Below are 115,343 nucleotides of genomic sequence, written 5' to 3'. Positions count from 1 at the left end.
ATCGGGCTGGCGAGGGCGCTGGTCGCCGACCCGCCGGTGCTGGTGCTGCACAACCCCACCACGGCGATCGACGCGGTGACCGAGGGGTTGCTCGCCACCAGGCTGGCCGAGGCTCGCGGGGCGGGCACCAGTGGCACGGTGCTGATCACTACGAGCCCGGCGCTGCTGCGGATCACCGACCGGGTCACGGTGATCGACCGGGGACGGGTCGTCGTCGAGGGTCCGCACGAGCGGTTGCTCGCCAGCGACGCCCGCTACCGGGAGGAAACCCTGCGATGACGTCCGAGCCGACCACCCGACAGCTGCTGCCGACGGCCACCGGCCGGCAGACCTGGGCCGCCCTCCGTGGCGAGCTGGCGCTCCTGCCGAGGCTCAGCGCCGTCGCCGGCACGTTGCTCATCGCCGCCGCCGCCACCGGGCTGGTCGCCCCCTGGGTCCTCGGGCGCCTCGTCGACGACGTCATCGCCGGGACCGACACGCCCCGGGTGATCGCCTGGGCCGCCGTGATCGCGGGCGCGGCAGTGCTCGCCGGGCTCCTCACCGCAGTCGGAGCGGCGGTCGCCGCGCGTCTCGGCGAGACAGTGCTGGCCCGACTCCGGGAGCGGGTCCTCGACCGGGCCCTGCACCTGCCCTCTGCCACCCTGGAGCGGGCCGGGACCGGGGACCTGGTGGCCCGCGCCGGCGACGACGTGGCAGTGGTGACGAACGTGATCGCCACCAGCGGCCCCGCCTTCCTCGGCGCGCTGCTGTCCGTCGTGCTGACCGCTGCGGGGCTCTTCGCCCTCGACTGGCGGCTCGGCATCGCCGGGTTGGTCGCAGCCCCGGCGTACGCGGTGGCGCTGCGCTGGTATCTCAAGCGTTCGGTGCCGTACTACGCCCGCGAGCGGGTGGCGACGGGCGAGCGCGCGCAGGCGACGGCCGAGGCGCTGCGGGGCGCGGCCACGGTGCGCGCCTACCGGATGGAGGACGCCCACGTCGCACGGATCGCCGAGCGCTCCGGCGTCGCCCGCGACCTGTCGCTGGAGATCTTCGGTCTCTACACCCGCTTCGGGCTGCGCATCAACCGCTCCGAGTTCGTGGGGCTCGCCGCCGTGCTGCTCGCCGGCTTCCTGCTGGTCCGCGGTGACCTGGCCACCGTCGGCGCCGCCACCACTGCCGCCCTCTACTTCCACCGCCTCTTCAACCCCATCGGCCTGCTGCTGTTCGAGTCGGACTCGGTGTTGCAGGCCGGGGCCAGCCTGGCCCGACTCGTCGGGGTCACCACCCTGCCGGACACCGCGGCCCCCGCCGGCAGCGAGCCCAACCGCCACGACCGGGGCGCACCGGCGGCACTGGAGGTGACCGTCCGGCAGCACCGCTACGACGACGGGCCAGTGGTACTGCGGGACATCGCCCTGCGTCTCGCCCCCGGGGAGCGCGTCGCCCTGGTCGGCGCGAGCGGCGCGGGCAAGAGCACCCTCGCCGGCATCATCGCCGGCATCATCGCGCCCACCGACGGCGCGGCGACCCTGCGCGGCGTGCCGCTGACACAGCTCGACGAGCACCGCCTCCGCCGCGAGATCGCCCTGATCAGCCAGGAGGTGCACGTCTTCGCCGGGCCGCTCGGCGACGACCTGCGCCTCGCCGACCCGGACGCCACCGACGCCGAGATCGCCGCCGCCCTCGACCTCGTCGGCGCCACCGAGTGGGTGCGGACCCTGCCGGACGGCCTCGCCACAGCGGTGGGGGAGGGTGGGCGGCAGCTCACCTCGGCCCAGGCCCAGCAACTCGCGCTGGCCCGCCTCATCCTCGCCGACCCGGCAGTGGCGATCCTCGACGAGGCCACCGCCGAGGCGGGCAGCGCTGGCGCACGCGACCTCGACCGCGCCGCCGTGGCGGCCACCGAGGGCCGTACCACGCTGATCGTCGCCCACCGACTCAGTCAGGCCGCCACCGCGGACCGCATCGTCGTCCTCGACCAGGGGCGCGTCGCCGAGCACGGCACGCACGCCGAACTGCTCAGGGCCGGGGGCGGGTACAGCAAGCTGTGGCGCTCGTGGAGCATGCCCGACCCGGTGGTCCCGCGAGAACGTGAGAGCACGGACCAGCCCGTCCCGCGCTGAGCGGCCCCGGTTCCGGCCACCTCGGACATCCGCGAGATCAGCCGAACCTGGGAACCTCGGGAACTTTTCCGGACCGGCCGGCGACCACCAGAGTGCGCGGCCGACCGGCGGCGTTCCGACGACGGCATCTCGGCATGAAGGAGCGCCCGTGGCACACAGGACGGTGGTCTGTGCGGAACGGCGTCGCTGACGACGAGCAGGTGACCCGGTGGGCGCGGGAGGCGGGCCAGGGTGACCGGCAGGCCGCCACGGCGTTCATCCGGGCGCTACAGGACCAGGTCTGGCGGTTCCTGTCGCACCTGGCCGGGCCGGGAGAGGCCGACGACCTGACCCAGGAGACGTTCCTACGGGCAATTCGCAACCTGCCCGGCTTCGCCGGCCGCTCGTCGGCCCGCACCTGGGTGTTCACCATCGCCCGGCGCGTTGCCGTGGATCACGTCCGGACGGCGGTGGCGCGGCCGAGGCTGGCGTCCGTGCCGGACTGGCAGGCGGCGGCCGAGACCGCCGGTGCGATCATCCCCGGTGCCGACGAGGGCGTGACCCTGCACCAGTTGATCGCCGGGCTGACCCCGGAGCGCCGTGAGGCGTTCGTCGCCACCCAGGTGCTCGGCCTGTCCTACGCCGAGGCGGCGGACGTCTGCCAGTGCCCGGTCGGCACGATCCGTTCCCGGGTCGCCCGGGCGCGCGAGGATCTCGTCGCCGCCTGGCAGGCCGACACCGACCCGAGCCACGGGCGACGAACCGGCTGAGGCGACCCGAGGGCTGCGGGGGCAACCCCCGCTCGGTCGACAGGATGGACGGGGCGCACCTGGCTTCCTAGGATCACGCCGGTGAACACCGAACCTCTCAACATCGCCGGCGTAGCTGGCCCGATCGTCATCGCCACAAAGGCGTTCTTTGGCCACCCCGCCGTCACCGTCGGCGGAGTGCCGGCCCCCAGGACGGGCAGACATTACGCGTTGCCGACAGTGGACGGTGGTGTCGTCCAGGCCACGGTTCGCACAGTTCTCGCCGACCCTCACCCGACTGTGGAGGTCAACGGTGTGCAGCACCGCACCGGGCCACCCATGCCGATCCTCCTGCGCATCCTGGTTCTGCTGCCGATCCTGCTGTTCACCGTCGGCGGCATCCTGGGCGCGCTGGTCGGGGCATTGGGCGTCTGGGGGAACCTGACGATCGCCCACACCCGGATGGCACCCGCCGTCAAGGCGCTCGCCATGGTCGGCGTCGGTATCGGCACTGTCATCGTCTGGCTCGCCGTCGCCGTCGCGCTGAACGCAGCGCTCAGCTAGACCCCATCCGGACAGCACCACCGGTCGACGACCGGTGGTGCTGTCCTGGTGCGGGCATTGCGGCCGCTCTACCCCAGGCGGGCCTCGATGGTCTCGATGATGCGCGGACGCAGCTCCGCGGCGCGGATGACGGCGTCCACCGAGCCGACCTCGACGGCGCGGTGGATGTTGTGCACCCGGTCGAACTCCGCTGCCACCTCGCTGAGTTTCTCCGCGCGCACCGACGAGCGCAGCTCGTCGAGCTCCGCGGTCAGCGCGGCGCGTTCGGTGCCAGCCGAGGCCGCGGTGCGGGCCTCCAGGTCCCGCACCCGCGGGTCGGCAGCCGTACGAGCGTTGACATCGGCGGAGAACACCACAGCGGCGGCGGGTGCGCCACCGAGCACCGAGGCGAACGAGCCCTCCAGCGCCAGCACCGTCATGTTCGGGTTCAGCGCCTTCGAGAACACCACGAACGCGCCGCCGTGGTAGCGCGAGATCACGCAGAAGACGATGGGCCCCTGGAAGTTCACGATCGCCCGGCCGATCTCGGCGCCGTACTCCAGTTGCAGCTTGCGCATCGACTCCGGTGAGCCGTCGAAGCCGGACAGGTTCGCCAGCACGACGAGCGGCCGGTTTCCGCTGGCCGCGTTGATCGCCCGCGCGGCCTTCTTCGACGAGCGGGGGAACAGCGTGCCCGCCGTGTAGGTGTCCGGGCCGTCGGTGGGTGGGAAGCCGTGCCGGGGCACCGACCGGGACTCGATACCGAGCAGGCAGACCGGGATGCCACCGAGGTGGACGTCCTGCACGACGGCGGTGTCCGCGTCCGCCATGCCGGCCCAGCGCTCCAGCACCGGGTGGTCCTGGTCGGAGAGGGCCCGCATCACCGTACGGATGTCGAACGGCTTCTTGCGGTCCGGGTTTGACTCGACGGAGAAGATCTCCCCGACGGTGGCGAAGGCGCTGCCCGCCACGTCGTGCGGGAAGCTGGAGATGTCGCGGTCGGCCGGGTCGGTGGTGACCGCCCGCCGGGGCGCGTCCTCGCCGGGAGCGACGTACGTGTGGTCGTAGTGCGCCATCACGACGTCCCGCGCGGCCGTCAGGTTCGGCGCCCAGTACTGCGCCTGCCCGTTCGGCCCCATCACCCGGTCGTAGCCGCCGATGCCGAAGTTGTCCTCAGCCGACACGCCACCGGAGAAGTCGAGCGACTGCTTGCCGGTGAGCACCATCGCCGAGTCGGGCGTCATCACCAGGATGCCCTTGGTGTGCATGAGCATCGTCGCCTCGGCGTTCCAGTACGGCTGCGCGCCGACGTTGATGCCCGCGACCACGATGTTGATCTCACCGCCGGCCTGGGTGAACTCGACGATCCGCTTGAGCGCCGCCGCCACCCAGTCCATGTTCTCCGTACCGGAGGTCATCGAGATCCGGGCCCCGGCGGACAGCGCCCACCACTCCAGCGGCACCTGCATCCGCTCGGCCAGGTCCAGTGCGGCGATCACGCGCCGGCACTCCGGCTCCGACAGGGCGCCCAGCGACTTCGTCGGGTCGCCGAGCAGCACCACCCGGGTGACACCCTGGGGGTAGCGCTCGGTCGGCGTCGTGACCACCCCGGCGACGATGGCGGCGCTGTTGCGCCCCTTCGGCCGGTCCACCGGCACCAACACGTGGTCGTCGTCGAGGTCGTGCTCGACGAAGTCGCCGAGCCGACCGGTCAGCTCGTACGGGTACACGGTGTTGCGGCTGCTGGCCCGCAGCACCTTGAGCCGGTACTCGTCGAGCGGCTCGATCGGCTCGACCGGCGGCTCCCCGACGGCCAGTTCGGCGCCGCCCGCGGCGTCGAACGAGATCCGTACGGCAATCTTGGTCAGCTCGCCGGTCCGGCGGTCGCGCTGGCGCGCGATGAACAGGATCTCCTCCAGGCCGGCGCCCGCGGTCGTCGGGCGGACCCGCCCGGCGATCATCTCCATCTCCTCGCGGGTCAGCTCGCTCGGCGGCCACACGTAGACCACGATGCGGTTGGTGTTGAAGCGCGTCTTCGACGGCCGCCGCGACTGGGCGCGGCGGATCGAGTCGAGGCAGGCGGCGATGGCGTCCTCTGTCGTCGGCAGGGCGACCAGGCGGCCGTCCTGCTCGCGAAGCTCGGTCAGGTCACGCACCTGCGCGAACGCGACGAGGCGCTCGTCGGCCCGGTTCTCCCGGGCCACGCACTGGAAGAGGTAGACCTCCTCGTCCGACGACGGCAGCCGGGTCAGGTCGAACTTGTGCAGCCGTTCCAACTGCATCCGCTGCGCGATGTACGGGTGCAGCCCACGGATCAGCCGGTCCTCGGTCAACTGGGCGCCCGACGGGCGGAAGGTGAAGTGGTGGTGCATGACCGCCCCGCCGCGACCCGCGACGGTGGTGGTGACCCGACGGACCTGGGGCGGCAGCGGGTGCGCGGCGATGACCTCGGCCAGCGCGGCCGCCATCGCGTCGAAGTCCTCCGGCTGGTTCTCCCAGCCGAGGTAGATGTCGGCGTCCACGGCGTCCTCGCCGGTGGCCAGCTCGGCCAGCCCGCGCAGGGCGCTGCCCAGCGCGTCGAAGCTGACCGCGGCGGAGACCACGCTCGAGTCGGCGCGCTCGGCGACCACGAACGTGCAGCCCGCGACCTCGCGGGTGCGCACGCTGGTGAGCGACCGGTTGCCGTAGTACCGCCGGGTCAGCACCTCCAACATGACCGCGTTGTCGAGGTGGTCGCGGACGAGTCGCTGGCCGAGCAGCCGGACCAGCGGCTCGGTGCTGCGCACCATCTCGGCGATGCGCTCGGCGCGGTCCGGGGCGTCCGGGTGCGCGTCGAGGTGCCGCAGGTGCCCACGGACCTCGGCGTAGACGCGGGCGCGGTTGCGGCGCAGCAGCGGCTGGGCGAACCAGGCGAACACCACGCCGCGGGCGAGGTCCGCTACCACCGGGAAGCGGACCTGCGTCGCGGCGATCAGCCGCTCCAACGCGAGGCCGGCCGGCTCGCGCAGCGTCTCGTCCGGCGGGGTCTCCCGCAGCCACGCGCGCAGCAGCGCCGCAATGACCTGCGCGTCCGCGGAGGCGCGCTGCTGGGCGAGGAAGATCCGGAAGACGGCGGCTTCGAGGGCGGGGGTGCGGTCCAGGTCGGTGACGCCGTACCGGCCGAGCGCCTTGCCGAGCCTGGTCTGGAAGGCGTCCGGCAGCCCGGCCCGCTCGACGTCGAGGCTCTGCAGGTAGGTGTGGAAGTACTCCCGGGCGCTGTGCACGTGCGCGGCGCCGCCGTCCTCGCCCGTTGGCCGGTTGCGGCTCAGTTCGGCGAGATCGGCGAACACCTCGATGAGGTCGAGTTCGGCGGCCAGGGGCCGCTGACCGGCGTCGGTGGCCGCCCGCCGCGCGCTGAGGTAGTCGTCGAGCACCCGACGGTCGTCGTGCGGGTCGACGTCGAAGCCGAGCAGCAGACCCCGCAGGTCCTCCTGGCCGCGCCTGCTGCGCTGGTACGCCGGGATGTCCGCGTCGGCGGTGGGCAGGTCCAGTTCGACGGTCTCGGTGCTCGGGTCGTCGGCGGCCTCCTCGGCATCGTCCGCGAGCGGCTCCAGGCGCAGCAGCGGCGCACCCGCCTCCACCTGGCTGCCCACCGACACGGCGCACTCCTTGAGTCGCGCCTTGAACGGCGCCCGCAGCACCGTTTCCATCTTCATCGCTTCCAGCACCAGCACCGGCGCGCCCGCCTCGACCTCCGCGCCGACCTCCAGCGGCGTGGCGACGACCAGCGCGGGCATAGGGGAGCGCAGGACGCCACCCTCGTCCCGGCTGACGCGGTGGGTCACACCGTCCACCTCGACCAGGTGGGTCGGCCCGTACGTGCCGGTGAGCAGGCGGTAGCGGATGCCGTTGACGACGATCTGACCGGTGTGCCGGTCGAAGCGGTCGAGCTCGACGTCGGCGGTGCGCACCACCGGTCCGGCTTCGATGCCGACCCGGAACCGGTGCGCGCCGACCCGCGCCACCCGGGTGCGGTAGCCGACGCCGCGCAGCTTGAGGTCCAACGGTCGGCCGCTGGCGTGCTGCACCTGTGGGCGTCCGCCGGCCGCCGTCGACAGCAGCCGCTGCCGTTCGACGCGCTCCTCCTCCTCGTACGCCTCGATGGCGGCGGCGGCCAGGGCGACAGCGGAGTGGCGGTGGGTGACGAGGCGGCCCTCGCCGCGGACGCGGTCGATCCAGCCGGTGTCCGCGCTGGCGTCGATCACCTCGGGCTGGTCGAGCAGGTCGAGCACGAAGCTCTTGTTCGTCGCCCCACCTTCGATGATCACGGTGGTGTTCGCCATGGCCCGGCGCAGCTTGCCGAGCGCCTCGTCGCGGTCCCGGCCGTACGCGATGATCTTCGCGATCATCGAGTCGAAGTCGGCCGGGATGGTGTCACCCTCGCTGACGCCGGTGTCCACCCGGATGCCGGGGCCGCTGGGCAGGTCCAGCCGGGCGATGCGCCCGGGGGACGGGGCGAAGTCGCGGTCGGGGTCCTCGGCGTTGAGCCGCGCCTCGATGGCGTGCCCGCGCTCGGCCGGCGGCGCACCTTCGAGTCGCCCGCCGGAGGCGACGTGCAGCTGCGCCTTGACCAGGTCGAACCCGGTGGTCAGCTCGGTGATCGGGTGCTCGACCTGGAGGCGGGTGTTGACCTCGAGGAACGCGAACAACCGGTCCCCGGGGTGGTAGAGGAACTCGACGGTCGCCGCGCCTCGGTATCCGACAGCCACTGCCAGCCGTTCGGCAGACGTCTTCAGCTCGGCGGCCTGTGCCGGGTCGAGCACCGGTGACGCCGACTCCTCGATGACCTTCTGGTTGCGTCGTTGCACCGAGCAGTCGCGGACGCCGAGCGCCCACGCGGTGCCCTGCCCGTCGGCGATCACCTGGACCTCGACGTGCCGAGCCCCGGTGACCAGGCGCTCCAGGAACACGATGCCGCTGCCGAACGCCCGTGCCGCCTCCTGGCTGGTGCGCTCGTACGCGTCGACCAGCTCGGCCTCGTTCCTGATCACGCGGATGCCGCGCCCGCCGCCGCCCGCTGTCGCCTTGAGCATCAGCGGGTAGCCGACCTCGGCCGCCGAGGCACGTGCGGCGTCCAGGGTCTCGACGGCGCCGCGGCTCCACGGCGCGACCGGCACGCCGACCTTCTCGGCGATCAGCTTCGAGCCGATCTTGTCGCCGAGTTGGCGCATGGCGTCCGCGCTCGGCCCGACGAAGGTGACGCCGATCTTCTCGCACAGCTCGGCGAACGCCGGATCCTCGGCGACGAAACCCCAGCCGACCCACGCGGCGTCGGCTCCGGTCTCGGTCAGGGCGCGCTCCAGCACCGCCAGGTTGAGGTACGGGCGAGCGGACGCCGGGCCGAGATCGTAGGCGATGTCCGCTTCGCGGACGAACGTGGCGTTGCGGTCGACATCGGTGTAGAGAGCCACGGTTTCGAGCTGGATGCCGGTCTCCGCGGCCAGCTCGCGGACCGCGTGGATGAGCCGCATGGCGGCTTCACCACGGTTGACGATGGCGACACGGTTGAACACCCGAAGAACCCCTTAGCTAGACCTCGACCTGCGTGCCGAGAGACGACGGCTCCCAGCAGTGATCACCTTTCCGGCTGGCGGCGGCCAGCGCTATGGCGCAACCACCGAACCCACCGTCCCTCAGTTGTAGGAAGTGCACAAAACTTTTTGGCACCCCCGGGGACGCGGGACCCGATCTGTCCGCTCCGGCAGTTGATCAAGACGGTGCGGGCGGTTCACCCCCGGGCGATCGGCTGACCAGGAAGATCATCGCCGGCCCGGCCGGCTCGACCACCCCGGCCCAGGCCAGGAACGCGCCAGTCGAGGAGCGGCAACGAGGGCACCGCACCTCGTACGCCCACGTCTGGCGCTGCTGCTCGCGGCGGGACTCACCGCGCTCGTCACGCCGGGCGGCGTCGCCCACGCCGCGACCGCCACGGTACCCGCGACGGGCACCCCGATCACCATCACCTCGATCGAGCAGCTCGCCGCGGGCGCCGCCGTGAACCTCGACGGCGGCGGGTCGAGCGCCCAGACTGTCGGCCCCGGGTCGGATAATCGCGCCGGCCGAAAGGGACCTGATGACCATCCTCGACACCCGGGCGCTCAACCGCGCGACGCTCGCCCGGCAACTGCTGCTCGACCGCGCCGACCTGCCGGCGCTCGACGCCGTCGCCCACCTCGGTGGCCTACAGGCCCAGGAGCCGCAGGAGCCGTTCATCGGGCTGTGGTCGCGGCTGCGCCCGTTCGACCCGACGGTGCTCTCCACCCTGCTGGCCCAGCGACACGTGGTGCGTACCCACCTCATGCGCCGCACCGTCCACCTGCTCGTCGCCGACGACGTCGTGGCCTGGCGCACCCGTCACGACGCCATGCTGCGCCAACGCGTGCTCGGGGTCTACCGCGGCGAGCTCGACGGGGTGGACCTCGACGAACTCGCCGCTGCCGCGCGGGCGGTGGTGACCGACGGTGAGCCCCGCTCGATGCCCGAAATCGGGCGGGCGCTCGGCGAGCGTTGGCCGACACCGGGGCCGCGGGTGCTGGGCGAGATCGCTGTCGCGCTGCTCCCGATGACACAGGTGCCGCCACGCGGGATGTGGCGGGCGAAGGGAGGCGCGCGCTACGTCCTGCTCTCCGCGTGGCTCGACCGGGAGATCGCCCCGCCGGCCGGGGCCGGAGCCGATCCGGTCGGCCAACTGCTCGTCCGTCGCTATCTGGCCGCGTTCGGCCCGGCGGCCACTGCCGACCTGCGGGCCTGGTGCGGCCTCGCCGGCCTCCCGGCCGCGGTGACCGCCCTGCGCGACGAGTTGGTGACCTTCCGTGACGAGCGTGGTCGGACGCTGATCGACCTCCCCGACGCGCCGCGCCCCGACCCGGAGACGCCCGCCCCGGTGCGCTTCCTGCCAGCGTTCGACAACGCGATCCTCGGCTACGACGACCGCAGCCGGATCATCGACGACGCCCACCGTAACCTCTCGGTGGCCGGCGAGCGGGTGGTGCTCGTCGACGGACGGGTCGCGGCGACCTGGCGCGTCGAGTCGGGCACTGTGGCAGTCGACCCACTACACGGCTTCTCCCGAGCTGACCGGGCCGCCGTGACCGAGCAGGGGCAGGCCTTGGCGTCCTTCCTCTCCGACGACGAGAGCGACCGGGTGCGGGTCGGTTCGTTCCCCCTGTGACAGGCCACCTGATGCCGTAGACCGACGTGATGGTGCGTGCTTGCATCGATGTTCGTCGACTGCGATGCTGTGGTCGGTCGTGCTCGGGAGCCAGCGCGCACCACACCTTCTCCGGTCCACGGGGCGCACGCGGTGGTCACGTCACCCGTGCCGGGCAGTCCTCGTCGGTGACCGGAAACCCGAGCGCGGCACCATCCACCACCTCGGTGATCGGTGCCCGGTCCCCACCGGAGGTACCGATGCTTCGCATGTTCCTCGCCGTTACGACAGTGACGCTCGCCGTCTGGGGCGGGGCGAGCGGCACCACAGAGTCGACGCCCCCGCCGCTGGCCACACCACTGCCCTCGCCCACGATCGCCTGCCCACCGGCCCTGCCGATCAGCGCCAGCGTCACCGGTGCCACCACCACGAGCCTGACCATCTCGTACGTCATCTTCTTCCGCCCGCCCTGCGGCTACGACCCGCCGATGACAGTCAGCCTCTTCAGCAGCCGGGAGGACGCCCAACAGTGGCGGGCGGCTGTCGCCGAGGTTGTCTCCGGGCCGGAGCGCAACGGCTCGGTCACCATCGACCGGCTGGCTCCCGACACGGAGTACTGGTACCGGTTCACCGACGTCGACGGTCGACGCGACCCGTACGTGATCGCCTCGGCCCGGACCGCCTCACTGACCTCGTGCCGCGCGACGGCCACTGTCGACGCCCGCTGGGGCAGCGGCTTCGTCGCGACGGTCACGGTCCGCAACACCGGGACGCTGCCGCTGGACCAGTGGCGCGTCTCCTGGCGGTGGTCCGGTGACGAGCAGGTCCAGACGGCCTGGGGTGGGGTGGCCGAGACCGCAGGGGCCGATGTCACAGTTCGCAACGCCTCCTACAACGGGACGCTGGCGCTGGACGGGGCTACCACGTTCGGTCTGCTCGTGACGACCAGCGCGGTGCCCGACGGCCTGACCCTGACCTGCGCGCGGTGAACGACGTCCGCCCCGCTCCGGCGCGATGGCGGGAGCGGGGCGGACGTCGTCTCGATCAGGGCTTGCGGGCCACCGCGCCGTAGGCGTCGATCCCGACGGCGTCGGGATCCTCCGGTCGCCACAGCGGGATCGGCACCAGGCCCGGCTCCACCATCGTCAACCCGTCGAAGCAGCTCTCCAACTCCTCCGGGCTGCGCAGGATGTACGGGGCCCCGCCGCTCTGCGCCAGCCGCTCGGCGCCGGAGACCACCGCCGGGCTGGTGTTGGTGCCGTCCCAGAGCACCAGGTGTGAGCCGGACGGCACCGCGTCCATGGTGCGCCCGACGATCGAGCGCACCACGTCCAGGTCGGGCTCGTAGCCCATCACGCCCATGTACATCACGGCGATGGGCTGGTCGAAGTCGAGCGTCTGCGCCGCCTCGGCGAGGATCTTCTCCGGGTCGTGGTAGTCGGCCGGTACGTAGGTGGTGACACCCTCCGACGTCGTGCTGGCCAGCAGCGCCCGTGCGTGCACCAGCACCATCGGGTCGTTGTCCACGTAGACGATCCGCGAGTCGGGTGCGATGCCCTGGGCGACCGCGTGCGTGTTCTGCATGCTGGGCAGGCCGGTGCCGATGTCCAGGAACTGCCGGATGCCCGCCTCGGCCGCGAGGTGACGCACGGCTCGCACCAGGAACACGCGCGACTGCTGCGCCATGAGGACGATCTCCGGGTAGACCTCGGCGACAGCGTCGCCGGCCGCCCGGTCGGACTGGAAGTTGTCCTTGCCGCCCATCCAGTAGTTCCAGATCCGTGCCGCGTGCGGCACGTCGGGCTGAAGCTTCGCGGCGAGTTCGGGGTCCGGGCCGGCCATGCCTGGCTCCTATCGAGGGGTCGTCAGCTGGGGGTCACCACAGCGGTACGCCCGGGATCGTACTCCGGCAATGTCCACTCTCGACCGGCGGTGGACCCACCGCCGCCGGGCACGGGATCACTGTCGCTGTCACCGGTGGACCACCCCGTTCTGGTACGCCCACACGACGGTCTGCAGCCGATCCCGCGCGCCGATCTTCGCCATGGCGCGACCGAGGTGCGACTTGACGGTGCTCGTCTCGATGAAGAGCCGCTCAGCGATCTCGACGTTGGACAGGCCCTGCGCGAGCAACTCCACGATCTCGGTTTCCCGCGCGGTCAGCTGGTGCGCCGCCGCCGCGTCCGAGCGGGGAGCGGGCGTACGCCTGGCGAATTCCGAGATCACCCGGCGGGTGACGGCCTGGTCGACGAGCCCGTACCCACTGGCGAGGCGACGGATCGCCTCGATCAGCTCCTCGGGCTCACAGTCCTTGAGGATGAACCCGCTGGCACCGGACTCCAATGCGCCGAAGACGTACTCGTCGAGGTCGAAGGTCGTCACGACCAGCACCGCCGGTGGCGTACCTGTCGCCTCGGCGACGATCTGCCGGGTCGCGGTGATCCCGTCGCCGTGCGGCATCCGGACGTCCATGCAGATGACGTCCGGTTGCAGCCGGCGGGCCAGCTCGACGGCGGCGGACCCGTTCGACGCCTCCGCCACGACCTCGATCTCGCCGGACTGCTCCAGGATGACGCGGAAGCCGGCGCGGACGACGGCCTGGTCGTCGACGAGCATCACTCTGATCATGCGGGGGCCTCTTCCTTCGACCGGGATGTGGCGGGACCGTTCGTCGGGAGGGTCGCGGCGACCGACCAGCCGCCGGTCGCCGTCGGGCCGGCGGTGAACGTCGCCCCGATCAGCTGGGCGCGTTCACGCATGCCCACCAGTCCGACGCCACCGGTCCGTGCCGCCGGTACGCGTCGCGGCGCGGCGGGTTCGTTCACCACCTCCAGTGACACCGAGCGGGGCTCGAAGCTGAGCACCACCCGCGCCGCAGCGCCCGGGGCGTGCTGGCGGGCGTTGCTGAGCGACTCCTGCGCGATCCGGTAGAGCGCGACGTCGGCGATCGGCGGCACCTCGCGCTGCTCGCCCTCCTGGACGAACTCCACCGGGCCGGCGAGGCTGCCCGCCGTGCGGACGAGGTCGTCGAGCATGCCCAGCCCCGGCACCGGGGCGGCGCCGTCACCGCCCTCGTACCCCGGCCTGCCGCGCAGCACGCCGACCACCAGCCGCAGGTTGTCCAGGGTCTCCTTGCCCTGGCTACGGATCCAGGCCACACCGGCCTTCGCGGCCGTCGGGTCCCGGTCGATCAGTCGCTCGACCGCCGCCGCCTGCACGACCATGCCGGAGAGGTGGTGCGCCGCCACGTCGTGCAACTCCCGGGCCATTCGAGAACGCTCCGCGCCGATCGCCGCCTGGACCTTCGTGTGCTGCTCCCGGATCGCCTCGTCCGCCCGCACCCGGACCAACTCCACGTAGCGCCGGTAGGTGGCCACGTAGCCGCCGACGAACGTCGCGCTGGCGTAGGTCAGGGCGCTCGCCGAGACGTACGCGACGGCAGTCAGCAGATCCGGGATCACCACGACGGCCGCCCCGATCGACTCCACCAGCACGACAGCGCTGACGGCCAGCAGCGCACGGCGGACCGGCAGCAACGACCCGACGGTGTACGCCACGACGAACGGTGCGAGACCCCGGATTGTCGCCTCGGGCAGGGAGAAGCCGATGATGGGCAGTTGGAGGCCGACGATGAGCGCGAGGCAGAGCAGCGGCCGGACCCGACGCAGGCACAGCAGCATCGCCTGTGCGCAGCAGATGGCGACGAGCAGCCAGGCCCGCGTCGGGTCGAACGACACCCCGTCCTCCGGTGCCACGAACCGGAAGAGCACGGTGAACAGGACGAACGTCAGGACGGTCAGCGCCGCGGCAAGCAGGCAGTCCCGGGGGAACACTCCGGTCACCCCGATCCGGGTGAGCCGTCCGTCGAGCCACTTCGTCAGTCGCGGTGTGCCGGGTTCGGTGTCGGCGTGGTCCCTCATGCGGTGCGCATCCTTGCTCCGGATCGTCCCGGGTCGGGCGGGTCAGTAGGAGATGCTAGGCGCGAGCAGGTGGAACTCCACGGCGAACCAGCCCGCGCCGGCGAGGGCGAACAGGATCAGAGCACTGCCGGTGATCCGCCGCCAGCCGATGTGGCGTCGCACGTCGTCGACGAGTCGGACCGCGGCGGGCAGTACTCCGAGCAGACCGACCATTTGCAGCACCTGAATGGTGCGCAGGACGGGCCCGGGAACGTCCTGGAGGCTCATGATGCTGCCGATGCTCAGCACCCAACCGGCGAACGCGAGCAGCGTGCCGGCGACGGCGAGGCGGCTCAGGATCCGCGCGGTACGCCCCGCCCGCTCCCGGGGGGCGCGGCCGAGCCGACGGCGGACGATCGCGCCGACCGGCCAGGACAGGACGGTGAGCAGCAGCACGACTGTGGACAGTGCCAGCACCGGTACGGCCACTGTGGAGGCGCGGGCCGGCTCGACGGGCAGCAACGCGAACGCGGAGTCGAAGCTGATCGCCTCGACCCGGTCGTCGGTGGCCCGCATGGCGATCGTGCGCTGCCCGCCGACCTCGCGCCAGACCCAGGGCGCCACCTCCTCGTAGCGGGCGGGGGAGTCCGACAGCGGGCCCGGCTCCACCAGCAACCGGTTTCCATCGGTGACGCTGACAGTCGTCCGACCGACCAGGCCGATCACAGTCAGGAAGTTGCTCCGGATCGCTCGCGAGGACTCGTACGTGCCGGCGGCGAGCGCGGCGTGCCTGGCGGTGGTCGCCGGGTCCACACCGACGGTCGGCTGGTCACTGGGGGCGGGGAAGTAGCGGTCGGCGAAGCCGTTCACGATCGACTCGCGAAGCTCGTGACTGTCCAGCGCGCCGGTGCCGTTGCTGTTGAGGGACAGGAAGATGCCGGCCCGGTCGTCGGGGTAGATCTGCAGGTGCGAGTGGAAGTACTTGGTGTCGCCGCCGTGGCCGAGGATCCGGTGACCGTTGCGGTCCTCGGTGAAGAAACCGAGGGTCATCCGGGGCCCGTCGGCCAGCGTGCCCAGCGACGTCGCGTCGAGTACCGGCCGCTGCATCAGCTCGCGGGTCGGTTGGTCCAGCAAGGGCGCGAAGCCCACCGGTTCGCCGAGCTGGGCGAGCATGAATCGCCCCATGTCGGTCGCCGGGGCGCTCAACGCACCGGGCGGGGGCGTGCCGACGATCTCGAACGGCGCGGCGGGCCCGGCGGAGGTGTCGTACCCGTTGGACATCCGGTCGCGCAGCGCCTCCGGGAGGGGCTGCTCGAAGGTCGACGACGGCATGCCCGCGCGGTCCAGGATGTTGCGTTGGACGTACTCCTCGAAGCGCGTCCCGCTGACGCGTTCGACGATGTAGCCGGCGAGCGCGTTGCTGTAGTTCGAGTAGGCGGGGACCGTGCCGGGCTGGTAGATCTGCTCCGGTGGGTCGGTCATCAGCGCCCTCCGCAGGTTGAGATCGCCGCCGTCGGTGCCGATGAGGCCGGCGATGCGCTCCTCGAAGCCGGCGGTGTGCGTGAGCAGGTGCCGCAGTGTGACGGCCCGCTCATAGCGGAGGGGCAGTTCGAAGTCGAGGTACGCCTTGACGTCGGCGTCGAGGTCGAGCTTCCCGCTCTGCACGAGTTGCAGCACCGCGGTGGCGGTGACGAGCTTCGACACCGAGCCCATCCGGAACAGATGCCGGTCCGGGTCGACAGGCACGGCCCCGTTGCCGCCGGTGCCGGTGTCGGCGTACCCGTACCCCCGGGATGTGAGGATCTTGCCGTTGTTCACGACGGCGACGGTGGCTCCCGCGATGCCGGTGCGGTCGAGCGCGGCTGGCAGCAGGCCGTCGAGCCAGGCGTTGACGTCGGAGTCGGTCAGGGCGGAACCCGTCCCGCTCGCGGGTGCCGCCGGAGCGTCGATGTGCGGTGCGGGGTCGTGCTGGGGCGCGCCGCAACCGGCGGGGCCCACGGCGATGACGACAGCGGTCGCCAGCACCGCGCCGAGCCGGACGACAGGCCGGGCGGGTCGGGGTGAACCGGGGGCGAGAAGGGAAAGAGAGCGCATCGTCTGCCAGTGCCTTTCCTGGCGAACGGGTGTCCGGAGCAAATCCGTACGGCGTCACCCGATGCCTTGGGACAAGCCTGTTCGAGTGATCGCCCCGAGCCATCTGGCGCGAGACGGCAATGCGCTTACGACTTGAGGAGGAGGGCGGGTGCGCCGATGGTGGGCAGAGGTGCCGCTCCGGTCGCGTGAACCACCGCCCGTACCGGTGCATCAAACCCTGTGACAGACCCCGCGGAGGAAGGACCACCCATGCGCGGCAACCTGCTCGTCGGTGCGATGCTCACCCTTACGTTCGTCGCCGGTTGCACGTCACCTCTGAAACGGGTCGGCGGCGACGCCGCGCCTGCCGGCTCTCCGTCCACCAGCGCGAGCCCGCCGAACCCGTCGGCGTCGAGCGCTCCGACGACCGGCAGCGCCGGTCCGAGTACTCCGACCACCCGCAGCGCCACCCCGGGCGCCCCGGCCAACCGCACCTCCCGGCCGGCCGCTGCGGTGAGCGAGATCAGGCGGACCGACTGGCCGAATGCGGTGATCCGCAGTCTGAAGTTCTGCGGTGAGTCCGACGACTCGGTGGTGTTCCGCAACGGGTCCAACGGCCTCGACGTGCCCTGCCGAATCCTGCCGGGTGGCGCCCGGCCGGTGTACGCCGACTTCCTCCCCGAGGAGCCGGCGAATTCGCCGTCGACCGAGGACGCGCTCGTCCTCGTCGAACTGGGCAACTCCGGCGCCGCGCGGCGGCAGGCCCTCGTGCCGGTTCAGCTCGACTACACCGGCCGGGTGCGGTGGGCGCGGCCGGTCATTCTGGGGGACGCTCCCAGTCCGAGCGGCGACCGGGTCATGACGTTCGTCTCGTATCGCGTCGTGCGGGACAACGCCGTGCAGGCCACCGTCCGCAAGCTCGATGGCGGCACCGAGACACGTCGGTGGCGCACTGTCGACTACGCCGGGAACTGGGAACGGTACTAGCGTTGTTCGACCATCGAGCCGTTCACCCGCAGCGTGCCGAGGATCTCGTCGGTGCGGTCGACGCCGTCGGTCTGCTTGACCTGGACGTACACGCCGAAGGTGCCGGCGGCCGCGACAAGGGTGACCTCGCTGAACGCCGTCTGCGCGCCACCGCATCGCGCCCAGTGCCGGACGGTCCCACTGAACTCGGCGACGGTGACCGCCCGGCCGGCGGCGGGTGCGCACCCGCCGTGATCGGGCAGCGCCGGCTGCTCCGCTCCGCGCAGACCGGGGCTCACTCCCACGAAGACCCCCGGTGTCGCGCTGTCGACATCGGACCACTCGGTGAGGTCGGCCCCGACGAGCAGACCGGGGCCGCGCCCGTCGGGGAGGCCGATCACCGTCGGATCCCAGCCGCCGTCGCGCAGTTGCCGTGCCCAGTCGTCGGGAACGGCCACCGAGACAGCGCCGGTCGAGTCACCCACCCGGGTCCAACCGTGCGGCGCGGTGGCGGCGGTGGCGGACCCGGCCATGACCAGCGTCGCGGTCACCGTGCCGACGGCGGCGAGGAACCGGCGGATGCGCCGCGACGGCGGGCGGGCCGCCAGCTGCCGGCTGGCGAGCAGACCCTCCAACGCGGCGGCGTACGCGGCCGCTGTGGGCCAGCGGCGGTCCGGATCGCGATGCAGCGCCCGGCGGACGGCGCGCTCGACGGCAGCGGGTACGCGGGGTGCCGCCGCCACCGGCTGCCCGGGCGGCGAGCCGGTCAACATGTGCTGCGTCAGCGCGCCGATCGCATAGACGTCGGCGCGCACGTCGATCCCTCCGCCGGGGACGAGCTGCTCGGGCGCCATGTAGGCGGGTGTGCCGGCCACCACAGTGAACCCGGACGCGTGCGCGAGAGTCTTGGCCAGCCCCAGGTCGGCGACCAACACCCGATCCCCCGCCGGGGTGGGGTCGAACAGCACATTGGACGGCTTCAGGTCGCGGTGCAGCACACCGCTGTCGTGCAGCACCGCCACCGCCCTGGCGATGTCGGCGGCGATCCGCAGCGCCGCGCGCACCGGCATCGGCCCGCCGCCCAGCCGGTCGGCGAGCGTACCGCCGGCGGCGTACGTCATCACCAGGTACGGCCGGCCGTCGGGCAGCTCACCGATGTCCAACACCCGGACCAGGTGATCGGAGTCGACCTGCCGCATGAACCGGGCCTCCTGGCGAAAGCGCCCCCGGATGTCGGCCCGCTGGGACCAGTTGTCGGCGAGCACCTTCACGGCCACCGGCGAGTGCAGCTCGTCGTCGTACGCCAGCCACACGGTGGCGAACGCGCCGGCGCCGACGGGGCGCGCGATGCGGTACCGGCCGACCTGCGGCGGGATGGACACGATCGTATTATCCGGCGACCGGGACTCCGGTGACGCCCACGAGCGGGGGAGCGCGGGTGGCGAAGGAATCTGACACCGAGGAGTTGGCGAGGCGGGCGGCGGCCGGCGACAGCACCGCACTCGACGCGCTGCTGGCCGCGATCGGTCCACGGGTGCTGGAGCAGTGCGGGCGGTTCCTGCCCTGTCGGCAGGACGCGGAGGAGGCGGCGCAGGACGCGTTGTTGCAGGTGGCCCGGCACATCCAACGGTTCGAGGGGCGATCGCTCTTCTCCACCTGGTTGCACACGGTGGTCGCCAACTGCGCCCGCCAGACCTACCGGTCACTTCGGCGACGGGCGGCCGAGCGGCCCAGCGCGCTGCTGCCCGTCGAGGTGGCCGACCCCCGCACCACGAGCGTCATCGCCGGATCGCGCCTCGACCTGCTGGACGCGTTGGACCGGCTGGAGGCGCACCGGCCGGACCTGGCGACGGCCCTCGTGCTGCGCGACCTGTGTCAGCTCGACTATCAGGAGATCGCCGGGCAGTTGGGCATTCCGATCGGCACGCTGAAGTCCCGGATCCATCACGCCCGTCGGTACGTCAGGGAGGCGTTGCGGGGTAGTTGAGCGATGCGTACGCCGATCCGTGGGTTTGCCCCCGATCGGGGGACATCGTTTGACATGTACGCCCAACGCATCTTTGATGGTCGATGTGTCTGTTCGGCGTGGTCGGGCGCTTCTCGTCTGGTCGGGCCGGTCGATGCCCGGAGCCTGGAGGACGGATGCGAGTCATCGCGCGGAGAAGCCCACTACGCCCACGACGGCGGCTGTTGCCGGTGGCGACGGCGGCGGTGACGCTGCTGAGCCTGGCCGTCGGTGTGCCGGCGGCCGCCGCGGCACCGTCGACAGTCGTCGGTGTGGCCAGCGGTCGTTGCCTGGACGTGGTCGGCAACGTCAGAACCGCCGGTGCCGGCATCAACATCTACGACTGCAACGGTCAGGCCAACCAGGCGTGGACCTTCACCTCAGGTGGTGAGCTGCGGGTCTACGACGACACGATGTGCCTGGACGTTGTCGGCCAGGACACCACCGCCCCGGCCGCGGTGCAGATCAACGGCTGCACCGGCGGCGCCAACCAACGCTGGCGGATCACCAGCTCAGGGACCATCGTCGGGGTCCAGTCCGGCCTGTGTCTGGACGTGTCCGGCGCGGGCACCGCCAACAGCACCACAGTCGGCCTCTGGACCTGCAACGGGCAGTCCAACCAGCGGTGGACGACGTCCTTCGGCAGCGCCGACAGCCAGCCGCCGACGGCGCCGGGTAGCCCACGGGTCAGCGGCCTGACCTGCAACTCGGTCACGTTCGCGTGGAACGCCTCGACTGACAACGTCGCGGTGGCCTTCTACGACATCTACCACGACGGCCAGTTGATGACGTCGGTGAGCGGCACGACGCTCTCCGCCAACCTGACAGTGGTCGCCGGGGCTACCTGGGGCCTGTACGTCAACGCCCGCGACGCCGCCGGCAACGTGTCGCAGGCGAGCGCCACCGTGTCGATCACTCCGCCGCCCTGTCAGGCCGACAGCCAGCCACCGACGGCGCCGCAGCAGCTCACGGGCACCGCGTCGGGCACCACTGTGACGCTGCGCTGGGCCGCGTCGACCGACAACATCGGGGTACGGGCGTACGACATCTACCGGGCTGGCGCGAAGGTGGGAACGGTCACTGGCGCGCCGCCCGCGACCACGTTCACCGACAGCGGTCTGACGGCGAACACCTCCTACCAGTACTACGTGGTGGCTCGGGACGCGCAGGACAACGCCTCGTCGCGCAGCGGCACCGCGACGGTGACCACCGGCGCGGCGTGCGCCAGCCCGGTGTGCGGGGTGCGGCAGGTCACCACCGACACCGACATCCCGTGGGGTCTGGTGACGTTGCCCGACGGCAGCGTGCTCTACAACCGCCGCGACGCGCACGACATCATCCAGCTCAACCCGACCACCGGGGCCAAGACCAACCTGGGCACGGTGCCGAACGTGCAGAGCACCGACGGTGAGGGTGGCCTGTTGGGGCTCGCCATCTCGGCCGGTTACTCCAGCGACCGCTGGCTGTACATCATGCACACCTCGCCGAGCGACAACCGCATCGTCCGGATCAGGTTGGAGAACGGGCGACTCAACACCGCCAGCGAGCAGGTCCTGCTCAGCGGCGTCCGGCGGAACAAGTACCACGACGGCGGTCGCCTGCGGTTCGGCCCGGACGGCAAGCTGTACGCGAGCACCGGCGACGCCCAGAACGGCAACTACGCCCAGGACCGGTCCAGCCTCGAAGGCAAGATCCTGCGGCTCAACCCGGACGGCACCGTCCCCTCGGACAACCCGTTCGGCAACTACGTGTGGAGCTACGGCCACCGCAACCCGCAGGGGCTGGCGTTCGACTCGCAGGGCCGGCTGTGGGAGCAGGAGTTCGGCAACTCGGTGATGGATGAGACCAACCTGATCACCAAGGGCGGAGACTACGGCTGGCCGGCGTGCGAGGGCACCAGTGGCAGCTGCGGTACGGCCGGGTTCATCGCGCCGGCGCGCACCTATCCCACTGCCGAGGGGTCCTGTTCCGGCATCACCATCGTGCGCGACGCGCTCTACGTGGCCTGCGCCCGAGGCGCTCGGATGTACCGCGCGGTGATCAGCGGCAGCAGCCTGACGAACGTGCAGACGTACTTCAGCGGCACCTACGGTCGGCTGCGGACTGTGGAGCCGGCTCCCGACGGCGGCCTGTGGCTGACCACCACCAACGTCGGCGACAAGGACAGCACCCCGAACAACAGCAACGAGAGAATTCTCCACGTCACGTTGGGCAACTAGTTCCAGGCATCCCACCAGGGCCGCCTCGGCGCGGCCCTGGTGGGATGAGCGGTGGGACGGCCCGGTCAGAGGCCGAGGTCCGGCCAGTGCGGGTCGTCCCAGCGGGCCGGGCCGGCGAGACCGAGCAGTCTGATCCGGTGCAGCCGCTTCGGGTCGGCGCCGATCATCCGCAGCCGGGCCGGGGCGTGCTGGAGCAGCCAGGCGGTGAGCTCCGCGCGGAGACTCTCCTGCTCGTCGCCAGTGAGTTCCCAGGTGCTCCACGGCAGATCTTCGCAGAGCAGGTCGTACTCCCACTCCCCGAAAGCCTCGGCGAGCCGCTGGTTCGCCAGGGGACTGGTTGCCGTCGCCCAGGCGTCGAGCCAACGGTCGAGCACGCCAGAGGCTTCCACGAGCATGGCCAGTACCGAGTGCGGCGGCACCTCGGCGTCCGGGTCGGTGACCGTGACGACCCACCAGGCGTCCAGGAACTCGCGGATCGCCGTCGACTGCTCGGTGGGCCACTCCTGCCAGCGGCCGAGCGCGAACGCACGCCCCGCATGGTCCATGCTGCTCAGGCGCTCCACCTCGCCGCTTACCAGGGCCGTGGCGAGTTGGGGCAGGATCCGCCGCAGCATGGCCGCGGGGAAATCCCAGTCGCCGGCCCAGTAGGTACGGCGCAGCAGGTCCGGGTCCAGCTCGACGTCCGGGGTCTTGAGCAGGGCAAGTTCTTCCGCGCTGCCCCAGTGGCACTCGCAGTTGCCGTCGTCGGGGTGGGCGGTCATCCCACGGAAGGTGATGGCGAGATGGGCCAGCGCGGCGTCGAGTCGACGCCGTGGGGGCGTGGGTTGCGTCATGGGGATGCGCCTTCGCGGACTCCGGCGGCGCGGCAGCCGAAGAGCGCGACGTTACACCCTCAGCCGCTGGTCAGGAGCACGAGCTGCTGGGTGGCCCGGGTCATCGCGACGTAGCGGTCGACCGCACCCTCGATGCCGGTGCCGAACGTCTCCGGGTCGACGAGCACGACCAGGTCGAATTCGAGGCCCTTGGCCTGCTCCGGGCTCAGTGACCGGACCCGGGACGTCGGCGGGAACGTCGGGTCGCCGATCACGCAGGCGATCCCTTCGGCGTGGGCCGTCAACCAGGTGTCCAGGATCGAACCCAGGTCGGCGACCGATCCGTGCGCGACGGGCAGGCCGTTGCCCCGGATGGAGGTCGGCACGTTGGCGTCGGGGAGCACGGCCCGGATCACCGGCTCGGCCTCCGCCATGACCTCCGCCGGCGTCCGGTAGTTGATGGTCAACGAGGCCACCGTGACCCGGTCCAGCCCGACCCGCTTGAGGCGTTCCTGCCACGACTCGGCGAACCCGTGCCGGGCCTGCGCGCGGTCTCCCACGATGGTGAAGCTGCGCGACGGGCAGCGCGTCAGCAGCATCTGCCACTGGGCGTCGGTCAGCTCCTGCGCCTCGTCGACGACGATGTGCGCGAACGGGCCGGCCAGCAGGTCCGGGTCGGCGTCCGCCAGCGCCGACTCGTCGACCAGGACCTCGCGCAGGTCGGGTTGGCGCAGCATCGCCAGCAGGCCCTCGCCGTCGTCGTAGGTGTCGGCCGCGAGCAGCTCGTCGACGACCCTGGCCATGTGCTCGCGTTCGACAGCGGCGGCCGGGTCACGCCGACGGGTGCGCCCCGCCCTCTCCGCGTCGCCCAGCCGCTGCCGCGCCGCGTCGAGCAGCGGCAGGTCGGACACGGTCCAGGCCCGGGGCTCGTCGCGCTGCAGCTTGCGGACCTCCGCCGGGCTGAGCCACGGCGCGCACCTGCGCAGGTACGCGGGCACCGACCACAGGTCACCCACGAGATCAGCCGCGTCGAGCAACGGCCAGGCTCTGTTTACCGTCGCCCGCAGCTCCCGGTTACGCAGCAGCGAGTCGCGGAGCACGGCGTCCGGCTCCTCGCCGTCGTACCTGTCGATGAGGATGGTGAGCAACCCCTCCCAGATCTCCTCGCGCGCCTCGTTGTGCGGGGTGCCCGGACCCGGCGTCTGGAACGCGTCGGCCCAGTCGTCGGCGCTCAGGCGGACGTCGGAGTCGCCGACCGGGACCGTCATCGGGGCGGTCGGTGGGTCCTCGTAGAACCGGACCGCCGCGTCGATCGCTTTGACCAGCTCGGCCGAGGACTTCAGCCGGGCCACGTCCGGGTCGGTGTCGACGGTTGCCGTGGCCCCCTCGGGAACGAGGTCGCGCAGGGTGCAGGTCTGCACGTCCTCCTCGCCGAGGCTGGGCAGGACATCGGCGACGTAGGCCAGGTAGGGCTGGTGCGGCCCCACGAAGAGCACTCCACCCCGGCGTTGGCCGAGGCGGGGGTCGGAGTAGAGCAGGTACGCGGTGCGGTGCAGGGCGACGACTGTCTTACCGGTGCCCGGACCGCCGTCGACCACGAGGGCACCGGCCGAGCCCGCCCGGATGATGGCGTCCTGGTCGGCCTGGATCGTGCTGAGCACGTCGCGCATCCGCGCCGACCGGGCGCTGCCCAGGCTGGCGATGAAGGCGGACTGGTCGTCGAGCGAGACAGCGTGCCCGACGAACCCGTCCGCTGTGAACACCTCGTCCCAGTAGTCGCTGATCCGGCCGCGGGTCCAGCGGTAGCGGCGGCGGCTCGCCAGGCCCATCGGGTTGGCGTGGGTCGCGCCGAAGAACGGCTCGGCGGCGGGTGAGCGCCAGTCGAGCAGCAGCCGCCGGCCCGTGCTGTCGGTGAGACCGCGACGCCCGACGTACACCGGCTCGCTGTGGTCGGCCTCGACCAGGTGGCCGAGGCAGAGGTCCAGCCCGTAGCGGCTCAGCGAGCGCAGGCGGGCGGTCAGCCGGCGGACCTCGTCGTCGCGGTCGACGGCCTGCCGGCCCTTGCCGCCGGGCGCACGACGTGCGGTGTCCAGGCGGTCGGACAGTTCGGCGTTCAGCTGCGCGAGGCTCTGCGCCATGGCCGTGAAGTGCCGCTCGTCCTGGGTGATGAGCGCCGGGTCGGCCTTGGCGGCGAGGTGATCGGGGAGGTCGAACACTGAGGTGGGCAAGGAATCCAATTCATGACTTCCATTTCGGCAGAATTTGGTCTCGGCCGACGATTCTGCGTCATAAACGGGGTCTTGCCGCAAGCCCCCCAGTGCGGTATAAGTTAGAAGTGGCGGGAGGCTGAGTGCCTCCCGTTTTCCGTGTTCAGGGCACGTCGACGACCTCGCGGCCGAGGGGCCAGAAGGCGGCCGGTACGAGCTTGAAGTTGGCGATGCCGAACGGGATCCCGATGATCGTTATGCAGAGGGCGATGCCGGCGAGGATGTGGGAGAGCGCGAGCCACCAGCCGGCCAGCACGACCCAGAGGATGTTCGCCAGGCCGGACCCGACGCCCGCGCCCGGCTTGGGCACCACCGTGCGGCCGAAGGGCCACAGTGAGTAGACCGCGAGGCGCAGCGACGCGACGCCGAACGGGATGGTGATGACCAGGACGAAGCAGATCAGCGCGGCGATGCCGTAGCCGACGGCCAGCACGAGGCCACCACCGAAGACGAGCCACAGCACATTCAGTACGAAACGAATCATTACTCCAGCATGAAACATGCTCGCCACCCGGTCCGCTCGCCCCGTTCCCGCAGCGGGGAACTGCCACGGCCTGGCCACCGGAGGAGGCGGGCAGGAGGCTGCAGTGCGGGCAGCGGTGCGGCCCGGTGGCGAAGGGGGAGCCGCTCCAGCCGTGTTCGGCCACCAGGGTCCAGACGACCTCTCCTCGCTCCCGATCGGGAGCACCTGATCCACGCGGGTGATGTGCAGGATGCGCCGGACCCGGGGGTTCGGGTCGCGGACGGTGAGGGCCGCGTTGGCGCGAGTCAGCCGCCGGTGCACGTCGAGCAGCAGGCCGATGGCGGCGGGGTCGAGGTGCTGGCAGTCGGACAGGTCGAGCACGACCTGTGCGGGGCGCAGTGCCAGCAGTCGGTCGAACACCGCGCCCACCTCTGGCAGACAGGCCAGATCGAGTTCGGTGACGCGAACCTCGACCAGCGGCAGCGTGGCCCTCGCTGGCAGCACCGGCGTCGCCATTGCCGTACCCCCCTCCGTCGCCTTCGGCTCCTTCTCACCGTGCTGTGCCGGGTTGGCGGTCACTGCAAGGCGCTGTGACAGTTGTGTGACAAACCGCCGGCTGGCGGGCGCGGCTGGCCGAGGGTGATTCCGGGAGGCCGGCACCGACGACCACGTGGTCCGGGCGGGGGCACGCCCCCTCAACAGCGAACGCTGAGCCCGGGTCTCGGGGTGGATCGGTGGAAGACCTGAGACCAAAGCCAGGGCGACCCGAGGGGAGCTCCCGGAGGTCGGCCGGCGTCGGCGGCCACATGCTGGCTGACATGAAACGCGCTGCGCTCTACGTGATCGCCGGACCGGTCGGCATCGTGGCCTACGGTCTGGTCCGGCTGTGGGCAAGATCCGACGGGGTGTACGGCCCCGGGCTCGACTGGCAGGCCGCCCACCTGGTCGCCCTCGCCGGCATGGTGTGCTTCGTCCCGGGTGTGCTCGCGCTGTCCCGTCTGCTGCCCCGCAGTCCGTGGCGCACCGGGGTGGTGGCCGGCACGTTTGTCGGCCTCGCCGCGACGATGGTGCAGTTCGGCGCGGACATCGTCGAGGGGCTGCTGGCCGAGGATCGGGCGGAGATGTCGAGGCTCGGCGCGGAATTCAAGGACATTCCCGGCGTGGAGGTGGCCTTCTACGACGTCGTACCCCAGCTCTTCTTCCTCGGTCTGCTCGTCCTCGCGGGGATGCTCGCGGCCCGACGGCGGCTGCCGTGGTGGAGTGTGCCGCTGCTCCTCACCGGCATCGTCCTGCCTGTGGTCACCCTCGACCTGCTTCCCATCGGCGGCCTGTGCATGGCGCTGGCGTTGGCCCCGGCGCTGCCGCTGGTGCGACAGCAGGGCGAGCGTGCCGAGTCGCCGGTCTCCACCCACTGAGAACTCGGGGTGGCGCTGGCCCGATCGGACCAGCGCCACCCTTCCAGCCCGCTACTTCAGAGCGAGGGTGCGGGCGTCGGCGGCGATGACGCTGGCGACCTCCGCCGGCACCAGCTTGCCGGCCTGCCGGTCGGCGTAGGTGGCCAGCTCGGCGTACTGGGCGTGGGCCAGCTTGATGGTCAGCGCCGTGACGGCGGCCGGGTCCGCACCCGAGGTGAGGATCAGGTGGCCGAGGCCAGCCTGGCTCACCGTCACGGTGAAGGTGCTGGTCGCGGTGGCGATGCCCTCGGGCCCGGTCGCCTCGGTGGTGATGGTGTGCCGTCCGGCGGTCAGCTTGGCCAGGTCGAGCTTGCGCCCGGCGGCTGACTTCTTACCGTCCAGCGTCACGGTGACGGTGTCCGCGTTGGTCGCGGCGACCGCGATCACCGGCGACTGCGCCCGGTCCAGCCGAGCCCCGTTGGCCGGCGAGGTGATCTGCACGGTCGGATCGGCGGAGGCCCGCTGGACGAACGCCGAGTTCCAGCCGACCAGCTCCGCCGCCCGGTTGGTGATGATCGCGTCGGTGCCGATCCGCTCCAGCCGCTGCCACAGGCCGGCGGAGTCCATCGTCCAGGCCATCACGGCGACCCCGGCGGCGTGCAGCGGGGCGACGACCTCCGGCTTGGCCAGCAGCGCGTTGCCGTCCGGGTTGTACGCGGTCAGGTGCAGCTCCTTCGCGAGCGCCACCGGATCGGCGTCCAGGGTGCTGCGGAGCAGACCGAGCGGCAGCTCGGGGGCGATCTCGTAGGTGTACTTCAGGGCGTCCACCTCGAAGCTCTGGATGAAGACCCGGCCCATCATCTGCTCGTCCCGGATCACCTGGATGACCGTGGCGACCTCGTCGCGGGTGTGCTTGCCCTTGATCTCCACGAGCAGGTTGCCACCCCGCGTCCGCAGGTCAGCGAGCTGCTCCGCGAGGGTGGGCACCCGCTCGCCGACGTACTGCGGGCCGAACCAGGAGCCGGCGTCGAGGGCCTTGATCTGCGCGACGGTCAGGTCCCGGATGTTGCCGGCGCCGTCGGTGGTCCGGTCGACGGTGCCGTCGTGCAGGATGAACGGGATGCCGTCCTTGCTCGGCTGGACGTCGTTCTCGATCCAGTCGGCGCCGCCCCTGCGGGCGATTTCCTGGGCGACGAGGGTGTTCTCCGGTGCGGCGGCGGACGCGCCACGGTGGGCGATCACTGTGAACGGGCTGCCCTCGGGGCGGAGATAGCCGTTCGGCGGCAGCTCGGTGACCGTGACGTCGTCGTACGACACTGTCGCGCCGTTGACGAAGAGCCCCTGGACGCCGTCGGTGGACCGCTGGAGGCTGCTGGTCCGCATCGCCTCCCGCCCGTCGAAGATCCAGCGGGCCTGGTTGCCGTGCACCTCGACGGCGACGCGCACGTCCCGGCCGGTGCCGGCGGCGGACTGGGCGGAGGCGGTGTTCGTCACGACCCAGGCGTCGGCAGTGGTCCGCTGGGCGAATTCGAGCCCGTTGGCGGCGGTGGTGCCGCTGCGCATGGTGGCGATCCACCAGGGGGTCGCGCCACTGGCGGGGACGTCGATGCCGAGCGAGGCCCAGCGGGTGGCGGCCGAGACCGCCTCGAAGCGCATGGTCGCCTCGAGGCGGAAGTCGTTCAGGTGCCGACCGAAGGTGATTTTGTTGTTCTCGCTGGAGCTGGCGGAGGTTCCGTACAGTCGACCGTTCTCGACCTTCCAGGTGCCGTCGACAGCGTGCCAACCGGCGGGCAGCGACCCGGCCGAGAAGTTCTCCGAGACGACGACGTTGCCCGGCTCCGCGGTGGCGGGCGACGAGGTCGCGACGGCGACCGCGGCGGCAGCGCCGGTGATGGCGAGAGCGGCGGTGACGGCGGCGGCCCGGGTGCCCAGGCGTGCCCCGGCGCGGCGAGGTGACGGTGATGCGGGTAGGACAGTCATGGTCGCGACGCTACGAAGCACGCCCGAACTGATGATCAATCAAGCATGGCGGTCGCCGGAACGTCGGGTGTACGCGTTCGATCGATGCGTCCCGGCATCTCTAGTGATTGAGGTAGGCGAGGACCGCGCGGACACGTCGGTTGGCGTCCTCGGCAGGCGGCAGGTCGAGCTTGGCGAAGATGTTGGTGATGTGCTTCTCCACCGACACCGGCGCCAGGACGAGCGCCGCGCAGATGGCCGCGTTGGACAGGCCCTGGGCCATGAGGCCGAGTACCTCCCGTTCCCGTGCGGTGAGCCCGTCGATGCCGTGGTTACGGCTGTTGCGGGTGAACAGCTGGCGCACCACCTCGGGGTCGAGGGCGGTGCCCCCGTTGGCTACCCGCGTCACCGCGTCGAGGAAGTCGTCGAGTGCGGTGACCCGGTCCTTGAGAAGGTAACCGACACCGCCCCGGCCGTCGGCGAGCAGTTCCACGGCGTAGGCCCGTTCGACGTACTGGGAGACGATGAGCACCTTCGTGTCCGGGTCCTTGGCGCGCAGCGTCAGGGCGGCGCGGAGCCCTTCGTCCCGGAACCCGGGCGGCAGCCGTACGTCGACGATGGACAGGTCGGGCCGGTGCTCGGTGACAGCGGCCAGCAGGGCGGGCGCGGTGTCGACGGCGGCTACGACGGTGTGACCGGTGTCGGTCAGCAGCCGCACCAGGCCGTCTCGAAGCAGTAGCAGGTCCTCTGCGATCACGATGCGCATCAGTAGGGCAGCTCCGCGGACAGGACGGTGGGACCGCCGAGTGGACTGGTGATGGTGAGCCGGCCGTCGAGTGCCTCGACACGGCGGCGCAGGCCGTCGAGTCCGGACCCGGCCGGGTCGGCGCCGCCCTGGCCGTCGTCGGTGAGCGTGACGGTGACCGTACCGGCGCCTCGGACGAGGGTGACGACGCAGGTCCGGGCCTCGGCGTGCTTGCCCGCGTTGGCGAGACCCTCCGCGATGACGAAGTAGGCCGCCGATTCGACCGCTGGTGGATACCGCTCCTCCGGGTCGCCCCGGACCTCCACGGCGAGCGGGCTGTCGCCGGCCAGGGCGGCGACAGCGGCGTGCAGCCCTCGATCGGTGAGGATCGGCGGGTGGATGCCACGCACCAGTCGGCGTAGCTCGGTGAGGGCGTCGTCGAGTTGCCGGCGGGCAAGATCCACATCGGACGCGGCGGTCGCGCCGCTCGGCAGCTTGCGGGACGCCAACGCCAGCGTCATGCCGGCCGCCACGATCCGGGCCTGGGCGCCGTCGTGCAGGTCCCGCTCGATCCGACGCAGCTCCGCGGCCTGGGCGTCGACGACCCGACGGCGGGTCTGCGCGAGGCGTGCGGCCTCCTCGACCAACTGCCTGTGTGCGCCGGGCGCCAGTAAGCCTCGGGCGGTGCGGGCCTGGGCCCGCCCGGCGGTCCGCAGCAACCACGCGGTGACCGGTAACAACAGCACGCCGAGCACGGTCAGGCCGAACCGACCCGGCACCGTCGTCATGAGCGGACGCATCGGGAACGGCGCGTGCGGGTTCGGCACCGCCCAGGCCCACAGCGGCGCCACGATGGCGGCGAGATCGACGACAGTGACCACGATGGCGGCGATCCCGCCCGCCAGGCCCAGCGGGAAGACCGTGACCAGCCAGGCCAGGTCGCGCCAGGTGGCGGGCTGCACGGCGACCGCACGGACCCGCTGCCGGACGGTGGCACCCTCAATCGGCAGGTACGGTGCCGCGATCGCGCCGCCGAGCACCCAACCCGCCCGGCGACGCTCCAGGTCCGCGAGGCGTCGGGTCACCCAGGTCGCGCCAAGGAAGGCCGGGCCGCCGAGCTGCGTGATCGCCAGCAGGCCGACCCCAATGGTGGAAGCCAGGCTCCAGCCGAGGCCTACGACGCCCGCGACGAGGCTGCTGAGCAGGTATGCCAGCGCCGAAGCCGTGGTGCGGATCATCGCGGCGATCCTACCGACGGCACCGCTCCGGACCGCCGGCCGGACCCGGCCCCGGATGACCCCGAGGACGAGCCCGAGCGGCGTTCCGGCCGGCACCACCGTCAGCGCCCGTCGCTCAGGGCCGGCAGGCCGCGTCGGCGCAACAGAACCCGGGCCGGTACGACGCCCGCGACCAGCCCGAGCGCCGCCACACCGCCGAGTAACCCCACGTACGTGCCGGCGTCGACGACAACCCGCAAGGTGCCGTCCTGCGCCGAGCTGAACGCGCCGACCACGATCGCGGTGACGAGTGCGCCGAGCACCAGCCCGACGGCAACCGTGATCATCGCCTCGCGGTCGACGAGACGGTGCAGCTGCCCTGTCGTCGCACCGGCCAGCCGCAGATCGGCGAATTCGCGGCGGCGCGCCGCAGTGGCGATGGCGAAGGTGTTGACGACGGCGACCGCCGTGAAGCCGAGGGAGATGACCACCATGAGTTCCCACGCACCCTGCTGGTTCTGCGCGTCACCGGCTGGCGCCGCACCGAGCGCGGGAGTCAACCGCAGTCCGGGCCACGACGCGGCGATCCGGTCCGGCACGTCGCCGGAGTAGCGCAGCCCAACCGTGTTGACCAATCCGCGCGGGTCGTGTGCCGCCACCAGCTCCGCCGGCAGAACCAGGTCGCCGAAGCCACGGGCCCGGGCAAACACCCCGGCCAGGCGGAGGTCGACCTGGTGGCCGTCGGCAAGCCAGACCCGCACGTCGTCGCCCACCCGCCAGCCGTACTGGTCGGTCACGTACGCGCTGGCGGCGAACGCGCCCGTGCCCGGCAGCGTCCCGGCACGCAGATCGAGGTCGAGCGCCGACTCGGTGCCGGCGACCAGCAGACCCTGGCTGGCGAAGTCCTCGGGCTTGCCACCCTGCTCCGCGATCGCTCGGGTCGGCAGCGTCGCCGCCGCACCGGTCACCCCGTCCAGTGCGACGAGCCGTTCGACGGTGTCGAGCGGAAGGCCGCCGGGTGCTGTCACCTGTGCCGTCGCGGCGGACGTCCGCTCCTCCTGCTCCTGCCCGGCCAGCTGACCCAGGAGGGCACTGTTGAGCAGCATGGTGGCGTTGAGCGCGAACATGAGCACGAGCGGGACGGCGACCGCCGCGACCCTTCGCCGCTCTGCCCGGGTGACCAGACCGGCCAGCCAGCCGGTCGGCCCGCCGACGCCGACGACGCGGGACACAGGTGTCGTCAGCGCCCGGACCAGCGACGGGCCGAGGGCCGCGACCGTGCACAGCAGCAGGGCGGACGACACGAAACTCATGCCCATGCCGAGGGGCCCGTCGAGCGGCACGAAGACCAGCAGGGCGATCGCTCCGGCGGTGGTCACCGCCGCGACGGCGATCCGCGGGACCAGCCCACCAGTGGGTGCGTTGGCGGTCTCGGCGAGTGCCTGCGTCGGGGCGATCCGCACCGCGCGACGGCCGGCGACCCGGGCGCCGACGAAGGTCACCACCATCCCGGCCACCGCGGCCGCGACGATCACGATCACGTTGGTCCGTACGACGAACTGGGCCGGCACCGCGCCCAACTCCCGGAATCGGGCGGCCACCACGTGGGCGAACACCACGCCCAGCGGCGCGCCGGGCAACGCGGCGGCCCCGGCGAGCAGGAGGCTCTCCACGCCGAGGAGGCGGCGCAGCTGACCGGGGGTCGCGCCAGCGGTGCGTAACAGAGCCAGCTCGCGCAGCCGCTGGCGGACGCCAAGCGTCACAGTGCCGGTGAGGACGAAGACGGCCGCGAACGCCGTGATGCCGATGACGAAACCGAAGATCGAGATTGGGCCGATGTAGTCCGGCAGAGCACCGGGCAGGTCGGCCCGGACGCGGTCGGCCCCGGTGAGCACCTCGTGGTCGCCGGCCACCTGCCCGACGGCGTCGCCGAGCGCGACCGGGTCGGCGCCCGCTCCGGCGAGAACGGCCACCGCAGTCGGACCGGGCAGCCCGGAAACCATCGCCACCTCGCCGTCGGCGACGAACAGCGCGCCCTGGGCGGGCAGCCCGTCCCGACCGGACGGCGCCACGACACCGGACACGACCATCGTGCGCACACCGGTCCTGGTGGTGACCATGAGATGCCCGCCCACCAAGGTGCCCGACCGTCTGGCGAGATCGGCGTCAATGGCCACCTCACCCCGACCGGGGGCCGCACCGCTGCGCAACAGGTACGGCGTCAGCGCCGCGGAGGCCCACCCGTGGCCGATCACCGGGGCACCGTCGGCTCCGCGCAACGGGCGTCCGTCCGGCGTGCTCGCCTGGACCGGAAAGGCGACGTCCGCGACCGCCGCCGCGACACCCGGAAGGTCGCCGAGTCGGCCGGCGAGGTCGACCGGCAGCGAGCCGGCCCCGGTCAGACGCTCGGACTTGACCTTGCGCTTGACCTTGGACTTGTCCTTCTTCTGCTTGGTGGTGACCTTCTCGAGGGTGACGTCGCGGTCGCCCGAGACGACGATCGGCGCTGCCGCGAACCGGTTGGCCGGCGGCTTCGCCGTGAGCACGGAGGCGAGCAGCAGGCCACCGCCGACGAACAGGGCCACGGCCAGCAGCGCGGCGAAGAACGTGCCGGCGTAGGCGCCGCGGTGCTGGCGCAGGCTGCCGAGAGCGAGCCGGATCATCGGAGGGTCACCGCCATCATCTGCGCAGCGACCTTCTCGGCCGTCGGGTCGGCGAGTTCCGAGACGATTCGTCCATCGGCCAGGAACACCGCGCGGTCCGCCCACGCCGCGGCGGCCGGATCGTGCGTCACCATCACGACAGTCGTGCCCGTCTGGTCCACTGCCTCACGCAGCAACCCGAGCACCTCTCGGCCGGTCGACAGATCCAGCGCGCCGGTCGGCTCGTCGGCGAAGATGACCTCCGGCCGGCCGGCGAGCGCACGGGCGAGTGCGACCCGCTGTCGCTGACCGCCGGACAGCCGGCCGGGTCGGTCGTTCTCACGCCCGGTGAGCCCGACACGGTGGATCACCTCCCGGGCCCAACCCTGGTCCGGGCGCACCCCGGCCAGTCGTTGCGGGAGCAGGATGTTGTGCCAGACCGACAGCGAGTCCATCAGGTTGTACGACTGGAAGACGAATCCGACCCGCTGTCGCCGGGCCTCGGTGAGTCGGGGTTCACGCAGCCGGCCGATGTCCTGTCCGGCGAGGAGCACCCGGCCGCTGTCCGGCCGATCCAGGCCCGCCGCGCAGTGCAGGAGCGTTGACTTCCCCGAGCCCGACGGACCCATCACCGCGCAGAACGAACCGGCCTCGAACCCGACCGAAACCCCGTCCAACGCCCGGACACCGCCCCCGCCGGCATAGGCCTTCGTCACGTCGAGCACTTCGACGACCAGCCCGCGAGCGGGGGTCCCATCGCTGTTTCCCATGAGGAAAGCCTGGTCGAGGCGACGTTCCCGGACCACACGGCGACCCATGATCTGGGGGTGGGGAAACCCCTACCGGGGGAGCGTGGGGGAGAACAAAGATCAGCTCGGCAGGCCGGCGCAGGCGACCCCGTCGACAGTGCACGCCTTCGGGGCGGAACCGGTCAACGATCCATTGACCCGGAACGTCACCCGGACCGAGGCGCTGCCGGGCACCTGACCGGTGTTCGGGTCCGGCACGAACGTCCACACCGCACCGTCCCGGCTGGCCTGCGCCCCCTCCACGCCGCTGATCCCCAACGACTCCCGGGGCAGGGTGACCACCAGCGTCCACCCCGACGCCGGGACCGAACCGGGATTGCTGATCGTCACCGTCGCGCCGTAGCTGAGCAGGGCGTTGTCCGTGATGGCGAAGTCCGCCCCCAGGGCGGCCGGGGTGGGTTCGGTGGTAGCGCCGGTCGGTGTGGGTCGGGTCGACGACGCCACGACCGGTGGGACCGACGAGGCCGAGGCGGACGGGGGAGCGGTCACCGCCGGGCTGGTGAGCGCCGGTCGCGCCTGCGCGCGGGGGGTGGTGGACGGCGACGCGCCCACCTGCCCGACCGACGGCGGCGGGTCGAGGGTCACCGGCGTCAGCTTCTCCGGCGTACGCAGCACCCCGACGACGGAGACGCACGTCGCGATCAGCACCCCGAGCGCCGCGACGACGGCCACCCAGGTGGCCCGCGAGACGTCCTCCCGACCGGTGAGCACCCGCCGTGCGGCCGTGACGAGGGCCACGACCCGATCCAGCAGGATGATCGCCACGGTACGGCGTGGCTGGGGTGGTGTTGCCGGCACTGCCAGTCTCTCCTTCAGTTCGTCGCCGGGTGCGCGCCCACGATCCGTTGGGATCGCGGGTGGCACCTGCCCGGTCACAATCCGCGCAGCCCGACGAGTATCGCCTCGAGCAGATCCTCGGTCGGCAGCTCCGACAGCATCGGCGGTTCGTGCGTCTCGATCAGCCCGGCCGCGAGCAGGTCACCGAGCAGCACCCGGACCGTCCCCAGCGGAAGATCCAACTCTGCACCAACCTCGGCCACCGACACTGGATGGTGACACAGCTCGACGATCCGCGCCTGTTCGGGGAAGAGTGATGTGGGAGGCGTGACCCCCCTCCGGGCGACGACCAGCGAGATCAGGTCGAACTGGCCGCGTGCGGGCGCGGTGCGCCCCCCGGTCATCGTGTAGGGCCGGGCGACCGGGCCCGCGTCGTCGTCGTACCACGCCTCGTCAGTGGTGCCGCTGGTGTGCACCAGTGTCCCCGATCGTCACCGAGGAGGCCGGGCCCAGCGTGATCGGCAGGTGCTGCTCGGCCTGCCCCACGAAGAGCGCCACCTCGTACGCCATGTCACCGACCTCGACGTCGTCACCGGCGATCCGCACGGTGAGGATGGTCCCGTTCGGGATGGTGGCGATGAACAGGAACGCTCGCGACATCTGCACCACGACCTGACGCAGCCGACCCGCGTCACAGGTCCGGGTGGCGGCCAGCCCCAACGCGATCAGGCCGGCGACCACGCCGGAGATCTGTTCGGCCAGCTTCGTCCCCACCCGCCGCGAGCCGCCGAGCGGCAGCCCGTCCGGTGAGAGCACCACGGCGAACTCCGCGCCGTGCACCCGGTCGACCAGGTCGTTCAGGGCGTCGGTCAGGCCGTCCTCGGTGACCACTGCAGACGTCATTGTTGTCTCCTTGCTGTTCTGGTGACTGGCATCTCGACCGTGTCGAGGCTGGTCCTGCCGTGTTCCGGGCCGGTCGGCCCGGGGTGGCGGACCCGCGTCGGCAGCGCGCCGTTGCCGTTGGGGTCGGTCAGGTCGGCGCCGGTGCGGGCCGGTGGGTACGGGGTGCCGGGTGGTGCGCTGGCCGGTGCGCGGCCGGTGCCGGTGACCGTGATCAGCCGGGAGGGTAGGAGCACGACGGCGGCGGTCCCGCCGCGCCGGCTGGGGCGCAGCGAGACGTGGGCGCCGCAGCGGCCGGCCAGGACGGCGGCGGCGTACCAGCCGGCGCGGCCCGCGGGCGGGCCGTCCGGTGGCGGATTGCCGAGCAGGTGGTTCGCCTCGGCCAGCGCGGCGACGTCCAGGCCGGGCCCGTCGTCGACGACGACGACGGCACACCCCTGCGGTCGCTGTTCGCCGCTGACCCGGACGGTGGTGTCCGCCCCGGAGAAGGCCAGCGCGTTCTCGATCAGCTCCGCCAGCAGGTGGATGACGTCAGTGACGGCCGGCCCCGCGAGCGACCACGGCCAGTGCGGCGCGATCAGGACCCGGTGGTAGTCCGGCACCTCGGCGACCGCGCCGCGCGCCACGTCGAGCAGCGCCACCGGGCGTCGCCAGCGGCGGGCGGGTGTCGCGCCGGCCAGGGTGATCAGTTTCTCCACGTTGCGGCGGACCCGGGTGGTGAGGTGGTCGAGTTGGAACAGTTCGCCGGTCTCCTCGGTGGACCGCTCCCGACGTTGCATCCCGTCCAGCAGGCTGAGCTGGTCGCGTAACAGGACCTGGTTGCGTCGGGTCAGCCCCAGGAACAGCTCCCGCTCGGCGTCACCCCCCGGCGTCGCCGGTTCCTGGGCCGGGGCCGGCGTGTCCGGCACCGGCGTCGGGAGGTCCGCGTCGGTCCTTGTCAGTTCGTCGGTCAGGCGTCGGACGGTGCCCGCCCAGCTCAGCAGGAGCACCAGCACGACGATGAGACCGAGCCCCACGACGGCCCCGGTACGCGCGATGAGCACCGCGGCACCGGGGGTGGCCCGCTCGACGCTGCTGCGGGCGGTGTTCGTCACCAGTGCCTGCAGCGCGCCGAGGGCGGCGTCCGCCGCGGCCCGCCAGTCCTGGACGGTGAGACCGGCCAGGGCGTTGGCGGTGCCGGCCTGGAGCAGCAGCCGGTCCTCCAGGGCGCGCAGAGCCGCGAACTCGGGGCCGGCCGCGAGGCGCTGATGCTCGGCCTGGCCGTCGGGAGCAAGCCCGGCCGCGGCCTCGGTGCGCGCGTACCGCTGGATGTTGACCAGTGCGGTCAGCCGGCGCCGCTCGTCGGCGCCGAGTCGTGCGCCGGTCAGGCCCGCGCTGACCACCGTGTCCTCCCGGGCGAGCAACTCCCGGGCGCGGGCCAGCGCGATCACCGCTCGGGTGTCGGCCGCCAACCCGCTCTCGTACGCGCCCCACTCCGGGCCGTACACCCGGAAGGCGACGTCGATGACCTCGTCGTACCCGTCGACCGCCGCGCCCTGGTCGAGCCGCCCGGTGTCCACCTGGGATCGGGTCGTGCCCAGGCCGTCGAGCCGTCGGACCAGTTCGCCGGCCCGGTCGCGAACGGTGCGGGCGCTGAGCAGCCGAAGGTCGCGGCCCTTGGTGAACTCGCGGATCTCGGCGGCGGCCCGGTCGGTGCCTTCGCGGGCCCCGACCAGCGCGGGCGTCGTCTGCCCCGCGCCGGCGATCGTCTCGGCGGTGATCCGGCGTTCCGTCTGGAGGCTCAGAACCAGGCGGTCGATGGGCTGGCCCAGCGTGTCCGCAAGTGCCCGGACGCGCAGCAGGTCGACGGCGTCCTGGCAGGACACGTAGGCCGCGTACGACCAGAGCGTGATCAGCACGGCGGCGAGCACTGCCAGCCTGGTCCGGATCAGCCGAACGTCGTTGCGGGTCATCGGGTCGCCCGCTGTGGCCACGGTTGCCCGGCCGTGTCGCTGGCCCGGTCGGCGACGAGGGTGCGCAGCAGCGCCAGCAGTTCGGCGCGGTTGGCGCAGTTGAGCCGGTTACGCATCCGCGCCACGTGGTGTTCGACGGTCTTGGCCGAGATGAACAGCCGATCGCCGATCTCCCGGTAGGTCAACCCGGCCAGCACCAGCTCGGCGACCTCGTACTCGCGGTCGCTGAGACCGTGCTGCGTGGGCCCGGCGACCCGTGCCGTGCTCGCACCGGTCGTCGGTGTCTGCCCGCTCTGCCCACCGGAGGGCCGTCCCTGCAACGCTCGGGCGCACTCCAGCAGGGTGGTCATCGCCCGCCGGTCCGCAGTGCGGATGGCGGCCTGCCCGGCGAGGCGGGCACCGTCCCAGCACAACCCGGTGTCGTGCAGCCCGCGCGAGGCGGCCTCCACCCGGGTCGGGTCGACGTCCCCCCGCAGCACCTCCACCCAGCTCTCCGCGGCGGCGGCGACCACTGCCGCGTACCGACTGTGACCAGCGACGGCGAGCAACGCCGTGACGTGTTCGTCGGCGATCGTCGGCTCGCCGGTCAGGATGGCGGCGTGCAGCCCGCTCCAGTGCAGCGGCACACTCCACAGGGGCGGGTTGCCGAGGCGGTCGAGCAGCGCACGCCCCTGGTGCAGGTACGGCTCCAGTCGGGCCAGGTCACCCAGCCGCGCGCCGGCGATGGCCAGCTCACCCAGCGGCAGCAGGGTGAACAGGTCGACGGGGTGCCGCACCACGGCCTCCAGCGCCTGCCCCCAACCCCGCTTGAGCGCCCCGAGGTCACTGTTGCGCCGTCCGATGCCCATCCGGATCGCGGCGGCGAAGAGCTGGTCGCGTGACTCCAGTGGCCGCCCGTCGAGCGTCACAGTGGCGAGCCGCTCGCCGGCGGCGTGGATCTCGCCACGGACCATCAGGATCCAGGCCTGCAACAGCCGGTGGCGGCGGGCCATCAGCGGGCCGCCGACACCGGCGCCCAGGGCACGGTGCAGCACCCGCTCGGCGATTTCCAGCTCACCGCAGTGCACAGCCGTCAACGCGGCGAGGGCCGCCGGGCTGTCCGGCAGCAGCGCCGCCCGGCCGTCCGGCTCCAGCAGTGCGGCAGCCTGCACGAGCGCGGAGAGCGCGGCGGTCGGCGAGCCGGTCACGCTCTCCCGTACACCGTTGGCCATCAGTCGGGCGGCGCTGGCGTGCAGTGTCGGGGGTTCGCCCGCCGGGTCACCGGCCGGTGACTCGGTGCTGGCGGCCGGGTCTCCGGTGGCCAGCCCGCCGACGATGGCGAACGCCGCCGCCGAGGCGGTGCCCGACCACCGGAACAGCTCGACGCTGCGGCCGACGTGACCACGGTGGGCCAGGGCGGTGGCGGCGACCACCGCCGCCTCGGAGCGCTCCGGGGGAGCGGCAGTGGCCAGGAGTCGGTCCGCCAGCCGAAGCGCGTCGTCGAGGTCACCGGCGAGCGCGGCGGCGAGCGCCTGCCGCGCGTTGGGCGCCTGTCCGGCAGCCGTAGCCGCCGCGAACAGCTCGGCGGCGAACGCCGGCTCGTCGGCCAGCGCCTCGTCCGCCGCGGCGGCCAGGGTCGCGGCCGGGCAGTCGCCGAGCGCGCCGACCGCGAGCAGGGAGCGGACCAACGGCAGCACCGCGCCACCTCTGGCGAGCTGCAACTCGGTGAGCCGCCGCCAGACCGCTGTCCGCTCGGTGGTGGGGCTGAGTGTCGCGACGGCCCGCCGGACGATCGGTGCGAGCCGGCCGTCAGCGCCGAGCAGCCCGGCCGCCCTTGTCGTGGCGATCAGTTCGTCCACTCCGGCCGGGTCCCGGCCCAGCAGCGCGCCGAGCATGCTCACCGGCAGCGCCCCGCCGGCCGCGACAGCGAGCAGCAGCCGTCGTACCGCGGCTGGCTGAACGTCCAGGTCCGGCCCGAATTCGAGGATGACGGAGCGGGGTGGGTCCACAGTGCCGACCCGGGTCTCCGCCCCGGCCAGGCCACGGGCCAGCCGTTCCACGTCCCGGGGTACGCCGGTGGTCTGCGTGTGGACGAAGTCGACCAGGTCGGCGGGGCGGCCCAGCTCGGGTGTGGTGGCGAGGTGGGCGGCGGTCTGCTCCCGGGTGAACGGCGTGAGCAGTACGGCCTGCCCGTCGCGTCGCAGGGCGTCGACCAGCTCACTGAACGCCGCTGACCGGGGCCACGGGCGGTGGGCGACCACCACCCGGTGTCGCCGGCCCGCGACAAGACGCAGCAGCGCTTCGGTCCGTGCGTCGTCGAGCAGGTGCGCGTCGTCGACCAGCAGCACGGTGTCGGGGTCGACCTGCTCATCCGGCTCCGGGGCGGCGGTGCGGACGGCGATCCCGGCACGCTGGTGAATGCGTTCCAGCTCGGCGAGGAGCGCGGTCTTTCCGTGACCGGCCGGGCCGGCGACGCCGACGGCGAGGGGGCCGGTCGGATCCTGCGCGACAGTGTCCAGTAGCGCCTGCAACCCCTTGTCCAGGGTCAACCCTGGTGCGGCGAGGTCATTCATGATCATCGGGGTTATCCTTCGCGTCCGCGGCCACGGGCCAGCGCCAGGCGGGACGGCTTCGGCAGTTCCAGTGGGAGGACCCGAACCGGCGGCCGCGGTGGCGGATCGCCCGGAACGGTGTGATGGGTTCGGCGTGGCGCCGGGATCGTGGGCCGCCCGGCGCCGCTGACCGGGGCCGGCACGCGGGCCGGCGGCGGCTGGCGAGGGCGTGGTGACACCACCTGGCAGGCGGCCATCGCCGCCCCGGTGGCGGCGGTCAACTGTGCGTCGGGCTCCACCTCGACGGGCACCGGGAGGGCCGCGCCGATCAGCTCGTTCACGAGCGGGACCCGGGTGGAGCCGCCGGCCAGCAGAACGCCGTCGAGTTGCGCCGGAGTCAGGTCGGCGCTGCGTACGGCCCGGAGCAGGAGGTCGACGGTGGCCTGCACCGTCGGGCGGATCATGGCCTCGAACTGTGCCCGGGTCACCGGCACCCGCGCCGGGCCGCTCGGCAGGGTCAGCACCACGTCGGCAGTGAGGTCGACGGTCAGCACCCGCTTGACCCGGTCACACTCCGCGCGCAGTCCGCGCAGCGCGACCTGTGCCCCGCGACGCCCGGTCGCTGCCAACTCCCGGGCCAGCACGGTACGCGTGTGCTCGGCGAGCGCCTCGTCGAAGTCGGCGCCGCCGATCGAGTCGAGACCCTGTGGGGTGCCGAACGTCTCGTACGTGCCGCGCGGGGTGCGGCGCACCAGAGCGGCCTCGAAACTGTTGCCTCCCAGGGCGTAGACCACTGCGGTGCTGCCCGCGAACCCGCGAGCGGCGTGGCTCTCGGCGACGGTGACAGTGCGGGGCAGCAACGTCACGTGCCGTAGGCCGAGGTCCGACAGGGCCCGGTGCAGCACCTCCCGTCGGTAGGGGCGCCACCCCGCCGGGTGGCTGAGCACTATCGCCTCGGCAGCCCCGCCCTCCAGGGCGTGGACCCGCTCCACCACCCATGCCGCCAGCTCGGCGGTCAGCGTCTGCGGGGCGCACGGCTCGCCGCCGAGCAGCACCGGCACGTCGTCGCCGATCCGGTGGACGAAGTCCCGGGTGGTGCGGCTGCCGTCGTCGGTCGCGGGCTCGCCGACGCGCAGCGAACCGTCCTCGGCCAGGCACAACACCGACGGCATGAGGGGTGAGTCGGCGCTCAGCGGGACGGCCTCGGGACGGGTCCAGGTCGCGCCGCGTCGCCGTGCGACGGCGGCGGCCGTGTTGCTGCTTCCGATGTCTATCCCCAGGACGTACGGCATCGTCTCTGTCTCTCCCCGTGAGTCTGCCGGTTGGTGGCGATGGCGTCGGCTGCCCCGACGACCCACCCCCGGCGAACCCCGCGGGCTCCTACGTTCGTACCAGAGATCAGTCCCTGGTCGGGACCCTAATCTCGCCGGGACGGTTTCCCCCTATCCCCCTAACGTACGAGGTGGCGGAGCCCCTAGTTCAACCGGCCCGGATGCGGGCTCAGCCCCGATGCCCGGGGGCGACTCCCGGCAATAGCGTCGTCACTGTCGACGTACGACACCCGCCAATGCCACATCCGAGGAGAACCGGCACATGGACTCGCAGCAGACGCTCCACGACTTCGTGCTCGACCTACTGACGAACCCGGACGCGCGGTCGGCCTTCGACCTCGACCCCGAGGGTGCGTTGCGGGGCGCTGGGCTCACCGACATCACCGCTGCGGACGTGCAGGACGTCGTACCGCTGGTCGTCGACTACGCGCCGGGTGCGGGCCTCGCGCCGTTGGCCTCGCCGGTCGGGCAGCTCGGCCTGGACCCGCTGCTCACCGACACCACCGACGTGGTGGGTCAGTTGCAGAGCGTGGCGCAGCAGATCAGCGTCACCAGCTCGCCCAGTGGCGTGGACGTCAAGGCCGGCGTGCTCGGCGCCATCGCGGTCGACCCGTCGACCGCGGCCGCCGGGGTCACCGTGCTGCCGGGCATCGGTCTGGGCGTCGGTCCGTCCGGCCTCGACACCGACCTGGCCGGCGTCTCCGACGTGGCGCACACCCTCGACGCCGACGTGGTGCAGCCCGTGGACGCGATCGCGGACCCGGTGCTCGGTGACGTGACCGGCACCGTGGGCGACCCGAGCGGTCTGCTCGGCGTCACTGACTCGAACCTGATCGGCGGCGACCTGACCGGTGGTGTCCTCTCCGGCACCCACGGTCAGCTCGGCGGGGTCGTCAGCTCGCTGGGTGTCGACGACACCCTCAACGGGCTGGGCCTCGGGCACGGCGACGGTGTCGTCGGCGGGGTCCCGCCGCTCGACGTGCCGTCGACGGTGGGCGGCGTGACGCACCAGGTGGACAGCCTCCTCCCCGGTGTCACCGACACTGTCGGTGACGTGACCGGTGGGGTCACCGACGGCGTGCTCGGCGACTCACACGCCTCGTCCGATCACGGACTGCTGGGTATCACCGGCGGTCTGCTCTGACCTGGATCTCCGGTCGGAGCGGAGGGCCGGATCGTCTCAGGCGATCCGGCCCTTCCGGGTTCCACATCCGGTCCCTCTTGATAATTAACCTGAAATCCGCACACTTGGTGCGGTGATGGCCGGGATCTGGTTGGACGTGCTGGACGAGATCGCCCGCACCTGCACTGCACACGGTCGCGGTGACCTCCTTCAAACGGTCCGGCAGAAGCGCGCGCAACTGCTGGACCCGACGCTGCGCGTCCTGGTCATCGGTGAGCCGAACCAGGGCAAGAGCCAGCTGGTCAACGCGATCATCAACGCTCCGGCCTGCCCGGTCGGCGACGGCCGGACGACGGTCCTGCCGACCGTGGTGCGGCACGCCGAGGCGCCCACCGCGGCGGTGGCGCAGGCGCCGCCACCAGCCCCGGGGCACCCCACCGGCACCGCCGACGCGGTGGCGGTCGAGCGGACCCCGGTGGCGCTCAACCAGGTGGCGGCGGGCGTTGCCGGCCTGGTCGGTCGTCGGCCGGGCGGCGGCCCGGCGTACGTCGAGATCGGACTGCCCCGTGCGCTGCTCGGTGCCGGGTTGGTGCTGGTGGACACTCCCGGCACCGACGAGGTCGCCGGCGTCGGCGCCGCCGTTCCGGTCGCCGCGCCGGCCCGCGCGGACACCGTGCTGCTGGTCTCCGACTCCACTCGGGAGTTGTCGGTCGCCGAACTGAACATGCTGCTGCACATCATGCGTTCGCATCCGAACGTGGTGGTGGTGCAGAGCAAGACCGATCTGGTGGCCGACTGGCGCACGGTCGCCGAGCGCAACCGGCAGCACCTGGCCGAGGCGGGGATCCCGGCGACGCTGATCCCGGTCTCGGCGGCGCTGCGACTGCGCGCGGCTGCGGCCGACGACCGTGGGCTCAACGCCGAGTCGGGTTTCCCCGCGTTGATCGCCCGCCTGCAACGTGACCTGGCCGGCAAGGCCGACCACCTGGCCCGGGCGGCGGTGCAGACGGTGGCCCGGACGGTGGTGGAGCAGTTGGCCGCGCCGCTGCGCGCCGAGTTGGCGACCCAGGAGGCCGAGGAGCAGTCCGGGCCGATCTCCCGGCTGCACGCCGCGCAGCGCGAGGTCGACGAGCTGCGCCGGTGCTCCACCCGGTGGCAGAACACGCTGACCGACGAGATCACCGACCTGCTCGCCGACCTTGAGTACGACCTGCGTGACCGGACCCGACAGATCCTGCGCGCGGTGGACGAGGCGTTCGACACCGCGGACCCGTTGGTCGCCTGGGACACCTTCCAGGACTGGCTGGAGCGGAGCCTGGTGGAGGCGGCGGAGGCGAACCACGAGTGGCTGATCCAGCGCTGTGACTGGATCGCCCGGCGGGTGTCCGCCAACTTCGACCGGTACGGCTACGACGTGCTGCCGCCCTGGTCGATGACGATGCCGGACGACATCGGCGAGCGAGTGCCCGAGCTGCAACGGCCGACGATCGACCGGTTCACCACCGGCCAGAAGCTGTTCACCGGCATGAAGGGCTCGTACGGCGGCATGCTGATGTTCGGTCTGGCGACCACCCTGGCCGGCATGCCGATGATCAATCCGGTCTCGGTCGGCATCGGGGCGCTCTTCGGCGGCAAGAGCATCCGTGACGAGAGCAAGCAGTTGCTCCGTCGTCGGCAGGCGACTGTCAAGACGGCCATCCAGCGGCATGTCGACGACTTCTTCGTCCGGATCATCCGAGACTGCCGCGACGCCGCCCGGCAGGTGCAGCGGATGCTGCGGGACCACTTCACCGGGTTGACCGAGGAGCTCCAGGAGGCAATCGTGCAGTCGTTCCGCAGCGCGAAGCAGGAGGCCGACACCGATGCCTCAGTGCGCGAGCAGCGGCAGCGCGAGATCCGGTTGAAGATGACCCGGTTGGCGGCGGTGTACGAGCAGTCTCAGCAGTTGACCGGCGCCCGCTCCGCCCCGCTGTTGCTGGAGCCGCAGGCATGACTGTGGGAGTGCGCCTGGACGAGGCGGCGTGGGGGTTGTTGCACCAGGCCATCGAGCTGTACCAGGACAATCCCCGGGCCGTCGCCGAGCTTCGGCAACAGGTGGCACGGTTGGAGCAGCCACTGCGCATCGCCATCGTCGGCCCGTGGCGATCGGGTAAGTCGACGGTGCTCAACGCGTTGATGGGCGAGGAGGTCGCGCCGGTCGAGCGGGCGGACGGGGCCTTCACCTGGTACGAGGACGGGGCCGCCCCGCGCGCCACCGCCTACCCGGTCGGGCAGCCACCACAGGAATTGGCGGTGGTGAAGTCGGCGACCGGGCTGCGGGTGGATCTGGGCTGGGGTGCGGGGGAGGTGCGGGACATCGTGGTGCGGTGGCCGACGCGGGCGCTACGGCAGATCACCCTGATCGACACCCCGGCGGTCACCGGAGGCGCCGAGCAGGGCCGGGCGCCGGTGTTGGAGCGGGTGCTGCGCGATTCGGACGCGGTGTTGTACCTGACCCGCGACGGTCGCGACAGCGACCTGCGGGTGCTGGAGTCCGCACGGGACAGTGCCGTCGGGCAGTCCGCTCCGGTCAACGTGATCATGGTGTTGTCCCGCGCCGACGAGACCGGCGGCGGCCGGATCGACGGTCTGCTCACTGCCCGCCAGCTCGCTCGCCGGCACTACCGCGACCCGAGGGTGAACGCGCTCAGCGTCAACGTCGTGGCGTGCAGCGGCATGATCGGTCTGGCCGGTCGGATGCTGGGCGAGTCGGACTTCGCCGCGCTCGCGACACTGGCTCAGGTGCCCCGGGTGGAGCTGGACGTCCACCTGATCTCCGCCGACCGCTTCCTCCGCGGCGAGCTGCCGGTACGGCTGGACACCGAGGTGCGCGCCGCGCTGTTGGGCCGGTTCGGGGTCTTCGGTGTCCGGCTGGCGGCCACGCTGGTGCGCAGTGGCTTCGACAGCCGGGTGAAGCTCTCCGCGGAGTTGATTCGGCGTAGCGGTCTCACCGAGCTGCGCGAGTCGGTGACGCGGTGTTTCATTGATCGCCGGGATGCGCTGAAGGCGCGGTCCGCGCTGGCGGCGGTGGAGGCGCTGCTGCGGGCCGAGCCCACCCGGGACTCCGCCGAGCTGGTCGGCGCGGTGGAGCAGATCCTCGCGGGTGCGCACGAGTTCCGGGAGTTGCGTCTGCTGGTGGCGTTGCGCAACACCCGGCTGGGGTTCGACGCGGAGCTGGCCGGCGAGGCGCAGCGGCTGGTTGGCGGCGACGGGGTGGGCCTCGCGGCGCGGCTCGGTGTCGAGCATGAGGCCGACGTGCGGCAGCTCTGGGAGGTCGCCTCCGAGGCGCAGTGGCGGTGGCGGGACCGGGCGGAGGATCCTCTGCTTCCGCTGGCGCAGCGGCGCGGCGCTCAGGTGGTGGTCCGTAGTTGCGAGGGGATGATCGCCGAGCTGGCCGCTGGCGGGCGCTGAGTGTCCGACCGCCGGCACGCCGATGGTCGTTTCCGCGTAGCCGGCTCGAACGCAGGTGAGGGGCGGCCGTGGTGGCTGTCCCTCACTCGCGTCGCGCCGGGATCAGCGCGGCTCGTACGTCTGACAGTCCGCGATGTCCTGACCCGGACCCACCCGGATTGACGGCGCGTGGCACTCCAGCTCGGCGTTGTGCTGGCAGTCGTCCCGCTTGCAGGCGCCGACCTGGGCGATAACGCGGTCCAGCCCGCCCTTCGCCGAGGTGTCGATGAACGTGGCGCAGCTGGCGTTCTGCTGCCCGATGGTGATGGCGAACGCGTGGCAACCGTCGTGGTTGTAGCCGCAGTCGGTGACTGTGCATTCGTGTACCCGCGGCATCTCCAGCATGTCGGTCATGGCGATCTCGCTTCCGTCGGTGCTGCCGGGTCACCGTCATACCCGGCCTCGTCAGGACAACTCCCTGTCAGCCACCTCTTTTGGGGACGTTTTGCATAGGCGAGCCTTGCCTAACCGCCGCCGAGTTCGTCCGGATGCCGCACTGGATCAGCCAGCCCTCCGGGACGGATCGTGGCCCGAAAACCGTTATTCGATCTCGCTCCACACAGTCGCCCCTGACCTGCGGAGATAACGCTCTCACGGATCGTGGAAGAGTGCTTGACGCGCCAGTGATCCGGGCGCAACGATGCATTCGCATGTCTCGTCCCACCACCGCCAGGCGTGATCGGCGCACGCCGTCCCTCGCACCGCGAAAGGACCCCACTGTGCGCAGATCCCTGAGATCGTGGCTTGGCCTCGCGCTGAGCGCGATCCTCGTGGCCGGCGGCATCGTCGCCTCGCCACCCACGGCCAGCGCCGCACCGTTCACCGTGCTGGTCTTCAGCAAGACCGCCGGATTCCGGCACGGATCCATCGCTCCGGGCATCGCCGCGATCCAGCAACTCGGTGCGGCGAACGGCTTCACCGTCGAGGCCACCGAGGACGCCGCCCAGTTCACCGACGCCAACCTGGACCGGTTCGCCGCGGTGATCTGGCTCTCCACCACCGGCGACGTGCTCAACGCCGCCCAGCAGGCCGCGTTCGAGCGCTACATCACCGGCGGCGGCGGGTACGTCGGCGTGCACTCCGCCTCCGACACCGAGTACGACTGGCAGTGGTACGGGGGACTGGTCGGGGCGTACTTCGCCTCGCACCCGGCCGAGCAGAACGTCACGGTGAAGGTCGCCGACCAGGTGCACCCGTCCACAGCGACGTTGCCGCAGCGGTGGAACCGCTTCGACGAGTTGTACAACTACCGCACCAACCCCCGCGGCAACGCGCACGTGCTGGCCACGTTGGACGAGAGCACCTACACCGGGGGGAGCATGGGTGCCGACCACCCGATCTCCTGGTGCCAGAACTACTCCGGCGGTCGAGCCTGGTACACCGGCCTGGGGCACACCGACGCGTCGTACACCGAGGCGAACTTCCGCCAGCACCTGCTCGGCGGCATCCGGACGGCCGCCGGCGCTGTCAACGCCGACTGCGGCCCCACCGTCTCCAGCAGCTTCCAGCAGGTGGAGTTGGCAAAGGGCGCGGCCGAGACCGGTGAGCCGATGAGCCTCACCGTCCTGCCGGACCGGGGCGTGCTGCACACCTCCCGCAACGGCGTGATCCGGCACACCGACGCCGCCGGCAACACCATGATCGCGGCCACCCTGCCGGTCTACACCGGAGACGAGGAGGGTTTGCAGGGCATCAAGGCCGACCCGAACTTCGCCACCAACCGCTGGGTGTACGCGTACTTCGCCCCACCACTGAGCACCCCCGGCGGTGGTGCGCCGGCCACCGGCACCCCGGCCGACTTCGCCGTCTGGGACGGCGTCAACCGGCTGGCCCGCTTCACCGTCAACGCGGACAACACCATCAACCTGGCCAGCGAGACGCTGATCCTCAACGTGCCGACCAGCCGCGGCATGTGCTGCCACGTCGGCGGTGACATGGACTTCGACGCGGCCGGCAACCTCTACCTGTCCACCGGTGACGACACCAACCCGTTCGACTCGGCCGGCTTCACCCCGATCGACGAGCGGGCCGGGCGCAACCCGGCCTTCGACGCGCAGCGCACCTCGGCGAACAGCAACGACCTGCGCGGCAAGGTGCTCAGGATCAAGCCGAGCGCGGCCGGCGGTTACACCATCCCGGCCGGCAACATGTTCGCCCCGGGCACCGCGCGGACCCGCCCGGAGGTCTACGCCATGGGCTTCCGCAACCCGTTCCGAATGAGCGTGGACAAGGCCACCGGCATCGTCTACCTCGGTGACTACGGCCCGGACGCGGGCACCGCCGACCCGAACCGGGGGCCGGCGGGCAACGTCGAGTTCGCCCGGATCGACAGGCCCGGCTTCTACGGCTGGCCGTACTGCACGGCCCGCAACGACGCCTACAACGACTACACCTTCCCGTCCGGGCCGTCCGGGGCGAAGTTCAACTGCGCCGGCGGGCCGGTGAACAACTCGCCGAACAACACCGGCATCACCCAGCTGCCGCCGGCCATCTCGGCCTGGTTGCCGTACGGCGGCTCCGGCTCCCCGCCGGAGTTCACCGGCGGTGGCCTGTCGCCGATGGGCGGGCCGGTCTACCGGTACGACCCGAACAACACCTCGCCAGTGGCGTTCCCCGAGTACTACGACGGGACCTACTTCGCCGGTGAGTTCGGTCGCCGCTGGATCAAGAACATCAAGCTCGACGCCTCCGGCCAACCGCTGAAGATCAACCCGTTCCCGTGGACCGGCACCCAGGTCATGGACATGGAGTTCGGCCCGGACGGCGCGCTCTACGTGCTCGACTACGGCACCGGCTGGTTCAACGGCGACGCCAACTCGGCGCTCTACCGCATCGAGTACGCCCGCGAGGGCAGGGCACCCGTCGCCAAGGTGTCCGCCACCCCGACCAGTGGAACCGCGCCGCTGACAGTGGCCTTCTCCTCGGCCGGCACCCTCGACCCGGACGGCGACCCGTTCACCTACGCCTGGGACTTCGACAACAACGGCACCACCGACTCGACAGCCGCGAACCCGAGCTTCACGTACACCACCAACGGGACCCGCAGCCCGACGCTGACGGTCCGGGACACCACCGGCAAGACAGCCACCGCGAGCGTTGTCGTCACCGTCGGCAACAGCGCCCCGGTGGTCACCGTGAACACCCCGTTGAACGGGCAGACCTTCACCTTCGGGGACGCGGTGCCGTTCTCGGTCACCGTCACCGACGCCCAGGACGGTGCGATCAACTGTGCCCGGGTCACTGTGAACTACGTCCTCGGCCACGACTCGCACGGCCACCAGCTCGGCAGCGTGCAGGGCTGCACCGGGGTCATCCAGACCTCGGCCGACGGTGAGCACGACACGGCGGCGAACATCTTCGGCATCATCGACGCCGAGTACACCGACCTGGGCGGTGGCGGCCAGCCGGCGCTGACCACGCACACCCAGGCGGTGCTGCAACCTCGGGTACGCCAGGCCGAGCACTTCGGTGACTCGTCAGGCGTCCAGATCGTCGCCGGGGCGGCCGGGCACGGCGGCGCGGCGGTCGGCTACGTCGACAACAACGACTGGATCTCATTCCGCCCCTACAACCTGACCGGCGTCCAGTCGTTCAGTGCCCGGGTCGGCGCCCCGGCCGGCGGTGGCGGCACGTTGGAGTTGCGGGTCGACTCGCCGACCGGGCCGCTGGTCGGTTCGGCCACCGTCGTGCCCACCGGCGGGTACGCCACCTTCGCCACTGTCACCGGTGGGGTCACCGCCCCGACCGGCACCCGAACCCTGTTCCTGGTCTTCAAGGGCACCGGCCCGTACTTCGACATCGACGAGTTCACCCTCTCCACCAGCCCCGGCGGTCCCGGCCCTGACCCGGACCCGGACCCGGATCCCGAACCGGGTGCCAACCTGGCCCGGGGCAAGCCGGCGCGGGCGTCCAGCTTCGAGGGCGCGTTCACCGCGGCCAACGCGTTCGACGGCGTGGCCGGTACCCGGTGGGGCAGCGCCTTCGGTGACCCACAGTGGATCGACGTCGACCTGGGCGCCACGTACGCCATCAACCGGGTCAAGCTGACCTGGGAGGCCGCGTACGGCAGCGGATACCAGATCCAGACCTCACCGGACGGCGTCAACTTCACCACGGTCCGTACGGTGACCGGCGGCGACGGCGGGGTGGACGACCTGACCGGGCTCAGCGGCTCCGGCCGGTACGTCCGGCTGCTCGGCACCACCCGGGGGACCGCCTGGGGCTACTCGCTGTTCGAGTTCGAGGTGTACGGCGGCAGCGGTGGAACCGGTCCGCCCGGTGGCAACCTGCTGCTGAACAAGCCCACGTCGACGTCGAGCAACGAGGGGGCCGACGTGTCCGGCGCCCAGGCTGTCGACGGCAGCCTCACCACCCGCTGGTCGAGCACGTTCTCCGACCCGCAGTGGATCCGCGTCGACCTCGGCAGCCCGACAGCGATCGGTCGGGTCAAGCTGAGCTGGGAGGCGGCGTACAGCAGCGCGTACCAGATCCAGACCTCGAATGACGGCACCACCTGGACCACGGTGAAGACGGTGACCGGTGCCGACGGCGGCGTGGACGAGCACACAGCCCTCGGCGCCAACGGCCGCTACCTGCGTGTCTTCGGCACGGCCCGGGGCACCGGGTACGGCCACTCGCTCTGGGAGTTGGAGGCGTACAGCAGCTGAACCACCACCTGAGTCCGCCCCCACCTCCGGTCGCGCGGTGGGGGCGGACTCGCCTCGATCATGTGATGCTCAGTAGCTCCGGTGGCCCCCACACGACTACTTCTCATCACGTGATCACGGCGCCGCCCCGCCCGGGTCCGCCCCGACGGGCCGCCAATCGTGAGCAGCGCGGCTACGCGTCGCCGCCCGGCTCAGTCGTCGGCGACGGCCACCGGCTCCGAGCCGATGCAACGCACCTTCAACTCGTACTCGCGGGCCGCCCCCTGGAACGTGACCTCGACGTCGTCGTCCGGGCCCCGGTCCACGTCGCGGACCCGGTAACCCTGCGCGGGCGCCCAGGAGACGAGGCGTACGCCGCCGACGCCGCACTCGGCGACTGCCGTACCGCCGTCGGTGGCGAACCCCCGGCGCGTCCCGGAGCTGGCACTCGGCGCAGTTCCCGTCATGCCCGGCGCGGCCGAGGCGGTGCTCGTCGGGCCCGGCGCGGCCGAGGCGGTGCTCGTCGGGCCCGGCGCGGCCGAGGCGGTGCCGGTGGGCGCCGGCTCCGGTGCGGCGAGCGCCCGCTCGATCTCGGCCTCGCTGCGCACACCGCCCGGGGTGCCGGTGAGGCTCTCGCCCACCAACCGGATCGCGCCCAGGCCGATCAGTGTGGCGATGGCGGCGGTGGCCACCCACCCGGTGGCGACGAGGATCGAGCGACGGCCCATCCCCTGACTATCCCCGATCCGTCCTTGTCGTTTGCACATCCGAACGCTAAGGCGTGGTTAACGTGCGCCGCGCTGCCGGCGGCAGCGGTTAGCCTGCCAGCTGTGGCCCGCCTGTTGCTCATCGAGGACGACCTGACGATCCGTACCCCGCTGATCCGGGCCCTGCGCGAACGCGGCCACGCGGTGGCGGCGGCCTCGACCGCGATGGCCGGCCTCCGCGACGCGCTGGAGGACCGACCCGACCTCGTCGTGCTCGACCTGGGCCTGCCCGATCTGGACGGCCGCGAGCTGCTGCGGATGCTGCGCGCGGTCAGCTCGGTGCCGGTCATCGTGGCCACGGCGCGTGACGACGAGACCGAGATCGTCCGGGTGCTCGACGCGGGCGCCGACGACTACGTGGTCAAACCGTTCACCGCGGCGCAGCTCGACGCCCGCGTCCGGGCGGTGCTGCGGCGGGGCCCCTCCGGCGTCGACGGGCAGGACCCGGCGCTCGTCGTCGGCGGGCTCCGCGTCGACCCCCGGGCTCGGCAGGTGACCCTCGACGGGGCGGCGGTCGAGTTGACGCCCCGCGAGTTCGATCTGCTGCACCACCTCGCCGGCCGACCGGGCCAGGTGGTCACCAAACGTGAGCTGCTCACTGAGGTGTGGCAGATCCCGTACGGCGGTGCCGACAAGACCGTCGACGTGCACCTGTCCTGGTTGCGTCGCAAGCTGGGGGAGAACGCCCAACAGCCTCGCTACCTGCACACGGTGCGTGGTGTCGGGGTGCGTCTCGAAGCCCCGGCGGCGCAGCCGTGAGGGCGCGTCTCGCGCTGCTGGTCGCCGCGGTCAGCGTCCTCACCCTCATCGCGTTCCTGGTGCCGTTGGCGCTGCTGGTCCGCACCGTCGCCGAGGACCGGGCCACCGTCCGGGCCACCGCCGACGCGCAGAGCCTGGTGCCGGTGGTCGGCACCGCCGACGCGGCGACCATCCGGCTCACCGTCGAGCAACTCGCCGCGGAGTCCGGGCGACCGGTGAGCGTCTTCCTGCCCGACGGGACGGTGCTCGGCGCCCAGACACCGCGTACGCCGGCGGTGGCCCTCGCCGCGCGCGGGCAGAGCCTCACCGGCGAGTCGGCGGCCGGCCGGGAGGTGGTCATCGCCGTGCAGGGTCGGGCGGACGGCACCGGGGTGATCCGGATCGCGGTGCCGCAGCACGAGCTGACCGCCGGGGTCACCCGGGCCTGGCTGGTGCTGGCGCTGCTCGGCGTGATCCTCGTGCTGATCGGGCTGCTTGTCGCCGACCGGCTGGCGCGCACCCTGGTCCGGCCGATCAGCGACCTCTCGGCCGTCTCACACCGGCTGGCAAACGCCGAACTGGACGCCCGGGTCACGCCGGCCGGCCCACCCGAGCTGCGCGAGGTGGCCGGCGCGCTCAACCATCTCGCCACCCGGATCCAGGTGCTCCTGGTCCAGGAGCGCGAACAGGTCGCCGACCTGTCGCACCAACTGCGTACGCCGCTGACCGCGTTGCGGCTGGAGGCGGAGTCGTTGCGTGACCCGGACGACGCCGCCCGGATCACCGCCGCCGCCGACGGGCTCGAACGCGCGGTCACCGGGCTGATCCGGCAGGCCCGGTGGCGGCACGCACCGGCGCAACCGGCCTCCTCGGACGCGGCGGCGATCGTCGCGGACCGGGTCGCGTTCTGGTCGGTGCTGGCCGAGGACACCGGCCGGACCGTGACCCTCGACCTGACGCCCGGCCCTCTTCCCGTCGGTGTGGCCGCCGACAACCTGACGGCGGCAGTGGACGCTCTGCTCGGCAACGTCTTCGCGCACACCCCCGACGGGACGCCGTTCGCCGTCCGGCTCGCCCGTGAGGTGGGCGAGGTGGTCCTCACGGTCGCCGACGAGGGCCCGGGCATGCCCGCCGGGGCGATCCGGCGGGGCGCCAGCGCGGCCGGATCCACCGGCTTGGGCCTCGACATCGCCCGACGTGCCGCGCAGACCGCCGGCGGTCGACTGGAGGTGCGGCCCGGCCCGTACGGCGGTGCGCAGGTGCTGCTCCGGCTCGGGCCTCCGACGTCGTCGCGGGACGCATAGGCAGTGCGGTGCCGGGTAGCTGCCAGTCATGGCGCGGTATACGAAACCCGAGCTCAGAGAGCAGATCAAGGAAGAGATCAAGGCTTCGGACAAGGGCGGCCGGCCGGGGCAGTGGTCGGCGCGCAAGTCACAGCTTGTCACTCAGGAGTACAAGAAGCGCGGTGGCGGATTCCTGGGCGAAAAGGACGAGCGGCAGAAGTCTCTCCAGCGCTGGGGCAACGAGAAATGGCAGACGAAGGAGGGCGACACCCGTGCGCGCAAGGGCGCCACGACGAGTCGCTACCTGCCCAAGAAGGCCTGGGAGGAGATGTCGGAGAGCCAGAAGCGCGCGACCGATACGAAGAAGCGCGAAGCGTCCCGATCCGGCAGGCAGTACGTCGCCAACACAGGGCCGGCCAAACGGGCGCGTCGGGACGCCACCACGGCCGGACGGATGACGGAGATGTCGGTCGCGGAGGCGGCCAAGCTGATCCGTGGCCTCGACACGCGACAGCTCAATACCGCGCTGCGTAACGAGCGCGCCAGCAAGGACCGCAAGACCCTCGTCCAGCGGCTGGAAGCGGAACTCAACCGGCGCGGCTGACCCGGCCCTCGAACGCCTTAACCCGCCCTTAGCGTCCGGACAGCGCGGTGATATCCCAGTTCAGCCGATCCTCGAAGTCGACAACCGAGGAAAGGTGGACACCACGATGAGGCGCACCAATCTGCTCCTGGCGACGGTCGGCGGCTCGGCGGTGCTGGCGGCGGCCGGGGTCGCCCTCGGCGTCACCGCCGCGAACGACTCACGGACCGGCACGACGCTCGCCGCGGCGACCGTCGCGCCGACGCCCACCGACGCGCCCCAGGCCAGCGGTTCACCGTCGGTCAGCGGTTCGCCGTCGGCCGACACCCCATCGGGTACGCCGTCGAGCGGTACACCGACCACCGGCACCGCGCCGGCGGGCAGCGCGGTCGACGAGAAGCGCGCCGGTGAGATCGCGCTCGCCAAGGCCGGTGGCGGTCAGATCGTCGAGGTCGAGTCCGAGCAGGAGAACGGCCGCCCGGTCTGGAGCATCGAAATCGTCGCCGGCGACACCGAGCACGAGGTGGACGTCGACCGGGAGAACGGGTCGGTGGTCAAGGCCGAGCAGGAACCGGTCGACGCCGATGACAACGACGACGCCGATGACGACGACGACGACGCTGACGACAAGGACGACGACGACTGATCGTCGGATCCCGCCGCCCGCCCCGGGGATCGACCCGTGGCGGGCGGCGTCTTCGTGCTGCCCGTCCGGCTGGTTGCGTCAGTGGTGCTGGTGCGGTCAGTGGTGTTTGGCGCGGTCAGTGCTGGTTGCTCCCGGCCCGCTGGTCTAGATGGCGACGCGTTGCTCCTGGACTGTTGGTCCGCCCTGGGCGGCCGGTTGGTCCTGGGCGAACTGGGTGCGGTACAACTCGTGATACCGGCCGCCAGCCGCGAGCAGGTCACTGTGTCGCCCGCGTTCGACGATGCGTCCGGCTTCGACGACGAGGATCTGGTCGGCCGCCCGGATGGTGGAGAGCCGGTGCGCGATGACCACGCTGGTCCGGCCGGTGAGGGCCTCGGCGAGGGCGTCCTGAACCGCGGCCTCCGAGGTGGAGTCGAGATGCGCTGTGGCTTCGTCGAGGATGACCACGCGCGGGCGAGCCAGCAGCAGGCGCGCGATGGTGAGCCGTTGCCGTTCCCCGCCGGACAGGCGGTATCCGCGCTCGCCCACGACGGTGTCCAGGCCATCGGGTAATGAGCGGATCAGGTCGTCGAGGCGGGCCCGCCGGAGCACCTCCCACATCTCGTCCTCGGTCGCGTCCGGCTGGGCGAACGCCAGGTTGGCGCGGATGCTCTCGTGGAAGAGATGCCCGTCCTGCGTCACCACGCCCAACGCCGACCGGATCGACTCGGCCGACAGTTCACGCACGTCGACGTCGGCCAGCTTCACCGCGCCGTCCTCGACGTCGTACAGGCGAGGCACGAGCTGCGCGATCGTCGACTTGCCCGCCCCGGAGGACCCGACGAGCGCCACCATCTGCCCCGCTTCGGCCCGGAACGACACACCGTGCAGCACTTCCTCACCGCCGCGCGTATCGAGCTTCGCCACGTCCTCCAGCGACGCTAGCGACACCTTGTCCGCCGAGGGGTAGCCGAACCGGACCCCGTCGAACTCGACAGCGACCGGGCCCTCCGGCAGGGGCCGGGCGTCGGACCTGTCGAGGATCAGCGGCTTGAGGTCGAGAACCTCGAACACCCGCTCGAAGCTCACCAGCGCGCTCATCACCTCGACCCGAGCACTGGCCAGTGAGGTCAACGGTGCGTAGAGCCGCGACAGGAGCAGCGCAAGGGCGACGACGGTCCCGGCGTCGAGGCTGCCCCGTAGGGCGTAGAGACCGCCCAGCCCGTAGACCAGGGCCAACGCCAGCGAGCCGACGACTGTGAGCGCGGTGATGAAGACCCACTGGAGCATCGCCGCGCGGATGCCGATGTCCCGGACCCGACGTGCCCGCGCCGCGAACTCGGCGGACTCCTCGGCCGGCCGCCCGTACAGCTTGACCAGCGTGGCACCGGGTGCGGAGAAACGTTCGGTCATCCGGGTGCTCATTGCCGCGTTGTGCTCGGCCGCCTCGCGCTGCAACTGGGCAAGCTTGGTACCCATCCGCCGGGCCGGGAGGACGAAGATGGGCAGCAGGACGAGCGCCAGCAGCGTGATCTGCCAGGAGAAGGTCAGCATCACGGCCAACGTCAGCATCAGCGTGACGGCGTTGCCGACCACACTCGACAGGGTGTCGCTGAAGGCCCGCTGCGCGCCGATCACGTCGTTGTTCAGGCGGCTGACCAGCGCGCCGGTGCGGGTCCGCGTGAAGAACGCCACCGGCATCCGTTGCACGTGGTCGAAGACGGCCGTCCGTAGTTGGACGATCAACCCCTCACCGATGCTGGCGGAGAGAAACCGCGTCACCAGACCCAGCCCGGCTTCGGCTAGCGCGATCACGGCGATCAGGACGGCCAACCGGATCACCACGCCGCTGTCGGCGCCGTCGACTATCGCGTCGACCACCCGCCCGGCGAGAACGGGTGCCGCCACAGTGAGGACCGCCGTCACCACACTCAGCAGCAGGAATCTGATGATCAACGCGCGGTGCGGCCGTGCGAACTGCGCGATCCGCTTCAAGGTGGCGCGGGACAGCGGTCGCTCATCCTGCGCGTTCATCGCGTGGTGCATGGACATCCACGCGGTAACTTCCATACTCATGCGTTACCTCCGATGTCGGAGGTTAGGACCTCACCCGAGCTTCAGGTCAAGTCACCGCGCCGGGTGCTCCAGTTCGGCGCGGATCTGGCCGAACACCGCATGGGGGTCGTCCGCCTGCGCGAAACCGATGAAGGTCACCATGCCGAGGGTGTGCTGGTCACCCCACACACAGATGTCAACGCGCAGACCCGTCCTGGCCTGACCGATGCCGCAACGGGCCATCCCGCCCAGCGGGCCCGGCTGGACCGCCTCCACGTTGGTGACGTTCGGCAGTCCGGCGAAGATCCGGTCCACCGTCGCGGTCGGGTCGGCAATCGTGCCGGAAACCGCGCTGACCAGGATGACCCGCTGGTCGTCGCCGGGAATGTGCAGGCCGTCCTGCCGGGAGTAGACCTCGGTGGCCCGGACGAAGGCGGTGCCCAGCGCGCTGGTCGGATCGCCGCTGAGCAGCTTCTTGAAGTTGCCCATGTTCTGCTCGGCCTGCCCGCGCAGCACCCGGTCCACGGACTCGGGCCAGGTGCCCAGAAGCTTGGCTGGCTTGTCGAGACGCATCACCGTCGCGGGCGACGACGACCGGGCGACGGCCGCCGGGGCGGCGGTGTCGGCAGGCCCCGCACACCCGGTCGCGAACAGCAGGATCGCCGCAGCCAGCGTGCGGAGAACCGTCGAGCCAGCCGGCCCTGTGCGCATGGTGACTTCCGCTCTCGTCTCGTGTTGCGCGAGGACGATATCCCACGCCCACGGTGGATCGGCTCCTCGGGCACCGATCGGTCAGCCGCCGGTCTGGGTGATCGCGCTCGGCCGGCGGCGCTTACGTTCGTCGGTGGTAGTGGTTGCGGCGGGGGACCTGTTCGGGGTCGAGCCAGGCGGGTGGGATGAACCGAGGGTGGCCGTCGGCCCCCAGTTGCACAGTCCAGTCGCTGTGATGGAGGTGGCGGTGGTGGTGGCCGCAGAGTAGGACGGCGTTGTCGAGGCTTGTGACGCCGCCGTCGGTCCAGTGGTTGATGTGGTGGGCGTCGCACCAGCGGGGTGGTCGGTCGCACCCGGGGAATGCGCAGCCGCGGTCGCGCAGCACGAGGACGCGCCGTAGTGGGCCGGTGACGAGTCGGCGTTGCCGGCCGACGTCGAGTGGTTGGCCGGTGCCGTTGAGGACGGTGGGCAGGATGGCCGCGTCGCAGGCGAGGCGACGCACTGTTTCCGGAGTGAGTCGTAGACCCGTGTCGAGGGTGCCGGCGCCGAGTTGTCGGGTCAGGTCGTCGTAGTGGGTGGTGATGACGATCTGCGCCGGGTCGCCGCCGTGCTCGGGTAGTTCGCCGGTGCGCAGGCTGAGCCGGCAGAGGTCGGCGAGGGCGTCGTGGCGGCGTTGTCCGGGGGAGCGCTGGTCGTCCGGGCCCACGGGTGCGGTCAGGGGGTCGATGGCGGCGCGCAGCAGACCGGCTGTTTCGGCGTCGAGGGTGCCGGTGAGTCGGAGTCGGCCGTCGGTCTGCTCGGACAGCGTGAGGTGGCGGTCGCGGGTGGCGCGGGCGGCCTCGGCGTCCAAGGCGGCGCGAGCGGCGGCGTCGGCCAGGTCGGGGGCGACGTGGTCGAGGATGCGGGTGCCGAGTTTGCGCAACTGTGTGGGGTCGAAGTGTCTGGCCCAGTCGGTGAGCACGCCCACGGCCTTGTCGGCGGCCTCGACGCCGGCGGTGGTCTGCACGGTCCTGACGGTGTCGGCGATGACCCGGGCCTGCTCCGGGGTGAGGTCTCCGTCAGCGAGAGCTTGCTGGACGCCGGGGCTGCCGGCGTCCAGTGTGGCGGCGAGCTCGACCAGCCGGCGGGCGGCGGAGACGGTGAGCCGCAGTCGTTCGCGCAGCCAGACCGCGGTGGAGGAGGCGCCCTGCCTGCGGGCCGTGCCCCGGCCGTCCAACTCACGGACCAGTGTGAGCTTCACGGCGGCGAGGCGTTGCTCCAGGTGGTGCGCGGCATCGAGCGCCGCGATCAGCTCATGCTCCGGGAGCGCCCAGATGGCTGCGGTCGTGCAGGCGCCGACGGCGTCGTCTGCCTGCGCCAACCCTCCAAACATGGCCCGACAATAGAACAGGTGTACGACAAAATTGGCCCCGTCTCGGCACGGTGAGATCAGGTGCGGCTGTCGGGGTTGGTGTGCAGCGGTTTGTGGACCTCGTCGAGGTGCGGCGGGGCCGCCGGCGAACAGCCGACGACCCCGCCACTGATGAACGTGGAAATTACGTACCGTGCCGCCGACTACCCGATCCGGAACTGCTCGCCGTAGACGGCGAACACCAGTGGCGTGTTGAGGTTGAAGTTGCCGTTGTTGAGGAACACCCGCTGGGCGGTGTCGACGCGGGAGGTGTCCGAGTGGGCCTCCTCCTTCTTCATCTCGATGACCCGCTCGTCGAGGAACGCGTTGAGCCAGGTCCGCTCGTCGCCGCCCTGGGCTGGCGGCTTGGCCCGGTTCAGGGCGCGGTTGCGGATCTGGCGCATGCCCTCGTACCCGTGCATGACGGCCGCGTCGTAGTAGGCGAACTGACCGAGTGCCCGGACCTGGTCGTTCTTGCCGTCGCGTACCGATGGGTTGAAGTAGACCCGGTCGCGTTCGGCCTCCTGGGCGGCCTGGAACACCGAGTCGGTGGCCGCGGTCCGCCAGTCGCGGGTGAAGTTGGGATCGAGCCCGGCGTGCGACGAGGTGCCGTTGACGTTGCGCAGCGCCGGCAGGTAGCCGGCGAGCACGTTGCCCGGCTTGGTGCGGGTGTACGCCTCGACCAGTTCGAGCATGTCGCCGGTGCCGGAGCAGAAGCCGATGATGCCGGCGGTGTAGCCCCGCCCGTCGCCGATGTCCTCGATGTAGGAGAACTGCGCGCGCCAGTCGAGCGAGGAGTTCTCGGCGGCCGAGACGAGCTGCATGGCGACGTTCTTCTTCGTCGGGTCGTCGAGGTTGGTGCCGCTCGGGGTGGTGGGCGTGGGCGTGGGGGTGCTGCCGCCGCCCGGCAGGGTCCACAGCTGGTTCGTGGTGCCGCCGCAGGTCCAGATCTGCAACCGGGCGCCGTTCGCGGTGCTCCGGTCGGTGACGTCGAGGCACTTGCCGGAGCCGGAGTTGACGAGCGCGCCGTTGCTGGCGGTCCACTTCTGCGCGCCGGTGTTGTTGCAGTCGTACAGCTGGACCTTGGCGCCGTTGGCGGTTGACGCGGCGGTCACGTCGAGGCACTTGCCGAGTGCTCGGATCGAGTTGTCGGTGTTGCCGACGGTCCACGTCTGGGCCGCGCTGCCGTTGCAGTCGTAGAGCTGGACGGCTGTGCCGTTGGCCGAGCTGGCGGCGGCCACGTCGACGCACTTACCGCCGAGGCCGGTGATCGGGCCGGCGGTCGCGGCGCTCGCCGACGGCAGGCCGTAGCCGACGGCGGCGACGCCGATCAGCAGGGTGCCCACGACGTAGGCGGCTGTTCTCTTGTGAACCATTGGTGTTCCTCGGGGAAGGGGCGGCGTGCCGCCAGCCGGTCGGTGGCCCGGCGCGACGGTTCGGCCCCGGCGGGCACCGCGAGCATCAGGAAACTGTATTAACAGATACCAGTACGTCGATTCCTCGTCAATCGACGACAGCTAGGCGTGACGACGTCTGTTCATCCCGTCGTTGGCGGCAGGTACCTGCCGGTGGCTATCGTCGGGCCGTAACTGATCTACGGGCCGGTCCATCGGAACCAGCACCGTCCGACGGACAGAAGATGGTCATGGAGTCGAGTCTGCGCGCTCGGGTGCGAGCCGGTGACCCCGGCGCGTTCGCCGAGCTGTTCGACACGTACGCGCGTTCGGTGTACAACCACGCGTTCCGGCTGACCGCCGACTGGGCCACGGCGGAGGACGTCATGTCCGCCACGTACCTGCAGGCCTGGCGTTCCCGGGAGCGGGTCACCGAGGAGGGCGGTTCGCTGCGGCCCTGGCTGCTCGGCATCGCCACAAACGAGGCCCGCAACCACGCCCGCAGCAACCGTCGCTACCGCAGGGTCGCCGCCGCGCTGCTCGCCTCCGACTTCACACTGCCCGACCACGCCGACGAGGTCGCCGGCCGACTCGACGACAGCCGACGCATCGCCGCCGCCATCGACGCGCTGGCCCGGCTGCGCCGACCCGAACGCGAGGTGCTGACCCTGTGCCTGTGGGAGGGCCTCGACTACGAGTCCGCGGCGGAGGCGCTGGGAGTTCCGGTCGGCACTGTGCGCTCCCGGCTGTCGCGGGCCCGCGCCCGACTCCGTACCCTCGTCGACGCCCCGCCGCACGCCGCACGGCCGCCGGTCGTGGACGCCTCGCTCGTGGGGGAGGGCAGCCAGTGAGCGCGCCGGACCCGGCCGAGTGGGCGAGGATCGCCCCCCACCCCGGTGACCACGACCTGCCACCGGGCCGGCACGACCTGCACCGCAGCCGCCTGCTGGCGGCGATCACGCAGGAGCCGCGTACCCGAAGAAGGGCCTTCGTGTCGTTGCGGCCCGCGCTCGTGGCGGCCGCGCTGGTCCTGGTCGTGGCGGGGATCGGCGGCGGGCTCGCGACCTGGTCCGGCGACGCGCCCCCGGCCGCGCTCCCGTCGCCCGAGGCGACCCGTCCGGCCGCTCGGCCGGCACCGCCGGGCCCGGCCGCCAAGAACCGTGGGTACGGCACCGTGCGCCAACTCACCGACGCGGCCGACCTGGTGGTCCGTGGCGAGGTGGCGTCGGTGATGGACGGACGGGCGGTCTACCGGGTGGCGGAGGTGCTCTACCGCGCCCCGGGTGCTGCGGTGCCCACCGAGCTGATGGTGGCCGCGGAGCTGGCCGGGACAGCCGGCCGGCCGACAGTCCTCTACCTGGGCCTCGTTGACCCGGGTACGCGCGTCTATCACCCGCTCGGCGGCGAGTTCGGGATCTTCGACCTCGCCGGGGAGACGGCCACCAGCCGGTCAGCGGCGATGTCGGTGACCGGCCTGCGTACCGAGGACGCCACCGCCACGGGTCGTGCGTTCGTCACCACGGTGGCCGAGCTTCGTCAGCTCGCGAGCGAGCGGCAGTGACCCCCTGGAAAGCTGAGCCGGGAAAAAATGGAACTCGTGGCCCGGGACGCACAGATAGAAGGCGTAAGCAGTGCCGCGTTCCGAGCGAGACGGCCCGGGACGGCACCGAGACGCGAGGAGCGTTCCATGGCAGTCGACCTTCGCCGTACCCGGCCGCTGTGGGCCGCGGCCGCCGCCGTGCTGTCCGCCGCGGCCTTGGCCGCCTGTGGCAGCGGCGGTGGCGCAGCCCCGGCCGCCGCGCCCGCCCCGAGCAGCGCCGCCCCGAGCAGCGCCGCCACGCCGACCGACGTCGCGCTCCCGCCGATCAAGGGCAAGCTACGCGGGTACGCCACAGTGCGGCAGCTCAGCGACACCGCGGACCTGGTGGTACGCGGTGAGGTCGAGGCGGCCGGATTCCGGGTCGACGAGGTGTTGCGCGCGACGACCGGATCGACGGTGCGGGCCGGGGCGCGGATCACGCTCGCCCCGCTGCCCTCCGGGGTGCCGGACATGGCGCACATGTCGAAGCTCGAGGCCGGCCAGGTCGTGGTTCTCTACCTCGCCCAGGACCCGGCGGACCCGGCTGCCCCGACGTTCCGGACGCTCAGTGGCGACTTCGGCGTGTTCGACCTGAGCGGGTCCGGCGCGGGGGCCGTCGCCACGACCCGCTCGCAGACAATGGCCGTCAGCGGTCTGAACGCCGAGGACCCGGCCGCGTCCGGCCACGGGTTCCGCACCACTCTCGGCCAGCTGCGGGCCGTCGCCGCCCAGGCGAAGTAGGACGAGTGGGCACGCGGGCGGCACCCGCCGAGTGCCGCCCGCGTGGTCACTGTTCCCGGTAGGTGGCGAGGTCGAAGTCGGCGTGCACGCCGTCGCAGCCCAGGTCCTGCACCCACAGGCCGAGAAACGCCCCGGTGAAGCCCCACGCCGCCGGCTCACCGTCGATGATCAACGCGGCGTGCTCGTCGGACAGGATGGTCGCGTCCAGCTCGACAGGTAGCCGCTGCCAACCGGCACCGAGGTCGTAGTCGAAGCGCACCGCCGGCCCGTCGAAGACGGCCCGCAGACCGACCCGGGTGGCGCCGTCGACATCGACTGTCAGCTCGGGGTACGCGGTGCGCCGCCCGTTGTCGGAGCTGAGCAGTTCCAGTACCGTCCGGCCGTCGTCGGCCCGGGTCAGGTAGAGGTGGTACCAGTTGAGCGTGTTGTAGTAGGCGGTGATCCCGGCGAGCTGACGGTGGTCGGCCGGTTCGAACTCCACAACGGTCTCCAGCGAGCACTTCCGTGCGCCGACGCGTCGCCCGACCAGGCTGGGTGCCTGTCGACCGACCGGCGACTGTCCACCGTGGACCCGCAGGTACGACGGGCGGGTGTGCATGTCGATCCAGTCCGGGGTGGCCGGTCGACGCAGCGTCGACCAGCACGGGCCCAGCTCGGGGGCGTCGAAGTGGTCCGTCTCGGGCTCCGCCGGCCACTGGTGCGCGGGCAGGTCGGGCGCGACGACGTCGTCAGCGGGCACCCCTCCGGCGATCCGTGGCCAGCCGCCCGACGGCCACTCGACCCGCTGGATGGCTGTCTCCCGACCCAGCACGCAGTTGCCCAGCGGGGAGTACGGGCGGCCAACCAGGTGGGCCAGGTACCACTCGCCGTTCTGCGTGTGCACCAGGCTGCCGTGACCCGCCTTCTGCAACCGCAGGTCGGGCCGCCCGAAGGAGGTGAGCAGTGGCCCGTCCGGGTCCACCTCGTACGGCCCGAACAGCTCCCGGGACCGCGCCACGGTGACCTGGTGCTCCCAGCTGGTGCCGCCCTCGGCGGTGATCAGCCAGTACCAGCCGTCGTGGCGGTACAGGTGCGGACCTTCGGTGACCCCGGCCGGGGAGCCGGTGAACAGGATGCGAGGGCTGCCGACCAGACGGCGCGCGGCCCTGTCGTACTGCTGGATCTCGATGCCGCCGAAGCGGTCGCGGCCGGGCCGCCAGTCCGCGCTCATGCCCAGCAGCCAGGTGGTGCCGTCGTCGTCGTGGAACAGCGACGCGTCGAACCCGCGCCCGTGCAGTTTCACCGGATCGGACCAGGGGCCGGTGATGTCCTCGGCGGTGACCAGGAAGTTCTGCGGATCCCAGTAGCCGCTGGCGAAGCTGGCCACGTCGCTGTAGACGAGGTGGAACTGACCGTCGTGGTACGTCAGGTCCGGCGCCCACACCCCGTTCGAGTCGCCGCATCCGCGCAGATCGAGCAGGCGTCGGTCGGTGATGATGCCACCCAGGCTGCGCCAGTTGACCAGATCGCGCGAGTGGTGCACGAGCACACCCGGATACCACTCGAAGGTCGAGGTGGCCAGGTAGTAGTCGTCGCCGACGCGCAGGATCGACGGGTCCGGGTGGAACCCGGCGAGGACGGGGTTGCGGATCGACCGGGTAGCGGTCGCCACGTTAGCGATGTCGGTCGACACGAGCACTCCTCTGGACGGCTGTCTGAAACTTCCGGAAAATCGCACTCCGGATCGCTGGAAGCTCTGCTTACGCTAGCCGGTCTTTTCGCAATAGGACAGAGGTCTTGACCGCTGGGACAACAGCTCGTAGCGTGCCGGCCATCGATCGACATTACCGGCGAAGCAATGAAAGTTTCGGAGATCCATAGCTCCCCGCCCCGCCCGTTCAGCCGGATGACGACGCGCCACCGCGAGCAGACCTGAAGTTTCCAGCAGGACGCAGGGGGGACCGTGGGCACTGAGAACGGCCGAAACGTCACCATTGCCATGATCGCGCGGTTGGCCGGAGTCTCCGTGCCCACCGTCTCCCGGGTCATCAACGGCCGTTCTGACGTCGCCCCCGACACCCGGGAGCGCGTCGAGGAGCTTCTCAACCGGCACGGTTACCGCCGCCGCTCACCGTCCCGGCGTACCGACGCCGCCCTCATCGACCTGGTCTTCAACGACCTGGACAGCCCGTGGGCCGTGGAGATCATCCGTGGGGTGGAGGACGTCGGCCAGACCAACGGCGTCGGCACCGTCGTGTCGGCCATCCACTGGCGCATCTCCTCGGCCAAGCAGTGGCTCGACAACATGCGTACGCGCTCCACTGAGGGAATCATCTTCGTGACCTCGATGGTGAACCCACCGTTGCAGGCCGAGTTGCGCCGGCTCCACCTGCCGGTCGTCATCATCGACCCGGCCGGGGTCGACCCGCAGGAGTCACCCACCATCGGCGCCACCAACTGGGCGGGCAGCCTCAGCGCCAACCAGTACCTGATCAGCCTCGGGCACCGCCGCATCGGCTTCATCGCCGGCCCGCCGCACCTGATGTGCAGCCGGGCCCGGATGGACGGCTACCGGGCCGCCCTCGGCGCCGCCGGCATCCCCGTCGACGACGCCCTGATCCGCCCCGGCAACTTCTACCACGAGGCCGGCTTCACAGCCGGTACGCAGCTGCTGGCCCTGCCCGACCCGCCCACCGCCATCTGCGCCTCCAGCGATCAGATGGCCCTCGGCGTGTACGAGGCGGTCCGCAAACGGGGTCTGCGGGTGCCCGACGACGTCAGCGTGGTCGGCTTCGACGATCTGCCGGAGGTGCGATGGTGCTCGCCACCGCTGACCACCGTCCGGCAACCCCTGGCCGAAATGGGCATGCTGGCCGCGCGGACCGTGCTGCGCCTCGCCGGTGGCGAGAGGACCGAGAGTCCTCGGGTCGAACTCGCCACGGAACTCATCGTCCGCGACAGCGCCGGTCCGCCCCGCTGAGCGGCGCGAACGCGTTCGGTGCTGACGTCAGGCGTCCCGCAGAGCGTCGTCGATGCCGGTCTCCCGCCGGCCGAGGTGTGCCGGGTCCCGACCGGAGAGCAGTTCCAGCGCGGCCTTCAGGCACGCGCCGTTCTCCCGGGACGAACTGAACCACCACGTCTGGGCGTACCGCTTCGCGCTGTCGTCGCCCACGCCGTTGGCGTCGATGCCGAGGCGCCGGCACAGCGCCACGGCACGCGGAAGGTGGAAGGTCTGGGTCACCACTGTGGCCTGCCGTACGCCGAAGATCCGCTCAGCGCGCGCACACGAGTCGTACGTGTCGAAGCCGGCGTAGTCCGGCACCACCTTGTGCGCTGGTACACCCCGCTGCACCAGCCAGTTCCGCATGGCGGCGGGCTCGTTGTAGTCGGCGTTCATGTTGTCGCCCGACACCAGGATCGCCCGCACCTTGCCGGCGTCGAACAGCCGCCGCGCGATCTCCAACCGGGCGGTGAGCACGGGTGAGGGCGTGCCGTCGGCGTCCACCTTGGTGCCCAGGACCAGGGCGACGGGGGCGTCCGGCACCTCGGCCTCGCCGTAGAGGTGGCCCTCGGCAATGTCGCGGATCCACGTCACGCTGGCCACAGTGCCGCCGGTCAGCACCACGACTCCCACCGCCACTGTGAGGACCGTACTGCGGACGAACCGCCGGTGCTCCCCGTACCACCGTCTGGCCGCGCCGAATCGTCCCCGCATGCCGCAAGGCTATTCCGGCCGCGCTCACGACTGTCGTCGGCGTACCCGCTGACCATCCCGACCAGCAAACAAAGGCAGTTGTCTATGGACAATCGCTCACTGTTAGCGTTAACGTGACGGACAGTCGTCGATCCTCGACCGACTTCGAGCCGCTGTGGCGGAGCTGTCGCCATTGGCCCGAGGCGGTTGAACGACGATCGTGGCGTGGGGCGGGTGGCACGTTGGCCGGCGCGAGACGGCCCGAGACCACCCCGGGCGACCCGCGCGCCACGCGGCCGAGGCTTGAACGGCCACCGGGATTCCAGGGCACCGCAGCAGCCGGACAGTCGTGCGACGACAGCCGGTCCGCTCACCTGCCCAGCGGGCGCCGATGGGCTGGAGCCCGCACCTGGGCCGCCCTGATGGCGACCGTCGGCCCCAGCCCTGGCCGCCGGGTCGCGTCCCGCTGTTTGGAGTCCGGGCCCGAGCAGCGGGACGCACACCCGCACGAGCAACCGACGGGGTACGCCGTCGTCGGTCACCGCGTCAGCTTCGGGTCCACCGCTGGCTGTTCGTGCCGTTGCAGCTCGACAGGACCGCGGGGGTGCCGTTGGCGGTTCCGGCGGCGTTGGGCGTCAGGCAGAGGCCGGACTGCACCCCGGTCACAGTGCCATCGGTGTTGACGTTCCACTGCTGGTTGGTGCCGCCATTGCAGTCCCAGATGATCACACGGGTACCCGGCGATGTCCCGGCGCCCTCGGCGTCCAGGCACTTGGTGCCGTACACCTGGAGTTGCTTCGCGGCGGTCGACGTCCACTGCTGATTGGTGCCACCGTTGCAGTCCCACAGCGCCAGCTGCGTGCCGTTGGTCTGCGACCGCGACGGGACGTCCAGGCAGCGGTTGGCGCCGGCGTTGCGCAGCGGCGCCGACGTGCCGCCGGGTGGTGGGGTGGTGGGGCTCGTGCTGTCGAAGCCGAGGAACCGGATGGCCTGCGCGGCGTCGAACGGGATGGAGTGGCCGTACCCCTGGAAGCTGATCGCTTCGACGGGCGCCGTGCCGCCGGTGCCTCCGTAGCGGGTACGGGTGGCGCTGGTCTGCGGGGAGTCGGTGAAGCTGGGGGTCTGCGACACGCCCTGCACGTTGGTCCACTGCTTGATCTGCTCGCCGAAGTTGACGTAGCTCAGCGTGGTGTCAGTGGTGCCGTGCCAGATCTGGAACCGGGGACGCTTGCCGGAGTAGCCGGGGTAGGCGTTGCGAACCAGGTCACCCCACTGCTGCGCGGTCCTGACGATCCGTCCGCCGGAGCACTCGCTGTTCCACTCCGCGCCGTTCGTGGTGGCGAAGCACCCGAACGGAACCCCGGAGGAGCTGAACCCGGCGTGGAACAGGTCCGGGTAGAGGCCGACCATGACGTTGGTCATCATGGCGCCGGAGGAGAACCCGCCAACGCCGATCCGGTTGGCGTCGACCGGGTAGCGGTTCCGGACGTAGTCGACCATGGACTTGAGGCCGACCGGATCGCTGCCGCCGTCGCGCCGCAGGGCCTGCGGTGACGAGACGTCCCAACACTTGCTGCTGCGGGTCACCGACGGGTAGATCACGATGAAGCCGTAGCGGTCGGCGAGGGTGCTGAGCCCGAAGCCGCTGTGCACCGCCGGACCACTGCCGGTGCAGTAGTGCAGGGCGAGGAGCAGGGCCGGCTGGGCCGCGACCCGATCCGGCACGTACAGGTGCATCTGGAGGTTCGTCGGGTTGGTGCCGAAGTTGGTCACCTGGGTGAGCGTCGCGGCCGACGCCGGGGTGGCGACAGTGACCACGGCTGTCATCGTCGCCAGGGCCGTCGCCAGCGCGGCGGCCAGCAGTGCGATCCTTGATCTCATCGGCGGTTCCTCTTGTCGTGAGTCGGGGACCCGGCGGCAGTACGGCGGTCCGGTGCGGGCGGTCGACGGCGGCGCCTGGGCGGTCCGGGGCGCGCGACGTCCGCCGCGCGTCGCCGGCGGCTGCGGACAGATCCTGATGGGACGTTCACCTGCCCAGGGACGTCCTGACCACTGAGGTCGGACCAGCGAAGGGCCTCCCGGTGAGCCACGGACGCTGATCGCCCCGCATCGACTGTGAGCGATAACATGCCGTTCGTCAACCCGTAACGTATGACGTCTGTCGATCTCATGCTGCGGAGACACGCCTGACGCGTCTTGAGATTTTCGAACAGACAGTGCCATTGTGGTACGTCGATGAAGAGCCGCGCGCGGGGCTGACGTCCGTCCACTGGGCAGCCGGGATCCAGATGTGATCTCCGGGGGACGGTGACACGAGCGACGGACCGATCAGGGTCTGCCGTCCACGAGATCGCCCGTCACCGCGTCGCACCTCGACCGGTAGGGCGGCTCATCTGCGCGAAGGAACCCCGCCCATGCGTAAACCGAAGACCCGAACAGCACTCCTGTCGGGCCTGCTGCTCGTCGCGAGCGTGCTCGCGGGCGTCAACCCGTCGACCGCCAGCGCGGCGGCCGACCCGGTCACCGTGACAGTCAACACCCGCGCGGGACTGGCGACCGTGCCGGACACCGCTCTCGGCGTCAACCACGCCATCTGGGACTCGAACCTCGGCACCGCCGAGACGTCGGACCTGCTCAGAGATGCCGGCGTGCAGATGATGCGCTACCCCGGCGGCTCGTACGCCGACATCTACCACTGGGAGGACCACACGGCGCCCGGCGGTTACGTCGCGCCGGGGACCGACTTCGACACCTTCATGGCGGCGGTCCGGCGTGTGGGCGCGCAGCCGATGATCATCGCGAACTACGGCACCGGCACGCCGGCCGAGGCCGCCGACTGGGTGCGGTACGCCAACGTGACAAAGGGCTACGACGCGCGTTACTGGACCATTGGCAACGAGAACTACGGCAACGGCCACTACGGGTCCGCGTGGGAGGCCGACGACCACCCCGACAAGAGCGCGACACAGTACGCCAGGCTGGTCGTCGAGTACGCCGACGCGATGAAGGCTGTCGACCCGAGCATCAAGGTCGGCGCGGTGCTGACCATGCCGGGCAACTGGCCGGACGGAATCACCGCCGGCAGCGATCCGGGCCCGTGGAACCAGACAGTGCTCTCCATCGCCGGCCCGAAGATCGACTTCGTGGACGTGCACTGGTACCCGGGCGGCACCGCCGCCGAGTCGCTGGCCCGCGTCAACCACCTCCCCGACGCCACCTACCTGCTGCGGCAGCAGCTCGCCCGGTACGCCGGCCAGAACGCCGACCGCATCGGCATCAGCTTCACCGAGCTGAACGTCGACGCCGGCCGCAACACCCAACCGGCCGCGCTGTTCCTGGCCGACGTCTACAGCGGTCTGCTGGAGAACGGCGTCTTCACCGCCCACTGGTGGAACGTGCACAACGGCATGGGCACCGTGACGCAGGTGGCCGGACAGACCGACTACGGCGACTTCGGGATGCTCTCCAGCGGGGCCTGCACCGAGGACGGCTCGGTCTGCCAACCGCCACTGAACACACCGTTCGCGCCGTACCACGGGCTGAGCATGATGAAGCTCTTCGCGAAGACCGGCGACCAGTTCGTCCGCGCCGGCACCGACGAGCCCCTGGTCACCGCCCACGCCGTCCGCCGGGGCAACGGCGACCTCGCCGTGCTGCTGGTGAACAAGGACCCGGACAACGACCACCCGGTCGCCATCGACTACGCCGGGTTCACCCCGTCGGCCGTCGCGCCGACGGTGTCCACCCTCACCAACGGCGCCACCGGCATCGTCACCAGCCAGTCCGGCTCGGCGACCAGCCGGACGCTGCCGGCGTACTCGTTGACCACGCTCGTGCTGCGCCCGGCCGGCGCGACCGCCGGCCGGCCAGCCGCACCCGGCCAGCCGACCGCGAGCGGTGTCACCGACCGCACCGCCACGATCACCTGGCCGGCGTCCACCCCGGGCGCCAGCCCGATCGCCAAGTACGAGGTGCACCGGCAGCACGGCGCGGTGAGCGAACAGCTCGGCGAGACGGCGACCACCTCGTTCACTGTCGACAACCTCGTGCCGGGCAGCCGGTACACGGTCAACGTGCTGGCCCGCGACACCGCCGGACGGGTCTCCTGGGCCTCACCGCCGCTCACCTTCGCCACCGGTAGCCCCGCCGCCAGTACGTGCACCGTCCGTTTCAGCGCCAACAACGACTGGGGCAACGGTTACATCGGCGGCGTCGAGATCGTCAACAACGGGTCCAGCCCGATCAACGGCTGGACGCTCACCTGGACCTGGCCCACCGGTTGGCAGCAGGTGAGCAGTGGTTGGAGCGCCACCTGGGAGCAGGTCGGCACCGCGGTGCGGGTCACGCCCACCGCCGACAACCGGCAGATCGCCGCCGGCGGCAGCGTGAGCGCCGGCTTCGTCGGCGCGTACGGCGGGCCGAACGTGCTGCCCACGGCGTTCACCCTCAACGGCACCATCTGCGCCACCGGCTGACCGCTTGGCCAGGGGCGCCGATGGTCAGGGCGGCTCGGGTTGGCCCCTCACGCCATCCCCGACGTGTGTGATGCCTGTGGGGCATCAAGATGACTCACAGGCATCACGCTCGTCCGGGAAGGGCCGGTCCCCACAGCAGCCGCAGTCAGCGCCCCTGGCGCATGACGACCGTGGCCGAGCCGGTGTCGTCCGCCCACGGGTCGAGAACGAGGGTGTACGTGCCGCCCTTCGGCAGCGGACCCGTCTCGAACCGCCCCGTCCCGCCGATGACGCAGCCGCTTCCCACCGCGTCGCCGGCCGGGCTGTTCAGGAGCAGGATCCCGCACCGGTCGGGCAGGCTGGCGGCGGTCACCTCGACGGTGATGCGACGACCGGCGTCGACGGGGAACCGCAGCCGACTCACCGCGCCGGGCCGGCTGACGGTCACGGTGGCGGACCGACCGTCGGCGACGGTGTCGGCCTGCTCGTCACTGGCGTCGCGCAACCGCACGTCCGCCGCACCGGTGTCGGTGGAGGTCCCGTCGACCTCCAGCACGTACCGGCCGGTCGCCGGAAGGACGAACCCGTCGACATGCCCCTGGCCGCCGATCACGCAGCCGCTGGCCACCTGTTCACCGGCCGGGTCGCGCAGGCGCAGCAGGTTGCACCGGTCCGGCACTGTGGCGTCGGTGACCTGGAGGAAGACCTTCTGACCGGCGCGGCCGTCGAAGGACAGGCGGCTGACCGCGCCCGGTTGGGCGAGCGTCGCCCGGACCGGGGGCCCGTCCAGCGTGAGCGTCTTCTCCTCGTCGGTGACCGCAACGATCCGTACCGTCGCTCGGCCGAGGTCGGCATCCCACGGGTCTAGCACCACCTGATGGTCGCCGGTGGCGGTCAACGTGGTCGTGTCGATGAAGCCGATGCCGGAGATGACGCAGCCGGTCGCCAGCTGACGGCCCTGCGGGTCGAGCAGCAGCAACACCCCGCAGCGATCCGGCACGGTGGCGGCGGGCACCTCCACGAAGATCTTCTGACCGGCCCGACCCGGCACCTTCATCGCCGCCGTGGCGCCGGCCCGGGTCACTGCCAGGTCGACGTCACCGACAGCGGGCGCGTCGCGCTGCGCGCGGGCGGCGTCCTCGGCGAACGCCACCTGCCCGGTGAGACCGACGTCGAGCACACAGTCGGCGAAGATCTGCGGATCGGTGACACCGGCCCGCCGGCAGACAAGCTCGGCGGTGGCCCGGTTGGGCAGGTCGCCGACGGTAACCTGCCGTTGCGGAAAGCGCCGGTCGGTGAACGTGCCGGTGTTCTGCCCCGGCTCGTAGTCGAACAGCGACCGTTGCGCCTCGACACGCCAACTGTCGGCGAAGCCGGGGTACAACGCCTCGAACGTGGGCGGCTGCGCCACCCGCTTTCCGTCGCGCACCGTCAGGTCGTCGCCGGGGTCACCGTCGTGGTCGCCGAGCAGGCCCTCCAGCGTCCCGGCCCGGGCGGTGGGCGCGCTGACGCTCACGCTCAGCCCCCACACCCCGATCGGCTGCGCCGTCAGCCGAGTGCCGCCCGGCCACTCCACCGTCACAGTGCCGTCTCCCCACGAGGTGACGGAGCCACCGCGCGGCAGGTTCACCCCGTCGGGCGCCGACACCGGCGCGGCGCCGTTCACCCGGACCGCCGGGCCGTCCGGTGTGACGTAGACACCGACCCGGTCGCCGGCCACCCGAACCGCGACGGCCGAGTTCACGGCCACCACCGAGCTGGCCGGGAACATCGTCTGTCGTACCTGGACCTCGAAGTCGTCGGTCCTCGAACGGGTCAGCACGAACTCGCCGGCGGCCTGGAAGTCGTACCGCAGACCGTCGTAGGTGAGCAGGTGCGGGTCGCCGTTGCTGTTCGCGCACCGGTAACCCTTGCCGATCACCGAGATCGAACAGCCACCACCACCGGGTGGTCGGGGCTTGGGCCGGTCGCAGTCCTTGCCGTTCGACGGCAGCTTCTGACGGCTGTACGCCGTGCGCAGCGGCACCCCCACGGCCTTGCGGTACGCGTTCTCCGCCAACACCGCGTGCACCTCGGCGGGATCCACGGTGCTCGCCTGTTGACCGCCCTGCGTGCAGAACTGGCCCCGGTCGGTGTCGTTCACCTCGTCGAGGGCGTGGTTCATCTCGTGGATGAGGGTGGCGCACTGGTCCTCGGTGAAGCCGGGACCCTCGTCGTCCAGCTTCCGCCCGTCGTTCTCCGGCACCCAGTTGATCTGTACATCGCTGCCCGGGACGTATGTGGTGGTGCTGCTCTCGGAGCCGAAGATGGGTCTACGCACCTTGATCTGCTTGCCGGAGCGTTCCAGCTCGTCGAGCACGGCGCCGTTGCCGGAGCCGCGAATCTGTCCGACGCAGCCCGCGTACTCCGCTTGCAGGTCGTTGTTGACGCTGACCACGGCGGACGCCGCCTGTGGGGCGATCAGCACCAGGACGCCCGCCAGCACGACGCTCATCCGCACTCGGCTCGCCAACCCGGTCACGCGCCCCTCACCTCGAACGCGACGGTGCCCTGCTCGGCCGTCGCGGCGCAGGCATCCGACGGCACACCGCGCAGCGGCGCTCGCAGGTAGCCCAGCACCAGCCGGTACGCCCCCGGTTGGTCGACCGGCCACCAGGTGACGGTGGCCCCACCCCGCCCGTCCGGCGCGGAGGTGGTCAGCGCCGCGCCGACCGGGCTCTGCGGGTCGCTGCCCAGCGTCAGCTCCACCGACCCACGCGGCGACACCCGCACCAGGTTCTCGACCAGGTACGCGGTGAAGTCCCGGTAGTAGGCGGCACCGCCGACCGCGGGTGCCACAGCCGTGCCGTCGCGGGTCAACGACATGACAGTCACCGCCCCGTCCGGCACCCGACTGAGCTGGCACTCGGCGTCACGGTTGTTGACCAGCTTCAGCCGAAGACTGATCTGCTCACCCACCCGGTACGACGGTTGGCCGGCGCTGACGGTCAGGCCGACCGTCGCCGTGCCGCCGCTCGGGGCCGCCGACGGGCGCGACCGTCTGCACCCGACCGTGGTGGCCATCAGCAGTAGGGCGAGACCACCGGCGAGCGCCGCCGTCAGTGCGCGGGGTGCACCCATGGGCCGTGCGCCTCCTCCGGGTGCCGCCGGTCGGCACAGATCCCGGCCAGCCTGCCCGCGCGGTGCCGGGAGCGCTGTCGTGATCCGGCCCGGTGGATGTCCGCTAGCCGACCCGCGGGGCCAGAAATCGATCATCGCGGGCGTTATGCTGCGGGATCGGACAGGCGGGGGAGAGGTGGGCGATCATGACGCAGTCGCAACCGGAGGTCGCCCTGCAACCGGACAGGCCGAACGCGGCGCGGATGTTCGACTACTACCTCGGCGGCAAGGACAACTTCGCCGCCGACCGGGCCGCCGCCGAGATGGTGTTGCAGGTGGCGCCGTGGATGCCCGAAGCTGCCCGGCAGGGCCGTGACCTGATCGCCCGGACGGTCCGGCACCTCGTGCAGGAGCGGGGCATCCGACAGATCATCGACCTCGGGTCCGGGCTGCCCACCCGCGACAACGTCCACGAGATCGCGCACCGCATCGACCCGGCCGTGCGGGTCGTCTATGTCGACAATGATCCGGTGGTCTGCGCGCACGGCCGCGCCCTGCTCGCCGACTCGCCGTCGGTGTCGGTGGTGCGGGCCGACCTGCGCGACCCCGCGCAGGTGCTCGGCCACCCGGACATCAGCGCCGCGATCGACGTCGGCCGCCCGGTCGCTGTGTTGATGATGTTCGTACTGCATCTGGTGCCCGACGAGCAGGATCCGCAGCGGATCGTCGCCACCTACCGCGACGCTCTCGCCCCCGGCAGCTACCTGGCGCTGTCGCACGCCAGCACCGACGTGCACCCCGACCTGATGGCCCGGATCTCCGCGATCTACGCCCGGGCGAACAGCCCCTTCGTGCCGCGTGGCCACGCCGACGTCTCCCGGTTCTTCGGTGACTTCGTCCTGGAGCCGCCCGGGCTGGTCAACATGTGGCCGTACGCCGAGCCGCCGGCCACCGACGACCCGCAGGTCGCCCGCACCGGCTACAGCGGCGTCGCCCGCAAGCCCTAGGCCGGCCCGCTGTCGCTCGGACAAAGGGGCGGGCACTGCCACATCCGGCGCCCGCCGTATCACCACCAGATCTTGGACAGTTTCCGTTACGTCGTAACGGAAACTGTCCAAGATCTGCACAGGCCCCGGCGTGAAGGTTGTGGTGCGGGCTCCGTCAGCCGACCACTGACCGCAGCGGCACCTTCGCGTCGCGCAACGCGCGCACCAGATCGCTCGTGAACGGGTGTTCGTCCACCTGGAGCCCGTGCGGGTTCGGGATCACGACGTACGCCGAGCCGTCCTTCTCGGACGCCTGCGCGTCTCCTGTGAAACGTTCGACGATGGCCCGGGTGCGGGGCAGGTCGCCGGCCGCCACCTGGATGGTGATCGGCCGCCACCCGCCGCCCAGGTCCGGCGGCACCGGCGCGGCGGCGGCGTTGGCGCGCGCCGCGTCGACGCCGGCCGGACGCCGGGCGTCGGGCGCGGCGGTCGCCGGGTAGAGCAGCGCGTTGGCGACCAGGTGCAGGCCATTTTCGTTGTACGCGCGGAAGAGCGGATTGAACGCGAAGAGCACCGCTCGACCGGCGCCGGTCGGCTCGTCGACGACGGCTGCGGTGCCCTTCAGCGTCTCCGCCCCGACGGTGTAACCGTTGGCCCAGAAGGTGTCACCCGTCGGGTACGTGAGCACGTTCGTCCCGGTGGTGCTCGGGGTGAGGATCGGGTCGCTGTTGTTGAACTCGAAGTCCTCAGCCGGGCGACCCAGCGCCACCGGGCTGTCCCGGTCGACGTCGACGCGCAGGTGCGAGCCGATCACCAGGTAGTCCGCCGGCTTGGTCTTCTCGGTGGTCGAGGTGAGCCCGGCGGCCCGGGCCACCCGGGTGCCCTCGTTGCGCAGCCCGAGGTAGGTGTGGCCCTGGCCGATCCAGTCGCGCAGGTTGGCCTGCCCGGTGGCGGTCAGACCGCCGGTGGCGCTGCTGCCGTCCGGCACCAGCAGCACGGTCCGCCCGGTGAACGCCTCGGTGTTGTCGTTGATGTCGGCAGTGGTGACCGGCTTCAGGTCGAGGCCCCACCGCTTGCCGAGCACGTAGCGGGCCTCGCCGTGCGAGCCGGAGGTGGTGGAGATGCCGGTGCCCTGGAACAGCCCCACGTCGGGCAGGTCGAGGCGGGTGCCGGAGGGCCGACCGCGCGGGGTGAGGCTGACCCCGAGGGATTCGGCCAGCTCGTCCACGCTCCGGTTCACAGTGGCGGCCGGGATGGCGACCCGGCTGGTGGTGAGGTCACGGACCAGGGGTACGCCACGGCCGAGGAGGGTGAAGGTGAACTCCGCGGCGGCGGCCGAGTCGAGCGGGTACGTGTACGAGCCCCAGGGCCACGCCGCACCGGTGCGCCCGCCGGAGACCTTGCGCACCAGTTCGGCCCTCGGCCGGACGGTGTCTCCGGTGTAGATGGTGTTGATGCCCATCAGCAGCGGGTTGCTCCAGGACGACACGTCGTAGAAGTACGGGAACGGGACGTACGGGTCCTCGCCCATGATGGCCTGGATCCAGTGCTTTTGCGGCTGGTCCGATGGGATCCAGTACGCGCCAGCGGGCACTGTCACGTTGGTGGCGCTGCGCCCGCCGAAGACCCGCGCGGTGGGCACCCGGGTCGCCTTCTGCACCTCGTACACCTCGACGTCCATCCGGCGCAGCCGCTCGACGAGTTGGCGGACGTCGGCGAGCTGCCGGTCGGGCAGCAGGAAGTACGAGCGGATGGTGAGGTCAGGCACCGGGAACTGGACCTCGTTGGTGGGCTGCACCACCTCGTTCGGTTCGAGGGTGCCAGCCCGGCCCTGGGCGAGCGCGTCGGTCCAGATGTCGAAGTAGCCGTCCAGGACCTCGCGCTTGTTCGCGGCGGCCCAGCCGAGCGTCGACCACTGGGTGTGGAACTGCTGCTGGACCCGGTCGGCCACTGCCGACGCGCTGCCCTTCTCGTAGGTCATGCCGGCCGCGCCGAACCCGGTGGTCGGCACCGTGTCGCCGTAGCCCATGAAGAACATGTCGTACGTGTCGTAGTTGAAGTAGCACTCGGTGGTGACGGTCTCGTCGCAGGCCCCGTTGAAGCCGAAGCCGGCCTTGTTGGCCTCGCCGATACGGTTGATCCAGTCCACCGCCTCACCGGCGATCTCGTGGTGGATCGGGTCGGCGTTGGGTGGGAAGAAGTACTCCCGGCCGCCCATCTCGTGGGCGTCGATGAACACCTGCGGCGGGTAGCGGCGCAGCAGTTCGAGCTTGCCGTCGGTCTCCTGCTGGGTGCGGGCGAACCAGTCCCGGTTCAGGTCGAAGCCGAACTCGTTCTGCCGGCGGGTCGCGTCGCGGCCGTCCGGGTTCTGGGTGGGGACGATGATGGTGACCAGGTTGTCGTTGCGCTGGGCGACGGCGCAGGACAAGCCCGCCGCCAACTCGTACAGCGTCTTGAGCGCCGCGTCGGCGCCGCTCTTCTCGCCACCGTGCACGTTGGCTGTGACCCAGACGATGGCCGGGCTGTCCTTCGCCGTCCGGGCGGCCGCTCGCGCGCTGGTCCGGCGGGGGTCGCGCAGGTCCCGGATGTCGTCGGCGATCTCCCGCAGCGCGGCGGGCCGCACGTGGCGCTCGTTGGACACCACCGCGTACGGCAACGTCTGGCCGAGCACACTGGTGGTCATCACGCCGGTGACGACCCGGTTCGAGGCGCGATCGACGGCACCGAGGTAGGTCCGGACCTCGTCGTTGGTGACGACCCGCTCCTGCCCGACGCCGAGCGGGAAGCCGAGGACGTGCTCCGGAGTGGGCACAGTGCCCAACCGGGCGGTCGGGTCGTCGCTGCATCGGGAGGACGGGGCGGCGCTCGCGGCCGGTGTGCCGCCGAGCAGGGGAACCATGCCGAGCAGGAGCGCGATAGTGGCGGCACCTGCCAGCCGCCTGGCGGGGACCATCCGGAACGGACGTGTCGATGGGGCCATGAGTCGTTTTTCCCTTCTCGGGAACAACAGCGCAGTGGCCGGAGCCTATGAACCACCGATACGGCGGTCAAGGGTTCATCGATACTGCTGACTACTCGGCGTGCCGGTTCCGACGCGGACTGGCAGGATGGCGGCGTGGGCTTGTCGTCGTCTGGGAGGAGGAGACGTGCCAGAGATGATCACTCTCTCGGTACATCCGGATCTTCCGTCCGCCGATGCTCGGCGTTCGCTGGCGTCCTGGCTGCGCGCTGAGGATCGGCTGCGGGAGGGGGTTACCACGACGTCCCCCGACGGGATGTCGGCGGACCGCACTGACGTCCTGCGGGTGGCGGCCAGCGATGCGGGCACCGCAATGGTGCTGGTGCAGGCGATCGCCGGCTGGCTGACCCACCGCCGCGACGATGTGACTGTGAAACTCACCAGGCCCGACGGATGGTCGGCCGAGGTGGACGTCCACCGGGCGCGGGACATGGACCAGGTGACGGCGCTCATCGAGGCCGCGGTGCGCGCTGTGACACCCGCGTAGCGGTAAACCGGCCCGCCGCCGGCCGAGAGATCGGCCGGCGGCGGGCCGGGTGGCGCACGTGCGCGGCTACCAGGTGGTCAGGCCGAGGCCGATCGTCTTGGTCAGCGTGGCGTTGTCGTCGTCGCCGTCGAGCGACCAGATCATGGCGCCGGCCAGACCGGCCCGTCGGATGTAGAGCGTCTTCTGCAACACGACCGCCGGATCGTCGTACGTCCACAACGTCGTACCGTCGAACAACCAGGCGTGTCCGGCGCGCAGGTCGCGGTGCACCGTGTAGCCGTTACCGGCCAGGGTCTTGAGCTTCTTGTAGTCCTCGTACCCGGCCTCGAAGGTGGCCGGCGCGGGCCCGGTGGCCGGCTGGAACAGGCCGTTGCCGCCGCCGGTGACGCCGGTCCAGCCGCGACCGTAGTAGGGGATGCCGAGCACGAGCTTGTTCCGTGGCGCGCCACGGGCGATCCACCCGTCGATGGCGACCTCGACGGAGAAGTCCGGGTTGTCCGGGGCGCCCGCCGGGACGCGTAGCGCCGACTGCTGGTTGGCCCGCGCATCCCAGCCGCCGTGGAAGTCGTACCCCTGCACCGTGGCGAAGTCCAGGTACTTGAAGATCTTGCGACCCTCGTAGCCGGCGTCCATGGTGGCCGGGCTGGCCGGCAGGAACGCGGTCAGCGGGTGATGTGCGCGTGTCGTGCGCCCGTACGCGTCGAGCTGCCGGCGGAATTCGGCGAGCAGTTTGGTGAAGTTCTCCCGGTCCTCCGGGCGGATGACGTTGCCGGGCTCACCCTCCCAGTTGGGCCACTCCCAGTCGAGGTCGATGCCGTCGAAGACGCCAGCCCCGGCGCCCGGGGTAGTGCCCGGCAGGTTCCCCTTGAGGTAGAGGTCGATGCAGGACGTGACGAACGTCTTGCGGGAGGCGTCGGTGCGGGCCGCGTTCGAGAAGTACGTCGACCAGCTCCAACCGCCCAGCGAGATCAGCACCTTCAGTTCGGGGTGCTTGGCCTTGAGCTTGGCGAGCTGGCCGAAGTTGCCGTTGAGCGCCTGGCCCGGTGCGTCCGCGACGCCGTCGACGCTCTCCTCGGCCGGGACGGGGCGCTGGTAGTCGGCCCAGGCGTCGCCCTCGCCCGGCCCACCGTCCACGTAGCACCGACCGTCCTCGCTGACGTTGCCAAAGGCGTAGTTGAGGTGGGTGAGGCGGCCCGCCGCCCCGGAGGTTTCGAGCTTCTTGACCGGGAAGGCCCGGCCGTAGATGCCCCACTGGGTGAAGTAGCCGACCCGGTGGTAACCGGTGCGGCGCTGCTGGTTGTCGCCCGCGCTGGCGGCGCTGGGCGGGGCGGCGGTGAACAGCAGGGCCGCCAGGGTGACCACGGCGGTGAGACGGCGGTGGCGGAATGGTCGCATCGGCACACTCCCACGAGGCATCAAGCAGAATTAGTAAAGACACTTATCTGATTGATGAAGTTAAGCCGATCACCGTCCGGGGTCAAGAGCGTCCAGCCGCATGGGGGATTGTTGCGGCGTTACCGGGTGGTAACGATGTTGTGCCATGGACTCCGCCGTGACTCTGATCGGACTACCCGTCGCCCTCGGCATCATCATGCTCGGTCTGGGTCTCGGACTGACAATTGCGGACTTCCGTCGGGTGGCCCACCATCCACGAGCCGCCGTCATCGCCCTGGTCTGCCAGGTGCTGGTGCTGCCGGCGCTCTGCTTCTGCCTCGTCCTCGCGTTCGACCTGGCACCCGAGCTGGCCGTCGGCATGATGCTGCTGGCCGCGTCACCGGGCGGCACCACTGCGAACCTCTACAGCCACCTGTTCGGCGGGCACGTGGCCCTGAACATCACCCTGACCGCCATCAACTCGGTGCTCGCCGTGGTCACCCTGCCGATCCTGGTCAACCTGTCGGCGGCGTACTTCCTGCCCGACGGGAAAAGCATCGGCCTGCAGTTCGACAAGGTGCTCCAGGTCTTCGCCATCGTGCTCGTCCCGGTCGCGATCGGAATGCTCATCCGGGCACGCATGCCGCAGGTGGCCGAGCGGTTGAACCGCCCGGTCCGGATCCTCTCCGTCGTCGTCCTCGTCGCGGTGATCGCCGGCGCGGTGCTCGGCGAGCGGGAGAACATCGCCGACTACTTCGTCTCGGTCGGCCTGGCGGTGCTCGCCTTCAACCTGCTCAGCCTCGCCATCGGGTACGGGGTGCCGCGCCTCGCCGGTGTCGACCGGAGCGCCGCGACGGCGGCTGGCTTCGAGATCGGCATCCACAACAGCACCCTGGCCATCACCATCGCGCTCAGCCCGGCGCTGCTCAACAGCACCCAGATGGCGATCCCGGGCGCCGTCTACGGCATCGTCATGTTCTTCACCGCGGCGGCCTTCGGCGTCCTGGTGACCCGCGTCGGCGCCCGGTCCGCCACCGCCCTGACGCCCTGACGGCTGACGACGCCCTGGCACCGTCGAGGGTGCCAGGGCGCGGCAACGGTCAGCCGACCTGGTTGTTGTCCTTCTGCGCGCCCCAACCGTGCCAGCGGTCGATCTCGATCAGAGCGCTGACCCGGGCACGTTCCCGGCGTGGGTACGCGTTGCCCGTGTAGTGCTTGGACAACCGGTCGATGTCCGCCAGGCCCTCGTCGGGGCGCAGCTCGGCGACGTGCCCGATGATGCTGACGTGGGTGTACCAGCCAGCCTCGTCGAGCACTGTCAGGGACACCCGGGGGTCGTTGCGGACATGCTCCAGCCGGCGGCGGCTCTCGTCCATGTTCACCAGGATCCGGCCGTCCTCCCACAGGTACCAGGTGGCGGCGGACACCGGCTGGCCACCGTTGCGCAGGGTGGTCATGACGGCGGGGTTCGGCTTCTGGAGCATGGCGACCGCGGCCTCGGGAAGCGGTGGCTTGGACATGAAGTCTCCTCGTCGCGACAACGTTTACCCCTGCACGTTACGCACCCGCCCGCCCGGATCATGGTGCTACAGGTACATCGCGCGTTCAGCCGAGCCAGCGGCCGTCCCGCATGAGGACGCGTCCCTTCAGCTCGTTCGCCTCCCGCCAGGCCTGGATACGCTGCGGTCGGATCAGAAAGTACTGGTAGGGCTCGTCGAGACCGCTCGGGTCGAAGCCCGTCTTCGTCGCGAACGCAGCACCCGTCTGCGGGCCGAGGTCGGCGATGTCCACCGGCTCGGCGGTGCCGTCGACGATGACGACGTCGCGCGTCGGCCCGAGGCTGAGGCGTACCCGGCCATCAGCCACCAGGTTGCGGCCGGTGATCGAGTCGCGCGGCGTTGAGACGAGGAACGCGGCACCGTCCCAGAGGAACGACAGTGGGATGAGGTGTACGCCCCCGGGGGAACCCGCCGTCGCGACCCAGAGGTCGATGTCGTTCTCCAGTCTGGCGCTAGTGTCCCGAAGCCTCTGCTCAAGCCCACGCGGCGGAACTTCCGTCATGCTTCCTCCAGTTACTTCGCGGTGGCCAGCGATGAGGCTTCCCAGACGAACCCGTCCGGGTCGGTGAAATGCCCGCCGTTGTCCAGACCGAAGGCGGCGGTGTGGAAGCGCTGGGTGGCCGCGGGGTCGGCCACGTCGAGGGTGACGGATGCGATCGATGTCATGGCGATGACGCTATTTGCGGCCGGGCGGCCGGTGCTTCTTGATTTCTGACCGGTCTCGTCAGCTCTCGCGAACGGCGCAGATCGAGGACCGGGCGGCTCAGCGAAGCTCTTGGATACGGACCAGGTTGCCGGCGGGATCGCGGAAGGCGCAGTCGCGGATGCCGTACGGCTGCTCGGTCGGCTCCTGGACGACCTCGGCGTCGCCGGCCTGCACCTTCTCAAAGGTGGTGTCGAGGTCCCGCGTGGCCAGCAGGATCCAGCCGTAGGTGCCCTTGGCCATCATCTCGGTGATGGTGCGGCGCTCGTCCTCGGTCGCCCCGGGGTCAGCGGCCGGCGGCGCCAGGAGGATGGACGTGCCGGGCTGGTCGGCGGGGCCGACCGTGATCCAACGCATCGCGCCCTGACCGACGTCGCTACGGACCTCGAAGCCGAGGGCGTCGCGGTAGAAGGCCAGGGAGGCGTCCGGGTCGGTGTGCGGCAGGGAGCAGGTGTGAATCGTGATATCCATGTCGATCATGCTAGGGGTAACGCCGTACCCGCGTGTGCGTCCCCGTTGGCCCCCGGCGAAGATGTGGTCATGAGCGAATCCGCACTGCCCAGGCGTGTCGTCGTCACCGGTGCCACCGGCAAGCTCGGCCGGGCCGTGGTCGGCCACCTGCGCGCCGTGGGCGTCGACGTGCTGGCGGTGGACCGTGCCGGTGGCCGCGACCCGCGCGACGTCAACGGCGAGTTCCTGCTGGTCGACCTGACCGACTACGGGCAGGTGGTGGAGGCGTTCACCGGGGGCGCCGACGAGCACGCGGGCGGCGTCGACGCGGTAGTGCACCTCGCGGCGGTCCCGGCCCCGGGGCTGATGTCGAACGCGACCACCTTCGCGAACAACTCCGCCGCCACGTACAACGTGTTCGCCGCGGCCCGGGCGGCCGGGATCAAGCGGGTCGTCTGGGCGTCGAGCGAGACGGTGCTCGGGCTGCCGTTCGACACCCCGCCGCCGTACGCGCCGGTCGACGAGGAGTACGCGCCCCGACCCGAGTCGACGTACTCGCTGAACAAGGCCCTGGAGGAGGAGATGGCCCGGCACTTCTGCCGGTGGGACCCGGAGCTGGTCATGGTGGGGCTGCGCTTCTCCAACGTGATGGACGTCGAGGACTACGCGCCGTTCCCCTCGTTCGACGCCGACCCGCAGTTGCGCCGGTGGAACCTGTGGGGCTACATCGACGCCCGCGACGGGGCCCAGGCGGTCGAGCGCGCCCTCGCCCACGACCAGCCCGGTGCCGACGTCTTCGTCATCGCCAACGCCGACACCGTCATGAGCAGGTCCAGCGCCAGCCTGATGGCCGAGGTCTACCCGGGTGTCGAGATCCGCAAGGAGCTGGGTGAGCACGAGACGCTGCTCAGCATCGACAAGGCCCGCCGGGTGCTGGGGTACGAGCCGCAGCACTCCTGGCGGGACCACGTCGACGTGCTGTAGGTCAGCGCGCCGCCTGGTAGGCGCGGCCGACGGTGGTGGCGGTGCCGCCGGTGCGGAACAGCCCGGTCTGGTCCTTGTCGGTGGCGGGCAGGCCGAACCACGCGTACCGCTGTAGCCAGGACAGCCCACCCAGCATCCGGGTCGCCGCGGTGAGGAAGGCGGACTGCTGTGCCTGGGTGGGGAAGCGGACGCCGTTGGAGAAGTCGATCAGGGCGAACTCGGTGAGCCAGATCGGCAGTTGGTACCTGTCGTGCACGGCCTGCAGGTACGACCTGAGCTGGTTGACCGCGTTGGCGGTGGTGAAGTCGCCGCCGTACCAGTGCAGGGCGATGAAGTCGACGCGGTAGCCGCGCTGTTTCGCCCCGGCCATGAACCGGTCCAGCCATTCGCCCGGCCGGTCGCCGCCCCAGGCCACCGCCGGGCTGCCCAGCGCAAGACCGGTGGCCTGCAGCTGCGGCCACAGCTCCAACGCCTGCTCGACTGTCATCTCCGCCTGACCCTTCAGGTCCGGCTCGTTGAACCCGAGCAGGTGGCGGCCGTTCTTCCTGGCCTGTTGCAGGTTGGTGGCGGTGACGCTCTTCGCCCCCCAGATCATCGGGACGAACTCGGCGCCCTTCGGGCTGTTGATGCCCGAATGGGCCACGTCCCAGGTGTAGTACCAACTCGCCCCGGAGTTGGCCAGCGCCTGACTGACGCCGTCGAAGGTCCACACCCCGACGCCCTTGCGCTTCGAGGTCACCGCCGGGGCGACCGGACGCGCCGTCGTCGGCTTCGCGGTAGGCGTCGGCGTCGGGGTCGCTCCCGCCGGGCTCGTGGTGGGGGCGGGCGTGGTCGCGGCGGGTGTGCCCGGCAGTGGGCTCGCAGGCGGGGGCGCGTCGAGCGCCTGCGTCGCCGCCGGGGTGGGCGTCGGCCCGGTCGGCTGCACCACGACGACCACACCGGTCACCAGTACGGCGACCGCGGCGGCCACGACGAGCGGCCACAGCAGTCGCCGCGCACCGATCGGGAGGCGGCCGAGCATCCCGCGTCGGGGTTCCGCGTGGACGCCTCGGTTGCCCCTTGCGGCGTCCGCTTCACCCTGGCCGGTTGCGCGCATCGTCTCGACTCCCTCACCTGGTCGTACCTACCTGATGCAGGCGATGACGGAAGATCGCCATCTGCCTCCCCTCAGGAGACTGGCCGACCGGACCGGGATAACGATTTCCGGAGCTGATGTTGGCCGTCGGTCACCACCTGGTTCTCCGACGGCGCCAACCGGCGCTGCTGGTTGTCACCAGCCGGCCTGTGCGGTCAGGGTCTGTCGCAGGTACGTCTTCGGCCTGGACCCCACCGTCGAGCCGACCACCTCGCCCTGACGGAACACCAGCAGCGTCGGCAGGGACATCACGCGGTAGCTACGGGTCGCTCTCGGGTTCTCGTCGGAGTTGAGCTTCGCCACGACCATCCGGTCACCGAACTCCTGGGCCAGTTCGGCAAGGCTCTTCTCGATGGCCTTGCAGGGCGGGCACCAGTCCGCCCAGAAATCGACGACCACGGGCCGGTCGCTGGCCAGCACCAGCTCCGTGAACGTGTCGTCGGTGACAGTGACCAGCGAGCCTACTTCTGCCTTCGGAGGCATGTTCTCTCCCGATGTGCGATCGCGTGGGTGAGTTGACTGTGCAGTTGCTCCCGCACCGCGCCGAGCCGGTCGATGACGACGTCGACCTCGGCGATCTTGCGCCGCAGCACCACCACCGAGTCCGGGCAGACGTCGCCGGAGGTGTTGCCGGCCCGCAGGCAGGCGACGAACGGGCGGACATCGTCGAGGCCGAAACCGACGTCGAGCAGAGCCCGGATCTCCCGCACGACGCGTAGCTCCGTCTCGTCATAGACGCGGTAGCCGTTGGCGGAGCGCTGCGCCCGTACCAATCCGTGCGCCTCGTAGTAGCGCAGCGTGCGAGGGCTCGTGCCGGCCCGTTCAGCCAGCTCGCCAATGAGCATCCGACCTCCTCCATCGGCCCGTCGCGACAACGCTAAACCTTGTCGTCAGCGTCAAGGCAAGGACCGGGCGAGGCGCGGCAGCTGGCAGAAGTCAGCGGCGCAGGGTCGTCGACGGCGACTCGCCGAACCGGCTCCGATACTCGGTCGCGAACCGGCCGAGGTGCACGAAGCCGTGTCGCAGGGCGACCGTCGTCACGGACACCCCCGGCGCGGCCGAGCGAAGCGTGCGGTGCGCCGCGTCGAGCCGGCAGGCCCGCAGGTACGCGGTAGGGGTGGTCTGCAACTCGCGGCGGAAACAGTCCTGCAGCGTTCGTACGCTCACCCGTAGCGCCTCGGCGACGTCACCGACGGTCAGCGCCTCGCCGTGGTGTTCGGAGATCAGGGCGCGGGCCCGCCGGACGAGACGCCCGGGGTGGGCGTGCCGGCCCGGCTCGGTCAGGAGGTGGGAGTGGCTGTGCCGATGGGCCAGCAACAGCTTGCCGATCAGTGCCTGTTCGAAACGGGCGGCCACCTGCGGGTGGTCGAAGAGGGACGCGTCCGCCGGTTGGGACAGCTCGTCGGCGAGGAACGCCACCCCGCGCGCCCACGCCTGCGCGGTCGGCGTGGTCATGAGCATGCCGACGTCGAGGCGGACCGGGTCGTCCACCGGGTGGCCCAGCAGGCGGGCGAGTTCCCGGTCGACGGCGCGCCGGTCGGCGTAGAAGATCCGGTGGGGTGATCCCTCGGACCACCGCATGTCCGAGGAGTCGTACGGGGACAGCACCGAGGCGACGTCCGGGGTCGAGGTCACCGTCTGACCGGCGTGCCGGACCATCGTGCTGCCGGCGCTGGGGATCTGAACGAGGTAGAAGGTCTCCAGCGCGGGCGGTTGGATGCGCACCGCCTGCCCGTAGTCCAGGTCGATGACGCCCACCCCGCCCGCCCGACGAGCCGCCATCCGCAGTCGCACGGCGTGCACGCCCGCCTGCGGGGTGAGCCGGTGTGGACAGAAGACCCGACCCACCTCGGCGCGAGCCCGGTCGACGTCGTCCGTCCGGACCGTCACCGCATCCATCCGACACCTCCCGGGCGTCCCGTCGCGCTGACCGTAAGGCGGGACCGGCCCGGACCAGACCCGAAAGCCGCCGACCCGACAGGAAATGGGTCCGGCCGCGTACTGCGGACAGCGCCCGCGTCGCGCGGATAGCGACCTTCCCGGTCTGCTCGCTAGCGTGCGACCACCGCGGGCGGTCAGCGCCGGCACGGTTCGTACGTCCTTCGGAGGAGATCATGAGGATTGCCGTCGTCGGTGCCGGATTCGCCGGTGTGAGCGCAGCGAAGGTGCTGCGGCAGAGCGGGTTCGACGTCACAGTGTTCGAACGCGCGCCAGACGTCGGTGGGGTGTGGAGTCGTACCCGCCGATACCCCGGCCTGCACACCCAGAACGACAAGGGCACCTACCACCTCTCCGACCTGCCGATGCCCGCCGACTACCCGCAGTGGCCGTCGGGAGAGCAGGTCCAGCGGTACCTGGAGAGCTACGTGGAGAAGTTCGACCTGGCCGGCGCGCTGCGCCTGTCCACGGAGGTCGCCTCGGCCGAGCTTGTCAACGACGAGACCGGGTGGCTGGTCACCTCGCGGCCGGCGGGCGCCCAGGCCCCGCTGACAGTGGAACGGTACGACCACCTGATCGTGGCCAACGGCATCTTCTCCGACCCGTTCGTCCCGTCCTTCGACGGGCACGCGAGCTTCACCGAAGCCGGTGGGCGCGTCCTGGCGACGGGGGAGTTCCACGACCTCGAGGCGGCCCGAGGTAAGAACGTCCTCGTGGTCGGGTACGGCAAGTCGTCCTGCGACGTGGCGGTCCCGGTGAGCGAGGTGGCCGCCCAGACCCACGTGGTGGCGCGCGAGCTGCTCTGGAAGATGCCCCGCAAGCTCGGCGGTGCGCTCAACTACAAGTACCTGCTGCTCACCCGGATGGGTGAGGCGCTCTTCCGCTACCTGCACCTGAGGGGCTTCGAGCGGTTCCTGCACGGCCCGGGGAACGGTCTGCGCCGACGCATGGTCGACAGCGTCGGCGCTGTCGCGACCCGGCAGTTCAAGCTGCGCGAGCTGGGTCTGGTGCCCAAGGGCAGCTTCGAGGACATCGCCCGCAGCACTGTCAGCCTCGGCACCGAGGGCTTCTTCGAGCGGGTCACCGACGGCCGCATCGCCGTGCACCGGGAACAGGTGATCACCGAGTTGCTTGTCGACGGTGGCCGACCCGCCGCCCGCCTGGCCGACGGCACTGTGCTCCCCGCCGACCTGGTGATCTGTGGCACCGGCTTCCGCCAGCACGTGCCGTTCTTCGACGACGCGTTGCACGCCCGGCTCCAGGACGACGCCGGTAACTTCATGCTCTACCGGCAGATCCTGCCGATCGGCGTGCCGCGGCTGACGTTCGCCGGCTACAACTCGTCGTTCTTCAGCCCGCTCAGCGCGGAGATGGCGGCGGTCTGGACGGCCGCGTACCTGCGGGGTGGGATCACACTGCCGACCGAGGTCCGGATGCGCGACGAGGTGCGCGCCCGGCTGTTCTGGATGGCGACGCGCACCAACGGGCGGCACGCACGCGGCACGAACATCATCCCGTTCTCGATGCACAACGTCGACGAGGTGCTCGACGAGTTGGGGCTCAACGTCGGCCCGCTGACCCGGGCCCGGCAGTGGCTGTTCCCCGTCGACCCGGGCTCGTACCGCAGGGTGACGGCACAGATGATCAGGCGTACCGCCGACCCGGTATCCGCCATCAGCGACGGAGACCCGATGAAGATGGATAAAATACGCAGATAGGGATCAAGCGGGGGGCGGTCGGCGAGGGAGGCTCGGGGACGATGGCAGCGGAACAGGGTCGCCACAGTGGTGCGCCCGTGCCGGCGGCCCCGGCCGGCTGAGCTGTCCCGCCGTCCGTGCTGAGGCGCACCGAGTTCTTTCGTGGACTCGGGGACAGTAGGAGCCCCCGCTCGGCGACCGTCCTGGAACTGCTCTTCGACATCGTCTACGTCTTCGCGCTGGCCCGCCTCGCCGGGCGGGTCGCTGACGACCTGACCATCGTCCGGCACACGCTGCTGTCCGAGGCGGGCCAGACCGTCCTGTTCTTCACGGCGATGTGGATGATCTGGTCGCTCAACGCCCTGCTGGCGAGCACCTACGACCCCCGGCGCCCCGATCTGCAGGTCGTCCTGCTGGCGACGATGTTCGGCACGCTGGTGCTGGCTGTCACCCTGCCGCAGGCGTTCGGCCAACGCGGCGTCGTCTTCGCCTGCACCTACGTCGTCATCCAGGTCGGTCGACCGCTCTTCCTGGTGTTCGCCCTGCGGGGCCACCCGGTGCACGCGTTCTCGCTCCGGGTGCTGACCTGGCACCTGGTCACCAGCGTGCTCTGGATCAGCGGCGGCATCAGCGGTGGTCTCGGTCGAGGCGTCTTCTGGACCATCGCGCTCGCCATCGAGATGATCGGCGCCGCCACCACCTACCCCCTGCCCCGCGTGGGCGGGAGACAGCTCAACAGCCTGGGGGTCACCGTCTCGGAGGCGCATCTCGCCGAGCGGTACAACCAGTTCTTCATGATCGCTCTCGCCGAGGTGGTGCTCGAAGCCGGTGCCGCGGTCAGCTTCCCGGGCTTCACCACCGAGGGAACCATCGCCCTCGTCGCCTCGTTCGTGACTGTCGTCTCGTTCTGGCGGATCTACTTCTACCACGTCAGATCCGGCCATGCCTCCACCCCGAGCGGGGAGGGGATCCGGCTGTCGCGGTGGGCGAGCTACAGCCTGCTGCTGATCGTCGGCGGCATCATCTGCACCGCCGTCGGCTTCGGCCAGGTCATCGAGGATCCACACCCGCCGATCGACTGGGCTCTGGTAGCCATCATCTTCGGCGGTCCGGTGCTGTTCCTGGTCGGGCGGAGCACCCTGGAGCGGGAGAGCCGAACCGCGCCACGGTGTCGGGCGCTGTACTACGGCGTGGTGGCGCTGGTCGTGACGGCCCCGGCGATGGTGCTGCTCCCGCCGGTCGCCGTGGCGGCCGTCGCGGCGGTGCTCCTGGCCGGCATCACCCTGTACGACCAGCGAGCCCACAAGCGCGGGGCGGAGACCAACCCGACGCTGTGACGGAGCATTGCGGGCCGGCGACTCCTGCGCGTATGGTCGTTCGGCACGCCGTCGAGCTGGAAGGAGGTCAGAACAATGTCCGATGTTCTGCGCCCCCTCCGCGCTCCGGCGTCCGCGCGGATCTGACCCGGGGCGCGCGCTTCCCGGAGGACCAACCCATGACTGATCTGGTCATCCGTCCGCTCGTCGCGGGCGAGGAAAACCTGTTCGACTCCATGCCCGATCCGCTGCCCCAACTGCGCCAGGTCGCGTACGCCGACGGGATCGCCGGCGGCGGCTACCGTCCCGAGAACACCTGGGTCGCGCTGCGCGCCGGCCGATTGGTGGGCCGCGCCGCCTGGCTCCTTCCGCCGGGCGCCGTCGGTGCCCCCTGGTTGGACCGGTTCGATCTGGACGCCGAACCGGAGGTGGGCGCCGAGCTGCTACGCGCCGCCCACGAGGCGCTCGGTGGTCCCGGTCTGTACTACGCCGCGCTGCCGGCACACTGGCGGCGTCGGCCCGAGGTGCTGGCCGTGGTGCAGGCGCCCATGGAGGCCGCCCGGCTCGCCGGGCTGGTCGAGCGGGGGGAGCGGCTCCGCTGTTCCTGGACGGGCACCCCCCTGCCGGCATCCTCCGGGCGGTACGACTTCCGCGCGCCCGTCGACGTGGCGGAGATCAAGGCCCTGGTCGCCAGGGTCGCCGAGCCGGACGTGCTGACCGGCGTCGAGATCGCACGGGTGGTCGGCGGCGTGGATCTCGCCACCGACCCGCTGGCCTGGTTGGGCGAGAACACCGAGGGGTGGCGTATCGCCCTGGCGGCCGGCGACCCGGTCGGGCTGGTCGGCACGGCCGGAGACGCCTGCTACCCCCTGCTCGCCTATCTCGGCCTCCTCGACGAGGCGGCCCGACCCGAGCTGCTGGCCGAGGCGGTCCGGGTGCTGGCCGCCGGCGGTGCCCGCGAGGTCATCGCCGACGTGGCATCCCACCGGGTGACGGTGCTGGCGGAGTTGGAGCGGACCGGCTTTCGACAATTGCGGTCCCGGGTCGTCTTCGCGCCGCCGAACAGCCAGGAATAGCTGACCGGGTGCGCCCGGTCACCCGGGCGCACCCCCTCAGCCAGCGCCGGGCGCGGCCCCTGTCAGCATCTGACCATGCCGGAGATCATCGCGCTCCTCGTCGGCGGGTTGGCGCTCGTCGGGGCAGCGGTCGCCGGGCTCTATCTCTGGCCGGTGGGCCGCCGCGGGCTACCTGTCGCGCCTCCCCGACCGCTCGACTTCGACACCGCCACCCGTGCCGCCGCGGCCGTCATCGCCGCCGAGACGGCCGATCCGGAGGTGCGGCCTGAGTCGCGCAGCCGGCTGCTGAGCCACGGCTCCCGTACCGGCCGGGCCGTGCTGCTGTTGCACGGGTACACCCTCGCGCCCGAGCAGTACGCGGGGTTGGCCGAGGAGTTCTTCGACAGTGGATACAACGTCTGGATCCCCCGGGCGCCCCAGCACGGGACCGTCGACCGGCGGGCCCACCACCGGGTCGAGGCCGGTGAGCTGACGACGTACGCCGCGCAGGGGTGGGCCGTCGCGGCTGCCCTCGGAGACGAGGTAGGCGTCGTGGGGATCTCCGGGGGCGCCGTGCTGGCCGCCTGGCTGGCCCAGGTGCCGGGCAACGTCGTACGGCATCTGCTGTTGCTGTCGCCGTTCTTCGGTCCGAACCCGCGACAGGCGCCGGCCTACGCCGTGAAGCCGCTCATCGTGCTGTACGGGCGTCGCGTTCTCCGGGACCGCGTCACGTCGCGCGGATACTCGCTCGCCGCCGTCACCCAGTACCTGACGATCGCCCGTACCCTGCCGAATCCGCCCCGGCGGACCGGACTGCGGACCGCGGCGGTCGCGATCAGCCCGCTCGACGGCGTGGTGGACCTCAGGGCAGCGGTCGACGTGCCACGCCGGATCGCCGACGCGAACGCGATACCGCTGCGGGTGTGCACCCTGCCGGAGACGTTGGGCGTCGAACACAACACCCTCAACCTCGCCGCCCTCGGCGCGGACGGCGACGAGTGGCGCAGACGATACGTCGCGCTCTACGAGGGTGAGGCCGCGCCGACCTCCGGACTCGCCGGGACGACCAGCAGCGGCGATTGACAGTCGACGACGCCGTGGTGGCAGGTGAGCCCCTGCCACCACGGCGTCGGTTGGTCAGACCCGGACGGTCTGTCGGCGCTGCCGCCAGGCGAGGCTCGCGGCTTGCAGGACGAAGAAGACACCGCCGGCCGCTGTGTAGACGATCAGCATGCTGAGGTTCGGCTCCGCTCCGAGGGCGGCGGGCAGGTAGGTCGCGCCAGCGATGACCGAGAGCGCGCCAGCGATCAGCATCGGCCACTGGCGGCCGAGTTCGGGGCTGTTGCGGCGGATGGCGACGGTGAACTGGGCCACGCCGGAGACGATCGCCCAGACGCCGAAGGTGAAGAGCACGGCGCCGATCCCGCTGCTTGCCGCCAGCCCCAGGGCGAGTGCCGCCAGGGCGCTGAGCGTGGTGTTGAAGATCTGCAGCTTGCGGGCCGGGGTGCCAGGGTCCTCGCGGGCGTCGAGCAGCGAGGCCACCACGTCGATGAGCGGATACGCGATCAGGAGGACCACGGTGATGGCGGTGAGCGAGTCGCTGACGGTCGAGAATCCGGCGGCCCAGGCGATCGCCACGAGGCCACGGACGAGGTAGATGCGAAAGAGGGGAGACATCCGAGTGTCAGCTTTCTGCCGGTCGTGTCGGTTACCCCGATGACTCTCCCGGCCGTGCCGCCGGATCGCCCCAGGGAGACACCCTGGCCGAGGCACTGGCCTCCGACCGACCTGGCCTTCAGCGCGCTGGCCCAGCGACCCCAGGGCGCTGGCCAGGGGTAGTCCCTGGGGCGACCGGTGGGTCCTGGGCGCGACGGTGAACACCGGACGACAAACGGCGTCCGGTGCCACAAAGGAGTGAAGATCGTGGATTTCAAGCTTGAGGTCATCGTCCTGCCGGTCTCGGACGTGGACCGGGCCCGGGACTTCTATCACAAGGTCGGTTTCCGGCAGGACGTCGACTACGTCGCCCCGGACGGCTTTCGCGTCGTACACCTCACCCCGCCCGGCTCGGCGTCCTCGATCATCATTGGTGACGGGGTGTCCGGCGCAGCACCGGGATCGGTGCAGGGCATACACCTGGTGGTGGACGACGTGGTCGCCGCCCGCGCGGAACTGGTCGCCCGTGGAATCGAGGTGAGCGAGGTCTTCCACGACGCCGGGGGCGTGTTCCACCACGCCGGCACGCGCGACCGGGTGACCGGCCCGCAGCCGGAGCGACGCTCGTACGGGTCGTTCGCGTCGTTCAACGACCCGGACGGCAACGGCTTCGTCCTCCAGGAGGTCACCGTGCGGCAACCGGGACGGATCACCCACGTCGTCTACGGCTCGGTGCCCGAGGTGGAGCACGCCCTGCGCGACGCCGCCGCGGCGCACGGCCGGCACGAGGCGGAACTCGGTCACGAGGACGCGGACTGGCCGATCTGGTACGCCGACTACATGGCCCGGACCGCCGGCCTCGGCGCCTGACTTCCGCGCGGTCCCTCGCGCAGGCGACGCGCGGGGGACCGCCCTCTGAGCTGGCCGGACCCGGAATCGGTGATCTCACTCGGTGTACCCTCCGCCGGGGAGGATGACGTGCCGAGTAACACCGAGATTTCCGCGCTGCGGGGGCGTCGGCGCGAGCGGGACACGCTCGACCGGCTCCTGCGTGACGTCCGCGCCGGGCACAGCCGGGTGCTGGTGCTTCGTGGTGAGGCGGGTGCCGGCAAGAGCGCGCTCCTGGACTACCTCAGCGAGCACCCGTCGGCCGGTCGGGTGACCCGGGCCGCCGGGGTGGAGCCGGAGTCCGAGATCGCGTACTCGGCGCTTCAGCAACTCTGCGCACCGCTGCTCGGACACCTCGACGGGTTGCCGGAGCCACAACGGCTCGCCCTCGCCACCGCCTTTGGGCTGAGCCTCGGCGAGCCACCGGAAGGGCTGCTCATCGGGCTCGCCGTCCTCGGGTTGCTCGCCGAGGCCGCAGCGGAACGGCCACTGGTCTGCATCGTGGACGACGTGCAGTGGATGGACCGAATGTCGGAGGTCATCCTCACCTTCGTCGCCCGCCGGCTGGACGAGGAGTCGATCGCGCTGGTCTTCGCCTCCCGCAGCCCGGGGGACGAACAGATCCTCGGCAGCCTGCCGGAGCTGCGGGTCGACGGCTTGCCGGCCGCGGAGGCGCGGGCGCTGCTGGATTCGGTGCTACCCGGCCCGGTGGACGACCGGGTTCGCGACCGGATCGTCGCCGAGACGCGCGGCAACCCGCTCGCCCTGCTCGAGCTGCCACGCGGCCTGACACCGGCGGAGCTAGCGTTCGGGTTCGGCGGACAGGCCGCAACGCCCCTGGTGAGCCGGATGGAGGAGGGCTTCCGGCGGCGCATCACGGCGCTTCCGGCGGACACTCGTCGACTCCTGCTCGCTGCGGCGGTCGAGCCGCTCGGCGACGTGACGCTGCTGTGGCGCGCCCTGAAGCGGTTGGGGGTCGGACCGGACGCCGCCGCGCCGGCCGAGGCCGCCGGCCTGGTCGAGTTGGGGACGAGGGTGCGGTTTCGGCACCCGCTGGTGCGTTCGGCCGTGTGGCGGTCGGCCGAGGCCGCCGAACTGCGTGAGGTGCATCGTGCGCTCGCCGAGGCGACCGACCTGGACCACGACCCCGACCGCCGCGCCTGGCATCGGGCGCACGCCGCCGTTGGACCCGACGAGGAGGTCGCTGCGGAACTGGAGCGTTCGGCCGGTCGCGCCCTCGCCCGGGGCGGCCGGTCCGCCGCCGCGTCCTTCCTCGAACGCGCCGTCGAGCTGACCTCGGACCCGAAGGCGCGCGCCGCACGGGCCTTGGGCGCGGCGCGGGCCCGGTTGGACGCCGGGGAACTGAAACAGGTCCCGGGCCTGCTGGCGGCCGCCGAGCTGGGTCCACTCGAACCGTTGCAGCAGGCCGGGGTGGAACGTCTGCGGGCTCAGGTCGCGTTCGCGCTCAACCCCGGCAACGCGGCGGGTCCACCACTGCTCGCGGCCGCCCGCCGGCTTGAGGGCCTGGATTCCCCGACGGCACGCTTGACGTACCTCTCGGCGGTGGGTGCCGCCGTGCACGCCGGTCGGCTCGGTGGCGGCAACCTGCGTCGGGCAGCCGCAGCGGCCCGCGGCGTGCCGGCCGGTGACGAGCCGGCAGACCTGTTCCTGACCGGCCTCACGGCATGGACCCTCGACGGGTACGCGTCCGCCGTCCCGCATCTCCGCCGGGCTCTCGAAACCATGACGGCGGACGAGAACCTACATCTGCTCTGGCTGGCCGGACCGGTCGCGCACGAGGTGTGGGACGACGCTGCCTGGCTCCGGCTCACCGAGCGGGCGGTCGGCTTCGCCCGCGCCACCGGTGCGCTGTCGCTGCTGCCCACAGCGTTGTCGTTCCGCTCCGGTGCTCTGGTGTTCGCGGGTCGGTTCGCCGACGCGGCCGGTCTGCTCGACGAGGCCGATGCCCTCGGCCAGGCCACCGGGATGGCCGTGCATCCGTCCGCCTCGCTCACCCTGGCCGCCCACCGTGGCCGGGAGCTGCCCGCGATGGAGCTGATCGACGCCACCGTCAAGGACGCCGACGCACGTGGCGAGGGCCGCCTGCTCGGCCTGGCCGGCTACGCCAGGGCGGTGCTGGCCAACGGGCTCGGCCACTATCCCGGCGCGCTGGAAGCCGCACGGCAGGCGGCTGAGTACGAGGATCTCGCCGTGTACAACTGGACGCTCGGCGAGCTGGTCGAGGCCGCCGTACGCGCCGGGGACGCGGAGGTGGCCGCCGAGGCGAGCGAGCGCCTCGCGGAGCGTACCGGCGCAGCCGGCACGGGCTGGGCGTTCGGCGTGCAGGCCCTCGCCGACGCCCTGACGGGAAGGTCGGGGAGAGCCGAGGACCGGTACCGCGAGGCGGTCGAGCGGTTCACGGATGGCCAGCTCGGTCTGCAACTGGCCCGGGCCCGGCTGCTCTACGGCGAGTGGTTGCGTCGGGAGAACCGTCGCGCCGACGCCCGGACCCAGCTGCGTGCCGCGCACGAGGCGTTCGCCACGATGGGCGCGGAGGGCTTCGCCGAGCGCGCGAGCCGGGAACTTCTCGCCACCGGCGAGACGGTCCGCAAGCGAACCCTCGGCGTACCCGTCGAGCTCACTCCACAGGAGGCGCAGATCGCGCGTCTCGCGGTCGCGGGGCGGACCAACCCGGAGATCGGCGCCGCGCTGTTCCTCAGCCCGCGTACGGTCGAGTGGCACCTGCGCAAGGTCTTCACCAAGCTCGGCATCGGGTCGCGCAGGGAGCTGGCGGCGTCCCTGCGCGACCGCTGGCCGCAGCAGGTAGCGGACCCCCTCGTTCAGTGACTGAGCACGACCTTGCCCGACAGGCGGCCGGCGGCGTGGCGACGGTGTACCTCGACGATCTCGGCCATCGGGAGACGCTCGCTGACGCCTGGCGAGATCCCGTCGGCGTCCACCCGGCGGGCAATCTCGTTGAGGTGGGCGGGATCCCAGCGGACGGTCATGACCATCGCGTGCACCGCGCGGCGGGGGTCCGTTGCCGCGGACGAGGTGATGGAGACCAGACGACCCCCCGGCGCAATGAGGGCGACGAGCCGATTCAGGCCGGACCCGTCGATGGGAGCCGTGTTGAACACAGCGTCGACCGGCCCGGTCAGCCGGTCGACCGTGTAGTCCAGGATCTGGTCGGGGCCGGCCGACTGGGCTGCCGTGATGCTGGCGGGACCCGCCACTCCCAGAACGGTCGCGCCGGCCAGCTTGGCGAACTGCACGGCCAACCGACCGACGCCACCGCCCGCGCCGTTGACCAGGATGCGCTGGCCGGGCCGGACCCGCAGGTGGTCGTGAATGCCCTGCCAGGCGGTGAGCCCGGCGATCGGCAGGGCGGCGGCGTCGGCGAGCGGGATGCTCGTTGGCGCGGGGACCACCAGCGCCGCCGGAGCGAGGGTGAACTCACCGGTGGCGCCGTCCGCCGGTCGCGGCAGAGCCGCGATGACCCGGTCGCCGACCGCGTGGCCGGTGACACCCGGGCCGAGTTCGACGATCGTGCCAGCGACGTCGGTGCCGGGGATGTGCGGCATCCGGACGGGATGGGAATGGTGCAGGACACCTGCTCTGATGACGGCGTCCGCCGGGTTGAACGACGTGCCCGCGACCTTGATCAAGACCTCGCCGGAACCGGGGACCGGCACGGGTGCCTCCTCGTAGCGGAGCACCTCCGGTCCGCCGTACTCGTGCATTCGGATCGCGTGCATGTCTTCCTCCAGCGGGATTTGCGGCAAAAGGGGGTGCCCGCGGCCGTGGCCCGGTGCTGCGGGTTCGTGGCCGGGGGCACGCGGGCGGGTCAGCCGGTGACGAGCTTCTGGGCGTACTCCGGGTTGGTGTAGTCACGCCAGGCGGCGATCTTGCCGTCGCGGATCTCGTAGATCGCCATGTTCATGACCGGCGCCACCGGCCGGCCCGGCAGCCCGAGGCCGTGGACCTGCTCGGCGATCACGACATCGCCGTCGACCGCCTGGTGCACGGTCGCGAACTGGACCTCCGCGAACGTCCCGAAGACGCCGCGCCACACCTCCACGACCGCGTCCCGGCCGCGCACCTGCTGGTCGCCGTACGCGTGGAACACGACCTCGGGGTGCAGGTAGGGCACGAGGCGGTCCGCGTCCTTGGTGTTGAACGCCTCGACGAACTCACGAACCAGGGTGTTGTTGCGCTGTGTCATGTCCGGTCCCTTCACTTGGTCGGCCCGGCGGCGGCGTTGAACACCGGCGGGGCGTAGCCGGCCGGCTTGTCGCCGATGCCGAGGCCGGGGCTCACCACCCAGGACTGGTACTGCGGGGTGAACATGCCGTACGGCAGCCCGAGGTCCGGGGCGCTGGCCTCGTCGAGCCGGCGACGGGCGTCGGCCGGGATCTCGAAGTCGAGCGCCTCGAAGTTGCTGCTGACCTGCTCGGCGCTGCTCGCCCCGATGATCACCGAGGCGACGGCGGGCTGGGTGGCGACCCAGTTGATCGCGACCTGGGCCATGCTGCGACCCAGGTCGGTGGCCACGCTCTCGAGGGCTTCGATGACCTTCCAGTCGTTGGGGCTGATCTCCCGACCCGCGGCGCTGGGGTTGGTCAACCGGCCGGTCCCGCTCAGGCCCTCGCTGGTCCGTCGGTACTTGCCACTGAGCAGGCCACCGCCGATCGGGCTCCACGCGGTGAGGCCCATGCCCAGGTTCTGGGCCATCGACACGAACTCGGCCTCGATGCCCCGGCCGACAAGCGAGTACGGGAGCTGCATGTTGATCATTGGGGCCAGGCCGTGCGCCTCTGCGTAGCTCTGCGCGCGGGCCGCGTACCAGGCCGGTACGTCGGAGAGCCCGGCGTACCGGATCTTGCCGGAGCGCACCAGGTCGTCGAGGGTGTGCACGACCTCCTCGACCGGGGTGATCCGGTCCCAGGTGTGCAGCAGGTACAGGTCGATGTAGTCGGTGCCGAGCCGGCGCAGCGACGCCTCCACGGCCCGCATGATGTGCTTGCGGCCGTTGCCGCTGGCGTTCGGGTCGGCCGGGTCGACGGTGTTGGTGAACTTGCTGGTGAGTACGAGCCGTTCGCGGACGCCGGCCCGGTCGATCAGGCGGCCGAGGATCTTCTCGCTCTCCCCGGCGGTGTAGAAGTCCGCCGTGTCGATGAAGTTCCCGCCCGCCTCCAGATACTGGCGGAAGATCGGCTCTGACTCCTCCTCGGTCTTGCCGTACGCGGCGTGGAACCCGTCGACGCCGAAGTTCATGGTGCCCAGCGCCAGCCGGCTCACCCGCAGACCGGACCGCCCGAGCAGGTAGTAGTGGTTCACGGTGGTGCCCTCCCGATCGTGGTGTCGGCCCGTTGCGGACCGCGTGTTCCAGACCTTTGCTCGGCAAAAATGGACCTGCAAGTCCAAAATCCGACGTAGGGTTGGACCCCCCAGGTCCAGAACAGGAGTTCTCATGACACGGGCGTTGACCCGCAAGGGCGAGGCGACCCGGGCGCGGATCGTCGCCGGTGCGGCCGCCGAGATCCGTGAGCGCGGCGTCGACGAGGTCCGCCTCGAGGACGTGATGGCCCACACCGGCACCAGCAAGGGCCAGCTCTTCCACTACTTCCCCGACGGGAAGGAGGGATTGCTGCTCGCGGTGGCCCAGCACGAGGCCGACCAGGTCCTGCTCGACCAGGAGCCGATGCTCAGCAACCTGACGTCCTGGCCGGCTTGGTTGGCGTGGCGCGAGCGGCTGATCGAGCGCTACCGCGCGCAGGGGGTGAAATGCCCGCTCAACGGTCTCCTCGGCCAGACCGGGCGGCGGGCGCCGGGCGCGCAGGCAATCGTGACCGGGCTCATGTGGCGCTGGCAGAACGCGATCGTCGACGGCATCCGGCACATGCAGTCGACCGGGGACATCGCCTCGGAGGTGGACGCCGACCGCTCCGCCGCGGCGCTGCTCGCCGGCATCCAGGGCGGCGTCCTCCTGCTGCTCTCCACCGGAAAGACCGACCACCTCGAAGCCGTCCTCGACCTCACCATCGACTCGCTGCGGGCCGGTGCCCGAACGGCCTGACCGTGTCAGGATCTGCTCGTCTGGCCGTACCGGTCACAGTCGGAGAGAGGCGGTCGGTCATGTCAGCAGGAACGGCGGCGGCACTGGTGGGCGGCGGAGTCGTGATCTTCGCCGGCCTGCTGCTGGTGATCATCGGTGTGCTGGGGCGTCGCGCTCGGGCCGGGCGACTGGCAGGCCGATACACGTCCCGCCGGGGCAACTCGTCGGACAACAGCTCGTCGAGCATGGGCGGGAGCTGAACCGAAGCCAGCGACGCCGAGTTATTCTTGCGCCCGAGTTGTCGGAGATCGGAGCAGGCGTGGCAGGTGACGACGACATCTCCGGGTGAGCACCCGGACCGGCCGCCGACGGGCGCGTGATCGCGCCTTTGTCGCCGCGGCCTCCGTCGTCATGTCCTGCTCCGCCGGGGTGCCGGTGTGCGCCCCGGATCGTCCTTCTCCGAGGTCCCCCATGTCTGTTCGACCTGCTCTCATCGCCCATGACCTCGTGCGGGTCCGCGGCGACCGCCGGGTGCTCGACGGCCTCTCCCTGACCGCCGCACCCGGCCACCGGATCGGCCTGATCGGTGAGAACGGCACCGGCAAGACGACGCTGCTGCGGATCCTGGCCGGCGTCGACGTACCCGACTCCGGCACCGTGACCCGCCCGCCGGACGTCGGCTTCCTGCACCAGGAGCTGCCCTTCCATCCCTCCACCACCATCGCCGCGGTCCTCGACGACGCGCTGTGCGAGGCCCGTGCCGACCTCGCCGAACTGGACCGGATCGGCGTCGCGCTCACCGACTCGCCGGAGGGCACCGAGCAGCACCACGGGCTGCTGGCTGCCTACGGCGAGGTTCTGGAACGGGCACAGGACCGCGACGCCTGGGACGCCGACCGGCGTGCCCGGACGGTCCTCGACGGCCTCGGCCTCGGCGGTCTGCCCCACGACCGGACGTTGGGCGCGCTCTCCGGCGGGCAACGCGGCCGGCTCGCCCTGGCGGCGGTGCTGATCCGCCGGCCGAGTGCGCTGCTGCTCGACGAGCCCACCAACCACCTCGACGACGCGGCGGCGGCGTTCTGCGAGGACCAGCTCCGCGCCATGCCGGGGGTGGTCGTGGTGGCCAGTCACGACCGGGCGTTCCTGGACGCGGTCTGCACCGATCTCATCGACCTGGACCCGGCGGTCGACGGGCCGGTCCGTTTCGGCGGTGGCTACACCGCGTACCTGACGGCGAAGCGCGCCGAGGCGCAACGGTGGCGTCGGCGCTACGACGACGAGCAGGCGCTCCTCGCCGACCTGCGCGAGGCCGCCGCCGTGACCGGGCACCAGGTCGCCCACGGCCGCGGCCCGCGCGACAGCGAGAAGATGGGGTACGGCCACACCGCCGGCCGCGTTCAGAACCAGATCTCCCGTCGCGTCCGCGACGCCGTCCGTCGACTGGAGACGATCGAGCGCGACCCCGTTCCGGTGCCGCCGGATCCGTTGCGCTTCCACGCGTCGGCGCTCGCCGTCGGGGACAGTGACGGGGTCATCGTCACTGTGGACCGGCTGGAGGTTCCCGGCCGACTGCGGGTGGCGCACCTGGAGATCAGGTCCCGCGACCGGCTGTTGGTGACCGGCCCCAACGGCACGGGCAAGTCGACCCTGCTCGCCGTGCTCGCCGGCCACCTGACCGGTGCCGGAGCGCTCTGGCGGCGACCGGAGCTGCGGGTCGGCCTGCTCGCCCAGGACACCGTCTTCGCTGATGCGCGGCGCACGGCCAGGCAGGTCTTCGACGCGGCCGTCGGCGTGGAGCGGGCCGCTGTCGTACCGCTGTCGTCTCTCGGGCTGCTCGCCCCGGCGGACCTCGACCGCCCGGTGGCCGACCTGTCGGTGGGACAGCGCCGACGGCTCGCCCTGGCGGTGCTCGTCGCCGATCCGCCGGAGCTGCTCCTGCTCGACGAGCCCACCAACCACCTGTCGCCGACGCTGAGCGACGAACTGGAGGACGCCCTGGGCACCGGCCCGGGTGCCATCGTGGTGGCCAGCCACGACCGCAGACTCCGCTCCCGCTGGCCATCCCGACACCTCCCCCTACCCCCACCCCTCTGCTCTGACGGTTGATCATGAAGTTATTGCCCTCCGCGGCGGCGTGTCGCGGCAATAACTTCATGATCAACGGGGTGGGGGTGGGGTGGTTGGAAACGTTTTCGTAACGGGGGGTTGACCTCTCTGGCGCTTGCGGAGCAGACTCCCCGGAAACGTTTACAGCTATCGGGTGGAGGTGCCGGACGTGGGTCGTAAACGTTTACAGGAACCGGCGGACGGTCGGCCCACGGTGCACACCGTCGCCGCCCGCGCCGGCGTCTCCATCGCGTCCGCCTCGCGGGTGCTCAACGGCGTCGGCGGCAGCCCCGAGACGATCCGCAAGGTTCGCGAGGCGGCGGCCGAGGTCGGCTACGTGCCCAACGCGATCGCCCGGTCGTTGCAGTCCCAGCGCACCGGTCTCGTCGCGCTCGCCGTGGAGGACATCGGCAACCCGGTCTACGTGGAGATGATGCGGGCCATCGAGGCAGTTGTCGCGTCCTCCGGGCGGCAACTGCTGGTGCACGCCACCGGTGGGCGGATCGACAACGAGACCGCCCTGCTGCGTCGGCTGGCCAACCGCTACGTGGACGGCATGATCGTCTCGCCGATCCGGGTCACCGACGACCACCTCACCGCGCTGGTGGACAGTCCGGTGCCCGTGGTGGTCGTCGGCCAGCTCGGCGCGGACGCCCCGATCGACAACGTGCGTACCGACTCACGGCACGGTGTGGCGCTGGCCGTGGACCATCTCGTCGCCACCGGCCGACGGCGGATCGGCTTCGTCAACGGCCCGCTCGACACCGTCCCCGGCGCCGCCCGCGACGCCGGATTCCGGGCCGCCCTGGCCGGACACGGCATTCCGCTCGACGCCGCGCTCATCGAGGTCGGCGACTTCCAGTACGCCGCCGGCCGCGCCGCCACCGAGCGGCTGCTCGCCCGCGCCGACCCGGACGCCCTGGTCTGCGCCAATGACCTCATCGCGGTTGGCGCGCTGCACGCCCTGCTGGTCGCCGGTCGTCGGGTGCCGCAGGACGTGGCACTGGTCGGCATGGACGACACCGAACTGGCCCGGATGATGTTTCCCCAGCTCTCCAGCGTCTCGCTCGGCTCGGCCGAGCGTGGTCGCCGAGCCGCCGAACTGCTCCTGCAACGCATTGCCGACGCCACACTGCCGCCGCGACGCGAGCAGGTGCCGCCGAACCTCGTCGTCCGCGCGTCCAGCGCGGCGACGGTGCCGGCCCCTCGACCCGCCGCCGGCCCACCGACCACCCACCCGTCCAGCGAAGGGGTGACCGCATGACCACCCTGGCCGAGCGGCCGGACGTCGAGCGGGCCGACCCGGCCCGCCGGCGCAACCGGTTCCGCTCCGACCGCACCACCATCTATCTTCTGTTGCTGCCGTCGCTGCTGCCGATCGTGGTGCTGTCGGTGTTCCCGCTGCTGCGCGGCATCTACCTCGGCTTCACCGACGCCCGCGCCGGGCGCAACGTCGAGGTCAGCTTCACCGGCCTGGCCAACTACCGGGAACTCCTCGGCGACGAGCTGTTCTGGAACTCGTTCAAGATCGGCCTGCTCTGGGCGGTCGGGGTGACGGTGTTGCAGTTCCTGCTCGCCCTCGGGCTGGCGCTGCTGCTCAACCAGCAACTGCGGTTCCGAGGTGTGGCGCGGGTGCTGGCCGTCGTGCCGTGGGCGATGCCGCCCGTCGTGGTCGGCATCCTGTGGAAGCTCGTCTACCACCCCGACGCCGGCCTGATCAACGAGTTCTTCCACCGAATCGGCGCTGACGGACTGCGGACGAACTGGCTGGGCGACTTCAGCACCGCCCTGCCCGCGGTGATCATCGTCGGGGTCTGGGCGGGCATGCCGCAGACCACAGTCGTCCTGCTCGCCGGCCTGCAGGGCGTGGGTCGCGAGCTGCACGAGGCGGCGGCGGTGGACGGGGCGAGTACCTGGCACCGGTTCCGGCACGTCACGCTGCCCGCGCTGGCGCCGGTGATCGTGGCGATCACCTCGCTGGACTTCATCTGGAACTTCAACTCGTTCGGCCTGGTCTACGTGCTCACCGCCGGTGGACCGGGCGGCAAGACGATGCTGCCGATGCTCTTCGCGTACGAGGAGGCGTTCCGCTACGGCAACTACGGCTACGCGGCGGCGCTCGGCAACGTCATGGTCGTGATCATCATCGCGCTGCTCGCTGTCTATCTCCGTCGCCGGCTCAGGGAGGCGAACTGACATGTTCGGAAAACCGAGCCGCACGAGCCGGACGCTTCAGTACCTGGCGCTCGCCGGCTACCTGATCTTCCTCGGGTTCCCGCTGGTCTGGCTGCTCTCCACGGCGTTCAAACCGCCGCGCGAGCTGGTACGCCTGCACCCGACGTTGATCCCGGACAACCCGACACTGCAGAACTTCGTGCAGGCGTTCACCGAACAGGAACTGGGTCGGGCGGCGCTCAACAGCCTCCAGGTCTCCCTCGCCTCGGCGGTGCTGACAGTGCTGGTCGCCATGCCGGCGTCGTACGCCCTCGCCCGGTTCCGCTCCAAGCTCGGCACCGCCGCGCTGGGCTGGGTGCTGTTGTCCCAGCTCTTCCCGTTCGTGCTGCTGATCATCCCGATCTTCCTGGTGCTGCGGCAGGTCGGCCTGGCCAACACGCACGCCGGGCTGGTGCTGATCTACGTGGTCTGGGCGCTGCCGTTCGCGCTGTGGATGTTGCAGGGCTTCGTCCGCAACATCCCGAGGGAGCTGGAGGAGGCTGCCTCGGTCGACGGCGCCACCCGGGTGCAGGTCCTGCGGCGGGTGGTCTTTCCGTTGCTCGCCCCGGGTCTGGTCGCTACCGCGCTGTTCTCCTTCATCTCGGCCTGGAACGAGTTCTTCTTCGCACTGGTGCTGATCAAGACCCCGGAGTTGGCCACCCTGCCGGTGGCGCTGGCCCGGTTCGTCGGCATCGAGGGCACCGCCCGGCTGGGACCCCTGGCCGCCGGCTCACTGCTGGCCACACTGCCCAGCCTGATCTTCTTCGCGTTCATGCAGCGCCGGCTCTCGTCCGGGTCGCTCGCGGGCGCGGTCAAGGGCTGACCCGTCCCCCCAACCACCACCACCAAGGAGGTAACCCCCATGCTCCGTACCCGATTCCGTCGACTCGCGGCGGGCGCCGCGGTCGCGGTCATCGGCCTCGGCGCGCTCACCGCGTGCGGTGCCGGCGGCGACGACGAGGCCACCTCCGGCCCGGCCAAGCTGCGCTTCCTCAGCCTCGCCTGGCAGAAGGAGTCGTTGCAGGTAAACAAGGATCTGGTCGCCAAGTGGAACGCCGAGCACCCGGACATCCAGGTCGAGTACGTCCAGGGTGACTGGAACTCGGTGCACGACCAGCTGCTCACCTCGTTCGAGGGCGGCGACGCGCCGGACATCGTGCACTACGAGGCGTCCTCGATTGGCGAGTTCAGCAAGCAGGGCTACCTGGCCGACCTCTCCGACCTGGTCTCCGACGACCTGAAGGGCCAGATCGACAAGGGCATCTGGGACACCACCACCGTCGACGGCAAGGTCACCGGTGTGCCGTTCCTGCTGGAGTCGCAGGTCGTCATCGCCAACAAGAAGTTGCTCGACGCCGCCGGTGTCGCGGTGCCGCCGGCCGACGGCGGCTGGACCTGGGACGAGTTCCAGGCCAACGCGCAGAAGCTCACCAAGCCCGGCCAGTACGGCGCGGCCTGGGCGCTGAAGTCGCCGACCAACCGGGTGCTGAACCTGGCGCTCAACTACGACGGCAAATTCTTCTACGGCGACGGTGGCCGCACCGAGGTCAAGGTCGGCGACGCGGAGAAGGAGATCCCGAAGCGGATCCACGACATGCTCTACACCGCCAAGTCCGCCTCCCCGGAGGCGCTCGGCATGAGCGGCGCGGACACCCTGCCCGGCTTCTTCGGCGGCAAGTACGTGATGCTGCCCGGCTCGGTGTCGCTGCGCCAGCAGATGGTCGAGCAGGCGCCGGCCGGCTTCGAGTGGGTCACACTGCCCCCGATCAAGGGGCTCTCCAGCAAGCAGGCCGCCAACCCGCAGACGCTGTCCATCTCCGAGGACAGCAAGCACAAGAAGCAGGCCGCGCAGTTCCTGGAGTACTTCCTGAACCCGACCAACATGGCGGCCCTGGCCAAGGGCGACTGGTTGGTGCCGACCGGCAAGCAGGCCAACGAGGAACTGGTCAAGCTCACCGCCGGCAAGCAGGGCTGGGACGTCGCCGCGGACAGCGCCACGGACCTGACCGTCGCCCCGTTCCAGCAGGCCGACGGCTACCCGGAGTGGAAGACCAAGTACGCCACGCCGGCCCTCCAGCAGTACTTCGCCAACAAGATCACCCTCGATCAGCTCGGCACGCAGCTGGTCGACGGTGGCAAGCAGGTTCTGAGGTAACGACATGTCACTCTTGCTCGACACATCGGTCGGTTGCCTGGTCGGCGCCGCGGTCGGAGACGCCCTGGGTGGCGCCACCGAGACGGCGCTGCCCGAGCAGATCCGCACCCGCTTCGGCGGCTGGGTCGAGGGCATCGTGCCCCCGTACCACGCCGACTGGGCCACCGCGCGGCCCCTCGCGCCGTACCACAAGGGCGACGGGCACATCACCGACGACACGTTGATGACCCACGCCCTGGTCCGCGCGTACGCGGCCAAACGGGACCACCTCGACGCGTACGACGTGGTGGAGCTGCTGGTTCCCGACCTGATCGAGCGGGTGGTGTACATCCCCGACCTGGAGCGCGACGGGGTGACCTTCCACCGGCTCGCAGCCGCCGAGCGGTGGCTGGTCACCCGACTGCACCACGCCCACGCGGACCCGCGCGAGGCCGGGGTCGGCAACATCGTCAACTGTGGCGCGGCCATGTACATGGCCCCGGTCGGCATCGTCAACGCCGGCGACCCGGCCGGGGCGTACGCCGAGGCGGTGGAGATCGCCGGCGCGCACCAGCACAGCTACGGTCGGGAGGCCGCCGCCGTGTTCGCGGCAGCGGTCGCGGCGGCCGCGACGCCCGGCGCGGGTGTCGAGGACGTCGTCGTGGCGGCGCTGGACCTGGCCCGCGACGGCACCCGCGCGGCCATCGACGCGGTGGTCAAGGAGGCCCGCGGCCACCACGACTGGAAGCAGGCCATCCCGGCGCTGCGGGCCGCCGTCGCCCCCTACGACACGGTGGGGGAGGAGTACCGCAGCCCCGGCCTCGGCGCGCGGCGGCCCAGCCGGCTGCACGCCATCGAGGAGCTGCCGGTGGCTCTCGGCATGCTCGTGGTGGCCGGCGGCGACTTCCGGGCCGCGGTGCTCGGCTCGGTCAACTATGGCCGGGACGCCGACTCCACAGCCACCATGGCCGCCGCCATCGCCGGGGCGCTCGGTGGCGCCGACGCGGTGCCGGCGGAGTGGTCCGACGTTGTCGCCACCGCCTCCAGGACCGACCTTGTGGAGCCGGCCCGGGTCCTCGCGACGGTGGCCGGCGAGGTGTTCGAGCGCGACCAGGCCCGGTTCGCCCGCCGGGCGGAGCGGTTCGCCGGGCTGGCCGCCGGTGACACCCGGGGGGTTGGGGGCGAGACCCGGTGAGGATCACCTGGGTTCAGCCGGAGGACCTGCTGCCGCACGAGCTGGCGGCCAGCCGTGACGAGGGACGCGACGTCGCCGCGATCGCCCAGCGGTGGACGGCGGCCGGCGGGGACCTGACCCCACCGGTCAGCGGGGCGTCGGTGACCCCGGCATCGCCGCAGCTGCGGACCCTCGCCACGGAGCTGCTGGACGCCGCCGACGCGTTGCCCGCCCTCGACAGCGCCGACGAGGCCGACGACCTGGCCACGCTGCGCGCCGGATGGCCGACCAACTGGTCGCTGCCGACCGAGGCCGCGTACGACCGGCTGCACGGCGGGTGGCTCGGCCGGGCGGTCGGCTGCCTGCTCGGCAAGCCGGTGGAGAAGATTCCCCGCGAGGGCATCCGGGAGATCCTCACCGCGACCGACCGGTGGCCGCTGCGCCACTGGTTCACAGCGAAGGGACTCCCGGCCGACGTGGCCGCCCGCTGGCCGTGGAACCGGCGCAGCGCGCCGACCAGCCTCGCCGAGAACATCGACGGGATGCCCGAGGACGACGACCTGAACTACGCGTTGCTGGCCCTGCGCGTGCTGGAGACGCACGGTCGGGGCTTCACCAGCGCCGACGTGGCGCAGGCGTGGCTGGACTGGCTGCCCGGCGGGCGGGTCTTCACCGCCGAGCGGGTGGCCTACCGCAACCTGCTGCTCGGGTACCCGCCGCCGCAGAGCGCCCGCCGGCACAACCCGTTCCGGGAGTGGATCGGCGCGCAGATCCGCACCGACGTGTACGGCTGGGTCAACCCCGGCCGACCGGACCGCGCCGCCGAGTTGGCGGTGCGGGACGCGACGGTCAGCCATGTCCGGGGTGGGGTGCACGGCGCGCTCTGGGCGGCGGCGCTGGCCGCCGCCGCCCCGGTGGCCGACACGGTGGACGAGGTGCTGGACGCCGCCGAGGCGGTGCTGCCGCCGGGAAGCCGGTTCGCCGCCACGGTCCGGGAGGCGCGTGAGCTCGGCGCGGGGACCGACGACTGGGAACGCGTTGTCGACGAGCTGTACGCACGACACGGCCACCTGCACTGGGTGCACGTCCGCAACAACGCCGCGCTGGTGGCCGCCGCCCTCGCGTACGGGCGGGGGGACCTGGAACGGTCGATCACCGCCGTGGTCAGCGGCGGCTGGGACACCGACTCGACCGGCGCGACTGTCGGCGCGGTGACCGGAGCGCTGACCGGTGCGTCCGGGCTGCCGCAGCGTTGGGTGGCCCCGCTACGCAATCGGCTGGCCAGCAGTATCGCCGGCTTCGACGGGATCGGCTTCGACGAGCTGGCCGAGCGGACCCTCGCCCTGGCGCAGCCGGCGACGGAAGGGAGCGTGGCATGAGCGCGCGGGTGGCGGTGGTGGGCAGCAGCAACCTGGACCTGGTGGTCACGGCGTCGCGGCTGCCCCACCCCGGTGAGACGGTGCTCGGCGAGAACTTCCGGACCGTACCCGGCGGCAAGGGCGCCAACCAGGCCGTCGCCGCCGCCCGGGCCGGAGCGGCCTGCGACTTCGTGGGCGCGGTCGGCGACGACGAGTTCGGTACCCGGATGCGGGCGAGTCTCGTCGACGCCGGGGTGGACGTCAGTGGTCTGCGGACCGCCGCGGGCCCCTCCGGCGTCGCGTTGATCGCCGTCGACCGGGACGCGGAGAACTTCATCCTGGTAGCGCCCGGCGCCAACGGCACGCTGACCGAGCTGGACGCGGACGACCGGGCGACGATCGCGGCGGCAGACGTGCTGCTGCTGCAACTGGAGGTGCCGCTGACCGCCGTGCTCCAGGCGGCGCACTGGGCCCGGGCCGACGGCACCACAGTGGTGCTGAACGCAGCACCCGCCGCCGCGCTGCCCACCGCACTGCTCGACCTCGTCGACGTGCTGGTGGTCAACGAGCATGAGGCGGCGGTCGTCGCCGAGGTCGCCTCCGACGACCCACCGGTGCTGCTCGACGCCCTGCTGAAGCTTGTGCCCCGGGTGGTGCTCACCCTCGGCGCGCGCGGTGCCGCGTACGCCGATCGACACGGCCTGCGTCTCGCGGTCCCGGCGCCGCAGATCGACGCGGTGGACACCACCGCCGCCGGTGACGCGTTCACCGGCGCGCTCGCCGTGGGCTGGGCCGAACGCGGCGGCGCCAGCAGCGAGGACACCGTCACAGCCAGCCTGCGCTGGGCCTGCGCCGCCGGCGCGGCCTGCGCCCAGCGGCCCGGGGCGTCCACCGCCCTGCCCGCCCGGCCGGCCATCGACGCCCTCTACGACGCGACCTACCGAGGTGCACAGTGAGCTTCAACCCGTACGTCCCACGCCCGATCGACAGGCCGACCGAGGTGCCGTTGGGCGGGCACGCCGACCTGAGCACCCTGGACGAGGCGAAGATCTTCGCCGCCCCCGCCGACCCGGCCGACTGGCCGGCCTGGCGGGAGCAGATCGCCCGGTGGCGGGTCGACGCCCGGGACCGGATCGGTTACGTCGGCGAGCACTACGACGAGATCGCCGGTGACTGCTTCAGCGTCTGCCTGGCCTGGCTCTGGGACGAGACGCTCTACGACCACGAACGCGGCGTCTTCACCGTCGACGAGTTCCTCGACGCGGCCGGGCGGGACTTCGGCGGCTTCGACGGGGTGGTGCTCTGGCACGCGTACCCGGTGATCGGCCTCGACGACCGCAACCAGTTCGACTGGTACCGGGACGTGCCGGAGTTGCCCGATGTGGTGCGCGCGTTCCAGCAGCGTGGGGTGCGGGTCTTTGTCGACTACAACCCGTGGGACACCGGCACCCGGCGCGAGCCGGGCAGCGACGCCGACGAGGTCGCCACGCTGGCCGGCAAGCTCGGCGTCGACGGGGTCTTCCTGGACACCCTCAAGGAGGGCGCCGGGGAGTTGCGCGCCGCGCTGGACGCGGTGCGCCCCGGCATGGTCCTGGAGGGCGAGAGCCGGGTGCCGCTGGCCCGCATCGCCGACCACGCGATGTCCTGGGCGCAGTGGTTCGCCGACTCCGAGGTGCCCGGCGTGCTGCGGGCGAAGTGGTTCGAGCGACGGCACGTGCTGCACCACACCCGGCGCTGGCACCGCGACCACCTCGACGAGCTGCACTCCGCCTGGCTCAACGGCGTCGGCGTGCTGGTCTGGGAGAGCGTCTTCGGCGTCTGGGTCGGCTGGAACGAGCGGGACCGCGCTGTGCTGCGGGCGATGCGCCGGGTGCAGGCCAGCCACGCGGCGTGGTTGCGCGCCGAGGACTGGGTGCCGCTCGCCGACCATCCCGGCGACGGCCAGGTGTACGCGTCCCGCTGGACGCACGACGACGAGCCGCTGTGGACCGTGGTGAACCGGGGCGCGGACCACGACGGCCCGTGGCTGGTCACCGACCCGGACGTCGACCGGCACTTCGTCGACCTGGTCACCGGTGCCGAGTTGACAGTCACCGAGACCGCCGACGGTCGACTGGCGGTGGGCGGCCCGCTCCCGGCCGGCGCGATCGCGGCCGTGGCGCGCGGAGTCGCCTCCGCTCACCGGCACGAGCCGCCGACCGGCGACAAGTCCTTCCCGGCCCGGGCCGCGGTGCGCGTCCGTACGCCGTGGGCACCCCGACCGCAGGTGCCGCCGGGCCTGGTCGCCGTCGAGAGCGGCCGGTACGACCTGGTCGTCCGGCACCGGGTACGGGAGACCGGGCTGTACGGCGAGGCGCCCTACGTCGACGAGTGGAAGCCCCTGCCGCCCCGGCTGCACCACCCCGGCACGCTGCGGCGCAGTGTGCGCCTCGGCCGGTTCGCCATCGCCGTGCACGAGGTCACCCACGGCGAGTACGCCGAGTTCCTGCGCGCCACCGGCTACGGTCCGGTGCGTCCGGAGCGGTTCACCGCCGGCTCCGGCCCGGCCGACGCCCCGGTGAGCGGGGTCGAGCTGGCCGACGCGCGGGCGTACGCGGCGTGGGCCGGGTTGCGTCTGCCCACCGAGGACGAGTGGCAGGTCGCCGCCGAGGCGGGGCTGCTCGTGCGGCGGGAACCACTGGTGTGGAACCTGACCGAGAGCGAGCACTCCGACGGTCGTACCCGCTTCGCCATTCTGAAGGGCGGCGCCCAGTACCGGGCGGAGGGCTCCGACTGGTATTTCGACGGCGGCCCGCAACCGGCGGACGTGTCGGTGAAGCTGTTGCTCACCGGCGCCGGTCTGGCCCGTTCCGAGCAGGTCGGCTTCCGCTGTGCGGCCGACCTGTCGGAGGCGACGGAGGCGACCCGGTGACCGCGCCACTGGACGGCGTCACCGTCGTTGACCTGGCCACCCTCTTCGCCGGGCCGCTCGCTGCGGCGTTCCTCGGTGACTTCGGCGCCGACGTGATCAAGGTGGAGCATCCGGCCAAGCCGGACCCGTCGCGGGGGCACGGCCCGGCCCGCGACGGCGTCGGGCTCTGGTGGAAGGTGCTCGGCCGCAACAAGCGCACAGTCACCCTCAACCTGTCCGACCCGGACGGCGCGGCGTTGCTGCGCCGGCTGCTCGCCGAGGCCGACGTGCTGGTGGAGAACTTCCGGCCCGGAACCCTGGAGCGGTGGGGGCTCGGCCCGGCCGAGCTGCACGCCGTCAACCCCCGGCTGGTGATCACCCGGATCAGTGGGTTCGGGCAGGTCGGCCCGTACGCCCGCCGGCCCGGATTCGGCACCCTCGCCGAGGCGATGAGCGGGTTCGCGGCGGCCACCGGGGAACCGGACGGGCCACCCACACTGCCCCCGTTCGGGCTGGCCGACTCGGTGAGCGCGCTCGCCGCCGCGTACGCCGTGATGCTCGCCCTGCGGGCCCGCGACGTCACCGGCACCGGGCAGGTCGTCGACCTCGCCATCATCGAGCCGATCATGGCGATGCTCGGGCCGCAGATCACCTGGTACGACCAACTCGGCTACGTCCAGCCCCGGCTGGGCAACCGGTCCAACAACAACGCCCCGCGCAACACCTACCGCTGTGCCGACGGGCGCTGGGTGGCGGTCTCCACCAGCGCGCAGAGCATCGCCGAGCGGGTGCTGCGGCTGGTCGGCCGCGGTGAGCTGGTCGACGAGCCGTGGTTCGCCACCGGCAGCGGCCGGGCCGCCCACGCCGACGAGTTGGACGCGGCGGTGAGCGCCTGGGTGGCGCAACGGGACCGCGACGAGGTGGTGGCCGCGTGCGAGGAGGCACAGGCCGCCGTCGCGCCCGTCTACGACGTGCGCGACATCCTCACCGACCCGCAGTACGCCGCGCTGGGCACCGTGCGCACAGTTCCCGACGAGGAGTTGGGCGAGGTACGGATGCAGAACGTGCCGTTCCGCCTCGCCGAGACGCCCGGCGAGATCCGGCACGCCGGCCGACGACACGGCCAGGACACCGACGCGGTCTTCGGCGCGCTCGGCCTGACCGCCGAGGAGCTGGCCGCGCTGCGCGAGCGGGGAGTGCTCTGATGCTGTTGAGCTGGCTCTACGTGCCCGGCGACCGCCCCGACCGGTTCGCCAAGGCGGTCGCCTCCGGTGCCGACGCGGTCATCCTCGACCTGGAGGACGCAGTGGTCGCCGGACGCAAGGCGTACGCCCGGGACGCGGTCGCCGAGTTCCTCGCCGAGACGCACCCGGTGCCCGTGCAGGTCCGGGTCAACGAGCTGACCGGCCCGGACCTCGACGCCGACCTGGCGGCGGTTGCCGGCCGACCCGGGTTGGCCGGGCTCCGACTGCCGAAGGTCGAGTCGGCCGCGACGCTGGCGGCCCTCGCCGAGCGGGTCGACGTGCCAGTGCACCCGCTGATCGAGTCGGCGGCCGGACTGGAGGCCGCGTACCCGATCGCCGCTGCCCACCCGGCGGTGGCCTCGATCGGGCTCGGCGAGGCCGACCTGCGCTCCGATCTGGGGGTGAGCGACGACGACGGGTTGCTCTGGGCGCGCGGCCGGGTGGTGGTCGCGGCCCGCGCGGCCGGTCTGGCCCCGCCGGCCATGTCGGTGTACGCCGACGTCGTCGACCTCGCCGGTCTGGCCGCCTCCTGCGCGGCGGGCCGACGGCTCGGCTTCCTCGGCCGTGCGGCGATCCACCCGCGCCAGCTCCCGGTGATCGTCGACGCGTTCCGGCCGGCCGACCGGGAGGTTGCCCGCGCCGCCGAGCTGCTGGCCGCCGTGGCGGACGCGCACCAGCGCGATTCGGGGACCGTGATGCTGCCCGACGGCCGGTTCGCCGACCGGGCGATGGTCGCCGCCGCCCGGCGCGTCGTGGACCTCGCCGCCCGCTACGCCGCCTGAGCCTCGCCGGCCGCTCTCCCAGGTCGCCGGTGTGGTGGATGGCCGGGCGGGGCAGCAGCACCCGGCGGATCGAATCCCGCCACTAACCGGTTGCTGTCCCGTCCGGCCGAGCTGGCCGCGCTGCTCGACGAGATCGTCACCGCTCGCTGAGCGCGCACGGCTAGCCGGGGTCGAGACGATCGAGTCGTGCGAGGTCGGTGGTGCCGGACCGGACCACGGCCGCCGCGAGCGCCACTGTCCCCGGCTGGACTCCGCTCTGCTGCTCAGCGGTGGCGACCCGGACCGACTGCGCGAGATGCGCCCGTAGGTGCCCGGCGAGCAGGCGGTGAAACGACTGCCCGCTGGCCGCCCGCAGCGCTGTCATCTCCGGCGCCGTGACCATGCCCGGCATGTCGTGCCCCTCGTGCGGATTCGTCGTCGGGGCGGCAGCCTCGGCCAGCAGCCGGCGGGCCCGCTCCAGGTCGGCGCGCCGGGTGGTGGCCACCTGGGTGGCCGTCCGCCGCCAGGCCGGGTCGGTGGTCCGCGCCGGCACCAGATCGAGAACGGGCAGCAGGCGTTCGGTCATCGCCACAGTCAGTTGCAGCCAGGCGATGTCGGTGGGGTTGAACGCCGTACCAGTGGGCGTCGGCGCGGTCGTCGCGGGTGGCGCGGTCACGGGTGGTGTGGCGGTGCTGGCCGCGTCCCGTTGCCCGGCGCCACAGCCGGCGACGAGCAGCACGCCGATGAGCACCGTGAACGCCGTGGGCTGGCGCACCCGACCTCCCTTCCCAACCAGGGCGGCGGGCCCGGGTGACCGGACCCGCCGCGTGGTGTGGAGCTGTCGCTCAGATCGGTCGGCCGTCGTGACCGCACTTGATGACGGGACGGATGCAGTCCTGGACCCGGCGGGCCAGCTCGGCCACCGGCCACGCGTTGAAGAAGTCGCCGTGCATCGTGTAGCCCGGCCCGGAGGCCAGCCGGAACCGTGACGGGTCACCGGTGACCGGGTACCGCAGCACCTGCCGCAACTTGGGCACGTGCACCGGGTGGGTGCTCGGGCAGGCCTGGTTCACCGGGTACGCCAGGTGGCTCTTGTGGTCCGGTGAGTCGAGATCACGGCCGTTCCAGCACTGCGGGAAGTCCAGGTACGACTCCAGCATCGTGCCGGACGGGCAGTTGACGAAGTCCTTCGACGGCGGCACGTGCCCGGCGTGCAGGCAGGACCAGCGGGCGATGCTGTCGTTCGGCCCGGTGGCCTTCGCGTTGCCGGCGACGAGCCGCAGCCCCTGCGGGAACGGCTGGGTGTTCGCGACGACGTCGGCGCGTACGCCCTCACCCAGGTAGTAGAACGTGGCGATCGCCGGCTCCACCGCGACGTTGTCCCGGTACAGGGTCGGCACCCAGTAGGACGAGACGTCCACCCGCGGGTCGCAGGTGGTGGGGGAGTTGACCAGGTCCGGGAGGGTGGTCTTGGCGTTCGTCACGGTGCTGCCGAAGAAGCTGTGCATGTGCGACGCCCCGGGCAGCCCGGGGAAGACGATCGGGTCGTCCGGCAGCCGGTGGCTGTAGGTGCAGTCGGCGGGGAACTCGGCGACCCGGATGGCGTTGGCGCCGAAGTCAGCGCCGGCTCGGCCGGCGGCGGCGTCGGCCCGGTCGGTGGCGGAGACCAGGTACGTGCCGAGTAGCACCAGCAGGGCGCCGATCGCCGTGGCGAGGCGCAGTCGGCGGGGGATGCCGGAGAGGGGTGCGGCCCTGTCCATCGTGACTCCTGTCGGGGACGGGTCAGGGACAGCTCCGGCGCCGCCGCCGAAGGCATCGGAGTTGTGCCTGGCCAGACTGGGTGGTGGCCGGTTGAGGCCGGTGCGAGAGAGCGCTCTCACTGCTCCCCAGCCTCATGCTGAAGTCGACAATTGTCAATACGTGCCGCAGTTGGTGGAAAAGTCGCCGAAGGGCCGGGCCCCGTGGTGGGGGTCCGGCCCTTCGGCGTGTGTGCGTGTGTGTGGGTGTCAGCTGGTGGCGTAGCCGCGGGTGGCGATCCAGTCGGCGAGGTGTTCGACGCTGATCTGGTAGGCGGCTTGGTTGGGGTCGGCGGAGTCGGCGATGGTGACGGTGGTGCCGTTGTCGTGGTAGCCGACGACGCTGATGTAGTGCCCGCCCTCGTAGGAGTGGCTCACGCCGTTGGTGTCGGTGCTGGTGCCGGCGATGTTCGCGACCACGGCCCTACCGTCGTCAACGGTCTTGACGATGTAGGCGCGCAGCGTGTCGGTCTGCTTGGCGTCAGCGT

95 protein-coding genes and 2 pseudogenes (1 of these 97 running past the window's edge) are annotated in these 115,343 nt (G+C 71.5%); 46 read left to right on the top strand and 51 right to left on the bottom strand.

Annotated features, from left to right (window positions below):
• The 4 genes from MED01_RS07170 to MED01_RS07155 form a co-directional block, all read left to right on the top strand.
• Nucleotides 1-279: the 3' portion of an ABC transporter transmembrane domain-containing protein gene (locus tag MED01_RS07170; protein ID WP_238667711.1), read on the top strand. 1,428 nt of this gene lie to the left of the window's left edge; only the last 279 of its 1,707 coding nucleotides appear in the window; the start codon falls outside the window, past its left edge; it ends in the stop codon at nt 277-279.
• A complete protein-coding gene (locus tag MED01_RS07165; protein ID WP_238667710.1) occupies nt 276-2,102 on the top strand; it encodes an ABC transporter ATP-binding protein in 1,827 nt (608 codons plus the stop codon). The genes MED01_RS07170 and MED01_RS07165 overlap by 4 nt, the downstream gene beginning before the upstream one ends.
• A gap of 170 nt (nt 2,103-2,272) precedes the next feature.
• Nucleotides 2,273-2,851, top strand: coding sequence for a sigma-70 family RNA polymerase sigma factor (locus MED01_RS07160; protein WP_238667709.1), 579 nt, complete (start codon nt 2,273-2,275; stop codon nt 2,849-2,851).
• Nucleotides 2,852-2,932: 81 nt separating this feature from the next.
• Nucleotides 2,933-3,394: a hypothetical protein gene (locus MED01_RS07155; RefSeq protein WP_238667708.1), complete on the top strand. Its 462-nt coding sequence runs from the start codon at nt 2,933-2,935 to the stop codon at nt 3,392-3,394.
• Between the two features lie 68 nt (nt 3,395-3,462).
• Here the strand turns inward: MED01_RS07155 and MED01_RS07150 are convergent, their stop codons facing one another.
• The gene (locus MED01_RS07150; RefSeq protein ID WP_238667707.1) at nt 3,463-8,925 is read right to left on the bottom strand and encodes an ATP-binding protein; all 5,463 of its coding nucleotides are present in this window, start codon (nt 8,923-8,925) and stop codon (nt 3,463-3,465) included.
• A gap of 196 nt (nt 8,926-9,121) precedes the next feature.
• Nucleotides 9,122-9,328, bottom strand: a complete 207-nt coding sequence (locus MED01_RS07145; protein WP_238667706.1) for a hypothetical protein — start codon at nt 9,326-9,328, stop codon at nt 9,122-9,124.
• A gap of 157 nt (nt 9,329-9,485) precedes the next feature.
• On the opposite strand from MED01_RS07145, the gene MED01_RS07140 reads away from it, so the two are divergent.
• The gene (locus MED01_RS07140; protein ID WP_238667705.1) at nt 9,486-10,583 is read left to right on the top strand and encodes a winged helix DNA-binding domain-containing protein; all 1,098 of its coding nucleotides are present in this window, start codon (nt 9,486-9,488) and stop codon (nt 10,581-10,583) included.
• Between the two features lie 239 nt (nt 10,584-10,822).
• A complete protein-coding gene (locus MED01_RS07135) occupies nt 10,823-11,551 on the top strand; it encodes a cellulose binding domain-containing protein (protein ID WP_238667704.1) in 729 nt (242 codons plus the stop codon).
• A 55-nt stretch (nt 11,552-11,606) separates the two neighbouring features.
• Here MED01_RS07135 and MED01_RS07130 read toward each other — a convergent pair whose 3' ends face one another.
• From MED01_RS07130 to MED01_RS07115, 4 genes are all read right to left on the bottom strand, one after another.
• Complete coding sequence (locus MED01_RS07130) at nt 11,607-12,404, bottom strand: SAM-dependent methyltransferase (protein WP_238667703.1); 798 nt, start codon at nt 12,402-12,404, stop codon at nt 11,607-11,609.
• Between the two features lie 129 nt (nt 12,405-12,533).
• On the bottom strand, nt 12,534-13,190 hold the full coding sequence (locus MED01_RS07125) for a response regulator (protein WP_238667702.1): 657 nt from the start codon (nt 13,188-13,190) through the stop codon (nt 12,534-12,536).
• Nucleotides 13,187-14,482, bottom strand: a complete 1,296-nt coding sequence (locus tag MED01_RS07120) for a sensor histidine kinase (protein WP_238667701.1) — start codon at nt 14,480-14,482, stop codon at nt 13,187-13,189. Before MED01_RS07120 ends, MED01_RS07125 begins: the two co-directional genes overlap by 4 nt.
• A 42-nt stretch (nt 14,483-14,524) precedes the next feature.
• Nucleotides 14,525-16,555: a serine hydrolase domain-containing protein gene (locus MED01_RS07115; RefSeq protein ID WP_238667700.1), complete on the bottom strand. Its 2,031-nt coding sequence runs from the start codon at nt 16,553-16,555 to the stop codon at nt 14,525-14,527.
• Nucleotides 16,556-16,804: 249 nt separating this feature from the next.
• Between MED01_RS07115 and MED01_RS07110 the strand changes: the two genes are divergently transcribed.
• The gene (locus MED01_RS07110) at nt 16,805-17,521 is read left to right on the top strand and encodes a hypothetical protein (RefSeq protein ID WP_238667699.1); all 717 of its coding nucleotides are present in this window, start codon (nt 16,805-16,807) and stop codon (nt 17,519-17,521) included.
• On the opposite strand, the gene MED01_RS07105 is transcribed toward MED01_RS07110, so the two are convergent.
• Complete coding sequence (locus MED01_RS07105) at nt 17,518-18,882, bottom strand: serine/threonine-protein kinase (RefSeq protein ID WP_238667698.1); 1,365 nt, start codon at nt 18,880-18,882, stop codon at nt 17,518-17,520. The genes MED01_RS07110 and MED01_RS07105 overlap by 4 nt on opposite strands.
• 56 nt (nt 18,883-18,938) lie before the next feature.
• Here MED01_RS07105 and MED01_RS07100 point away from each other — a divergent pair, with 56 nt between their 5' ends.
• Together MED01_RS07100 and MED01_RS07095 are read left to right on the top strand one after the other, a co-directional pair.
• Nucleotides 18,939-19,487, top strand: a complete 549-nt coding sequence (locus tag MED01_RS07100) for an RNA polymerase sigma factor (protein WP_238667697.1) — start codon at nt 18,939-18,941, stop codon at nt 19,485-19,487.
• A 155-nt stretch (nt 19,488-19,642) separates the two neighbouring features.
• A complete protein-coding gene (locus tag MED01_RS07095; protein ID WP_238667696.1) occupies nt 19,643-21,724 on the top strand; it encodes a PQQ-dependent sugar dehydrogenase in 2,082 nt (693 codons plus the stop codon).
• A gap of 65 nt (nt 21,725-21,789) precedes the next feature.
• Here MED01_RS07095 and MED01_RS07090 read toward each other — a convergent pair whose 3' ends face one another.
• From MED01_RS07090 to MED01_RS07070, 5 genes and pseudogenes are all read right to left on the bottom strand, one after another.
• On the bottom strand, nt 21,790-22,557 hold the full coding sequence (locus MED01_RS07090; RefSeq protein WP_238667695.1) for a hypothetical protein: 768 nt from the start codon (nt 22,555-22,557) through the stop codon (nt 21,790-21,792).
• Nucleotides 22,558-22,616: 59 nt separating this feature from the next.
• Entirely contained in the window at nt 22,617-24,764 is a 2,148-nt protein-coding gene (gene helR / locus MED01_RS07085) for an RNA polymerase recycling motor ATPase HelR (protein ID WP_238667694.1), read from the bottom strand.
• Nucleotides 24,765-24,906: 142 nt separating this feature from the next.
• On the bottom strand, nt 24,907-25,287 hold the full coding sequence (locus tag MED01_RS07080) for a YccF domain-containing protein (RefSeq protein ID WP_238668138.1): 381 nt from the start codon (nt 25,285-25,287) through the stop codon (nt 24,907-24,909).
• A gap of 96 nt (nt 25,288-25,383) precedes the next feature.
• Nucleotides 25,384-25,468, bottom strand: a pseudogene (locus MED01_RS07075) (STAS domain-containing protein); the annotation flags it as partial.
• Nucleotides 25,469-25,497: 29 nt separating this feature from the next.
• Nucleotides 25,498-25,782: pseudogene (locus MED01_RS07070) on the bottom strand (STAS domain-containing protein); the annotation flags it as partial.
• A 302-nt stretch (nt 25,783-26,084) separates the two neighbouring features.
• Here MED01_RS07070 and MED01_RS07065 point away from each other — a divergent pair.
• A complete protein-coding gene (locus MED01_RS07065) occupies nt 26,085-26,681 on the top strand; it encodes a hypothetical protein (protein WP_238667693.1) in 597 nt (198 codons plus the stop codon).
• 51 nt (nt 26,682-26,732) lie between these two features.
• Here MED01_RS07065 and MED01_RS07060 read toward each other — a convergent pair whose 3' ends face one another.
• The 11 genes from MED01_RS07060 to MED01_RS07010 form a co-directional block, all read right to left on the bottom strand.
• Nucleotides 26,733-28,640, bottom strand: coding sequence for a glycerophosphodiester phosphodiesterase (locus MED01_RS07060; protein ID WP_238667692.1), 1,908 nt, complete (start codon nt 28,638-28,640; stop codon nt 26,733-26,735).
• Nucleotides 28,641-28,740: 100 nt separating this feature from the next.
• On the bottom strand, nt 28,741-29,385 hold the full coding sequence (locus MED01_RS07055; RefSeq protein ID WP_238667691.1) for a response regulator transcription factor: 645 nt from the start codon (nt 29,383-29,385) through the stop codon (nt 28,741-28,743).
• Entirely contained in the window at nt 29,385-30,602 is a 1,218-nt protein-coding gene (locus MED01_RS07050) for a sensor histidine kinase (protein WP_238667690.1), read from the bottom strand. Before MED01_RS07050 ends, MED01_RS07055 begins: the two co-directional genes overlap by 1 nt.
• A gap of 101 nt (nt 30,603-30,703) precedes the next feature.
• Nucleotides 30,704-33,244, bottom strand: coding sequence for an ABC transporter permease (locus tag MED01_RS07045; protein ID WP_238667689.1), 2,541 nt, complete (start codon nt 33,242-33,244; stop codon nt 30,704-30,706).
• Nucleotides 33,241-33,993, bottom strand: a complete 753-nt coding sequence (locus MED01_RS07040; RefSeq protein WP_238667688.1) for an ABC transporter ATP-binding protein — start codon at nt 33,991-33,993, stop codon at nt 33,241-33,243. The genes MED01_RS07045 and MED01_RS07040 overlap by 4 nt, the downstream gene beginning before the upstream one ends.
• Before the next feature lie 99 nt (nt 33,994-34,092).
• A complete protein-coding gene (locus MED01_RS36025; RefSeq protein WP_238667687.1) occupies nt 34,093-34,830 on the bottom strand; it encodes a cellulose binding domain-containing protein in 738 nt (245 codons plus the stop codon).
• A 74-nt stretch (nt 34,831-34,904) separates the two neighbouring features.
• Nucleotides 34,905-35,285, bottom strand: a complete 381-nt coding sequence (locus MED01_RS07030; RefSeq protein WP_124773772.1) for a DUF742 domain-containing protein — start codon at nt 35,283-35,285, stop codon at nt 34,905-34,907.
• On the bottom strand, nt 35,263-35,712 hold the full coding sequence (locus MED01_RS07025; protein WP_238667686.1) for a roadblock/LC7 domain-containing protein: 450 nt from the start codon (nt 35,710-35,712) through the stop codon (nt 35,263-35,265). The genes MED01_RS07030 and MED01_RS07025 overlap by 23 nt, the downstream gene beginning before the upstream one ends.
• Nucleotides 35,709-37,661 (bottom strand): nitrate- and nitrite sensing domain-containing protein, encoded by a 1,953-nt coding sequence (locus MED01_RS07020; RefSeq protein WP_238667685.1) that lies wholly within the window; start codon nt 37,659-37,661, stop codon nt 35,709-35,711. Before MED01_RS07020 ends, MED01_RS07025 begins: the two co-directional genes overlap by 4 nt.
• Nucleotides 37,658-40,219, bottom strand: coding sequence for a LuxR C-terminal-related transcriptional regulator (locus MED01_RS07015; RefSeq protein ID WP_238667684.1), 2,562 nt, complete (start codon nt 40,217-40,219; stop codon nt 37,658-37,660). Before MED01_RS07015 ends, MED01_RS07020 begins: the two co-directional genes overlap by 4 nt.
• A 5-nt stretch (nt 40,220-40,224) precedes the next feature.
• A complete protein-coding gene (locus MED01_RS07010; RefSeq protein ID WP_238667683.1) occupies nt 40,225-41,484 on the bottom strand; it encodes an Hsp70 family protein in 1,260 nt (419 codons plus the stop codon).
• A 301-nt stretch (nt 41,485-41,785) separates the two neighbouring features.
• On the opposite strand from MED01_RS07010, the gene MED01_RS07005 reads away from it, so the two are divergent.
• The 3 genes from MED01_RS07005 (at nt 41,786) to MED01_RS06995 (ending at nt 46,096) form a co-directional block, all read left to right on the top strand.
• Complete coding sequence (locus tag MED01_RS07005; protein WP_145795845.1) at nt 41,786-42,667, top strand: IniB N-terminal domain-containing protein; 882 nt, start codon at nt 41,786-41,788, stop codon at nt 42,665-42,667.
• A 115-nt stretch (nt 42,668-42,782) separates the two neighbouring features.
• Nucleotides 42,783-44,639 (top strand): dynamin family protein, encoded by a 1,857-nt coding sequence (locus MED01_RS07000; RefSeq protein ID WP_238668136.1) that lies wholly within the window; start codon nt 42,783-42,785, stop codon nt 44,637-44,639.
• On the top strand, nt 44,636-46,096 hold the full coding sequence (locus MED01_RS06995; RefSeq protein WP_238667682.1) for a P-loop NTPase family protein: 1,461 nt from the start codon (nt 44,636-44,638) through the stop codon (nt 46,094-46,096). Before MED01_RS07000 ends, MED01_RS06995 begins: the two co-directional genes overlap by 4 nt.
• A gap of 102 nt (nt 46,097-46,198) precedes the next feature.
• On the opposite strand, the gene MED01_RS06990 is transcribed toward MED01_RS06995, so the two are convergent.
• On the bottom strand, nt 46,199-46,489 hold the full coding sequence (locus tag MED01_RS06990) for a DUF1540 domain-containing protein (RefSeq protein WP_112678265.1): 291 nt from the start codon (nt 46,487-46,489) through the stop codon (nt 46,199-46,201).
• 365 nt (nt 46,490-46,854) lie between these two features.
• Here MED01_RS06990 and MED01_RS06985 point away from each other — a divergent pair, with 365 nt between their 5' ends.
• A complete protein-coding gene (locus MED01_RS06985) occupies nt 46,855-50,802 on the top strand; it encodes a ThuA domain-containing protein (protein WP_238667681.1) in 3,948 nt (1,315 codons plus the stop codon).
• Nucleotides 50,803-50,993: 191 nt separating this feature from the next.
• Here the strand turns inward: MED01_RS06985 and MED01_RS06980 are convergent, their stop codons facing one another.
• Nucleotides 50,994-51,509: a septum formation initiator gene (locus tag MED01_RS06980; RefSeq protein ID WP_238667680.1), complete on the bottom strand. Its 516-nt coding sequence runs from the start codon at nt 51,507-51,509 to the stop codon at nt 50,994-50,996.
• A gap of 102 nt (nt 51,510-51,611) precedes the next feature.
• Between MED01_RS06980 and MED01_RS06975 the strand changes: the two genes are divergently transcribed.
• From MED01_RS06975 to MED01_RS06960, 4 genes are all read left to right on the top strand, one after another.
• The gene (locus MED01_RS06975) at nt 51,612-52,307 is read left to right on the top strand and encodes a response regulator transcription factor (RefSeq protein ID WP_238667679.1); all 696 of its coding nucleotides are present in this window, start codon (nt 51,612-51,614) and stop codon (nt 52,305-52,307) included.
• Nucleotides 52,304-53,590: a HAMP domain-containing sensor histidine kinase gene (locus tag MED01_RS06970; RefSeq protein WP_238667678.1), complete on the top strand. Its 1,287-nt coding sequence runs from the start codon at nt 52,304-52,306 to the stop codon at nt 53,588-53,590. The genes MED01_RS06975 and MED01_RS06970 overlap by 4 nt, the downstream gene beginning before the upstream one ends.
• A gap of 28 nt (nt 53,591-53,618) precedes the next feature.
• Nucleotides 53,619-54,173, top strand: coding sequence for a DUF5872 domain-containing protein (locus MED01_RS06965; protein WP_238667677.1), 555 nt, complete (start codon nt 53,619-53,621; stop codon nt 54,171-54,173).
• 106 nt (nt 54,174-54,279) lie between these two features.
• Nucleotides 54,280-54,798: a PepSY domain-containing protein gene (locus tag MED01_RS06960; RefSeq protein ID WP_238667676.1), complete on the top strand. Its 519-nt coding sequence runs from the start codon at nt 54,280-54,282 to the stop codon at nt 54,796-54,798.
• A 144-nt stretch (nt 54,799-54,942) separates the two neighbouring features.
• On the opposite strand, the gene MED01_RS06955 is transcribed toward MED01_RS06960, so the two are convergent.
• The 4 genes from MED01_RS06955 to MED01_RS06940 form a co-directional block, all read right to left on the bottom strand.
• On the bottom strand, nt 54,943-56,853 hold the full coding sequence (locus MED01_RS06955; RefSeq protein ID WP_372493599.1) for an ABC transporter ATP-binding protein: 1,911 nt from the start codon (nt 56,851-56,853) through the stop codon (nt 54,943-54,945).
• Nucleotides 56,854-56,904: 51 nt separating this feature from the next.
• Nucleotides 56,905-57,543, bottom strand: a complete 639-nt coding sequence (locus tag MED01_RS06950; RefSeq protein WP_238667675.1) for a hypothetical protein — start codon at nt 57,541-57,543, stop codon at nt 56,905-56,907.
• A gap of 121 nt (nt 57,544-57,664) precedes the next feature.
• A complete protein-coding gene (locus MED01_RS06945) occupies nt 57,665-58,915 on the bottom strand; it encodes an HNH endonuclease signature motif containing protein (RefSeq protein WP_238667674.1) in 1,251 nt (416 codons plus the stop codon).
• A 182-nt stretch (nt 58,916-59,097) separates the two neighbouring features.
• The gene (locus tag MED01_RS06940; protein WP_238667673.1) at nt 59,098-60,309 is read right to left on the bottom strand and encodes a chitosanase; all 1,212 of its coding nucleotides are present in this window, start codon (nt 60,307-60,309) and stop codon (nt 59,098-59,100) included.
• 269 nt (nt 60,310-60,578) lie between these two features.
• Here MED01_RS06940 and MED01_RS06935 point away from each other — a divergent pair, with 269 nt between their 5' ends.
• From MED01_RS06935 to MED01_RS06925, 3 genes are all read left to right on the top strand, one after another.
• Complete coding sequence (locus MED01_RS06935; RefSeq protein ID WP_238667672.1) at nt 60,579-61,178, top strand: RNA polymerase sigma factor; 600 nt, start codon at nt 60,579-60,581, stop codon at nt 61,176-61,178.
• Entirely contained in the window at nt 61,175-61,888 is a 714-nt protein-coding gene (locus MED01_RS06930) for a hypothetical protein (RefSeq protein ID WP_238667671.1), read from the top strand. Before MED01_RS06935 ends, MED01_RS06930 begins: the two co-directional genes overlap by 4 nt.
• 126 nt (nt 61,889-62,014) lie before the next feature.
• A complete protein-coding gene (locus tag MED01_RS06925; protein ID WP_238667670.1) occupies nt 62,015-62,647 on the top strand; it encodes a hypothetical protein in 633 nt (210 codons plus the stop codon).
• A 46-nt stretch (nt 62,648-62,693) separates the two neighbouring features.
• On the opposite strand, the gene MED01_RS06920 is transcribed toward MED01_RS06925, so the two are convergent.
• Nucleotides 62,694-64,319, bottom strand: coding sequence for a glycoside hydrolase family 43 protein (locus tag MED01_RS06920; protein ID WP_238667669.1), 1,626 nt, complete (start codon nt 64,317-64,319; stop codon nt 62,694-62,696).
• 306 nt (nt 64,320-64,625) lie between these two features.
• On the opposite strand from MED01_RS06920, the gene MED01_RS06915 reads away from it, so the two are divergent.
• On the top strand, nt 64,626-65,606 hold the full coding sequence (locus MED01_RS06915; protein WP_274525415.1) for a LacI family DNA-binding transcriptional regulator: 981 nt from the start codon (nt 64,626-64,628) through the stop codon (nt 65,604-65,606).
• A 27-nt stretch (nt 65,607-65,633) separates the two neighbouring features.
• Here MED01_RS06915 and MED01_RS06910 read toward each other — a convergent pair whose 3' ends face one another.
• Both MED01_RS06910 and MED01_RS06905 read right to left on the bottom strand, forming a co-directional pair.
• Nucleotides 65,634-66,341, bottom strand: coding sequence for a SanA/YdcF family protein (locus MED01_RS06910; RefSeq protein WP_238667667.1), 708 nt, complete (start codon nt 66,339-66,341; stop codon nt 65,634-65,636).
• A 525-nt stretch (nt 66,342-66,866) separates the two neighbouring features.
• The gene (locus MED01_RS06905) at nt 66,867-68,201 is read right to left on the bottom strand and encodes an extracellular catalytic domain type 1 short-chain-length polyhydroxyalkanoate depolymerase (RefSeq protein WP_238667666.1); all 1,335 of its coding nucleotides are present in this window, start codon (nt 68,199-68,201) and stop codon (nt 66,867-66,869) included.
• A gap of 533 nt (nt 68,202-68,734) precedes the next feature.
• Here MED01_RS06905 and MED01_RS06900 point away from each other — a divergent pair.
• On the top strand, nt 68,735-70,795 hold the full coding sequence (locus MED01_RS06900; RefSeq protein WP_238667665.1) for a cellulose binding domain-containing protein: 2,061 nt from the start codon (nt 68,735-68,737) through the stop codon (nt 70,793-70,795).
• Between the two features lie 145 nt (nt 70,796-70,940).
• Here the strand turns inward: MED01_RS06900 and MED01_RS06895 are convergent, their stop codons facing one another.
• On the bottom strand, nt 70,941-73,295 hold the full coding sequence (locus tag MED01_RS06895; protein WP_238667664.1) for a VWD domain-containing protein: 2,355 nt from the start codon (nt 73,293-73,295) through the stop codon (nt 70,941-70,943).
• Complete coding sequence (locus MED01_RS06890; protein ID WP_238667663.1) at nt 73,292-73,894, bottom strand: hypothetical protein; 603 nt, start codon at nt 73,892-73,894, stop codon at nt 73,292-73,294. The genes MED01_RS06895 and MED01_RS06890 overlap by 4 nt, the downstream gene beginning before the upstream one ends.
• A gap of 185 nt (nt 73,895-74,079) precedes the next feature.
• Here MED01_RS06890 and MED01_RS06885 point away from each other — a divergent pair, with 185 nt between their 5' ends.
• The gene (locus tag MED01_RS06885) at nt 74,080-74,880 is read left to right on the top strand and encodes an SAM-dependent methyltransferase (RefSeq protein WP_238667662.1); all 801 of its coding nucleotides are present in this window, start codon (nt 74,080-74,082) and stop codon (nt 74,878-74,880) included.
• 154 nt (nt 74,881-75,034) lie between these two features.
• Here MED01_RS06885 and MED01_RS06880 read toward each other — a convergent pair whose 3' ends face one another.
• The gene (locus MED01_RS06880; RefSeq protein ID WP_238667661.1) at nt 75,035-77,839 is read right to left on the bottom strand and encodes a M14 family zinc carboxypeptidase; all 2,805 of its coding nucleotides are present in this window, start codon (nt 77,837-77,839) and stop codon (nt 75,035-75,037) included.
• Between the two features lie 175 nt (nt 77,840-78,014).
• Between MED01_RS06880 and MED01_RS06875 the strand changes: the two genes are divergently transcribed.
• Entirely contained in the window at nt 78,015-78,365 is a 351-nt protein-coding gene (locus tag MED01_RS06875; RefSeq protein ID WP_238667660.1) for an effector-associated constant component EACC1, read from the top strand.
• A 66-nt stretch (nt 78,366-78,431) separates the two neighbouring features.
• Here MED01_RS06875 and MED01_RS06870 read toward each other — a convergent pair whose 3' ends face one another.
• Entirely contained in the window at nt 78,432-79,760 is a 1,329-nt protein-coding gene (locus tag MED01_RS06870; protein ID WP_238667659.1) for a glycoside hydrolase family 18 protein, read from the bottom strand.
• Between the two features lie 145 nt (nt 79,761-79,905).
• Between MED01_RS06870 and MED01_RS06865 the strand changes: the two genes are divergently transcribed.
• Nucleotides 79,906-80,790 carry a bile acid:sodium symporter family protein gene (locus MED01_RS06865; RefSeq protein WP_238667658.1) on the top strand — a complete coding sequence of 295 codons (885 nt, stop codon included), beginning with the start codon at nt 79,906-79,908 and terminating at the stop codon, nt 80,788-80,790.
• A 49-nt stretch (nt 80,791-80,839) separates the two neighbouring features.
• Here the strand turns inward: MED01_RS06865 and MED01_RS06860 are convergent, their stop codons facing one another.
• The 4 genes from MED01_RS06860 to MED01_RS06845 form a co-directional block, all read right to left on the bottom strand.
• Nucleotides 80,840-81,259 (bottom strand): PPOX class F420-dependent oxidoreductase, encoded by a 420-nt coding sequence (locus MED01_RS06860; RefSeq protein ID WP_196926210.1) that lies wholly within the window; start codon nt 81,257-81,259, stop codon nt 80,840-80,842.
• A gap of 85 nt (nt 81,260-81,344) precedes the next feature.
• Nucleotides 81,345-81,800 (bottom strand): pyridoxamine 5'-phosphate oxidase family protein, encoded by a 456-nt coding sequence (locus tag MED01_RS06855; protein ID WP_238667657.1) that lies wholly within the window; start codon nt 81,798-81,800, stop codon nt 81,345-81,347.
• Nucleotides 81,801-81,811: 11 nt separating this feature from the next.
• A complete protein-coding gene (locus tag MED01_RS06850; protein WP_238667656.1) occupies nt 81,812-81,964 on the bottom strand; it encodes a hypothetical protein in 153 nt (50 codons plus the stop codon).
• 97 nt (nt 81,965-82,061) lie between these two features.
• On the bottom strand, nt 82,062-82,472 hold the full coding sequence (locus MED01_RS06845; protein ID WP_238667655.1) for a VOC family protein: 411 nt from the start codon (nt 82,470-82,472) through the stop codon (nt 82,062-82,064).
• 69 nt (nt 82,473-82,541) lie between these two features.
• Between MED01_RS06845 and MED01_RS06840 the strand changes: the two genes are divergently transcribed.
• Nucleotides 82,542-83,435 carry an NAD-dependent epimerase/dehydratase family protein gene (locus MED01_RS06840; protein WP_238667654.1) on the top strand — a complete coding sequence of 298 codons (894 nt, stop codon included), beginning with the start codon at nt 82,542-82,544 and terminating at the stop codon, nt 83,433-83,435.
• Nucleotide 83,436: 1 nt separating this feature from the next.
• On the opposite strand, the gene MED01_RS06835 is transcribed toward MED01_RS06840, so the two are convergent.
• The 4 genes from MED01_RS06835 to MED01_RS06820 all read right to left on the bottom strand — a co-directional run bounded on the left by MED01_RS06835 (nt 83,437) and on the right by MED01_RS06820 (nt 86,460).
• On the bottom strand, nt 83,437-84,531 hold the full coding sequence (locus MED01_RS06835; RefSeq protein WP_238667653.1) for a glycoside hydrolase family protein: 1,095 nt from the start codon (nt 84,529-84,531) through the stop codon (nt 83,437-83,439).
• A gap of 174 nt (nt 84,532-84,705) precedes the next feature.
• Nucleotides 84,706-85,053, bottom strand: coding sequence for a thioredoxin (gene trxA / locus MED01_RS06830; RefSeq protein ID WP_238667652.1), 348 nt, complete (start codon nt 85,051-85,053; stop codon nt 84,706-84,708).
• Complete coding sequence (locus MED01_RS06825) at nt 85,032-85,415, bottom strand: MerR family transcriptional regulator (RefSeq protein WP_238667651.1); 384 nt, start codon at nt 85,413-85,415, stop codon at nt 85,032-85,034. The genes trxA and MED01_RS06825 overlap by 22 nt, the downstream gene beginning before the upstream one ends.
• 91 nt (nt 85,416-85,506) lie before the next feature.
• Entirely contained in the window at nt 85,507-86,460 is a 954-nt protein-coding gene (locus tag MED01_RS06820) for an AraC family transcriptional regulator (RefSeq protein WP_238667650.1), read from the bottom strand.
• Between the two features lie 224 nt (nt 86,461-86,684).
• Between MED01_RS06820 and MED01_RS06815 the strand changes: the two genes are divergently transcribed.
• The 4 genes from MED01_RS06815 to MED01_RS06800 all read left to right on the top strand — a co-directional run bounded on the left by MED01_RS06815 (nt 86,685) and on the right by MED01_RS06800 (nt 91,659).
• The gene (locus tag MED01_RS06815; protein WP_238667649.1) at nt 86,685-88,226 is read left to right on the top strand and encodes a flavin-containing monooxygenase; all 1,542 of its coding nucleotides are present in this window, start codon (nt 86,685-86,687) and stop codon (nt 88,224-88,226) included.
• A 116-nt stretch (nt 88,227-88,342) separates the two neighbouring features.
• Nucleotides 88,343-89,542: a low temperature requirement protein A gene (locus MED01_RS06810; protein ID WP_238667648.1), complete on the top strand. Its 1,200-nt coding sequence runs from the start codon at nt 88,343-88,345 to the stop codon at nt 89,540-89,542.
• Between the two features lie 158 nt (nt 89,543-89,700).
• Nucleotides 89,701-90,597 (top strand): acetyltransferase, encoded by an 897-nt coding sequence (locus MED01_RS06805; RefSeq protein ID WP_238667647.1) that lies wholly within the window; start codon nt 89,701-89,703, stop codon nt 90,595-90,597.
• Nucleotides 90,598-90,672: 75 nt separating this feature from the next.
• On the top strand, nt 90,673-91,659 hold the full coding sequence (locus MED01_RS06800; protein WP_238667646.1) for an alpha/beta fold hydrolase: 987 nt from the start codon (nt 90,673-90,675) through the stop codon (nt 91,657-91,659).
• A 54-nt stretch (nt 91,660-91,713) separates the two neighbouring features.
• Here the strand turns inward: MED01_RS06800 and MED01_RS06795 are convergent, their stop codons facing one another.
• A complete protein-coding gene (locus MED01_RS06795; protein ID WP_238667645.1) occupies nt 91,714-92,253 on the bottom strand; it encodes a DUF308 domain-containing protein in 540 nt (179 codons plus the stop codon).
• Between the two features lie 246 nt (nt 92,254-92,499).
• Between MED01_RS06795 and MED01_RS06790 the strand changes: the two genes are divergently transcribed.
• Together MED01_RS06790 and MED01_RS06785 are read left to right on the top strand one after the other, a co-directional pair.
• Nucleotides 92,500-93,102 (top strand): VOC family protein, encoded by a 603-nt coding sequence (locus MED01_RS06790; RefSeq protein ID WP_238667644.1) that lies wholly within the window; start codon nt 92,500-92,502, stop codon nt 93,100-93,102.
• A gap of 108 nt (nt 93,103-93,210) precedes the next feature.
• Nucleotides 93,211-95,967 (top strand): helix-turn-helix transcriptional regulator, encoded by a 2,757-nt coding sequence (locus MED01_RS06785; protein ID WP_238667643.1) that lies wholly within the window; start codon nt 93,211-93,213, stop codon nt 95,965-95,967.
• On the opposite strand, the gene MED01_RS06780 is transcribed toward MED01_RS06785, so the two are convergent.
• From MED01_RS06780 to MED01_RS06770, 3 genes are all read right to left on the bottom strand, one after another.
• Entirely contained in the window at nt 95,961-96,878 is a 918-nt protein-coding gene (locus tag MED01_RS06780; RefSeq protein WP_238667642.1) for an NADP-dependent oxidoreductase, read from the bottom strand. The two genes, MED01_RS06785 and MED01_RS06780, sit on opposite strands and share 7 nt — an antisense overlap.
• A gap of 89 nt (nt 96,879-96,967) precedes the next feature.
• Complete coding sequence (locus MED01_RS06775) at nt 96,968-97,345, bottom strand: nuclear transport factor 2 family protein (protein ID WP_238667641.1); 378 nt, start codon at nt 97,343-97,345, stop codon at nt 96,968-96,970.
• Between the two features lie 11 nt (nt 97,346-97,356).
• Nucleotides 97,357-98,460 carry an aldo/keto reductase gene (locus tag MED01_RS06770; protein ID WP_238667640.1) on the bottom strand — a complete coding sequence of 368 codons (1,104 nt, stop codon included), beginning with the start codon at nt 98,458-98,460 and terminating at the stop codon, nt 97,357-97,359.
• Between the two features lie 133 nt (nt 98,461-98,593).
• Between MED01_RS06770 and MED01_RS06765 the strand changes: the two genes are divergently transcribed.
• The 13 genes from MED01_RS06765 to MED01_RS06705 all read left to right on the top strand — a co-directional run bounded on the left by MED01_RS06765 (nt 98,594) and on the right by MED01_RS06705 (nt 113,080).
• On the top strand, nt 98,594-99,199 hold the full coding sequence (locus MED01_RS06765) for a TetR/AcrR family transcriptional regulator (RefSeq protein ID WP_238667639.1): 606 nt from the start codon (nt 98,594-98,596) through the stop codon (nt 99,197-99,199).
• Between the two features lie 59 nt (nt 99,200-99,258).
• Entirely contained in the window at nt 99,259-99,438 is a 180-nt protein-coding gene (locus tag MED01_RS06760) for a hypothetical protein (RefSeq protein WP_238667638.1), read from the top strand.
• Nucleotides 99,439-99,649: 211 nt separating this feature from the next.
• The gene (locus MED01_RS06755) at nt 99,650-101,284 is read left to right on the top strand and encodes an ABC-F family ATP-binding cassette domain-containing protein (RefSeq protein ID WP_238667637.1); all 1,635 of its coding nucleotides are present in this window, start codon (nt 99,650-99,652) and stop codon (nt 101,282-101,284) included.
• Between the two features lie 169 nt (nt 101,285-101,453).
• Complete coding sequence (locus tag MED01_RS06750) at nt 101,454-102,548, top strand: LacI family DNA-binding transcriptional regulator (RefSeq protein WP_238667636.1); 1,095 nt, start codon at nt 101,454-101,456, stop codon at nt 102,546-102,548.
• Nucleotides 102,545-103,480, top strand: coding sequence for a carbohydrate ABC transporter permease (locus MED01_RS06745; protein WP_238667635.1), 936 nt, complete (start codon nt 102,545-102,547; stop codon nt 103,478-103,480). The genes MED01_RS06750 and MED01_RS06745 overlap by 4 nt, the downstream gene beginning before the upstream one ends.
• Nucleotide 103,481: 1 nt before the next feature.
• On the top strand, nt 103,482-104,321 hold the full coding sequence (locus MED01_RS06740) for a carbohydrate ABC transporter permease (RefSeq protein ID WP_238667634.1): 840 nt from the start codon (nt 103,482-103,484) through the stop codon (nt 104,319-104,321).
• A gap of 39 nt (nt 104,322-104,360) precedes the next feature.
• The gene (locus tag MED01_RS06735) at nt 104,361-105,653 is read left to right on the top strand and encodes an ABC transporter substrate-binding protein (RefSeq protein WP_238667633.1); all 1,293 of its coding nucleotides are present in this window, start codon (nt 104,361-104,363) and stop codon (nt 105,651-105,653) included.
• 4 nt (nt 105,654-105,657) lie between these two features.
• Nucleotides 105,658-106,827: an ADP-ribosylglycohydrolase family protein gene (locus MED01_RS06730; RefSeq protein WP_238667632.1), complete on the top strand. Its 1,170-nt coding sequence runs from the start codon at nt 105,658-105,660 to the stop codon at nt 106,825-106,827.
• A complete protein-coding gene (locus tag MED01_RS06725) occupies nt 106,824-108,185 on the top strand; it encodes an ADP-ribosylglycohydrolase family protein (protein WP_238667631.1) in 1,362 nt (453 codons plus the stop codon). Before MED01_RS06730 ends, MED01_RS06725 begins: the two co-directional genes overlap by 4 nt.
• Nucleotides 108,182-109,120, top strand: coding sequence for a ribokinase (locus MED01_RS06720; protein ID WP_238667630.1), 939 nt, complete (start codon nt 108,182-108,184; stop codon nt 109,118-109,120). The genes MED01_RS06725 and MED01_RS06720 overlap by 4 nt, the downstream gene beginning before the upstream one ends.
• Nucleotides 109,117-111,075 (top strand): SUMF1/EgtB/PvdO family nonheme iron enzyme, encoded by a 1,959-nt coding sequence (locus MED01_RS36020; protein WP_238667629.1) that lies wholly within the window; start codon nt 109,117-109,119, stop codon nt 111,073-111,075. The genes MED01_RS06720 and MED01_RS36020 overlap by 4 nt, the downstream gene beginning before the upstream one ends.
• The gene (locus tag MED01_RS06710; protein ID WP_238667628.1) at nt 111,072-112,259 is read left to right on the top strand and encodes a CaiB/BaiF CoA transferase family protein; all 1,188 of its coding nucleotides are present in this window, start codon (nt 111,072-111,074) and stop codon (nt 112,257-112,259) included. Before MED01_RS36020 ends, MED01_RS06710 begins: the two co-directional genes overlap by 4 nt.
• A complete protein-coding gene (locus MED01_RS06705; RefSeq protein WP_238667627.1) occupies nt 112,259-113,080 on the top strand; it encodes an HpcH/HpaI aldolase/citrate lyase family protein in 822 nt (273 codons plus the stop codon). The genes MED01_RS06710 and MED01_RS06705 overlap by 1 nt, the downstream gene beginning before the upstream one ends.
• A gap of 160 nt (nt 113,081-113,240) precedes the next feature.
• Here MED01_RS06705 and MED01_RS06700 read toward each other — a convergent pair whose 3' ends face one another.
• The 3 genes from MED01_RS06700 to MED01_RS06690 all read right to left on the bottom strand — a co-directional run.
• Nucleotides 113,241-113,834, bottom strand: a complete 594-nt coding sequence (locus MED01_RS06700; protein ID WP_238667626.1) for a DUF305 domain-containing protein — start codon at nt 113,832-113,834, stop codon at nt 113,241-113,243.
• 70 nt (nt 113,835-113,904) lie between these two features.
• Nucleotides 113,905-114,819 (bottom strand): DUF1996 domain-containing protein, encoded by a 915-nt coding sequence (locus MED01_RS06695; RefSeq protein WP_238667625.1) that lies wholly within the window; start codon nt 114,817-114,819, stop codon nt 113,905-113,907.
• Between the two features lie 246 nt (nt 114,820-115,065).
• Nucleotides 115,066-115,343, bottom strand: a 278-nt coding sequence (locus MED01_RS06690) for a C39 family peptidase (protein ID WP_238667624.1), incomplete at its 5' end; no start/stop codon positions are given.

Origin of the sequence: Micromonospora alfalfae (assembly GCF_022230925.1) — a bacterium.
GTDB lineage: Bacteria > Actinomycetota > Actinomycetes > Mycobacteriales > Micromonosporaceae > Micromonospora > Micromonospora alfalfae.
This window is presented reverse-complemented; position numbering and strand designations above follow the sequence as displayed.

Excerpts from the sequence above, each read along its gene's own strand:
- MED01_RS06900 (WP_238667665.1), top strand. The coding sequence starts at position 68,735 with ATGCGTAAACCGAAGACCCGAACAGCACTCCTGTCGGGCCTGCTGCTC.
- MED01_RS07135 (WP_238667704.1), top strand. The coding sequence starts at position 10,823 with ATGCTTCGCATGTTCCTCGCCGTTACGACAGTGACGCTCGCCGTCTGG.
- MED01_RS07045 (WP_238667689.1), bottom strand. The coding sequence starts at position 33,244 with ATGATCCGGCTCGCTCTCGGCAGCCTGCGCCAGCACCGCGGCGCCTAC.
- MED01_RS07115 (WP_238667700.1), bottom strand. The coding sequence starts at position 16,555 with ATGCGCTCTCTTTCCCTTCTCGCCCCCGGTTCACCCCGACCCGCCCGG.
- MED01_RS07125 (WP_238667702.1), bottom strand. The coding sequence starts at position 13,190 with ATGATCAGAGTGATGCTCGTCGACGACCAGGCCGTCGTCCGCGCCGGC.
- MED01_RS07060 (WP_238667692.1), bottom strand. The coding sequence starts at position 28,640 with ATGACTGTCCTACCCGCATCACCGTCACCTCGCCGCGCCGGGGCACGC.
- MED01_RS06795 (WP_238667645.1), bottom strand. The coding sequence starts at position 92,253 with ATGTCTCCCCTCTTTCGCATCTACCTCGTCCGTGGCCTCGTGGCGATC.
- MED01_RS06755 (WP_238667637.1), top strand. The coding sequence starts at position 99,650 with ATGTCTGTTCGACCTGCTCTCATCGCCCATGACCTCGTGCGGGTCCGC.
- MED01_RS06765 (WP_238667639.1), top strand. The coding sequence starts at position 98,594 with ATGACACGGGCGTTGACCCGCAAGGGCGAGGCGACCCGGGCGCGGATC.
- MED01_RS06775 (WP_238667641.1), bottom strand. The coding sequence starts at position 97,345 with ATGACACAGCGCAACAACACCCTGGTTCGTGAGTTCGTCGAGGCGTTC.
- MED01_RS07065 (WP_238667693.1), top strand. The coding sequence starts at position 26,085 with ATGAAACGCGCTGCGCTCTACGTGATCGCCGGACCGGTCGGCATCGTG.
- MED01_RS06905 (WP_238667666.1), bottom strand. The coding sequence starts at position 68,201 with ATGAGATCAAGGATCGCACTGCTGGCCGCCGCGCTGGCGACGGCCCTG.
- MED01_RS06735 (WP_238667633.1), top strand. The coding sequence starts at position 104,361 with ATGCTCCGTACCCGATTCCGTCGACTCGCGGCGGGCGCCGCGGTCGCG.
- MED01_RS06870 (WP_238667659.1), bottom strand. The coding sequence starts at position 79,760 with ATGCGACCATTCCGCCACCGCCGTCTCACCGCCGTGGTCACCCTGGCG.
- MED01_RS06840 (WP_238667654.1), top strand. The coding sequence starts at position 82,542 with ATGAGCGAATCCGCACTGCCCAGGCGTGTCGTCGTCACCGGTGCCACC.
- MED01_RS06815 (WP_238667649.1), top strand. The coding sequence starts at position 86,685 with ATGAGGATTGCCGTCGTCGGTGCCGGATTCGCCGGTGTGAGCGCAGCG.
- MED01_RS06885 (WP_238667662.1), top strand. The coding sequence starts at position 74,080 with ATGACGCAGTCGCAACCGGAGGTCGCCCTGCAACCGGACAGGCCGAAC.
- MED01_RS06760 (WP_238667638.1), top strand. The coding sequence starts at position 99,259 with ATGTCAGCAGGAACGGCGGCGGCACTGGTGGGCGGCGGAGTCGTGATC.
- MED01_RS06720 (WP_238667630.1), top strand. The coding sequence starts at position 108,182 with ATGAGCGCGCGGGTGGCGGTGGTGGGCAGCAGCAACCTGGACCTGGTG.
- MED01_RS06945 (WP_238667674.1), bottom strand. The coding sequence starts at position 58,915 with ATGTTTGGAGGGTTGGCGCAGGCAGACGACGCCGTCGGCGCCTGCACG.
- MED01_RS06935 (WP_238667672.1), top strand. The coding sequence starts at position 60,579 with ATGGAGTCGAGTCTGCGCGCTCGGGTGCGAGCCGGTGACCCCGGCGCG.
- MED01_RS06695 (WP_238667625.1), bottom strand. The coding sequence starts at position 114,819 with ATGGACAGGGCCGCACCCCTCTCCGGCATCCCCCGCCGACTGCGCCTC.
- MED01_RS07000 (WP_238668136.1), top strand. The coding sequence starts at position 42,783 with ATGGCCGGGATCTGGTTGGACGTGCTGGACGAGATCGCCCGCACCTGC.
- MED01_RS07050 (WP_238667690.1), bottom strand. The coding sequence starts at position 30,602 with ATGATCCGCACCACGGCTTCGGCGCTGGCATACCTGCTCAGCAGCCTC.
- MED01_RS07090 (WP_238667695.1), bottom strand. The coding sequence starts at position 22,557 with ATGACGCAACCCACGCCCCCACGGCGTCGACTCGACGCCGCGCTGGCC.
- MED01_RS06925 (WP_238667670.1), top strand. The coding sequence starts at position 62,015 with ATGGCAGTCGACCTTCGCCGTACCCGGCCGCTGTGGGCCGCGGCCGCC.
- MED01_RS06825 (WP_238667651.1), bottom strand. The coding sequence starts at position 85,415 with ATGCTCATTGGCGAGCTGGCTGAACGGGCCGGCACGAGCCCTCGCACG.
- MED01_RS06705 (WP_238667627.1), top strand. The coding sequence starts at position 112,259 with ATGCTGTTGAGCTGGCTCTACGTGCCCGGCGACCGCCCCGACCGGTTC.
- MED01_RS07080 (WP_238668138.1), bottom strand. The coding sequence starts at position 25,287 with ATGATTCGTTTCGTACTGAATGTGCTGTGGCTCGTCTTCGGTGGTGGC.
- MED01_RS07015 (WP_238667684.1), bottom strand. The coding sequence starts at position 40,219 with ATGATCATGAATGACCTCGCCGCACCAGGGTTGACCCTGGACAAGGGG.
- MED01_RS06740 (WP_238667634.1), top strand. The coding sequence starts at position 103,482 with ATGTTCGGAAAACCGAGCCGCACGAGCCGGACGCTTCAGTACCTGGCG.
- MED01_RS06915 (WP_274525415.1), top strand. The coding sequence starts at position 64,626 with ATGATCGCGCGGTTGGCCGGAGTCTCCGTGCCCACCGTCTCCCGGGTC.
- MED01_RS07005 (WP_145795845.1), top strand. The coding sequence starts at position 41,786 with ATGGACTCGCAGCAGACGCTCCACGACTTCGTGCTCGACCTACTGACG.
- MED01_RS06995 (WP_238667682.1), top strand. The coding sequence starts at position 44,636 with ATGACTGTGGGAGTGCGCCTGGACGAGGCGGCGTGGGGGTTGTTGCAC.
- MED01_RS06800 (WP_238667646.1), top strand. The coding sequence starts at position 90,673 with ATGCCGGAGATCATCGCGCTCCTCGTCGGCGGGTTGGCGCTCGTCGGG.
- trxA (WP_238667652.1), bottom strand. The coding sequence starts at position 85,053 with ATGCCTCCGAAGGCAGAAGTAGGCTCGCTGGTCACTGTCACCGACGAC.
- MED01_RS06745 (WP_238667635.1), top strand. The coding sequence starts at position 102,545 with ATGACCACCCTGGCCGAGCGGCCGGACGTCGAGCGGGCCGACCCGGCC.
- MED01_RS06960 (WP_238667676.1), top strand. The coding sequence starts at position 54,280 with ATGAGGCGCACCAATCTGCTCCTGGCGACGGTCGGCGGCTCGGCGGTG.
- MED01_RS06850 (WP_238667656.1), bottom strand. The coding sequence starts at position 81,964 with ATGACATCGATCGCATCCGTCACCCTCGACGTGGCCGACCCCGCGGCC.
- MED01_RS07095 (WP_238667696.1), top strand. The coding sequence starts at position 19,643 with ATGCGAGTCATCGCGCGGAGAAGCCCACTACGCCCACGACGGCGGCTG.
- MED01_RS06965 (WP_238667677.1), top strand. The coding sequence starts at position 53,619 with ATGGCGCGGTATACGAAACCCGAGCTCAGAGAGCAGATCAAGGAAGAG.
- MED01_RS06845 (WP_238667655.1), bottom strand. The coding sequence starts at position 82,472 with ATGGATATCACGATTCACACCTGCTCCCTGCCGCACACCGACCCGGAC.
- MED01_RS07055 (WP_238667691.1), bottom strand. The coding sequence starts at position 29,385 with ATGCGCATCGTGATCGCAGAGGACCTGCTACTGCTTCGAGACGGCCTG.
- MED01_RS06805 (WP_238667647.1), top strand. The coding sequence starts at position 89,701 with ATGACTGATCTGGTCATCCGTCCGCTCGTCGCGGGCGAGGAAAACCTG.
- MED01_RS06940 (WP_238667673.1), bottom strand. The coding sequence starts at position 60,309 with ATGGTTCACAAGAGAACAGCCGCCTACGTCGTGGGCACCCTGCTGATC.
- MED01_RS06865 (WP_238667658.1), top strand. The coding sequence starts at position 79,906 with ATGGACTCCGCCGTGACTCTGATCGGACTACCCGTCGCCCTCGGCATC.
- MED01_RS06860 (WP_196926210.1), bottom strand. The coding sequence starts at position 81,259 with ATGTCCAAGCCACCGCTTCCCGAGGCCGCGGTCGCCATGCTCCAGAAG.
- MED01_RS07130 (WP_238667703.1), bottom strand. The coding sequence starts at position 12,404 with ATGGCCGGCCCGGACCCCGAACTCGCCGCGAAGCTTCAGCCCGACGTG.
- MED01_RS06880 (WP_238667661.1), bottom strand. The coding sequence starts at position 77,839 with ATGGCCCCATCGACACGTCCGTTCCGGATGGTCCCCGCCAGGCGGCTG.
- MED01_RS06875 (WP_238667660.1), top strand. The coding sequence starts at position 78,015 with ATGATCACTCTCTCGGTACATCCGGATCTTCCGTCCGCCGATGCTCGG.
- MED01_RS06730 (WP_238667632.1), top strand. The coding sequence starts at position 105,658 with ATGTCACTCTTGCTCGACACATCGGTCGGTTGCCTGGTCGGCGCCGCG.
- MED01_RS07020 (WP_238667685.1), bottom strand. The coding sequence starts at position 37,661 with ATGACCCGCAACGACGTTCGGCTGATCCGGACCAGGCTGGCAGTGCTC.
- MED01_RS06910 (WP_238667667.1), bottom strand. The coding sequence starts at position 66,341 with ATGCGGGGACGATTCGGCGCGGCCAGACGGTGGTACGGGGAGCACCGG.
- MED01_RS07110 (WP_238667699.1), top strand. The coding sequence starts at position 16,805 with ATGCGCGGCAACCTGCTCGTCGGTGCGATGCTCACCCTTACGTTCGTC.
- MED01_RS06780 (WP_238667642.1), bottom strand. The coding sequence starts at position 96,878 with ATGCACGCGATCCGAATGCACGAGTACGGCGGACCGGAGGTGCTCCGC.
- MED01_RS07165 (WP_238667710.1), top strand. The coding sequence starts at position 276 with ATGACGTCCGAGCCGACCACCCGACAGCTGCTGCCGACGGCCACCGGC.
- MED01_RS07010 (WP_238667683.1), bottom strand. The coding sequence starts at position 41,484 with ATGCCGTACGTCCTGGGGATAGACATCGGAAGCAGCAACACGGCCGCC.
- MED01_RS07040 (WP_238667688.1), bottom strand. The coding sequence starts at position 33,993 with ATGGGAAACAGCGATGGGACCCCCGCTCGCGGGCTGGTCGTCGAAGTG.
- MED01_RS06990 (WP_112678265.1), bottom strand. The coding sequence starts at position 46,489 with ATGACCGACATGCTGGAGATGCCGCGGGTACACGAATGCACAGTCACC.
- MED01_RS06955 (WP_372493599.1), bottom strand. The coding sequence starts at position 56,853 with ATGAGTATGGAAGTTACCGCGTGGATGTCCATGCACCACGCGATGAAC.
- MED01_RS06835 (WP_238667653.1), bottom strand. The coding sequence starts at position 84,531 with ATGCGCGCAACCGGCCAGGGTGAAGCGGACGCCGCAAGGGGCAACCGA.
- MED01_RS06855 (WP_238667657.1), bottom strand. The coding sequence starts at position 81,800 with ATGACGGAAGTTCCGCCGCGTGGGCTTGAGCAGAGGCTTCGGGACACT.
- MED01_RS06890 (WP_238667663.1), bottom strand. The coding sequence starts at position 73,894 with ATGGGTGCACCCCGCGCACTGACGGCGGCGCTCGCCGGTGGTCTCGCC.
- MED01_RS07025 (WP_238667686.1), bottom strand. The coding sequence starts at position 35,712 with ATGACGTCTGCAGTGGTCACCGAGGACGGCCTGACCGACGCCCTGAAC.
- MED01_RS06980 (WP_238667680.1), bottom strand. The coding sequence starts at position 51,509 with ATGGGCCGTCGCTCGATCCTCGTCGCCACCGGGTGGGTGGCCACCGCC.
- MED01_RS06950 (WP_238667675.1), bottom strand. The coding sequence starts at position 57,543 with ATGCGCACAGGGCCGGCTGGCTCGACGGTTCTCCGCACGCTGGCTGCG.
- MED01_RS07120 (WP_238667701.1), bottom strand. The coding sequence starts at position 14,482 with ATGAGGGACCACGCCGACACCGAACCCGGCACACCGCGACTGACGAAG.
- MED01_RS07140 (WP_238667705.1), top strand. The coding sequence starts at position 9,486 with ATGACCATCCTCGACACCCGGGCGCTCAACCGCGCGACGCTCGCCCGG.